Raw genomic sequence first — 94,294 nt, forward strand, 5'->3', positions numbered from 1 at the left:
TTCATATCAGCTTAACAGAATCCTTTTAATTTAAAATTCAGTGTGATTTTTTTAACAATATTTGATGCAAAGTGGTTGTGTTTTCGTTTACATCATGACATGTTATCTTTATAATAAAATTCTATTACATATTATTCTTTTTCCATAGAAACTAAATGTTATATACCATAACACTTCCCTTTAACCAATTTTAAAATATGCCTAATAAAAATAAATATATTTATTTCTGTGTAATATACTAGTAAAATAGAATATATGTATAATTATTTTTAGGATGTGACTATATGAATCTTGAATATCTTGAATCATTTTATATAACAGTGAAATATAATAGTATCTCAAAAGCAGCACAAATTCTTCACCTTACCCAACCTGGTCTCAGTGGTCAGCTTAAGAGCTTAGAAAATGAATTAGGTGTAAATCTTTTAAATCGAAGTAATAAAGGTGTAGAATTAACAGAAGAAGGAAAAGTAGTATTTAACTATGCAGATACTTTACTTTCTATTCAAGGAAATATTAAAAGAGATTTGATTAACTTGCATCAAGAGCAACCAAAGTTATTGATTGGTGCTTGCAAAAGTGTGGGTGAATATGCTCTTCCTTGTAGTATTTTTACCTTTAAACATCTCCATGAAGAAGTTGACATTCGTATGGAGGTAATAAATTCAAGGGAAGTTATTCAAAAACTACAAGAACACGATATTAATATTGGAATCATTCAGCATGATCCAATGTTAAATGATATTTCTACTCAACCTATTATTTCGGATGAGCTTTTGCTAGTAGGAAATAGTGATAATTCACCTAAAAGAATTTCTATGGAAGAATTAAAACATATTCCACTAATTTTACGAGAACAAAATTCTGGAACTAGATATGTAATTGAAAAATCATTAAAAGAAAAAAATGTAACTGTAGAAGAGTTAAATGTGATTTATGATTTAAATTCTCCCGAATCTATTAAGTCTTCTATTCTTTCGGGAAAAGGTTTTTCTTTTTTACCAAAATTAACAGTTGCTCAAGAACTAAAAAAACAGTCTATTCAAATCGTTGAAGTAGAGGATTTTAAAATTTCTTTCAGTTATTATATAGCTTCAAGAAAAAAATATACACTTACAAAACACGAGCAAATGTTTGTAGATTTTATAATTTCTAATAAAAGAGGTTTTTGTTAAAAAAGAGGACACATGTCCTCTTTTCCATTTTTATATAAAGAATTTAACTAAAATCTTAACTCCTACCCATGTACCCAACATTACAAAAATACCAAAAACCCAAGCGTGTAAAGAAAATGACGGTATGCCGCTGAAAAAAGCACCAATGTTACAACCAACGGCAAGCCTAGTTCCATATCCCATCATAATTCCTCCTAAAAGAGCAATTATAAACTGCTTTTTACTCTTTATTTTCTTCCATTTAAATTGGGAAGCTAATAACGTTGCAACTAAAGATCCTAAAATAACACCTATATTTAAAATTGTATATTGATTAATAAATATGTTTCCATTGGAAATTATAGGATCATAGTAAGATTGAAAATGACTAAAATACTCCCATTTAAAGGGGTCTAATCCAAACCATTGTAGTATGCCAATACCCCATAATAAAAAACCACTAGTTATTTGCCAGCTTATACCAATTAGACCTAGTAAAATTACATTCATTACTCCTAATAAAATTCCACCTACCCAATAAGGCCAAGGTTTCTTAAGATATTTTATTATAGACTTCATTTTATCTCTCCCCTATTTTCCTTTTGGCTTTTGAATATACACTTCCCACTCTCCTCTACCTAATTCCACAAGCTGTATTGGATATTCCTTTTCTAGTGCCCACTTCTCTATATCAATTGCTACACAACTATGATCGCAATTAAGAATTAAAATATCTCCTGGCTCCATTGTTTTAAGTTCCTGCATTGCCCTTAGCAAAGGAATAGGACATAATTCGCTTAAACAATCTACCTTTCTTACTGTCATATAAGCTCCTCCATTACAATTATTTCAAATGTCTATTTTCATACCTTAATGCTAATTTATATAAAATTATTAATACAACTATCTGCGCTAAAACAACAATTTTCAAATTAAAATGCTCTAAAAAGTAAATAGTCTTAGCATCCTTAATAAAATACTCATACCAAAAAGAATAGTCCTTAGCTCCTAGTAAGGTTCCAATTATGAATCCTATAAGGACAACCCAGTGTAAAGCATGTCCTTCTCCTATTCTCATCAATACACCTGAAGCACAGCCTCCAGCTAAAACCATTCCAATACCAAATATGAAAGCACCAATCATTACATGAATACCTACTGAACTAACTGCTCCTGGAATCAAATTGTAATCAATACCTTTATTATGAATATATCCAGATTGAATTACAGCAAAACCTACAGTACTTACAATCATAGCTAGTATCATCCCTCTTAACCCTCTTGTATTTCCACTAATAAAAGGATCTCTAAATGCTGCTGTAAAACAAAATCTCGAATATCTTAAAATAATACCAATTATAATACCTACACCTAAGCATACAGCATAATTAAACTTGCTTTTCCAAAGTATAGCACACATTATTAATGTAATTAAAAGCAATGCAACACCGTAAGGAATCTGAGAATTTTCCTTTTTTACTTGACCTTGCCGTTGCTTAATCAATTCATCCATTTCTTTTGACAACATATTATCATCCCTTTAAATAAAATTAATATTTCGTGCCTCAAAATTATATATTATGCCCATATCATAAACCAATAATATATATTGGTCAATATTTTAATAAAAAACAATTTGCTACCAATACTAAAATTATGGTAGCAAATCATATTTATATTTACATGAATTTTCTTTTATATAAAATGTTATTTTTTCAGATGATTTATTTAAAAACACCCTAAACTAATCTTCATTAAGCCAGCATCTAGACCAATGTCCTTTAAAAACCTCTTTTAAATCTGGCAATTCATTTCTGCATTTATCACAAGCTTCATGACAACGATCTGAAAATCTACACCCCTTTGATAATTGTGATAGATGTGGAACATATCCTTCAATTGTATCTAATCTCCTTTTTTTATCATCTATTCTTGGAATACATTCCATAAGCTTTTTAGTGTATGGATTTATAGGCTCTTCAAATAGTTCTTTATTTGGTGCTATTTCCATAACTTTTCCACAATACATTACCACTACTTCATCTGCCATTTCTGCTACTACTCCCAAGTCATGAGTATTCAATATTATGGACATATTGTATTCACTATTAAGTTTACGTAATAGATCTAAAATTTCTGCTTGAATTGTAACATCCAAAGCCGTTGTAGGTTCATCTGCTATTAATATTTTAGGATTACAAGCTATTGCCATAGCTATCATAAGTCTTTGTCTCATTCCCCCACTAAACTGATTAGGAAGCTGATGATATCTTTCTTCTCCATCCGTAATACCAACAGCTTTCATTAACTCTATAACAGCCTTTTTAGCTTCCTTCTTACTAACTTTTTTATGAATTATGAGAGCTTCTGCAATCTGTTCTCCTACCTTATTCATAGGATTTAATGTTGTCATTGGATCCTGATATATCATAGATATTTCATTTCCCCTTATTTGTCTCATTGCCTTTTCACTCTTTTTAAGCAAATTTTCTCCTTTATAATGTATTTCTCCATGAATTATTTTTCCTGGAGCATCAATTAACCCCATGATAGATAAAGCAGTCACACTTTTACCACTCCCAGACTCTCCGATAATCGCCATTGTTTTACCTTCATCTAGGGTAAAGCTTATATCATCTACTGCAGGATATTCCTTTCCATTCAAATAAAAATATGTTTTTAAATTCTTAACCTGAAGTAATGTCATCTTATCCCTCCTTAATGAAATTTTGTCTTAGGCAATATAATATCTTTTAACACATTAAAAATCATAAAAATAAAATAGTAAAAAATCGCCAGAAATAAAATAAATGTAGTAAAGGCTATTCCACCTTCATATGGTGGAATCAAATCTGTTGTATAAAAAAGTATCATATAAAATCCCATTCCTCTAAAGTAAAATAATCTTTCTACTATAATAAGACTTGAAAACATAATACCCATAACTGTTGGAAATCCAGATAACACTCCATAAATTATGCTTTTCATCATGTGGTTTTTTATAATTTGAACCCTAGAACATCCCTTTCCCCTAGCTGCTAGTATATATGGCTTTTCAAAATTTTCTTCTATTGTAGTAGCTGTTATCCTTGCAATATATGCTGCTGGAAGTATTGATATTGATATTATAGGGTAAATTGCATTTACAAGTCCTTCATCTCCAAATGCTGGCAGTGGTCCTAAACCCAATAATGAAATTCCTTTATTATATAAGTATATAGCACCCATCTGTACAAGTACTATTGTTAAAATATCTGGTATTGAAAGAGGTATTAGAGATTGCAGTAATTTTATTGTTCCACTCCTCTCCTTCTTTCTACTATCTATAATTCCTTTAGGAATCCCAATAACAACTGCTAAAAGAGTTCCAAAAAATAATATAAATAAGCTTTTAGTTGCTGTTTTAGCTAATAGTTGTCCTATAGTTTCTCCCTGAATCTTAATATTAAATTCTTCACCACGCAAAAATATTTTAAAGTTATTTCTTATATTTTCAATAACTCCATCCATTTTCATATTAGGTGTGTTCTCTCCATTGTATGAAACTATATCAAAATCTAATGGTATTCCTGTTACAGCTATAACAAGAAATACAATTACAAGGAGTATTAATATATTCATAAGAACTTTTTTAGTTACCACCTTTAATATTTCAGCTTTCATTTTTACTCCTCCCATCTTTAAATAAATGGCAAGAAACTAACCTTCCATTGTCAAGTTCTATAAGTTCTGGCTCAATAGTTTCACATTTAGCCATTTTTTTAGGACATCTATTGTGAAATGCACATCCTGATGGTATATCCATTGCACTAGGTATTTCACCTTGAAGCTTTATTCTATTAATATTTCTACTAGGCTCAGGTACTGGTGAGGCTGACATTAATGCTTCAGTATATGGGTGCTTTGGAGAATCAAAAATATCATCCACACTACCTTTCTCTACTATTTTCCCCAGATACATTACTGCTACTTTGTTGCTTACATGCCTTATTACACTTAGATCATGGGATATAAATAAATATGATAAACCAAATTCTTCTTGAAGATCCATAATAAGATTGAGTATCTGTGATTGAACAGATACATCTAAAGCTGATACAGATTCATCACATACTACAAACTTAGGTCTTGTTGCTAAAGCTTTAGCTATTGCAATTCTTTGTCTCTGACCTCCACTAAATTCATGAGGTAATTTCTTAGCATCCTGTGCTGACAATCCTACCATTTCAAGTAATTTGCCTACTTCTTTTTTGTATTGTAATGGCTTAACTATTTTGTGTATTTGAAGTGGTTGAATCAAAATATCTTCAATAGTCATTTTATAATCTAATGCAGAATAGGGATTTTGAAAAACTATTTGTAAATTCTTTCTTAGCTTTCGGAACTCTTTGTTGCTAATAGTACTAATATCTCTTCCTTCTAAGAATATCTTTCCTTCATTTGGTTCTAAGAGTCTTAACATCAACCTCCCTATGGTTGATTTACCACTTCCTGACTCTCCAACAAGACCCAGAGTCTCCCCCTTTTCTATTTTAAAGTTAACACCATTTACTGCATGTACAACACCTTTATTCACGCCAAAAATTTTGTCTTTTATTAAAAATTGTTTAGTTAGATTTATTACTTCTATCATGGTTTTTCTCCTTTTCAAAGGTTTCTTACTAATCCATCATATAAGAATTCATTGTCATGGTATCTAATATAATTTGTCCAATATCTTTCATTTTTTTATAATTTACATTTTCTAAGATGTCAATGCTACTATTAACTCCCTCTGTGGAAGAATTCCCTACTGCCACACTTGAAAGTGCATTTAAGCTCAAATTATTCATAGCTTTTGTAGTTGTATAATCATTATGAAATCTTTGGTATTTCACATCCATTTGTTTAAGTCGCTTTTCCATCCCCAGTCCCATAAGATAATTACTTTTGTCTCTTATCTGGGCTTTAGCAGTAATAATATTTAAATTTTCATCCTTACTATAACCTGGATAGCTTATATCAAAATAATAGTACTTATGTGATATTGCCATATTTACAGGTATATTTCTTGTTATATTGTAATCATAGGAACCATCAACATTTGAGTACTTCATAAAATCATATTCATTGTCCCAAAATATAAATTGAATTGATTTTTCCAATGGTTCCTTTGCAATAGACAACATCCTTGCTACCTCCAGCGATATTGCAGTAGGAGTTGCTGTCATTGCATGTGTACTTTGAGTTTCATTAATATGAACACCATCATAGCTTGCTCCTATTAATATTAATTCGCCTGGATCTTCATATGTTTTGTCTTTTCCAGGTAAAAACGCAGTAATATTTCGTCCATTATATTTAGGCATCTCTGGATAATCAAGGTTTATTTCAACTTCTCTGTAACCAGCTTCTAACTCCAACCTTAAATTATCAAAGGGAACAATAATAGTAGATTCAGAAAGGTATACGTTGGTATTTGTATTGTAGCCTTCTGCTAATATAAACTGTATATCACTAACTGCTTTATTATTAGGATTATTAGAAGTATTCTGAGATTCATTTCCTAGACCATTGAAATTTCTCTCAATTGAAAAAAGCTCTGTACCCTCTGGTATATTAATTATATTTTCAGGTTCTGCAGCAACTCCTTTATAATGCAATTCTTCTTCTGGAGTATCATTAAATATATTTTTACTTACAGATATAATTGTAAAGTCTTGATTAAGATAGTAAGTCTTATCCTCACCTTTGTCATCTTTAAGCTTTATACACCCTGATTCAATTACCACAGGAGTCAAAGTTTTAGGCTTTGGTGCAAAACTTTCATTTTTTATTTTATCTGTAGTTTCTATTAATGATATATCTAGGGTATTCACCTGATATCCATAGGATTTTAAGGTATCAATTATATATTCTCCAGCTAAATATCCACCTTCAGTTCCAGCTACCCTACCTCCATATTTGTCCTTTGTAAGTTCTTCAAGATGTAATTTTGCTTGATCTATATCAAATTCATAAAGGCTTGGATTCCAGGGGATTATCGCCCATGTAATAATTCCTATTATAATTAAACTCTTGATAATTACAGGTTTGTAGTATTTCTTAATGTCCTTAATTTGAGATATAAACATTTTGGGTGATATCAGATAGCCAATTTTTCTAATAGAACTAATCACTCTAGAATCTCTCTTTTGAAATTCTATTTTTAATCCTTCTCCTGTAAGGTTTATCCCAATGATTGCAATACTAAAAACTAATATAGGATAAAGGGTCATCCAATATGTTGCTTGGTATTTTTCAACATTTTCTGCAATTCTAGAAAGGCTACCTCCCCATTCAGGTTCTAAATTCATTACATAATTTGCTTTAAAAGCTAGTTCATTGATAGATCTTGTTACTCCAACAAAAATTTCAAGAACTGCTAATTGAGCAATTAGGAACAATGCCATTCCCATTTCTTTAAAGAACAAACTTATACTAGTTGGTATTATATGTGGTAAGATGTTTTGACATGCTATCTGTATCTTTCTCTTTCCAATAGCTATCTCACCTTCAATAAAGTCCTCTTCCATAACCATCCTAGTTGAATCTTCAATTATTCCAGCCAACTTTCCCCATCCCACAATGGTAAGTACTATTGCAAAGGCAAAAATTGATTTATCCATTTGTAGATTTCTGAAATATCCTATGTTTAAAATAACAAAACTAAATAAAAGCATAGGTATTGCAGTAAAAAATGTATTAACTATTTTTATTATATTTGAAATAAACTTTACACCCATTCCTGCAGCTAATCCAAGTGGAAGGGCTAAGATCATTCTAAATATAGCTATAAGTAGTGCTAATTTTAATGTGTTTCTAGTTCCATATACAAGTCTTGAGTATACATCTCTTCCAGCATCATCTGTTCCAAGAATATTATCTTTATTAGGCGGCATTGGATTATACGCAAACTTTTCTACCAATTTACCGTCCTCTTTGTACTCTATATACTTAGGTGCTTCTTCAAAAAGAGGATCCTTTGATGTGAAAAATCCTGGATATAAAGTCACAATTGATAAAAATATTACAATTATACTTCCAAGAAGTAGTGGAAAATTTATTTTTCTCATTTATATGTACTTCCCTTCAAATAATATTTAACTTATAAGTATATTTTTATATTATATGTAAATCAATAGTAATATACTTATCTACAATTCTATCTAATTGTCAAAGTTTCATCAATGAATTTCATTTGTCACATTTCAACATTATTTGCAAACTAATAATATTTTTTTAATCTTTGCTGGCTCATACTTGACTTTTTTAATAGGTTATGGTTCTAGATTTAAGGTATGGACAATTTATTCTTCAACTAGTGAAAATCATTTATTTGATTTTTTAGCTAATCCATTTGAGATATTAGGTGAAATTCTAGAAGAAATATTGATTAATAATGCATTAACAATGATGGATCATACAAAAATCAAAGGTTCTAAAGGGAAAATCAATAATAAATTTAAGCAATTAGTCTACGACTTTGGACTTAGAATAGTTCCTTGTCTTAGAGTTAGAACTAACACTAAAATCAAGATTGAAAACCTAATGAGAATAATTGATAACTATTGTTCATATCAAATTTCTTGTTTAATTGTTTTTCTATAAAAAAACTATAACTTATTATATCTTTTGTTCTAAAACAAGTGATAGTTATATTCAAGAATAATCCATATTACTTTCAGGATATGTCTATTCCAATATAAAAATCTCTTTGTTATACTTTTATACAAAATCAGTTATAACAAATTAAAAAATCATAATGGAGGACTTAATATGAAAAAACTTATAGTATTAATGATAGTTTTAACTTTATTTTCAAGTTTTATGGTTGGTTGTACTAAATCACCAGCTCAAGATACTGACAAAAATCCAGTAAAAAAAACAACAGACACATTAGAAGAGAGAACTTGGCCTAGAACTATTGTAGATGGAGGGGGGAATAAGATTGTTTTAGAAAAACAACCAAACCGTATAACTCTTCTTCATATAGTTTATATGGAACATTTGCTAGCACTAGATACACAACCTACTGCAGCTGCTATTGGAAATGCCTTTGGAGAAACTGAAGGACTTGATAAATCAGAGTTGTTTGCTCCTTATCTTAAAGATGTTGATATGGCACTAGTAGGTAATTCTCAAGATTTAAATCTTGAGGCAGTTCTAGAATCTGATCCCGATTTGCTATTAACATTCCATAATCCTGCTGGTCTACAAGCTTATGATCAACTTGTAGAGATAGCACCAGTAGTACAGTTAGACTATAACTCAACATGGCAAGAACAACTTTTAATTATTGGAAAGATTTTAGGAAAAGAGCAATTAGCAGAGAAACGTATTATAGAAACCGAAGAGAAAATTGCTGATGCAAAAGAGAAGTTAGGACAACATAAAGATAAAACTCTTGCACTTTTCCGTACTGATGGAAAGAACTTTATAGCCCAAGGAAACTCAAAATACTATGATACCTTCGGCATTACAAAACCAAAAGGTTTCCCAGATACTGCAAAACCTGGGGATACTACATCTTTAGAAGGTGTATCCGAGATGAATCCAGATTATATTGTATTCCAGCATAATTATGATATGTCTAAAGCCTTTGTTGATAGCTTAGAATCTTCTCCTGTATGGCAATCTATAGATGCAGTAAAAAATGGACGAATTTACTATTTTGATGAGAATATGAACAGTTATGGGCCATTAACATTAAACCTTGCTGCTGAAAAGCTAACTGAAATGTACTCAAAATAAAGAATTAAATATATATTGAATATAAAATCCTCTTTTCTATCCAGAAAAGAGGATTTTATATTCTCATTTTTATTTTCTATATTTATTCTAATGTTCTTGATCTAAGGCGGCATTGAACCATAGATCAAGAAGATTAAGAGCCCCTCTAAATCCTACAAATGGGGATAAATACGGATTTAACCTCCATTTTATATCTGGATTAGATATTTGAAGTGATAAGTTTCCTCCTCCCCACTCAAGGGCTTCCCCACTAGTCATTAATAAGCTCTTCTTATGTGATCTTATTATAGGTGCCCATTCTTCTTCTGTAAAATATGGAATATCTTCACTAGACATATCTACTGAATCACACCAACAAGGTCCCTTATTAAGCATCATCTCTTCTGTAGCATAGTTAAGTATCCCTTGAACTACATCTGCATGACCACCTAAACATATAGTTCCTTTCTCTGGATGAGAACGTAATATATGTTTAAAAATCGGTATAGTTGGAATTGTTTGATCTCTTATTATTTCTTTTTCTTTCTCAATAAATTTTTGATTAATAGGAATGTTTAATAATTTCTCTATTTCCTTAATCCATTTAATTGTACCTTTTACTCCATAAGGTCTACCTATTAAATATGGAGTATTAAATTTGTTTTGTAAATATTCAGCAGTAGGTATTCCCTCTCTTCTTACAACTAAATTTATACTTGCTTCTCCCATATGACGTATTTCATCAACACTAGTATGAGAAGTCATAATACAACTAGGCTTTATCCTAAATACCCCTTCCATAACTCTAGCAATTTCTTCTGCATCAGCTTGGAAACGAAACATATCTGAACAAGAACCTATAATATTAAACTTCGGTTCTGAAGATTTCTCTATATCTATAGATAAGGTCTTTGCCAAAAGCAATAATGCTTCTTGAACTCCTCTATATCCGAATATATCAAATCCTCCATACTTAAAGGGTATTATTGGTATATCCGGGTATTGTGGCTGAAGTTCTTTAGATATTGCTGATAAATCAGTACCTATTACTTCTGGTACTGAGGATGGTAATAAGAAGATAACCCTAGGTTTATCCTTCTCTACAATTTCGGCAATAGCCTTATTTAATCTAGTTGTATCTCCTAACGAAATATCTGCCTCATCAATATGAGTAGAATATGTCTTAGCTAGACCAGATACCCCTGCTTTATTTAAGAACATTCTTCCATACATCATATGTCCCATACATCCATATTCTATTACTACAGAATCACGTATAGATGCAAGAGTTTTCAAAATACCCATTCTTCCTGACATAGGTGGGCTAAATTTATGAAGTGCCATTTAAATCCCTCCTTATATTTTATGATTTTCTAGAGTATTCATAATTCTATTTAACAAAAGGCTGGTCCTTTCATATCCTATTTGACCATATATCTCATATAAATAGGATACACAAGGTATCTTTCCAGTTCCTTCAAATATTTCTCCAAAGGATAGATCTGCATCTAACTTTTCTAATACTTGTACATCTGATTTATTGTTCACCATATGACAGATAAAAGGATTGATTTCTATTTCTTTTAATTTTTTAGCCCATAGACGATCATCTGGGTAGAATTCTTCCATATGAAGAAGAATAGGTTTCATATTAAACTTATTTAAATAAAAAGTTAAAGATAATGGAGGCATTGGATTCATCCCTGTTGAAATATATTTCAATCCTTCTAATTTCTTTTCTGCCTCTTTAGCTACTATTAAAGTCTTCTCTCTTAACTCTTCAAATCTATTATCAAAAGATATATTTAATATTTTCTCTACTTTTCTATACGCTTGATCTATTTCACAAATATCATAAATTTCATGTAGACTTATGTATGGAATTTCATATTCTTTTTCCATCATATCAGCTAATGGATTCATATCTGGAGATATAACTAAATTTAGTTTTCCATCTGTTGCCTCCATAAAATCTTTAATATCAGATTTTAGTGCAAGCATACGCAATTGTAATCCTTTTTTCTCAAGTTCTACTAAAAGTTCAGGCATAGGGATATGATCCTCATCTATACTTCGTCCAAGTATATTTATTATGTTTGGATTAGAAACTCTTTTTTCCATCATAACACCAAAGGCTAATAAAGTTTTCCAATATCCTGAGGGATGGCTATTACATCTAAAATGTCCCATTAATACAGAGCTAAGACGAGCCTTTACATGAGGTTGAACTTCATGAATAATTCCCTCTATATCCTCACCTATTACTTCTGGAACACAGGTCAAAATTACCATAATAGCCCCTGCACCTTCTCTATCCATTTGTTTTATTGCATTTATTACTCCTTCTCTACATCCAAAAACCACTTCATTTGAATCTAGGACATACATCCAATGTAGAACCTCTTCAGAATATTTTGCTTTTTTTACCACACCTCTACTGTAAGTACTACATTCAGATGTACCTACTACTAGAGTAGACATTCCTTTAATATTTACACTTAGGGCTAAGGCTGTGTGTAAAGGACAATGGCTCCCTGGAAATGCAGCTGGAGTTAAGAACTTCACCCCAGCATTAGACTTAATAGAAGCAATTTTTTTTAAATGTTTTAACTGATTCACCTAATATTCCCTCCATCTAATAATAATTTTGCTAAGTTTCTATAATGCTCTGCCATATCAGAATCTGGAAATGCTTCTACTACAGTTTTACCCATTTCTTCTGCTTTTTGTACTATAGGATTTCGAGGCATACGATATATTACTGATGTATCTATTTCCTTTGCCGTCTTGTCTACTAGTTCCTTTTCTCCTTCAATATTTTTGCCATTAAGTATAAGTCCTTTTAAAGATGCATATCCTCTTTTTCCAAAACTTTTAACTGCATAGGTAATATTTGAAGCTGCATATAGGGACATCATTTCTCCAGATGTTACAATACATACTTCATCTGCATATCCACCTCTAATAGGCATTGCAAAGCCACCACATACTACATCCCCTAAAACATCATATAAAACAATATCTGGATTATACTTTTCATATGCGTCTAATTCTTCTAATTTCTCAAAGGCAGTAATTATACCCCTTCCAGCACAGCCTACTCCTGGAACTGGGCCTCCTGCTTCTACACACAATACTCCTGTTGTACTTTTATATACTAATTCTTCTAAATCTGCATCTCCATTTTCCCTAAGTATATCTAATACAGTTGAAATGTTTTTTCCACCTGTTAAATTTCTTGTAGAGTCTGCCTTAGGATCACATCCTATCTGTAGCACAACTAAACCCATAGATGCTAATGCAGCAGATACATTGGATACAGTTGTAGATTTTCCTATACCACCTTTCCCATAAATAGCAATCTTTCTCATATAATCATACCTCCTCATATACTTGTACATATATTATTTTCTACTTTAATCAAATCATATGAAATACAGGTTAGATAACCTTTTCTTGATTCTCTTACTATTTGTGCATCAATATTGAATACATCTTTTAATACTTTAGGGGTCATTACCTTTTCAGGATTTCCGTGAGATATAATTTCTCCAAAGCGGATTGCCACCATATAGTCTGCAAATCTAGATGCTAAATTTAAATCATGTAGCACCATCACAATTGTTTTATTTTGCTCTCTATTTAGAGTATATAAAAGCTCTAAAACTTCAAGTTGATAAGATAAATCCAAGTAAGTAGTTGGCTCATCTAGTAAAATAAGATCTGTGCCTTGAGCTAATGACATTGCTATCCACACTCGCTGTCTTTGTCCTCCTGAAAGATTGTCCACTATTGTTGTTTCAAACTCCAATGTTTTTGTAACTTCTAATGCCCATCGAATTATTTCTTTATCTTCTTCCTTTAACTTTCCAAATCCTTTCTGATGAGGAAAACGTCCATATGCTACTAACTCCCCTACAGTAAGTCCTGATGGAGCTTGTGGCGTTTGTGGAAGTATTGCCATTTTCTGTGCTATTTCCTTTGTAGTCAAATTATGAATATCTTCACCATTTAGGTAAACAGTACCACTCTTCGGTTTTAAAATACGTCCTATTGCTTTCAATAAAGTAGATTTACCACATCCATTTGGTCCAATAATAGTAGTTATTTTTCCTTTAGGAATGTTTATATCCAATTCCTTAACTACAAGTTTTTCCTCATAGGAAATACTTAAACTTTCTCCTTTGATACTATCCATCTATTTTACCTCCTTTTATCACTGTTTACTTTTGGATAATAAATATAGAAAATAAGGTGCTCCAACAACAGCAACTACAATTCCTGTTGGAATCCCAGATGGCTGTACTATTAACTTTGCAATAGTATCAGAGATAGATACTAATACTGCTCCTATCAACGCACAAGTAGGAAGTAATATCTTATGTTTAGGTCCAACCAATCTTCTTGCCAGGTGAGGAGCTATTAATCCTACAAATCCAATACTTCCACTTACAGATACTGAAGAAGCCGCTAAAGCTACTGCCACTCCAAGTAATAGCTTCCTTTCTCTTTCTACTTCTGATCCTAATCCATAAGCTAGTTCATCTCCAAGATTTAATATGTCTAATACACTCGATTTCATCATTGTATATGGAACAAATACCAGAATCCATGGTAATAGAGTCATAACAAAATTCCAATTACTGGCCCATATACTTCCAGCCTGCCAATTAGCAACAAAATCAAATTGTGTATCATCTAATGTCATAACAAGTACAGTAGTTAGTGCAAATATTCCAGCTTGTATAGCTATTCCTGTTAATATTAGTCTTAAAGGTGCAATTCCTTCTCCTTTCTTATATGCCAACAGATATATTAATATAGCAGTAACTCCTCCTCCAAGTAAAGCTAAAAACGGTAAAGTAAATACTGATAAAAAAGACTTTGCACCAAAAAACATTACATATAATATAACCATTAAGCCAGCCCCTGCGTTTATACCTAATAAACCTGGATCTGCCAATGGATTCATAGATACCCCTTGGAGTATACATCCAGATAATCCCAACCCCATACCAACAAGAGTTGAAACTACTATTCTCGGAAGTCTAAATTTAAATAGGATGAGATTTTCTTTTTCACTTCCCCCTCCAAATAATGTTCTTAAAGTATCTTTAGGAGATAATTTAATATATCCTGTATTCATACTAATAATAAAAGATATTATTAATAATACAATGCAAATTACAAGTATAGTTATATTACGTCTTGCAACCTTCTTTTTAAAACTCTCATTTTTTTGTTTAATACTATCCATTAGGATGCTCTCCTTTCTTTACGTGCCAAGTATAGAAAAAACGGCACTCCAATTAATGCTATTAAAGAACCTATGGGAATTTCATTTGGAGGTTTTAAAGTTCTTGATCCTAAGTCTGCAACTACAACTAATATTCCTCCTAGTGTCGCAGATACTGGAATAATACACCTGTAATCTACACCTACAAGATATCGAGATAAATGAGGTATTATAAGTCCTACAAACCCTACTGCTCCAACTACTGATACAGAAGCTCCTGCTAATATGAGTACTATTATTGACGAAAAAATACTTATCATAATAGTATTTAATCCAAGACCCTTAGCTACGTCTTCTCCTAAACTTGAAATAGAAATATATGGGGATAAAATAATTGCTCCTATCAACGCACCTATAATCCACGGAAATATAATCTTTATCTGTTGCCAATTTGAACCTGCAACTCCCCCTACTGTCCAAAACATAACATCTTGCGCCACATCAAAATACAAAGCTATTCCTTGACTTAAAGATGATAATAAAGCAGTTACAGCTGCCCCTGCCAATACTAATCTCATAGGAGTAGCTCTCCCTCGTCTCAATGAAGCTATCCCATTAACAAGTGCCGCTCCAATTGCAGCTCCTAAAAAGGAAAATAAAATAATTTGTATATATTTCATCTCTGGAAAAAATGCAAAACATATAGATAAAGCAAATCCAGCTCCAGCATTAAGACCAAGTAAACCTGAGTCTGCCATTGGATTTCTTGTAACTCCCTGCATAATAGCTCCAGATACTGCAAAAGCAGAACCTATTAAAGCACTGGCTATAACCCTAGGTATACGAATATCTAAAATAATAAGATGATGGATATTATTTTCATCAAATCTAAATAATGCATCCCATACTGAAGATAGAGGAATCTCTATGGCACCTTTGGTTATAGAAAAAGCCATAAGAAAAAATAAAAGTCCTAACCCTAATACTATAATGAGTAATGCCCTCCACCTTCCATCTTTCTTAATACTTTTTGTATTTTCAATTTCAGTATTTATCCTATTGAAGCTTTCCATTTATCTATTTAACCCCCTATATTGTTTCATTTATTTTTTATTTTTAGAAATAAAAACCAAGTGCAGGCTATTATAGCAGTTAGCACTTGGCTCATTATCCCTATTTCACAAAAATTTTAGTTTATTTATCTGCCACAACATGCATAATTATTTGATAATTATTATCACTCATGTTGTTTAGTATAACATAGGAAAATTAACTTTAGAATGAAGTAATCCTAGATTTAACATGTATTATTCCTGAATTTTTCTCTATAAATACTAGGTGCCATACCAAAGTTCTTTTTAAACAATCTACTAAAATGAAAAGAATCTGTATATCCTACACTTTCACCTATTATGCAAATTGTATTTTCACTATGTATCAATAATTTTTTAGCACAATTTAATCTATATTGTTTTATATATTGTCCAGCTCCCATTCCTGCATATTTATTAAATGCATAAAATAATTGATTTTCGCTCACTTCATTTTTTTCTGCCAGTTCTTTTACAGTTATATCTTCCATATAATAGCTGTGTATATATGAAGATACCTGTCTAAATAAGGACTCTGTACCTTTATCCTGAGAATCTTGAACACTTATAAAAACTTCTTCTAATATAGATCTGAATATATTTTCCCTTTTAAATCTAGCTATTTCATGTTTTTCTTCTGAAACATTTTTTAATTTCCATAGAAGAGATGTCAAGTTAGTGTTCGCTCTTATATCTAATTTAAAATGCATATCATGTAAGTTTAGATTGTCTTTACTTAAATAATTAACATCATATAAAACCACTATATTCTCACATCTATTATCTCCAATAACTTGTTTCCCTAAATCCATATTGGCTCCTCCATGTATTATAGTACCTACTTGTGAAATATAGGGAGTTTCATTGAAAGAATATTGAGCTGTTCCACTAATAGGAAATATAAAACCTGGTAATGGAGCAGTTTTTTCAAAGCCTTTACTTCCAGCATCTATTGCATTATAGTGTATGGTTTCTACTCCAAAATGGTTGTTTGTAAAATTACATACTAATTTATTAAAATTAATCTCCATTCTAAATTCTCCTCGAATATTTTTATATAGTTTATTAATACTAAATACCTTATAATGATAATGATTATCAATATTGATTATAGCATATACTGATTATTTGTCAATATTTTCATAATAATACACCCTCAACAAGTAATTTTTTTATTGTTATAGAAAAGTTTAAGCCGACACGTAGTTCTCAAAAGGTAGAAGAAAAACTCAATATATTAAATCAAGATTTTAGCGCTGAGAATACAAGTGAAAAATGGGCTGGTGATATAACATATATACACGCAATAAAGGATGGTTGGTGCTATTTAGCAGCAGTCTTAGATTTGTGTAGCAAAAAAGTCATTGGACACTCTTTTGGAAGGACTATGGATGCTGATCTTGTTATCGAAGCACTAAATAATGCATATGTAAATCAACACCCTAAAAAAGGTGAAAAGTAATCTTTCATTCTGATTTAGGTAGCCAATACACTAGCTCAGCTTTCATAGAACAGCTAAAAAAAATATTAAATAACACAATCTCATAGTCGTAAAGGTTGTCCTTACGATAACCCTTGTGTTTAATCATTCAATTTTCAAAGATTAATTTATCTAACGTACTTCCTAAATCGTAAATCTGTATATTATATTTTCAACTACATAAACTATTGTTGAAAGGTGGTCACTATATGAAAAAATTTACTGTTATGCTATTAATCTTGATAACTTTAATATTTGGTGCATCTGCTACAACTCCTGCATTTGCCCAAAATCTATTCAAAGAAGGCTCATATAAATTATCAGACTTCGTTCCTGCAAAAAACAATTCTTACTTCGTTCAGAATATTTCATCAAAAGGTAATTGTTACTTCGCAGTTATGGGTGAAAATGATGCCTTATTACAAGTTATATACCTAACTCCAAAATCGTCAAGATATAATCTAATTCCTCTTAAATCAGAATATAAAATTTTTATAGTTGGAGATGGCGAAATATTTATTAAAGGTGTTGAATAATATATATTTTTCTATTTAATCTTACATTAGTAATAAATAAAATATATATTATTGATATGTATTCCCCTTACAATTACTATAAAATTTTTGTTTTACATTATTTTTTGACTACATAAACTATTATTGAAAGGTGGCTATTATATGAAAAAATTTACTATTACATTAGTAATTTTGATTGCATTAATACTTAGTACTTCTATTATAGCTCTGGCATCTGACAACGCTACTTATAAAGAAGGTATTTACACATTATCTGACTTTGCTCCTACAAAAGATAATCTTTATACTATTCAGAACGTTTCATTAAAAGATAATTCTTACTTAATAGTTATGGATGAAGATCTTACTTCACTGCAGTTTCTACGTTTAGAGCCTAAATCCCCAATACATGATTTAATTCCTCTTACGCCAAAATATAGAATTGTTATATTTGGTGCTGGAGAAGTACTTATAAAACCAGCAAAATAAAATATACATTTGCTATTTCATTGTCATATGAGAATACCGCCTTACAGCAGTGCTCTCATATGACCTTATTCTTAATCTTAATTTATATTTTCATATAATAAATAGTTATATATTAAACTATTTATATATGTTAATAGGAAACTATATAACTAGTTAAATAGTTGTTGTGGCCTCAAGTGTTTCAGAGATTTTGCTATTTTGAAAGAAGTAAAAATAGTCAATGATATTCTATAACTAAAAGGATTAAATATGATACTGTTGATATTTTAGAAAATATACTTATACAAAAATAATTTGCCACCATTAAAAACTTATGGTGGCAAATCATATTTAAATTCATATCAAAGTGACTTAAACCCTTTGTTTATCTCACTAGTTTAACTACACATTCTACATGATGTCCTTGAGGGAACATGTCTACTGGCTGTAGCTCCACTGCTTTATAATTTAATTCTTCAAGAATCTTTAAATCCCTCGCTAAGGTTGCAGGGTCACAGGATACATAAACAATCCTTTTAGGTTTTACTTCTGCTATGGCATGTAGAAGTGATTCTTCACAGCCCTTTCTTGGAGGGTCTAGCATAATTACATCTGGGTGTATTCCACCTTCAATTAGTTTTGGAATTTCTTCTTCTGATTTCCCTACTATAAATTCCACATTTTTTACATTATTAATTATTTTGTTTTCATTAGCATTTTCTATAGCTTCAGATATTATTTCAATTCCATATACCATTTTAGCTTTTTTAGATAAGAACAGTGATATAGTCCCTGTACCACAATATGCATCAAATACAACCTCGTTTCCTGTAAGACTTGCATATTCTAATGCTTTTTTATATAGGATTTCTGTTTGTACAGGATTTACTTGGAAGAAAGATAATGGTGATATATTAAATCTAAATTCACCTATATAATCTGATATTGTATCTGTTCCCCATAGAGTAATAGATTTGTTACCTAAAATCACATTTGTTTTATCCTTATTTACATTTTGAATTATAGATTTAAGATTTAAGATTTCTTCTCTAAGAGATTTTATAAGTGGTTTTATATTAGGTAACTTTTCTCCATTAGTAACTATTACAACCATTACCTCCTTAGTCTGAAAACCCTCTCTAATCATTATATGTCTAACTACACCACTATGATTTTTTTCATCATAAGGAGTTACTTTATTCTCTTTCATCCATGCCTTAAGAATCTTAACAACTTTATCACCTATTTTACTTTGTATATAACAGTGGTCCATATTGATTATTTCATGGGATCTTGGTGCATAAAATCCTACTACTATATTTCCATCATTATTTCCAACTGGTAACTGAACCTTATTTCTATAGTTATATGGGAAATCCATACCCATAGTATTATGTACCTTTAATCCTTCTATCTTTCCTACTCTTTCCATAACATCCTTTACTCTTTGAGTTTTAAAGTTAAGTTGTTCTTCATAGGATATATGTTGAAGATTACAGCCTCCACATCTCTTATAAATTGGGCATATGGGTTCTGTCCTATATTTAGATGAGAGAATTACATCTAATAGTTTACCTATTCCATAGGTTTTACTTACTTTTATAAGCTTTATCTTTACTGTTTCACCCTTTATGGCTCCTTTAACAAACACAGTAAAGTTATTTATTTTACCTACCCCTTCTCCTTCATGTCCATATCCTTCTATCTTAATTATATAATCCTTATTCTTTGCAATTTCTATATCTGCATGATTATTGTTTAATTCTAAAATAAGATTTTCTATCTCTGCTTCTCTTTCTTCACTTTCTCTATCCTCTTTTAGAAATCTTTCTTTTTCTAATGAAGCTTTCACTCTTTCTCTCTCTTCCTTTTCAGCTTCTTCTATAACTTTAACCTTACTTATCTCTTTATGTATTTTCATAAAACCACCCTTTATTAGCTTCTAATTAATTTTAATTTTATCAGAAAACTAGTCAATTAACCATAATAAGTAGTCATAATATAAAATTAAAGTAAGGGCAGCTTTAGATTATTAATAAAATTAGCTAAAGTTACCCTTACTATAGTGAATTAAATCTTAAAAGTTTCACAGTCTGTTCTATTACTACTTATTGCACCTACACCATTAATGTGTACAAAGTTTGCAACACAATCCTTATTGATATTATACCTACAGTTTATTGCATCACATACTATTCTTGGTCCTGTACCTCCAGAGAAATTATTAAAGCTTTGTTTTACTTCTCCTCCAATATTCATATTATATACATTGGAAAGAGAATTTTTTATTCCCATTTCTGTGAAGCTTCCACACTGAGTATACTCACTAGAGTGAGCATTTGCTCCTTGTACATGGATACTGCTAGCGGTGCACATTCCAGAATTATTGTGTGTACAATTAGTTGCATTACATGCTAAATTTCCACTCATTCATAACACTCCTATTCTTAATTATTATCTTAAGCTATTAGATAATACTATTATGTGGAAAAATATTTTTTTTATGCACGGGGTAGGCCTAAAATTACAGCTACTTCTTAATGCTAATATATCTAAATTAAAACTCTCGAAAAAATTAAAGACACCCTTAACGGGTGTCAATAATGAATCAGTTGCCAAAAATGTTATATTTTAAGTCTTATCCATTGGATTATTAATTATACATTAAATTTCAGATAATTTCAATATTTTTTATAAATTTTACATAAATACAATAATTATCTTAATTTTAAAATAATTCCTTGGATGAAACTACTTAATATTAGCTTTGCCGCTATATACCATTCCTACTTTTGAGTCCATAGTTATAAAACATCCAGATTTTATAATTGAAGATGCGTTTTGTGCGTTATATATAATAGGAATGTTTCTTGATGCACATTCTAGTAATACACTAGAACTCATCTCATCGCTTTCTACTATTATTCCACCAACCTCATTAAGCACATCTGAAAAATCTCTACTTAATTTGTCTACTATAATAATTTGCTTTTCATCTAGAGAATTAAAAAACTTTTTAGAATTATTTACATGCATTACTGTTCCAAAGGCTGTACCAGAATTACTTCCTTTACCTTGTAAAAGTACATCTCCTATAATATGAACCTTCATCATATTTGTACTACCTATGTAGTTCATTGGTATTCCTGCAACAATTACTACAAGATCACCCTTCTTTACATAATTAGCTGCTAATGCAATTTCTGAAGTCTTATCTATTAATTCATCTGTATCTTTTAATTTTGGAGTTATTACAGGGAACACACCCCAATTTAGTGCTAAACTTCTTGCAACCCTTTCATAAGGAGTACAAGCTATTACTTCACATTCCGGTCTATATTTAGATATTTGTCTTGCTGTTTGACCACTTTGAGTAGCTGTAATTATTGCTGATGCATTTAACTCCATTGCTGTTGTACATGTAGCTACACTTATAGCATTAGGCACATTAGCAACATGTAACTTTCTTCTTTTCTTGAAACTTTCCTCGTAGTTTATATATTCCTCTGCCTTCATAGCTATTTGAGACATAGTTTTTACAACTTCTACTGGATATTTACCACTAGCAGTCTCTCCACTTAGCATTATAGCATCAGTTCCATCAAAGATCGCATTAGCTACATCTGAAGCTTCTGCTCTAGTAGGTCTTGGATTTCTAATCATAGAATCTAACATTTGAGTTGCAGTAATTACGGGCTTTCCAGCTTCATTACATTTTTGTATAATCATCTTCTGAACTACTGGTACCTCTTCAGTAGGAATTTCCACTCCTAAATCCCCTCTTGCTACCATAATTCCATCAGAATACCTTATAATTTCATCAATATTATCTACGCCTTCTCTATTTTCAATCTTTGAAAATACTTGAATATAATCTCCACCATTCTTATCAAGAAGATGTCTTATATCTAGAACATCTGTACCTTTTCTTATAAAAGATGCAGCTACTATATCTACTTCACTTTCTATACCAAACATTAAATCTGCTATATCTTTCTCTGTTAATGCTGGAAGGTTTAATTTAACTCCTGGCACATTCATTCCCTTGTGATTTCCTATAACTCCTGTATTTTCAACATGAGTTTTTATTTCTTTACCTTCTATAGATAATACTTTTAATGCTACTAATCCATCATTTATTAAAAGTATGTTTCCTGGTTTTACATCTTTATAGAGGTTTTTATAAGTAATAGAACATTTAGTTTCATCTCCTATAATATCCTCTCCACAATGAACTATAAAAGTTGTTCCTTCTTTAAGTTCTACAGTTCCATTTTCAAAGTTTCCAGTTCTAATCTCTGGTCCTTTTGTATCAAGTAATATAGCAATATGCTTTTCTAATTCAGCTCTCGCTTCCTTAACCATATCTATTCTTCTCTTATGTTCTTCATGACTTCCATGAGAGAAATTTAATCTGGCAGCATTCATACCATTTTCAATTAACTTTTTTATAATTTCCTTTTCATCAGTAGTAGGTCCCATTGTACAAACAATTTTAGTTTTCTTCATAGTTATCCTCCTTTATATTTCATAGATTTAAATTCTTTTGCCTAGATAACTTTACCATTATATAAAATTATATTAAAATATTTGTAATTCTACAATATCTACAACCCATTAATTCGACAAATCTACACTTAATTTATATAACTCTCCATTAAAACATGATTTTAAATCTAAAGCTTCTTTTATATCTATATCTATAATTTTATTTGCCTTTATACCAATAAGTCTTGCTGTCTTTCCTTCTAACAACACTTTTACCGCTTTACTACCCATTCTTGATGCTAAAATTCTATCAAAAGCACTTGGACTTCCACCTCTTTGTATATATCCAAGCACCGTTGCCCTAGTCTCTATACCTGTTATTTCCTCTATGCTTTTAGCCAATTTCTGTGCTCCACCTACACCTTCAGCTAAGATTATAATATTATGAAGCTTACCATTACGTTTCCCTTTGAAAATATTCTCACATATATCTTCAATAGTGAATTTTTTTTCTGGAACTATTACCTGTTCAGCCCCACCAGCAATACCTGAAAATAAAGCTAAATCCCCACAGTTTCTTCCCATAACTTCAATTACACTCACTCTTTCATGGGAGCTAGATGTATCTCTAATTTTATTTATGGCATCAATAGCTGTATTTAAAGCTGTATCAAAACCAACGGTATAATCTGTATAAGGTAAATCATTATCTATAGTACCTGGTATTCCAACTGTTGGTATACCTAAATCACTTAATTCCTTAGCTCCTCTAAAGGATCCATCTCCACCAATGACTATAATTCCATCTATTTTAAGGACTTTAATAACATTAAGTGCCTTTTGTCTCCCTTCAGGTGTTCTAAACTCTTCACTTCTAGCAGTCCTTAGGATAGTACCTCCTCTTTGAATTATATCAGAAACAGAGTGTCTATCCATCTCAAATATTTCCCCATTAATAAGCCCATTAAACCCTCTATGTACTCCAAATACCTGGACTTCATTTTCAATTCCAATCCTAACTACAGCTCTTATTGCTGCATTCATTGCTGGTGAATCTCCACCGCTAGTCAATACTGCAATTCTTTTCACTATATTACCCCCTAGCTTTATTGTGGTTATTATTTATTTAAATCTCTACTTACTTAACTTAAGTTTAATGTTTAGAGTTACTCCTTGCAACCTATTATTGGATGCATTTGAGTAAATATCTATAAATTTGCTATTGTAAATGTTGTCAACTTTTAATAAAGTCTCTTATAATTTATTCTTCCCATTTTATCCTTTATAATTAATAAATTTTAATAAAATTTATATACAAAATTAAGAAGAGCTACTTCTGCAATTAAACTTATCTTTACCAACAATTCAATTTACAATCTAATATCAATAAATTTTTTATATCTTCATGCAAATTAAAGTTAAATCTAAGTAAAATTTGAGCTAACTCTTCTCATATTATCTTTTAATTATCTTTTTACTAATGGAAAAGCAATTACATCTCTTATAGATGATGAGTTTGTTAAAAACATCATCATTCTATCTATTCCTATTCCAAGACCTCCAGCTGGTGGCATAGCTACATCTATAGCTACTGCAAATTCTTCATCCATTGGGCTAGCAGTTTCAAGTCCTGCTCTTAATTTTGCTGCTTGCTCATGAAGTAAAATTCTTTGTCTTAACGGATTATTAAGTTCTGAATATGCATTTCCAAGTTCTACTCCAAAGGCATAGGGTTCAAATCTTTCTATTAACTCTGGATTTTCTCTATGAACTTTACATAGTGGAGACGAATCTAATGGAAAATCTATTACAAAGGTTGGCTCTATTAATTTATCCTCACAATAAACCTCAAATAATGTAAGTATTAAGTCTCCTTTATTTGCTTCTTCAATATTAAACCCTTCCCTTTGCTCCTCTTCTAATAATCCTTTTTCTATAATTAGAGGTACTATTTCTTGCTTAGTTAACCTTTCCACATCTATTCCTGTATCTTTATGAACTAGATTGCACATAGTTTCTCTCTTCCAAGGGGCTTTAAAGTCAATTTCAACACCGTCATATACAGCTTTAGTTGTTCCTTTGATTTTAGTAAATACGTGCTCATATAAATCTTCCATAATTCTCATCATATCATTATAGTCAGCATAAGCCATGTAACATTCAAACAATGTAAATTCTGGATAGTGAGTTCTATCTATTCCTTCATTTCTAAAGGAACGTCCCATACTAAAAACTCTATCAATGCCTCCAACCATCAATCTTTTTAAGTATAACTCTGGAGATACATTCATAAATACTTCACAGTCTAATGCATTTACATTAGTTATAAATGGTTTAGCTTCTCCTCCACCATATTTTGTATCTAAAATAGGGGTTTCCATTTCCATAAACCCTTTAGAATTCATAAACTCTCTTATGGCATACATAGCCTTAGCTCTATTTACAAATCTATCTCTTACATCTTCATTCATTATCATATCTAGGGATCTATGTCTTTGTCTTAAATCCATATCTTGAATTCCGTGATATTTTTCTGGAAGAGGTCTTATAGATTTTGAAAGCACAGTAACATTTAGAGCTTTAATAGTTATTTCGTCCGTTTTTGTTTTAAATGCGAATCCTTCTATACCAATTATGTCTCCTACATCAAGAAGTTTAATAACTCCATAGGCATCTTCACCAAGATCATTTTTACTTATATACACTTGAATATTTCCATTCTGATCCCTTAAATTTAAAAATGTCACTTTACCCATTCTTCTTAAAAGCATTATTCTTCCTGATAAAATAAATCTCTCTTCACTATCTATTTTATCAAAGTTTTTTGTTATATAGGTTGAAGTAGTATTTGGCTCAAAAGTATAGGGATAAGGATTGATTCCTCTGCTTAAAAGTTCATTTAATTTTTTTATTCTCTCTACGTTAAATTCATTGGCATCTTGCATTATTTCTTGTAAGTTATTTAATTCTACATAATCATTGTACATATATAATAGTACCACCTTTCAATTTTGCTTTTTAATGTCTCATAACTTTTATGAAGCTAAATAACACCTCATTATAGTATTTTCTAGTAGACTCAGTTACGTTGCTTTCGTCCATTATTATATTTTTGCAAAATAAAAACTCTCACCTCCAAGACAATAGTCTTGGGGACGAGAGTTTGGTAAGTTCAACTTCGTGGTACCACCCCAGTTTATTAATATGTCACCATATTAACCTTTTCAAGTACGGCTTTACAATAAAATATATTAAGCTTATACCCTAGCTCTATAACGGGAGCACCCGTTACACCATCTCTCTTCCTAAAGGAAACTTCTTTCTTTTTTAAGAAGCAACCTCACTTTAAGATAAACTCTAGTGAAGTAAAGATCCTGTGTACAACTCCGAGGCTTTTTTCACCAAACTGTTTTTTGCTTTCTCTCACCATCTAAAGCTCTCTGTAAAAAAATTGAGTTTGATTACTCTTCTCTTCATAGTTTTATTGAGTATATTTTAATATACTCAATATATAATGTCAAGAATTTTAAAAAAATTTATGTTATACAAAGCACCAAGCTAATTGCTTGGTGCCTAAAATAATTTATTTTATTATAATATTAGCCTTATTCTTCTAAAACTTTAATATTATCATCTCCAAAAATTTCTCTCAGTTTAGATGTAGTTTCATAATCATTATTAAGCCAACTATTTTTATTTATAAGATATTTTTTCTTCGTATTAGCAGCAAATAAGTAAGTTGGTGCTGAACCAAATTCACCCATAAAATTGTCTCTTATAAGCTTCATTGCACTATTTAGCTTGTTATCATCTTCAACCCTTATATATATCTTATCCGTACTCACTTTAACTAATGGCGATATTTTTTCACATAATATTTTAGGTTGTTCTTCCTCTTCCAGGGCTATACGTCCTTCCACAGTGATTATTTCATCCTCCTCAACAAATTCTCTACAAGCTGAAAATGTCTTTGGAAATATGACTAGTTCTATGGTTCCAAATAAATCCTCTAAGGTGGCAAAGGCCATAGCTTGATTATTTCTTGTAATTTTTTTAGAAACGGATGTTAAAAGTCCCCCTAAAATTACTTTTTGTTTATCCTTTACCTTTGAAACTCTCTCGCTAATAAGACCTTCTACACCTGTACTTCCATCTTCTAGGGTATCTGCTAAAACTAAGTCTGATATCTTATGAGTGGTTACATGTTTTAAAGTCTTCTCATAATCATCTAGTGGATGGCCTGATAAATATATTCCTGTCATTTCTTTTTCCATAGCTAATAAATACTTTTTATTAAATTCCTGAATTTCTGGATAAACTATCTTAAAGGCACTATCTTCATCCTCAGCTCCTTGAAATAGACTGATTTGTCCTGGGACATTTCTCTTTCTTTCATTGTTTATTCCATCTAAAATTTTCTCAAATACAGCTATTAATTTAGATCTGTATACTCCTAAACTATCAAAGGCTCCAACTTTTATAAGACTCTCTACAGCTCTCTTATTTACTGCTCCAGAATCAATCTTGTTACAAAAATCGCTAAAGCTCTTAAATTTTCCTTTTTCCTCACGTCTTTCCACTATTGATTCTATAACATTTACTCCAACATTTTTTATAGCTGAAAGACCAAATCTTATAGTATTACCTTGTACTGTAAATTTACTAAAGCTTTCATTTATATCTGGTGGAAGTACTTTTATTCCTATTTCTCCTGCAAACCTAATGTAGTATGCTACCTTTTCATTGTTTCCCATTATACTATTAAGCATGGCAGCTATAAATTCTGCTGGGTAATAATACATTAAATATGCTGTTTGATATCCAACTACTGCATAAGCTGCAGCGTGACTTTTATTAAAAGCATAGGATGCAAAATCCATCATCTGATCAAATATCTTATTAGCTGCTTCTTCTGTAATTCCATTTCGAATACATCCAGGTACTACAATCTTCCCTTCTTCATCTACTATTCCATGAACAAAGTTTTTTCTCTCTTCTTCCATGACCTTATGTTTCTTCTTCGACATGGCACGTCTCACAAGGTCACTTCTCCCCAGGGAATATCCTCCAAGATCTCTAACTATTTGCATTACTTGTTCCTGATACACCATTACCCCATATGTCACATCCAGTATTCCTTCTAATTGTGGAGTTACATACTCTACTTTGTCTGGATTTCTTTTTCCTTCAATGTATTTTGGAATTTCTGCCATTGGACCTGGTCTATAAAGACTTATTCCTGCTATGATATCCTCAAAGCAGTCTGGTTTTAGATCTCTCATGAAGGAAGTCATTCCTGCAGATTCTAACTGGAATACACCTACTGTTTTTCCTTCTCCAATCATCTGATAAACCTTTGAATCTCCAAAGTCTATATGATCTATATCTATTTTTACACCTTGATTTTCCCATATATTCTTAATAGCTTCATCCATTACTGTAAGGGTTCTTAATCCTAGGAAATCCATCTTTAAAAGTCCTAATTCCTCTAATGTACCCATGGTAAACTGAGTTACTATCATACCTTCATTCTTTTGTAATGGAACATATTCTACTAAAGGATGGGATGCTATAACTACTCCAGCAGCATGGGTAGATGAGTGTCTTGGTAACCCTTCTAAATCTCTAGCTACATCTATAAGTTCACGTACTCTCTCATCTACATCATAAAGTTCTTGTAGCTCACTATTCATCTCCAATGATTTATCTATAGTTATATTTAATACTGAAGGGATCATCTTTGCAATTTTATCTACCTCAGCATAGGAATAATTCATTGCTCTTCCTACATCCCTGATACATGCCCTTGGTGCCATTGTTCCAAAGGTAATTATCTGTGATACATTATTTTCTCCATACTTATCAACTACGTAATCAATTACCCTTTGACGCCCTTCATAGCAAAAGTCTGAGTCAATATCAGGCATACTTACTCTTTCTGGATTAAGAAATCTCTCAAAAAGCAAAGCATACTTTATTGGATCTATTTTGGTTATTCCCAAGGTATAAGCAACTATAGCTCCTGCTGCTGAACCTCTTCCCGGTCCTGTAGGAATTCCATTTTCATTAGCATATTTTATAAAATCCCAAACAATTAGAAAATAATCAACATATCCCATTTTCTTGATTATTCCTAACTCATAATCTAATCTATCGCACAGAAGTTTTCCTTCTTCATTTTCTTCTCTTATTTTATTTACTTTTTCTTCATCCAATACTCCATTTAAAGCTGAGAATACTTCATATCTTTCAATAAGTCCCTTATAGCAATTTCCTCTAAGATATTCAAAGGGATCTACCCCCTCAGGCAAAGGGAATTTAGGTAACTTAGATTCATGAAATTTATAATCGAAATCACACTTTTTTGCTATCTTTAGCGTGTTTTCCATAGCCTCTGGTATATAAGAAAAAGTCTCATACATTTCTTCAGGTGACTTAAGATAAAATTGATTTGAAGGATATCTCATCCTAGTTTTATCTTCTACGGTCTTACCTGTTTGAATACAAAGTAATACATCGTGTGATTTACTATCTTCTTCATTTATATAGTGAGTATCATTAGTACATACTAATGGAATATCACATTCCTTAGACAACTCTAATAACATTTCATTCACTTGCAACTGCTGGGAAATTCCATGGTATTGTAATTCTAAATAAAAATCATCTTTAAATATTTCCTTATATTTTAAAGCAACTTTCTTGGCCTTTTCTTTATTATCTCTAAGTAAATTTTTTTGAACCTCACCACCTAAGCAAGCACTAGTAGCAATTAATCCTTCACAATTTTCCTTTAAAAATTCATAGTCTACTCTTGGTTTATAATAAAACCCCTCTATAGAAGCAGTAGATACTATTTTCATTAGGTTTTCATAACCTACCTTATTTTTAACTAACAAAACTAAGTGATAGGTATCATTGTCTTTTTGAGGTTCTTTAATGTACATTGATTTTCCTGCCACATATATTTCACATCCAATTATAGGTTTTATCCCATTTTCTATAGCTTCTTTATAAAAATCTACTGCACCGTACATAGTTCCATGATCAGTAATAGCAATAGCTTTCATACCTAATTCCTTAGTTCTTTTAATAAGTTTAGATATTTTCCCTGAACCATCTAAGAGACTATACTCTGTATGCACATGCAGATGTACAAAATCCTTCATATTTTCACCCCCTGCATCATATGTAACAAAACTAATTTCTTTTAAAATACTTATTTTTATATTATTTTTATATTATCTTTCTAACTTACCTCTTACTATTAATCTGTCCTTACCATCATAAGTACATGTTACAAGGGTTATTGTTGCATCCTCACTTTTATCTAAAACATAGGTGTCTTCTGGAGCAACTGTAAAGCTCTCTGTAACTTTATAAGTAAATGTTTTATCATGATTAGATACTAGTATATTATCATTAACTTCTAATTTGTTTAGTCTTAGAAAAAATTCTCCTGTATCATAGTTTCTATGTCCTGCTAGCGCAAAGTTACCCACCTCCCCTGGCATAGCAGTATCCTTAAAATGTCCTACTGCATATTTTATTATTTCATCCTCAGTACCTTCTGCTACTACTACTTTCAAATTTATTTTTGGTATTTCTAAAACTGCAATTGGATTTACCATATCTATATAAGGAAGTTTTTCTTCCTTACTTTTCTTGTTTTTTTCATGATTAACTTCTTGCTTTTCTTCTGATACAAATTTGTCATAAAGCTGATCTTGAACTTTTTTTGTTTCCCACTTTCCTTTAAAAGCAAAAAGTAATAATCCAATCCCCACTAAAATTAAAAGTATACTTATAATGTTTCTAATCTTCCCCTTCATTAAAACACCTCTTTACTTAAAATTATAAACTATTAAGTAATTATACACACATATGTTTTGTAACATTCTCAAAAATGGAATGCCTTACATAATTAATCTTTTTAGCCCTAGTAATTAAACTATAAAACTAATCTAAAAAGTAATGATTTTCAGACATTCCGTTATAAACAGATTTCTTTTTATCTTTAAAATAATACTTTATTTAATAATAGTCAGCCACTTTAGAAACCTCAATATAGGGCTTAATTTTACCTAAAACTTCATTAACATGATATGGATGTATCTGATATTCATTCATGTCATCTACAGAATCAAATTTAGTTATAAGACATACATCAAAAGATCTATTCGTACGAAGCTCATCTATTCCTACCTCTATCTCCTTAAGCTCAGGTATTTTTCCTTCCATAGCTTTAAGAGTATTTGCTACAAACTTTACGTTTTCCCTTGTATTTTCTTTTAACTTAAATAAAACCACATGTGTAAACAACTTTTTACCCCCTATACATTAACCTATTTTATTTAATTATTTTTTAGTACCTTGGCTGATAGCATAGCCTTCGCCATAATCTCTTTATTTTGATTATACATTGTTACTTCTACCTTTGAATAATATCTTCCTCTATCTATTACTTCAGAATATACATCAATTATCCTACCCATTTGAACTGGCTTAGTAAAATAAGATGTGAAACTATCTATAGCTACATTTGTAATACCATTTTGTCTTAATACCATAGTTCCCATAGTTGATAAAAGCATATTTAATGCATTCCATGATGCAGTACCTATAGAGTCAAGCATTTCAGGCACAATTTCTCCCCAGAAATGCATCTTATTCTTACTAGACTCAAACTCAAAATTCTTTAAAATTAAATCATCCATAGTATGACCTACATGAGGCTGTCTTGTAACTATTTGTAATGCCTTTATTACATCTCCTCTGGAAATTATACCTATTAATTTCTTTTTATATACCACTGGGCATATTTGAATTCCATCCCAAGCCATGATATGTGCTGCATAGGCAACTGTGCTTGTAGGGTTTAACACAATAGGATTCTTTGTCATAATGGTATTTACGATTTCATTGTCATCATGATTATTTATTTGAGTTATACTTACAAGACCTATAACTCTAGATTCCTCATCTAAAACTGGAAATCTTTCATGCCTAGTTTTCTGTGATAATTCTTTTAATGCTTTAATCTTGTCCCATACATTTAAGTATTCTGGATTTTTATCCATAACATCTTCTACTAATACAATTTCCTTCTTAACATTATTTTCATATATGGCCTTATTTATCATGCTTGCAACAGTAAATGTATCATAGCTACAGGATATTACAGGCAAATTTGTTTTATCTGCTAGAGTCTTTATTTCATCACTACATTGAAAGCCCCCAGTGATAAGCACAGCACATTGATTTTCAAGAGCTAGTCTTTGAGCCTTTTCTCTATTTCCTACTATAAGTAACGAACCTGGGCTTATGTATCTCTTAATGGTTTCAACTTCCATGGCTCCTATTATAAATCTTTCAAGAAAATTATTCTCTCCACCCTTACCACCAATTAAGGTTCCATCTACCATGTTTACAATTTCCCTAAAGGATATCTTGTCAATATTCTTTTTTTCTAACTTTTCTACTCTTACTGTGCCAACCCTAGGAATTGTATTGACAATTCCTATAGATTCACACTCTTTTATTGCTCTATATGCCGTTCCTTCACTGACACCTAATTTACTACTAATTCCTCTAACAGATATCTTAGTATTTATATCTAAGGATAGAATATATTTAATTATTTCTTCATGCTTTGACATGCCTATCTACCCTCTTTCCTAAGCTCATCAGCTATTTTTTCAATTCGTCTAAGACGATGATTTACTCCTGATTTTCCTACAGGCGGATTTAACATAGCTCCTAACTCCTTTAAGGATTCATCTGGGAAGGCAAGCCTCAATTTAGCTACTTCCTTTAAATTTTTAGGTAGCCTATCAAGTCCAATTTCACTTTCAATAAGCTTTATACTTTCCACCTGTCTTACAGCTGCATTAACAGTTTTACTAAGATTTGCAGTTTCACAGTTAACAATTCTATTTACATTATTTCTCATTTCCTTCATGATTCTTATATTTTCAAGCTCTAATAATGCATTATGTGCACCTATTATATTCAAAAGATCTACTATTTGCTCTCCCTCTTTTAAATATATTACAAAACTATTTTTCCTTTGTATTACTTTAGAATTAAGCTTATAACTGTTAATAAGATCACTAAGTTCATTGGCATAATCTTGATCATGAGTTACAAACTCTAGATGGTAAGTTTTCTCTGGGTTACTAATACTTCCTCCCCCTAAAAAAGCTCCCTTTATATATGCTCTTTTACAATTTTCATTTTTTATAACTTCACTAGGTACTCCGTAGTGTATATTAAATAAGCCATCCTTTTCTATTATTCCCAATTCTTGAAGGAGTCCCTTTACATCTACTTCTTCTGGTATTAAAACCATATATATATTATTTTTCTTTAACGAATTGCTTTTCTTTACTAATAATTTAGTGTGAATATCATAGAAATCTTTTAAATTCTTAAAAATCCATCTTGCTATAGCTGGATTTTCAGTTACTATCTTAAAAGTAATAGATCTGTTAAATCCAAAACCCAATGTTCCACTTGACTTCATTATAGCTGATAATTGGGCAGCTATTTCATCTTTAGATAATTCACTATTTCTACATACTTCATTTTTTACCTTTAGTGAAAATGACATCTCTCTACTCCCTATCCTTTTTTTCTCTTCTTAATCTCTGTGATAAATATATATATTCAAAAATTCTTTTCTCATCATTAATCATTTTTTTCTTTAATATAGTTTCTATAAGTATTTTAGCAAGTTTATCCTCATCATGTCTTATGAGTTCTTTTTTAATCTTTATCATATCAAATTCTATATATTTTACATTTAGCTTATCTTTGTCACAATGGTCAAGTTGAACAAAGGTTGAGCCTTTTTGTAAGTATCTTTCTTTTATATTTTCTTCTTCCTTTGAGAGTCCTTTATTTACAATAGCATAATCAATAGGCATACCTTGGCAATGTTTCATTATAGCTCTTATATGATCTTGAACACTAAAGTTATCACTCTCACCTGGTTGAGTCATTATATTTGATACATAAATCTTTAATGCTTTAGTGGCCTTTACAGCCTCTCTTATATCACCTACCATTAGATTAGGGATTATACTAGTATACACACTTCCTGGACCTAATATAACCGCATCAGCATCTCTTATAGCATCAACGGCCTCTTGAACTCCCTTAGCATCTTTAGGCTCTATAAATACTCTATCTATAGGTGATTTTCTATTTAAGCTCTCAGTAGGTATTGAAGATTCGCCTTTTATTATGTCTCCATTTTTTAGTTTTGCATATAATTGCACATTTTCTAGAGTAACAGGCAGTACTTTTCCTGTTACTGCTAAAACCTCACTAGTTTTTTTAATAGCCTCTAAAAAATTATCGGAAATCCCATTCATAGCAGCTAAGAATAAATTACCAAAACTTTGATTTTCTAAAGAACCATCCTTAAATCTATACCTAAAGAGCTGTTCCATCAAAGGTTCAGTATCTGCTAAAGCTATTATGCAGTTTCGAATATCTCCTGGTGGTAGCATTCCTAAATCTTGCCTCAATACTCCAGAACCACCTCCATCATCAGCGACTGTAACTACTGCGGTTATATTAGTGGTATATCTTTTTAGTCCGCTAAGCATATTGGAGAGCCCTGTTCCGCCTCCAATAACTACCACCTTAGGACCCTTTACTAATATACTATTTTTAAAAAAATCATCATCAAAATTTTTCTTTCCCATAGAAAAATTCAACGCTTCAAACTTTATTATATCTATTACTTTTTTAGTATACTTCTCTAAACTTATATAGGTCAATACACACCCTAAAACTAGTATTGCTACTAAAAATATTTTAATAGAAATACCTTCACCCCATCTTCTTATAAGCTCAATTATAGAGTAGGAAATTAAAAATACACCTAAAATAATTTGACATATCCACCTCTTAATTCCCACACCAGGCATTAAACCGTCCTTAAGCTTCATCGCTTTCCAGCTCCTCTACTTACATCCTCATTTATATCTCTATGATCTATAGTTACACTATTACCATTATGATTTAAAGTCTCATATACTTTATTTGCAATAGCTACAGAACGATGTCTACCTCCTGTACAACCAATAGCAACAATCAATTGTCTTTTTCCTTCTATTTTATAATTAGGAATTAAAAATTTAAGCATATCTATAAATTTTTCTACAAATTGCTGTGTTTCAACTTTAGATAATACATAATCTTTTACCGGCTTATCTAGTCCGCTAAAAGGCTTTAGATCAGCAATATAATATGGATTAGGAATAAATCTTACATCCATAACTAAATCCGCATCTAAAGGTATTCCATATTTAAATCCAAAGGATATTACATTAATAAGTAAAGGACTTTCAATTTGACCTTCATCTCCATAGGCCATAGTTATTTCTTCATTTAGCTCTTTATTAGTTAGTTTTGATGTGTTTATTATTTTACTAGCCCTTTCCCTTATTCCTTTTAGTTTTTTCTTTTCTATACTTATACCATTAATAATCCTTCCATCTGGTGCAAGAGGATGTTTTCTTCTTGATTCTTTATATCTTTTAACTAAGGTTTCATCTGTAGCTTCAAGGTATAATACTTCATATAGATAACCTTCTTTATCAAGAGTGGACAAACTACCTAATAAGTCATCAAAAAATGTTCTCCCTCTAATATCTACTACTATGGCAATTTTATCTATTTTGCCTTCAGTTTTAAAGCATACTTCAGCAAATTTTATTATAAGAGTTGGTGGTAAATTATCTACACAGTAAAACCCTAAATCCTCAAGTGATCTTATTGCTTGTGTCTTACCTGCTCCTGACATACCTGTAACTATCAAAAATTTCATTCTATCACACCTCTTTTGCATATTTAATTTCAGTAAAACTTTTATATTTAATCTTATTTTAATTTAAAATTATACATCTTTTAAATTAATAATTTTAATAAAAATTAACACTAATATCTATATATTATACACAATAATTATATCATATAGTAATTTATATTACTAAAAAAGATATAGGATAAATATTTATTTATCCTATATCTCTCACATACTCTCACATAAAATTTTTAAAATTAACAATATTATTTTTAAATTAAAATATTTATCTGATGACTACCAGCTCTAATACTCTCATCTTCTTAAAATTGTGAGTAAAGAGCAGTTACGTCCCTGGATAACGATTTCCCCTAAAGGACCCTGTTTATTTTATAGATTCAATTAATGATTTAAATCCAGGTAAGGCATTTTCTATAGTACTATAGGCTACACAATAAGCGATTCTAATATATCCTGGACAAGCAAAAGAAGTTCCAGGAACTATTAAAATATTATATTTTTTTGCCATATTACAGAATTCAATATCGTTCTCTATAGGTGATTTAACAAATAAATAGAAAGCACCTTCTGGTTTTATACAATTATATCCATAAGAAGTAAGTTCACTATAAAGTAGTTCTCGATTTTTATTATAAAAATCAATATTTACTTTATCATCTAAACATCTAGCTATTACTCTTTGGAAAAGTGATGGTGCATTTACATATCCTAAAATACGAGTAGCTACATTAGCCGCAGATACAACATTTTCAAAATCCGATGCTTCGTTTGGTATAACTAAATATCCAATTCTTTCTCCTGGTAATGAAAGAGATTTACTATAGGAATATCCAACAATTGTATTATCATAATACTTTGTTAAATACGGCACTTGAATGTTATCGTATACAAGCTCTCTATAAGGCTCATCTGATATTAAATATATGTCAGTTCCTAATTCCTTTTCTTTTTCTTTTAAGATATTAGTAAGTTTTATAATAGTCTCTTCTGAATAAACAACACCTGTAGGATTGTTTGGAGAGTTAATTATCACAGCTTTAGTCTTATCCGTAATTTTACTTTTAAACTCATCTAAATTAGGTTGAAAATCTGTAGTGTTTGGTGATACTACTACAAGCTTTCCATCATAGTTAGCTGCATAACTTCTATATTCACCAAAATATGGCGCAAATACTACTACTTCATCTTCTGGATTTAAAAGAGTTTTAAAAATCACGTTTAAACCCCCTGCTGCACCTACAGTCATAACTATATTCTTTTCTGTAAAACTTGTATCAAATTTTTTGTTAATTGAGTTGGCAATAGTTTCTCTAACATCCTCATATCCTGAGTTGCTCATGTAACCATGAACCATGGTATTAGGTTCATTATTTAAAATATCTACAATTGCCTCCTTTACAGTTCTTGGTGGTTCAAGATTTGGATTTCCTAAACTGAAATCATAAACATTTTCTGCACCATAAATTGATGCAAGTCTTTTACCTTCTTCAAACATAGCTCTGATTAATGAACTACCATTAACATAATCCACCATTTTTTTTGAAATCATATCCCCATCTCCCTATTTTTTATATTAGGTTAAACTATCTTCACCTATGACTCTAACTTCAGTGTGTAATTCAACCTTAAATTTTTCATAAACTTTAGCTTTTACAACTTCAATAAGATTCAAAATATCCTTTGACGTTGCATTGCCTCTATTTATGATAAATCCTGAATGTTTTTCAGACACCTGTGCGTCCCCAACGCTAGTACCCTTTAATCCTGAATCTTGAATAAGCTTACCTGCAAAATATCCCTCGGGTCTTTTAAATGTACTTCCTGCTGATGCATATTCTAAGGGTTGCTTACTTTTTCTTCTTTCTGCTAGATCATCCATTCTTTCCTTGATCAAAGCTTTATCTCCATGAGACAATCTCATTCTTGTTTCCAGAACTATATATCCATACTTTAAAATTGCACTATTCCTATATCCAAATTCTAGTTCTTCTTTACTTAATTCTCTAATGTTCCCTTCATTATCAATTACTAATGAACTTTCAATTACTTTTGCCATTTCTCCGTCATAGGCACCTGCATTCATTGCAGTAGCACCTCCAATAGATCCTGGTATCCCTGATGCAAATTCTAGGCCTGATAAACTATTCTTTAAAGCTTGATCAGCAACTGAATATAACTTAGCTCCACATTGTGCAGATATTAAATTTTCATCTACTACTATTTTATTTATGTGTCCTAGTTTTATGACTACTCCTCTTATTCCTCCATCTCTTATTATGAGATTAGATCCATTTCCTAATATGAAATAATCCACCTTATTTTCCTTGCATATGTTAATTAAGTCTTTAACCATTTCATAATTAGAAGGGTAAACTAATAGGTCAGCTGGTCCACCTACTTTAAAAGAAGTATGATTCTTCATTAGTTCATCTATTTTTACATTTTCATTCCCTGCTATATCTAAAACACTTCTTATAAAACTATCCTTTAATTTCATTGTATACCTCTTACTATATTATTATATATTAAGTATAAAATACTTACGTTATATATATCAACAGTTATTACATATTTCTTTCGTTTTAAGTATAGTATAGTATTCTATTAATAGTATAAACACTCAAATTCAATATTTCTATGCTGACATATAGTTATTAATTATTTTTCTTAAAATAATTAATTATACTTTCAGTAGCTTTCCCATCCATAGAAGGGGTAGCCATTAACTCTTCATAGGTAGCCTTTTTTATATTTTCAATACTACCAAATTTCTTTAGAAGCTCACGCCTTCTCTTTTCTCCTATTTTAGGTATTTCATCTAATATAGAATATAAAGTACGCTTATCTCTTAAAGTTCTATGATATGTAATAGCAAATCTATGAACTTCATCCTGAATCCTGGTTATTAAAAGCATGGCCTTGGAAGATGGCTTTAACAGAATTTCTTTATTTTTATAAATAAGTCCTCTTGTTCTATGCTTATCGTCCTTCACCATACCACATACAGGTATATTAATATTTAACTCCTCCAATACTTGAAGTGCTATATTAATTTGCCCCTTTCCACCATCCATCATAATCAAGTCAGGAAAAATAGAAAACTTACCCGACTTAAAGTCCATACCATTATTATTTATCTTCCTTATTTCTTCTAATCCATGTGTAAATCTCCTTGTTAATATTTCTCGCATAGAGCCATAATCGTCTGCACCTTCTACAGTTTTAATTTTAAATCTTCTATAATCACTATTTTTAGCTACTCCATCTTGAAATACTACCATGGTTCCTACAGAATCCATTCCCATGATATTAGATATATCATAAGCTTCAATTCTACTAGGCATATCTTCAATCCCAAGAATCTCTTGAATTTCAGAAAGTGCCACATTATTAAGTTCCTTATCTACTTTATGTTTAATCTTAAACATTTCGAGAGCATGGCTAGCGTTTTTTTCTACCATATCAAGAGTCTTTCTCTTTTCTCCTTTATGTGGAACCTTTATATTCACTCTATATTCCTTCTTTATAGATAACCATTGCTCTAAGATATCAATTTCATCACAATGACTTACATATACAGTCTTAGGTATAAAAGCAGTTCCACCATAAAAGTTTTTAATAAATTCCTCTATGACATAGGCAGGCTCTTCTCCACCTGTATTGTCTAAAATAAAATCTTCTCTTCCAACAATTTTACCATCTCTTAAAAAGAATATCTGAATACAACTATCTTTTTCATCTTGAGAAATACCTATAAAATCTTCATTTTCAAAATTATTACTAATAATCTTTTGCTTTTCATTTATTTTATCTATGGCTATCAACTTATCTCTTAAAGAAGCTGCTCTTTCAAAATCTAAATTTTCTGCTGCTTCTTCCATTTCAGTCTTAATCCTACTAGTAATCTTTGTATCCTTCCCTGTAAGTAAATCCACCACATCATTGATAGTTTTTTTATATTCCTCTTTAGAAATTAATCCTTCACATGGTCCACTACATAATTTTATATGATAGTTAAGACAAACCCTTGTTTTAGGCCCATTTTCCTTTATAACTCTTCTACATGTTCTAAGAGAAAATACCTTCTTTATAAGTTCATTTATAGTATATACTGCACTTCCATCCGTATATGGTCCAAAATATTTAGATGAATCATTTCCATAATTTCTTGTAACTAATACCCTTGGAAATTCTTCATTAGTAATTTTAATAAAAGGAAAATATTTATCATCTTTTAACAAAATATTATATTTAGGACTATACTTTTTTATTAAATTACATTCTAGTATTAAAGCTTCTACTTCAGAATCTGTAACTATATACTCAAATTCACTTATATTCTTAACCATAGCTCTAACTTTTTCACTATGATTTTTAGAATTCTGAAAGTATTGTCTTACTCTATTTTTAATATTTTTTGCTTTTCCTACATATATTACTTCTCTCAAAGAATTTCTCATCAAGTAAACTCCAGGATTGTCTGGAAGATTTTTCAGATGATACTCAAAATCAAACATTAAATCACCTCACTTCTCATCCAAAAGTTGTTTCATCTTTAGTATAATACTTATTGAGCTTAACTTTTAATGCAATAATTAATACTCATAAGGTATCTTATATAATTATATTTCAAAAGTTTTAATACTAATTTGTACTAAAATAAGATTTCATAAGCTCCTTTGCCATAGCGCTGGCATTAAAGCTATCATTTCCACCTTCTTCTGCAATTATAGCAAAGGCTATTTCTGGGTCATCATAACCTGCAAAACCTATAAACCAAGTGTGTGGCTCCTTATCTCCAGAGTCATGGTCTGCAGTTCCAGTCTTTCCTGATACTTGAACATTCCATACCTTTGCTGCCTGACCAGTTCCCTCATTGACTACAGCTTTCATATATTCCTTTAGCAATGCTGCATTTTCAGGAGTTGTAACTGTAGCTGCTTCCTTTTGTTCATAGCTTTTAACTACTTTTCCTTCCGGACTTATGACTTCCTTTACTACATTAGGTTCCATCATTACACCATTATTAGCTATAGTACTAGCTACTAACGCCATTTCTATTGGACTTGCTAGTACTCCACTTTGTCCTATACCACTTTGAGCTATATTACCAACCTCATCACTTTTATATTTGGGGAAAATACTATTATCAATGGTAAGAGTTTCTGATGGAATATCTTTATTAAAGAAGAACTTTTCTGATGTTCCCTTTAAATTATCATTTCCAAGTTCCATAGCTAAGGTACCAAATACTACATTACTAGACTTTAAAAAAGCTGTTCTAAGTCCAATACTTCCATAAGCATATCCTTTGTAGTTTTCTAGGTATTCACTTTGATTAAAACTAATTTTTCCCTCATCATTAAAGGTTCTATTAGTTATATCTGACATATTCTCCAAAACACTTATGGCTGTAATAACTTTAAAGGTTGATCCTGGTGGGTAAAGACCCGAAACCGCTCTGTTCAAGAAAGGTGTATCCTCTTGTTGTGACAGTTTTTCAAAGTCTTCTTGTATTGTATTTGCATCAAAACTTGGTTTTGACACCATAGCAAGAACCTCTCCTGTCTTAGGATTTAATGCTACTATTGATCCCTTTCTATTACCTAAAACCTCAAAGGCTCTTTGTTGTAACTTAGAATTTAAGGTAGTCACTACATGATTTCCAACTTTATTCTCATCCTTTTTATTGGAAAATATATCCTTTATAGAATTTACTGATTGTCCTGAAAGTTCTTTATCAAACTTCTTTTCAATTCCACTAGCCCCATACTTAGCATCATTATAACCAACCACATGAGAAAAAGCTACTCCTCCAACATACTTTCTTGTTTGAGAAAACTCCCCTGTTTTTTCACCTGTAGTTAAAGGATTCATATCTCTGTCATAAATAGTTCCTCTAAGAACTCTATTTTTCTCCGCTTGATTTCTTTTATTATAAACACTATCCAAAGCTATTTCATTTTTAAATAATGTACTATAACTTATATAAGAGATTAGAGCAATAAACAATAACAGAAATACAATCATTACATTTTTTATGTTCTTTTGTAGATTATTCATAATTACTACTCTCCTCTGATATTTTTTGTATTATACCTAATGAAAGATAACTTATCAGCATAGAACTTCCTCCATAACTAACAAAAGGTAAAGTTATTCCTGTAAGAGGTATAGCTCCAGTTACACCACCAATAATTACTAGAGTTTGAGATACCATCATAGTACTATATCCAACGGCTAATAGCCTTGAGAACTTATCATTTATGTAAAGTGCAGCCCTTATACATCTATAGAATAATAGAAAATTTAAAATTATAACTGCAAATCCAATAAGTAACCCTAGTTCTTCACAAATAGCTGCAAATATAAAGTCAGATTCCACTACTGGAATATATCCTGGATACCCATTTCCAAGTCCTACCCCAAAGAATCCTCCATTTGCTATAGCTATAAGTGATTGAACAAGCTGATGTCCTTCATCATATCCATACTTCCATGGGTTTCGCCATATCATAACCCTTATCTGAACATGATAAAATAAGTAATATCCTATGACACCACCAACTACAAATAACAGCAATGCTATTATTACATACTTTTTATTTGATGTAGCAATATAAAGCATAGTAAGTGCTATGGCAAAGAAAATTAGCGCTGAACCCAAGTCTGTTTGAGCTAACATAAATAGCAATGATATCATCATTACCATAGCAGGCTCTATTAAACTTATATATTTATATGAGCTTTCTTTCCTAAATCCAATTGCCTTTCCTATCTTAATCCAAAACTTCGAAGGCTTTTCATAATCCTTTAATGCTGAAGCAAGGTAAGCTACTAAGGCAATTTTTCCAAACTCAGAAGGTTGAAAACCGAACCCAAATAAATTTACCCAGTTTTTAGCTCCAAACTGTTCCTTTCCAAAAAAGGTACCCATGGACATAAATAATAATGTTATTATTAGATACAAATATTTGTACTTACTAAATCTTTTTAAGTCTGGAAGTATTACAACAACTAATATAAACATAGTCATACCTAAAGCAAAGAATATAATTTGCTTAGCTGTTAAAAAACTTCTAGTACCTTCCGCTATATAACTACCTCCTGATATGGGTAAATCCAACCTATATATCATAGCAATCCCTATAACAGCAAGGATATTTGAAAATAATAATATAAATTTATCCCCATCTGGATAAAATCTTCTTATTACAAAGTGGGAATAACATAATAAACCACATATTATTGCTCCTATAAATATTGCGCCCTTATCAATAGTTGGAGTTAGAATTGCTACATTAAAAAATAGTGCCATTACAAGCAAATAAGTAAATCTAAGCACTCTTTTTTCTTGTTTTATACCCTTCATACTTGCCTCCTAATAACTACATAAATTTAAAGGTAGCAGTTCCCACCTTTATTATATCCCCTGATTTTAATATAAGGGAATTCTTTATTCTAATATCATTAACCTTAGTTCCGTTAGTGCTCTCCAAATCTTCCAACACATACTCATTATTTCTTCTGAAAATTTTAACATGATGAGAAGAAACATATTTATCATCTAAGATTACTGTATTATCACTTTTTCTTCCCATAGTTAAGTTATCTACTATTGGTAGTATTCCTCCATTTTTTAGATTTGTATTTTCTCCAGCTACTATTATTTCTAGCCCAGAAGTAGCCTTTCTAGTTCTATTCCTTCTTTTACCCACTGATTTAGTATCTGTATACATTATTTTTAAAGCGTAGATTATAATAAAATAAACTATGGCTATTATTCCTAAATTCAATGCGAATTTTAAAATATTCATAAGCAAAACTCCTTTATACATATATAACATAACTAGCATCATTATAAATTATGATGCTAGTTATAAGTAATTATATCATCTTTTTTAGGTACTGTCCTGTATATGATTTAGAACATTTAATTACATCTTTAGGATTTCCTTTAACTATAATAGTTCCTCCTTGATCTCCACCTTCTGGTCCTAAGTCTATAATATAATCTGAACACTTTATTACATCTAAATTATGTTCAATTACTATTACAGTATTTCCTCCTTCTACAAGTCTTTGGAGAATTTTTATAAGTTTACTAACATCATCAATGTGTAATCCAGTAGTGGGTTCATCTAATATATACAAAGTCTTTCCTGTACTTCTTTTAGATAATTCATAGGCAAGCTTTATTCTTTGTGCCTCTCCGCCTGATAATGTGGTTGATGGTTGACCTAATCTTATATAGGATAATCCGACATCCATAAGAGTTTGAAGTTTACTACTTATACGAGGTATATTTTCAAAGAAAGCTAAGCCTTCCTCTACAGTCATATTTAAAACATCTGCAATAGTTTTTCCTTTGTATTTTACCTCTAATGTTTCTCTATTATATCTCTTTCCTTTACACACTTCACATTCAACATAGACATCAGATAAAAATTGCATTTCTATCTTTATTATTCCATCACCTTTACAAGCTTCGCATCTTCCACCTTTAACATTGAAACTGAATCTACCTTGTTTATATCCTCTGCTTTTAGCCTCTGGAATCATAGTGAAAATTTCTCTTATTAAATCAAATACTCCTGTATATGTAGCAGGATTACTTCTAGGTGTTCTTCCTATTGGACTTTGATCTATATTTATAATCTTATCAATCTGGTCAGCACCTACAATTTCCTCATGTTTTCCTGGTAGTTTCTTAGAACCATTTAATTTTCTATTTAACCCCTTATATAAAACCTGATTAACTAAAGTACTTTTCCCTGACCCTGAAACTCCTGTTACAGATGTAAATAATCCTAATGGAAATTCAACACTTATATTTTTTAGATTGTTTTCCTTTGCACCTTTAACTTTTATAACTCTATTTTTATCCATAATTCTATATTTTTCAGGCACATCTATAGTTCTATGCCCACTTAAATATTGACCTGTAATAGACTCTTTACACTTCATCACATGTTTTACTGTACCTGCAGCTACTATTTTTCCTCCATGCTCTCCTGCTCCTGGACCTATATCTACTAAGTAATCTGCTTCTCGCATAGTATCTTCGTCATGCTCAACTACAATTAAAGTATTTCCTATGTCTCTAAGATGCTTTAAAGTCTTTATTAATTTATCATTATCTCTTTGATGCAACCCAATACTCGGCTCGTCTAAAATATATAAAACCCCCATCAAACTAGAACCAATTTGAGTTGCTAATCTAATTCTTTGCGCTTCTCCTCCTGATAAAGTACCTGATGCTCTACTTAAGTTAAGATAACTAAGTCCTACATCCTTTAAAAAGCTAAGCCTACTCTTAACTTCCTTTAATACTTGTTCTGCTACAATTTCATCCTTTTTAGATAATTTTAATGTGTCTACAAAATCAAGTTCTTCTATGACTGACATAGTACAAAATTCACTTATATTTTTACCACCTACAGTAACAGATAGAGCTTCTTTAGATAATCTTCTTCCCTTACACTTAGGACAAGGATTATCACTCATATACTCTTCTACTTCTCTCTTTATGTAATCTGAGTTAGTTTCCATATATCTTCTTTTTAAATTATTTATTATACCTTCATAAGCATAATTATATATACCAGTTTTAAACTCCTTAGTATACTCTATTCGTAACTTTTCTCCATTTGTTCCATATAAAACAGAATTTAAATTTTCTTCTGATAGTTCTTTAATAGGTGTATCTAAAGTAAACCCTCTTTTTTTAGCAAGAGCTTCTAATATGGCACGAGTCCATGAATCTTCCTTTAGACTACCTTCACCTAAAGTTAAAATTCCTCCACCTAATATGGATTTGCTTTTATCTGGAATTACCAAATCCTCATCTATCTCCATTAAAGTCCCAAGTCCATCACACTCATCACACTTTCCAAAGGGAGAATTGAAAGAAAACATTCTAGGCTCAATTTCACCAATACTTATTCCACAACTTATACATGAAAATTTTTCACTTAAAAGTATATCTTCTCCATCGATAACATTTAAAACAGCTATACCTTCACCTATTTTTAATGCTGACTCTAAAGAGTCTGTAATTCTTGATTCAATTCCTTCTTTAATAACTACTCTATCTATTACTATTTCAATGGTATGCTTTTTATTCTTCTCTAGTTTGATATCTTCATCTTCTAAATCTACCAGAACACCATCAATTCTTGCTCTAACATATCCATTTTTTTTAATGTTCTCAAGAATCTTTACATGTTCTCCTTTTTTCCCTGTAACTACAGGTGCTAAGATTTGAACCTTAGTTCTAGTTGGCAGAGCCATTGCCTGATCTACCATTTGGTCTACAGTCTGCTGGGTAATCTCCTTGCCACATTTCGGACAATGAGGTACACCTATCTTTGCATAAAGTAGTCTTAAATAATCATAAATTTCAGTTACTGTTCCTACTGTAGATCTTGGGTTTTTACTTGTAGTTTTTTGGTCAATAGATATAGCTGGTGATAGGCCTTCGATATACTCTACATCAGGTTTATTCATTTGGCCTAAAAACTGTCTCGCATAAGCTGAAAGAGACTCTACATATCTTCTTTGTCCTTCTGCATAAAGAGTATCAAAGGCTAAAGAAGATTTTCCTGAACCTGAAAGTCCAGTAAAAACAACAAATTTATCTCTCGGTATTTCTAAATCTACATTTTTAAGGTTATGTACTTTTGCACCTTTTATATAAATACTATTTCTCATAAATTTCTCCTTTACAACTTAAATTCTCTCTTCATACGTTCTATCTCATCTCTTAAAATCGCTGCTCTTTCAAATTGTAAGTCCTTAGCTGCTTCTTTCATTTCTTTTTCTAGTTTAGTAATATGCTTATTCAATTCCTTCTTATCTAAAAGCAAATCACTACTCGCTTCACTGATATATGAGACTTCATCTTCTGCCACTGTAGAAATTTCTATAACATCTCTTATTTCCTTGATTATAGTCTTAGGTACTATATTATGATCATCATTATATTTTTTTTGAATACTTCTTCTTCTATTTGTCTCACTTATAGTTTTTTCCATAGAATTTGTCATATTATTAGCATACATTATTACTTTACTTTCCGAATTTCTTGCAGCTCTACCTACAGTCTGAATTAAAGATGTTTCACTCCTTAAGAATCCTTCCTTATCTGCATCTAATATAGCAACTAATGCTACTTCTGGAATATCTAACCCTTCCCTTAAAAGATTTATTCCAATTAGCACATCATAATCTCCTCTTCGAAGATCTCTTAATATTTCCATTCTTTCCATAGTAATTATATCAGAATGTAAGTAAGTAGTTTTTACTCCTAACTCTTTTAAATATTTAGTTAAATCCTCTGCCATCTTCTTTGTAAGAGTTGTAACTAAAGTTCTAAATCCTCTTTCAGTTGTTCTGTTAATCTCACCATATAAATCATCAATTTGACCTTTTACTGGCCTTATTATAATTTCAGGATCTAATAATCCTGTTGGTCTTATTATTTGCTCAGCTATATTATCTGAATGTTCATTCTCATAAACTCCAGGCGTAGCACTTACAAATAATACTTGATTTAATTTGTCTTCAAACTCTTCAAATTTAAGTGGTCTATTATCATAGGCTGATGGAAGTCTAAATCCATACTCTACTAAAGAAGTTTTTCTAGATCTGTCTCCTCCATACATAGCCTTAATTTGTGGTAGAGTAACATGACTTTCATCCACAAAGAAAAGAAAGTCATCTGGGAAATAGTCAATAAGAGTTTGTGGTGGCGTTCCTTTTGCTCTTCCATCTAATATTCTAGAATAATTTTCTATTCCAGTACAATAACCTACTTCCCTCATCATTTCTATATCAAAATTGGTTCGTTGTTTTAATCTTTGAGCTTCTAATAACTTATCCTCATCCTTTAGCTCCCTTAACCTCTCGTCTAATTCAAATTCAATTTGAGAGATAGCTCTTTCTAAATTTTCCTTTGATGTAGCAAAGTGTGATGCTGGGAATATAGATACATGTTTTCTTCCACTAATTATATTGCCTGTTAATACATCAAACTCACGGATTCTGTCTATTTCATCTCCGAAAAACTCAACTTTTATTCCTTTATTAGTTGATGATGCTGGAAATATATCTAGCACGTCTCCTCTAACTCTAAAGGTTCCTCTTACAAAATTTATATCATTTCTTTCGTATTGAATATTCACTAGCTGACTAATAACACTATTTCTATCTTTAATCATACCTTCGCGTAAAGATACAGTAAGCTTTTTATAATCCTCTGGATTTCCTAGCCCATATATACATGATACAGAAGCCACAACTATAACATCTCGTCTTTCTATCAATGCTGAAGTAGCTGAGTGTCGTAGCTTTTCTATCTCCTCATTTATTGATGCATCCTTTTCTATGTAGGTATCAGTTTGAGCCATATAAGCTTCTGGTTGATAGTAATCGTAGTAAGAAACAAAGTACTCAACAGCATTTTCCGGAAAAAACTCTTTAAATTCAGAGCATAATTGAGCTGCTAAAGTCTTATTATGAGCAAGAATTAAAGTTGGTCTCTGAACTCTCTCAATAATATTTGCCATAGTAAATGTCTTCCCTGATCCTGTTACTCCAAGTAAAGTTTGATATTTTTTATCTTCAAGTATTCCTTTAACTATACTATCTATTGCTTCAGGCTGATCTCCAGTTGGCTTAAATTTTGAATGAATCTTAAACTGACCCATGATACATCACCTCATCTTTCTTTTAAATTAATCTTTATCGTTACTATCTTTCTTTTCTTTAATTTTATTTAGAATATCCGAAAAACTAGAACTGCTTGACTTTGCTACAGTCGCATGTTTTGGAACTTCTCTAGGAACTATAACAATCCCTAATTTTTCTTTATTGTTTTTTACTTTACATTCTAGTTCTTCCATAGATCCATTTTCTCTTCTAACCTTCATATTTATAATATCTGGAAGACGTTCTAACATATTAAATATAATTTCATCCTTATATAATTTAATATTATTTATTTCTAATATTAAATCTCCCATTTTAACTCCCATATTTTTAGCTATTGAATCATGGGCTACATCTAGAACACATACTCCCTCTTCATTGCTCACATACTTTATTTTACCTTTCTTTTCTGCTAAACGATCAATATATAACATATATTCATGTAATACAGGCATCAATGTAAGAATTATCACATCTAAAATCTTATTTATATCCCCAAGAAAAGATAATAGAATTAATACAGTACCATAGCCTAAAATTAATAGTCCTGAGAATATAGGCTTATTTTTTTTACTTTTTGTAAATGTTATGGTAGCATAATTAACTCCTGCAAAAATCGGTAGTGCACCAATTACCATAGTAGCAAAAATCAACATGTTTTTATTGTGATTAATTATTGGCCACCACTCTGGAGTGTTTACACTTCCACCCATAACTGTATTGGCGCTAGTAGCCTGTACCATTAATAATATTATCATTGGTAATATCCATTGTCTTCTGTATGCAAATCCACCTATGATTTTTTTATCTCTTGAACCAAATACAGGTATAGCGCCTCTTTTCCCATCAAAGATTACTAATAACCCTTCAACAATATGCATTACTGCAACCAACACCAATAAATTAGTTATATCCATTTTTAGTACATCTAAACTTGGATTCTCCATAATTAATGATATAAAATACAACAGTATTGATAATAGTCCTAAAATAGCTCCTGAATATGAAAGACAAACTAATTTGGGACTAAAGAACATTAGCGCTACTGATAATATAAATATCAGAAATATATTAGAAGTTTCATAAAAAGTAATCCCCAAAAATGTAAGGATTAAACTAGCTACTACACCTCCTAATATTCCCATAACTATTTGTGACACAGTAAGTTCAAAAGCCGTTGATGAGTTTTTACCCATAATTAATCTTTCCATCACTGTAGTTTTTTTATTTTTCATATAGAATACAACAGCCATCATTATTAATATAAGCGCATAAGACGGCTCCACAATAGCATAGGACACCTGCTGCAAAGTATACTTTAAAAGTTCCATTATTTTTCTCCTTCTCATTATGTAACAAAGAGTAGATGTACATAAGTAAAATTAAGTATCTACTATAGTAGATACTTAATTTTACATCATCATTTATCTACTTGAAACTATAAAATTAATTTTATTAATTTTTCTATATGTTAACTTATTTTAATTAATATTTATTATAATAAAAATACTCATACCTATTATAATACCCTATATTTTATTACCTAATCTTTTCTTTTGCCACTTCCAAAGCCTTTTCAAATTGAGGATCTACTGATTTATCATATGCTTTTCCTTTTAGTTCTTCTGGATACTCAACTAAAATATCTGGCTCTATTCCTATACCATGGATATTCTGCCCATTAGGAGTGTAGTATTTTGATATAGTAACCTTTAATGCAGTTCCATCTCTAAAGCCATCTCTATCCCTATAAAAAGTTGTTTGAACAACACCCTTACCAAAAGTCTTAGTACCTACTAAAGTTCCTAACTTATAATCTTTTATAGCTCCTGTAAATATTTCTGAAGCACTTGCACTCCCCCCATCTATTAATATAGTAAGTGGTAATCCTTCTGCAATCCCACCTACAGAATTATAATCCTTCCTATTTCCATTCTTATCTTCTGTATAAACTATATTCTTATTCTTAGGAATAAATTGTGAACACATATTTACAGTTTGGTCTAATAATCCTCCTGGATTTTCTCTTAGGTCTACTATTAAACTCTTCATTCCTTTTGAGTTTAAATCTTTAATTGCGTTTTCAAAATTGCTAGATGTATTTTCATCAAACATAGTTATCTGAATATATCCTACTTGACTATCAATCATTTCTTTTTTTACAGTTATCATTTCTATTTCATCTCTTACAGCTTTAACATTAAAAGAACCTTTGTTTTCCCTAGATAAAGTAAGTTCTACAGCTTCTCCTTTTTCACCTTTCATAGTTTTCACTGCTTTTTCTAAGTCCTTGCCTTCAACCTTTGCACCATTTACGCTTTCAATTATATCCCCTGAAAGTATTCCCACTTTTTCTGCAGGTGAATTTTCAAAGGTAGCTACTACAACTATCTTATCTTCCTTAACTCCTACCTGTATTCCTAATCCAACATAATTTCCTTCTGTTTGAGAATAGAAGTCTTTAAACTCTTCGGCATTCATATATGTTGTATATGGATCTCCTACAGCTTCTGTCATTCCCGCTGCTGCTCCATCTATAAGTTTATTAATATCAATTTCACCCAAATAATATCTATCTAATTTATCTTTTATAGTATATAACTTTTCAAAGTCTACTATATTTTCATATGTTTTTCTACTAACTATAACTTTACCATCTGGTAACTTAAAAGATATATAGTTAGATAATCCTAAAGTAATTAAATTTGTCACTATCAAAAGAGCCACTATACCCGTTACTCTTTTCCATTTATTTTTCTTACCATCCATAAAAATCACCCTCTCATTCTCATATATTTATTATTACTTTTTATCCCCGATAATAATACTATGAAATTTAATTTATTTTATTAATCATTTCTATTACCAATATATTATATTATACACAAATAAGACTAAGAAATAAATTCTTAGTCTTATTTGTTCTTTATAATTTAAACTTTTAAGAATTTTCTCATGGATATTATACTTCCAATAGCACCTATGAAAACTCCACATCCCAGGAATTCCCAAATAATCACCTTCAATATATAAGAAATACCTACTAAATCAAATCCAAATAGTGTATCGGCGCTTAAATTATTAATTATAATAGCATATATAAAACCTAGTGCTACTACCGATATGACTGCTCCAAATATTCCAAGTATCATACCTTCTATTATAAATGGCCATCTAATAAACCAATCTGTAGCTCCTACATACTTCATTATTCCTATTTCTTTTTTTCTCGTAAACACTGTAATTTTTATGGTATTTCCTATTAAGAATAGAGATATCATAATAAAAACTACAAATGCTACTGCAGCACCTATTTTAAATGAATCTGTAAGCTTAGAAATTTTTGCAATTATAGATCTTGCATCCTTTATCTCATCAATACCATCCATATCTTTAATACCACTTACAACTTTATCTACTACTAGCGGCTCTTTAACATTTACCGTAAAGGAAGCTGGGAATGGATTATTGTCTTCAAATCCAGATGTTAACTGACCCAATTCATCATTCATTTGTTCCTTTACATCCTTCAAAGCATCATCCTTGCTTTGAAAGGTAATCTTATCAATACCTTCTACTTCTTTAATTTTTTTCTCTATAGCATTTTTATTATTATCACTTATACCCTCTTTTAAGTAAATTTTCACCTCAACCATAGATCCTAATTGCGTAATTAATTTATCCGCATTAGCAACTCCTAGTGTTATAGCTCCTAATAAAAAAAGTGTAGCTGTTACTGTAGCTATAGATGCTATACTTAAAGTTTTATTTCTTTTTATACTTTTAAGTGCTTCCTTAAATGAATATTTAAAAGAATCAAATTTCATAACCATATTTCCCCCTTTCCTCATCTCTGGCAATAACACCCTTCTCAATAGCTATAACTCTCTTTTTCATAGAGTCAACTATGTCTCTTGCATGAGTTGCCATAACAATAGTAGTTCCTGCTCTGCTAATATCACTTAAAATATCCATAATTTCTAATGAAGTTTCAGGGTCTAAGTTACCTGTTGGTTCATCAGCAATTAATAATGATGGACTATTTACTATAGCTCTAGCTATAGATACTCTTTGTTGTTCTCCACCTGATAACTCTGTAGGTAAAGCATCTCTCTTTTTTGATAATCCTACCATTGAAAGCACTGCTGGAACCTTTTTTTGTATATCCTTTTCGCTTGATCCTATAACTCTTAGTGCAAAAGCTACATTATCAAATACATTCAAACTTTGTATCAATCTAAAATCTTGAAACACTACTCCAATTTTTCTTCTATAATAAGGCACTTCTTTCCTTGTTAGCTTTGTTAAATCTGATCCTGCAACTATAACCGAACCCGCTGTTGGATCAACTTCTTTTAATAACATTTTTATAAAGGTAGATTTTCCTGCTCCACTTGGGCCTACTAAGAAAACAAATTCACCCTGGTCAATATGTACATTTAAATTAGATAAAGCTAGTACATTGTTATTATAAACCTTAGTAACATTTTTAAAATCTATCATAATTATTAACTCTCCTCGACTTTTTACTTTTTATCTGTGTATATTATAACATAAAAATTTAAAATGCAAGTCCTACATAAGTTAAAAAATAATAAATTCTTATTTTTCTTCATGAAAAAAGAGTGGAAATATATATATTTTTTTCCACTCATGCTTCTTTATGTATGTAAACTACACATATAAGTTATGAATTATCATATCATATACTAAGAAATATGTTGCTAATAATGCAAAGGTGCAGAATATAGTTCCTACTAAACCAAATTTATAAAGATATTGTCTCCAAGTTTTCTCATAGCTTAAAGGTCTCAATAACTTTGTCGGTTGTAGAAATGCTAATGCTGATACAAATAATCCTCCACATGAAAATATAATTCCTGTATTTCTTATTCCTCTAAGTATTCGATAAAGTTCCATAGATTGACCTTTAACTAATAGATATATACAACTAATAACTATACCTAAAACTAGGGGTATGATGACTAATTTTAAAGACAATTTAAAACAAAAGACTACATCACTCATATATCCTTTAACATCTTGTTTCATCTATAACGCTCTCCTTAGTAAATCGAATTTTCAAATTATTTATAAATTATATCATAGGCTATAAAAAAAAGAAACCTAAGTATCCTTAGATTTCTTCCCTATTCAATTTTATTTTTTATTTCATACTAATTCCAGTCTTAACTGCTTTAACTATATCTAATGCTGTTAATCCATAAGCTTTTAATAATTCTGCAGGCTTACCACTTTCACCAAAAGTATCCTTTATTCCAACTCTTAAAACTGTAGCTGGACAATGTGTAGTTACTACTTCTGCCACTGCTGAACCAAGGCCACCTATGATACTATGTTCTTCTGCAGTAACTATAAGATTTGTTTCTCTTGCAGCTTTTGTTATTAATTCTTCGTCTATAGGCTTTATTGTATGTATATTAATAACTCTAACTCTTATGCCTTCTTCAGCCAGAATATTGTACGCTTCTAATGCTGCCTCTACCATAATTCCAGTTGCAACTATAGTAGCATCTTTTCCATCTCTTAAAGTTATTCCTTTACCAATTTCAAACTTATAATCTTCATTATCATTTATTATAGGCACTGAACTTCTACCAAGTCTAACATAGCAAGGGCCTTCATATTTTATTATAGCTTCTATTGCTGCTTCAGCCTCAATTCCATCACTTGGACTAATCACCACCATATTAGGTATACTTCTCATTAATGAAATATCTTCTACAGATTGATGAGAAGCACCATCTTCTCCTACTGTTAGACCAGCATGAGTAGCACATACCTTTACATTTAGTTTAGGGTAACATATAGAATTTCTTATTTGTTCAAAAGCTCTTCCTGTTGCAAATATAGCAAAAGTAGATGCAAAAGGAATTTTTCCACAAGCTGCCATTCCTGCTGCCACAGTCATCATATTACCTTCAGCAATTCCCATATTAATAAATCTCTCTGGGCATACAGCCTTAAAATCAGCAGTTTTAGTAGACTTAGATAAGTCTGCATCAAGAACTACTATATTTTCATTTTCTTTACCTATTCTTGCTAATGCTTTTCCATAGGCTTCTCTAGTTGCAACACTTTTCATTATTCTTCTCCCCCAATCTCTTTTAATGCTATTTCACACTGCTCTTTACTAGGAGCTGAACCATGCCACCCTGCCTGATTCTCCATAAAAGATACCCCTTTTCCTTTAATTGTTTTACAAACTATCATTGTAGGCTTATCTTTTACTCCTTTTCCGGCTTCTATAGCATCTTTTATCTTAACTAAATCATGACCATCTTCTAAATAAATCACGTTCCATCCAAATGCTACAAACTTATCTGCTATAGGATTAGGATTCATAACCTTATCAATATCTCCATCTATTTGAAGTCCATTATAATCTACAAAAGCTGTTAAATTATCTAGTTTGTAATGAGCTGCACACATAGCTGCTTCCCAAACTTGACCTTCCTCTAATTCTCCATCTCCAAGTAGGGTATATACTCTATATGAGCTATTATCAAGCTTTCCTGCTAGTGCCATACCTACCGCAGCGGAAACTCCTTGACCTAATGAACCAGTAGACATATCTACTCCTGGTATGTAATTCATATTTGGATGACCTTGTAGCATTGCTCCAGTTTTTCTTAATTTCATAAGTTCTTCTTTATTAAAGAAACCCTTCTCCGCAAGAGCTGCATATAAAACTGGTGCAGCATGACCTTTTGATAATACAAATCTATCTCTATTAGGATTCTTAGAGTCTTCTACATCAATATTCATTTCATTAAAATATAATGTAGTAATGATTTCTACAGCTGATAGAGAACCGCCTGGGTGACCAGATGCTGACTCTGTTACCATCTTTATAATATCTTTTCTTAAAACTTTCGCTATATTCTCTAATGCTATTAATGACTTTTCCATTGCTTATCCCTCCCTGATTTTCTTCTAAACTCATTATATCAATAATTTATTTATTCTCAACTATTTAGTTGAAATTTTCCTTTTATCAATACATTTCATTATAAGAAAGCTCCAATAATTATTAATATATTATTTACCTTACACTTCAATTAAATACAACTATCCTTCTATGATTATAAAAGTAATAAACACTTTATATTTTTGTCCATCTAATGATTTAATTTAAAAGGAGCTATTTCAAAATAATTCACTAATCTTTATAAAATGTTAAGTTTCACTAAAATATTGTTGTTAGTGCATACTCCACATCCAATTAAGATTTAGTGTATTTTGAAACAGCCCCTTAATATTAAGCTTATTTTTACATTTTTAAATCTAAACTAATTTTAAGAGCAACATCAACTTTAATCATATCTTCATCGGTCATATGACCTATCTTTTCTTTTAATCTTCTTTTGTCTAAAGTTCTAACTTGCTCTAGCAAAACTACCGAGTCTTTATTTAATCCGTATTCTTCAGAAGAAATCTCTACATGAGTTGGAAGTTTTGCCTTATTTATCTGAGAGGTTATAGCTGAAACTATCACAGTTGGACTATATCTATTTCCCACATCATTTTGTATAATTATTACAGGTCTTATTCCACCCTGTTCTGATCCAACCACTGGGCTTAAATCAGCATAAAATATATCGCCTCTCTTTATAACAATTGTCATTAGGCATTCACACTCCTAAAGGCTAGCTTCATATTCACTTAAGTCATTAATATAACTCTCAAAGCCATATTCTGATAATTCTAAATTTAATTCTCTCATAGCTAAATATCCTTGTTTCATTTTTTCTATATAGCTATTACTATTATAGCCTTCACTATATACTATTCCATAATCCATAATTAATTTACTATTTGTTATAAATTGTTTTTTATCTACATCATTAAATTTTTCACAAAAACTACTACCAAAATTCAGAATAAATTTCTTTGAGCTACCCATGGATTTCATTACCTCCAATTTAAATAACAACTTTATGTACAACTTAATTATAAATCATCAATTGTTATTATGTCAAAGAAATTATCCTCAATTTCTACTTTTTACAACATTTTTTTATACTTTTTACTATACATAGTTTCTTACACTGAAAATTTTACCGTTTTTTGTATATATTCTTGGAATTCTCTTACTTATATCACAAATTACTTCATAATTGACTGTCCCTATAGATTCTGCTATATCATCTGCTGTTATAACATTCCCTATATTATCTTTTCCAATTAATATAACTTCATCCCCAATCTTCACACCAGGTACATCTGTTACATCTATCATACATTGATCCATACAAATACGACCTACAACAGGTACTATTTTACCATTCACAATTACTTTAGCCACCCCTGTTAATGCTCTCGAAATGCCATCTGCATATCCTATAGGAAGAGTTCCAATTATCCGTTCTGCAGGTGCTTTATACAATCTACCATAGCTTACATAATCGCCTTCCTGTATTTTTTTCATATGAACAATTTTACATTTTAGCGACATAACAGGTATTAAGTTAACATTATTTTTATTAACATACTTGGAAGGATAATATCCATAAAGCATAATACCAGCTCTAACTCCATCATATGGTAAGTCAGGAAAATCTATTATAGCAGCACTATTGCTTACATGTTTAAAGGGTATAATTACACCTAATTCTTCAAGATATTTATTAAATATATTAAATTTTTCAATTTGAAAATCAGCATAAGTTTTATCTTTTTCATCAGCAGTAGCAAAATGAGTAAATATTCCTACAATTCTTACTCCTCTTAACTTAGTTATCCTATGTACTTCTCTAGCCTGCTCCCTCGTTGTTAAAAATCCAATCCTCCCCATACCTGTATCTACAGCTATATGAATTTTAGCTATACTATTCTTCTTTACAGCTATGTCTGAAAGTATTTTAGCATCTTTATAATCACATATAGTTTGCTCTAGGTTTAAATCAATAACTTCATCATAAAATTCCTTTGGTGTATATCCCAATATAATAATAGGAATTTCCACACCAGCTTTTCTTAGTTCTACAGCTTCTGTAACAATGGCTACTGCAAATCTATTTATACCTTCATCCATCATAGACTTATATATATCTATTGCTCCATGTCCATATCCATCAGCTTTTATTGTAGCAATTATTTCCTTTCCCTCCGAAACCCTTTTCACTTCCCTTACATTATTCCTTAAAGCATCTAAATCCACTTCTGCCCAAGAGGGTCTTATCTTTTTTCCCATATTACTCACCTTGCTCACCTTTCCAGTTGTCAAGAACTACCTCATAGTAAGTACTAGATTCGCTCTTACTGTTTTGTATCATTGTTATAAATCTAACTCCACATCTTCAACCTTATCAGTCCAGTTAAAGTTTTCATAAGTATATATAATTCTTTCTCTACCTTTATTATCATAGATTATTATTTTCTTCGGTCTATTATTTTTAATATCATAATATAAGCTACCTTGGCAAATATTGTTATTGCTTCCAGGAATCACTGTTGTTATCACAAAGCACTCATTATTATTTATTATTTCAGTTTCAAATTCTAATTCTTCATTTGTATATATTAATCCTATATATTCACCAATAAATCCATATTTAAATACTTCATCAAACCCTTTATCTAAGGTGTACTCTTTGATATTCTCCTTATCTTTAACAAGTATCTCATCACCTTTAAAAGTAAAAGATCTCTTATCCTTTAAATCCAGTTTATATCCTATATCTTTTTTATAGGTTTGAAACCCTTCATACTTATTTGTTTCTCTGTCATTTACGACCTCTATAGTTATATCACTCTTATAGGCTTTAATCTCACTTAAGGAATCAATTACATTATACTCATCTAAAGTCCTCGTTCTTCCTTTAATGAATAAAGCCACTGCAATGGTTAAGCATATACCTATAATAAATAGTGTATAAGTTAGTCTTTTTTTCATAAATTCCTCCAATTACTTATTACACTATATGTTTATTATAGTTTTCTACTCTCTATAACCATATTTATTTTATTATAATCCACAGTTATTTCTATGTATCAATTACTATCCAAAATTTCTTTTATTCCAAAAGGTAATTCTTCTATAATATGGGTAGCATTGACACAGAACATATTTTCTGCTAGTCTATCACCACAATATCCATGTATAAATGTAGCAACGCATGTAGCTTCTAGAGCATCATATCCCTGAGCAATAAATGAAGTTATAATTCCTGTCAAAGTATCTCCCATTCCACCTGATGCCATTGCACTGTTTCCTGTAGTATTCTCAAAAACCTGTGTTCCATCAGTTATTACAGTTCTATGGTCCTTTAATAAAACTATTACATCATACTCATAAGCAAAATTCCTTGCTACTTCTACCCTATTTTCCTTTATTTCATCAACAGATAATCCAGTTAATCTTGCCATCTCCCCATAATGAGGTGTTAATATAATGCTATTATTTTTACTATGAAGCAATTCAAGTTTTCCCTGTAGTACATTTAGTCCATCCGCATCTATTACAATAGGGCATTCTGCATTTTCAATCATACTTTTCACTATATTAAAAGTTAACTTAGTATTCCCCATTCCTGGTCCAATAGCAATACAATTAGACTTAACCATAATATTACCTATTTTTTCACTTTGTTCAAAATTGATTGTCATAGCCTCATTTAACTTTGTGCTCATTATCTCCTGTATTTCTTTAGGAATGCAAAGGGTCACTAATCCAGCGCCACTTCTTACTGCACTTTGAGTAGTAAGATATGCAGCACCAGAAAAACCCATAGAGCCAGCTATTATAAATGCTTGTCCATAATCTCCTTTGTAGGTATCATCATCTCTAGCTTTTAATATACTTTGTATCATTTCCTTATCCATTTGTATGGCCCTATGTTTAAATCCTATAAACCCTAATGTATTACTTTTTAATTTATCAAAAGGATTTACCATATTAAACGACCTCCAAAACAGCATAGGCAATAGCACTATCGCATCCGTGAGAAATACTCAGATGAATAGTTGTATTCCCATTCTTGTTAGCAATATTTTTTGCCTGCCCTTCTAATGTGACTGTAGGTTTACCAAGAGTAGTACTATCTACTATTATATCTCTGAAGTTGAATCCTCTAAATCCTGTTCCTAGTGCTTTTGAGACCGCTTCTTTTGCAGCAAACCTACCTGCTACATATTCCGGCCTTAAATTCCTAGTTTTCAAATATTGTATTTCTTTACTTGTAAATATTTTTTCTAAAAACTTTTCATTTCTTTTCATTACATCTTTTATACGTCTTATTTCAACTATATCTACTCCAACTCCTACTATCACCATCTCACCTCCAAACCTAAATATTTCATATACTTATAATTAAATTATAAACATATTTTTACATCTTTAATTTTAATAAATAAATAGGCTAATATCAACTATAACTTATATATATATGAAAGTATATGATGATAATATTTTCAATTATCATATTAATTAAGTTTAACTTTATAAACTACTCATATAAATAATAATAGTTATAATTAATTTGCTATTGCTTGTACAAGTTCGTCAAAATCAGCATAATATGCCTCTATATATTCTTCTATAATATCTATAAGATGTATTGGTGAGACTACATTATTTTTTAATAATTCCAAAAGTTCACTTCCCTTATATTTATTAGGAGTTATACATTCTACATGTTCTTTGTATTGCTTTACATGTTTGCCTTTATTTTTCACTTCACTTTCTATTTCTACACCATATACATTTATAGCCCTTCTTTCACCATTCATATGGACCTCTAATTCTGATTGAATTAAATTATAAGTGTATTCTATAGTATTCTCTTCATATACCATGTTAGATTTTAACGTTTCAATTATCATAAAAGCACCCCCAAATAATGTAAAACCATTTATAGCAATAAAATTACAACATTTTATTGCCTAAAGAAATTGTATCACTATATAAAAAAATAATGTGTAAATTCTTGTAGGCAACAATAATATATTCCCCCTCAAAATTTACACTTTATTTCACAAAATTACTTATTCTTTACAGTTATACAAAACTAATTGTTATTGTTAATATATCAGTGGATAAAATGTTAATATTATGTGAGTTTTCTTGTCTTTTATTGTAGATTAATTTTTCTTGTCACTTTTTTATATTTTTACTGATGTTATCCACATACTTTTCCACTTTTTGTTCATAAGACTTGTTTATAATATGTGTAGAAAACTTTGCTTCATTATACATATTAGTAACTTCATCAACTTCCATACAGTTATCCACTTTTATCTTAACAATATTACCAAGTTGTCTTGGAGTCATGTATGTCTTAAAAATCTCTTTTTTATTTGCAACTTCTACAAACTCACTATACTTATATAAAACTTCTTCTCTAGGGGTACCCTTCTTTCTAAATATTTTTTTGATTTTATCTATAACTTTTTTATAACCAGGATCCTTTTGCTCAATCTCTTCAATTATTTCAGTATAACCATCATCTCTATTTAAATTAGTACCTTTTATTATTTTTCTTATGATACTACTTACAATTAATATTAATATTATTGTAACTATAACCTTCATTATAAATATAAATGTGGGACTTGCTGTTACCATTTCTGGCGTTAATCCTTTTATATTTTGGGGATTTTTACTACCTGAATCTATTCTTCCAAATATATCTTCTAAAGCTCCTCGTCTTTCAGTAAATAATTTTTGTAAAGCATTAAAAACCCAAGTCATTGGAATTCCAATAATTTTTACTATTACATCTATTATAAATTCAGTTATAAATTCAATTCCTCTATGCAAAATTGAAACTATCTTCACAAATATATTATAAAAAAACTCCTGTGTAGTTAATAATGCCAATGAAATTAGAGATATATTTATAATTTTATTCACTTTTGAACTTTTTATATTATAACAATATCCCATAGTCTCTCTCATAGTTATAACCATCAAAATGAGATATATAACTATACCTCTAAATATGATTTCTGCATAAATAGGCTTGAACATACCACAGATAATTGATGCTATAAAAATATAAGAAATTCCATTTATAAAAATATTTTTATATCTGTCATAATTTATATTTTCATTAGTTTCTCTAAGTAAAACAGCACTGATTAATGCTATAAATATTATATCTACAATGGCAATTACTATTTCTTGACTAAATATTTCGTAAACAATAATTGGGATTAAAGAAACCCCAATACAAATCTCTACCTTTTTACCTTTTCTTAGTAAATATTTACTAGTTAATATAGATATCATCATTAAAATGAAAATAGAAAATTTCATATCCTTAGAAAATATAAGAGCTGTTACTATCATCCAAACAATAGATGTTAGCATACTAAATGTTATATCATAATAAAGCCTAACTTGTTCAGACCAACTCATTACTTCATCTCCCCCTTATATGAAATTTTATCAATTCCTTTGATATTTTTAATTTTGTTTTCTCTAGAAACATCTATAATCTTTATTTTATAACCCTTTGCCACCAGAATATTTAAAATCCTAATATCTTTTTCATTTAAATAAGTAGTAATTAATACATAGGTACAACTTTTATCAAAATAAGGCATTCTACTCTTTAAGTATTCATTAAGTTCATATTTTACAGCAAGATATATTCTAGTACAAAACTCCAATATCCTATTAAAACTTCCTACCTTCGGCTCAATCTCATTTACAGAATTTTCATTACAGTAAATCAAGTGTGCATTACTCCAAATACCTGTTGGGATACTTTCTTTAGATGCTTTTGCAGCTAATGCAACTGCAATATCTATAGATGTTTCTATAATCTCTTCATCTATATAATTACAACAAGGATCTCCACATTGTGTATTAAGGATTATAACCATCTGTTGTTCTGAAGTATAATCATACTCCTTAACCATAAGCTTATCTGTCTTTAATGAAGTTTTCCAATGAATATCCTTCATTCTATCTTCAACGTTATACTCTCTTACTCCTTTTATATACAAAGGATCCTTATGTATCCATCTCCTTACTGTATTATCTCCTAAAAAATTTGTCACATCAAATCTAAAGCTTCCTATGGATTTTACCTTAGGATAAATTAAAACTTCAATATAATCATTCTGCTCTCTACTTTTAATATTTAGTCCCAAAATATCCCCTATAAAAATATTCATGCACTTTATTATGTAAGCTCCTCTTTTTTTTCCTACTAAAGTATAAGTTCTACTTTTTCTTTGAAATTTACCCATTACATACTTACATATGTGCCAATTATCATTTCCATATTTGTAAGTAGAGACTTCGCCAACAAATCTTAATTCAACAGGTATTCTTTCTTCCACCACCAAGAATAGAACGGGCATTCTTTTATTGTTTTCTACTTTCATAGTTATTGTAAATTCTTCCCCCACAGTTACCCTATCTGGTTTTATTTCCCTATACACCTTTAAGTTTTCATACCCTTTTTCAGTAATAAAATTCATTATATTTACCAGTATAATTACAATTGCTGCAAAAACAAATATTTGAAGTATCATAATACACCTCTATTGCCTATCTATTGGAGTTTCTATAGTTGCGAGAATCTTTTGTATAACTCTTTCACTCTTCTCACTGCCACTATTTATTTCGCTTTTCAAGATAATTCTATGACTCATTATAGGTACTGCAAGCTCTTTAACATCTTCAAGAACCACATAATCTCTTTCTCTAATAGCAGCTAATGCTTGACAACCTTTCATAAGATTTAATGTAGCTCTAGGACTACATCCTAATTCTATTTCACTGTTAGTTCTAGTAGCATTCACTAGATCTACTATGTATCTTCTTATTTCATCACTAACATAAACTTTATTATAATTCTCTTGAACATAGTTTATTTCTTCTATAGTTATAGCAGACTCTAGGGAGTCTAGTGGATCTTTTCCTATAAACCTATCCATCATTTTTATTTCTTCATCATAGCTTGGATACCCCATAGATAGTCTCATAAAAAATCTATCTAATTGAGCTTCTGGCAACGGGAATGTACCAAATTGTTCTACTGGATTTTGAGTTGCTATAACAAAGAATGGTCTCTTTAACTTTATCGTATTTCCTTCTACTGTTATCTGTCTCTCTTCCATACACTCAAGTAAAGCAGATTGTGTTCTTGGCGTAGCTCTATTTATTTCGTCAGCTAAAACAATTTGACTTAGAAGAGGTCCTTCTCTAAATTCAAATTCTTTTGATTGTTGATTATAAAAATATATTCCTGTTAAGTCCGAAGGTAATAAGTCTGGTGTAAATTGAATTCTTTTAAAGCTACAATTCATAGTTTTTGACAATGTTTTGCACAGTTTAGTTTTCCCAAGTCCTGGAACATCTTCTAATAATACATGACCAGAAGTTATAAATGACACTATTATTTTATCAATTATATGCTCTTTACCAATTATAACTTTAGATATGTTTTCCATTGCTTTCTCTCTAAATACTTTAAATTTTTCAAGCTCCATAATAAACCCCTCTACCCTTATATTTTGCTTACCTTTAATCTATATTTCACATCTAAAATTTACCATTTTTAATAAGATTAAAGTTTTGCCTTATGAATTTATTATACTCTTAATATGCCTATTATCCAAATATTTTTAATATACTAACCTGTGACTTTTTAATAAATAAATATTTTTTTTACTTATTATTAATTAATTAAAAAAAGCCTACTCTATTGTTATATTACAATAAAATAAGCTTTATTGATTAAAAATATTGTTTAGATTGTTATACACATATATGCGATTTACTAAAATAACAATTTAAGTCATGTAGATTTAACCAATTTCTTCTTTAGGCTTCTTAGTATTCATGAACTGAAATTCATCTGCTATAACTTCTGATATGTACTTTTTCTGTCCATCTTCACCTTCATAATGCCTACTTTGAAGTCTACCAGTTACACTAATAACACTTCCTTTAATTAGATATTCATTAACAATTTCTGCTTTCTTTCCTCTTAATACTACTGGAATGAAATCTACATGTTTTTCTCCCGATGCAGTTTTATAAGGTCTATCTACAGCCAAAACCAATCTAGTAAAAACCTTACTACTATCTTCAAAAACTTTAATTTCAGGGTCTCGTGTCAATCTACCAACTAAAACTATTCTATTCATCATATACCTCCAAAAAAACATATCATTTTTTGTAATTTTACCCATGAATATATTTTTTAAACATATTATTAAAAATATCTTAACCATTATTTTAATCTATGAAAAATAAAATGCTATTGGAACAACTATTCCAATAGCATTTTAAATATTCTTATCTATATATATCTGAAAACTCAATTTTTATTCTTTCCAAATTATATTTATCAGCATGATATAGATTTGTTGAACAAAATTGATTTTTAGAAAGAATGTTTGGAAGTTCTACAATAAATTCACTTCCTCCATTAACAATACTTTTTACATATGTCTTTCCACCATGATTTTCAACTATAGATTTTACTAGGGATAATCCTATTCCACTCCCCTCGTGAGATCTGGTAAATAGATCCTCACCTTGTACAAATCTATCAAATATCTTTTCCTGAAGTTCTTCTGGAATACCAATTCCATTATCCTTCACTGAAATTTGAACCTTGTCCCCTAAATCATGAATAGACACCATAATAGTTCCGTCATCCTTAGAAAATTTAACTGCATTTGATAATAGGTTTAATATTATTCTTTCTATATTTTCTCTATCAATTCCTATAATTTTTTCTTCAACATCAGTATCGAATATTAAAGTCATACCTTTACTTTCCACATACTCTACTGCAGCCATAGTTATATCCTCTACTATAGCTACTATATCATAATTGCCAAAATTCATTTTTAAGTTACCTACATCAATTCTAGTAACATCTATTAAGTTATTTATTAGTCTTAATAACCTATAGCTATTTACTTTCATTAAATCTAGATATCTATCCAATTGTTCATCATTTTTATCTTTATAATTATATTGCAATACTTGTACAGTACTTAATATTATATTCAATGGTGTTTTTAGCTCATGGGACATATTAGATATAAATTCAGTTTTTAACTTATCATATTTTATAGCTTGTTCCAATTTAACTTTATTTAATTGAGCCTTTTTGCGTTCTGTAACTTCTTGAATTAAAAACACTACAGATCTTCCATAACTAAAATTTATTCCGAAACTTGCAATCTCAGCATCTATTAGTGCTCCATATTCCCTTCTCACTTTAACTTCCTTAAATTCTGTAGATTTTCCCCTAAATTGAGCATCAAAATACATTTCTTTAACTACATCTTTATATTCTTCATCTACTATATCTATATAGGATAAATTTTTTAATTCATCTATACCGTTAAGTCCTAAAATATTAACTAAAGCCTCATTACCTATTTCAAGCTTACCATCAGAATATATAACCATACCAAAGGGTAAAAGTTTAAGAAGCTCAACATAATTATCCCTATTGCTTATTACTGCTTCCTCTACTTTTATTCTTCTTGTTATATCCCTAATTAAAAATATAGAATATATATCATTATCATTCACAAAACACATGGGTGTAACTTCACAATAAACAATGCTCCCATCTTCTCTAATAAACTTTCTTTCTACTATGTTCAAACTAGAATTATATTTAGAATACTGTTTTTTCAAAAATTCATCATTATATTGTATAGAATCTAACTTAATTATTTCAAAAATACTTTTACCTAAAAAGGTATCACTTTTTGGGTCTCCAATTATATCCATAGCAACTTTATTTATATAACTAATTCTATTTTCCTTTTCTATTACAATTCCAGTGGTACTATTAGCAAAAATAGCTTTATAAAAATTTATATTTAAGTCTATTTCTTTTGTTGAGATGAAGGCTTCATCCTCGTCTTTATCTACTACAATATATTTAAATTCTTCATGCTCCTCTAATTTGCTATTGTCTTTATTGATAACTTCTGATTTAAAATGGAGATTATTACTTACTATATTTTTCAACAACATTAAGGTGCCTTCACTATTACCAACTTTTATACTTCTAAAAACTAATTCTATTTCTATTTCTTTATATATTCTTGTATCTATACTTGCGCGAATTCTCTCACTTCTATCATTTTTTATAAAATCCTTTACATCAAAGACACCACTCTTCAACGTAGAGAACTTTATCATTGTGTTTATATCCAACTCTTCAATTGAATCAATACTTTGAACTCCTAAAAATTCTAACGCTCCTTCATTGCAGTATTTAATTTCATTATTACTATCTATAACTATAATAGGTTCCGAAATGTTGTTGTAAAACTCCAAATCGTCCTTATTCTTAAACTCCATTATTTATCCTCCAATTTTAACGTTACTCAATGTACCACTTAATCATTTTACACTAAAATTAATACTTTTTTTACTACATTTTTCTACTATTATTCTACATTTTTTTCTTGACAGGTTAATGAGAATAAGTCTCCGTACCTCTTCTGAGTAAAAATAATAAAATTTGATATATAAAATAAAAACTGATATATATCATTGGGATTATATACCAGTTTTTATGCTTTATTATTAAATTATATATGCTTTAAATTAAATTTTTCTTCCAAAAATTTTTTAAAGTTATCTTGTAAATCTTGTCTTTTTAAAGCAAATTCCACTGTAGCTTCTAAAAATCCTAATTTATCACCTACATCGTATCTTCTACCTTCAAAAATATAAGCATGCATACTTTCCTTTTCCATTAGAATTTTTAAGCCATCAGTTAATTGTATTTCATTTCCTTTTCCTGGTTTAGTATCTTCTAGTATGTCAAATATTTCAGGAGTTATAATATATCTACCTAAAATAGCCACATTAGATGGCGCTTCTTCAACCTTTGGCTTTTCCACTAAATCCTTAACTACATACTCTCTATCATTAATTTTATCGCCTTTTACAATTCCATATTTATTTACATTTTCTTTGGCTACTTCTTGAACTCCTAAAATTGAAGTACCATGCTTATCATAAGCATCCATTAATTGCTTTAAACAAGGAACTTCACTATCTACTATGTCATCTCCTAGCATAACTGCAAAGGGTTCGTCTCCAACAAAAGCTTTAGCACAACTTATGGCATGACCTAACCCCTTTGGATTCTTTTGCCTAATATAATGGATATTAGCCATGTTAGTTGACTTATGGACTAACTCTAAAAGTTCCTTCTTCCCGTCCCTCTCAAGATTCATTTCTAGTTCTACAGCTCTATCAAAATGATCTTCTATAGCTTTTTTATTTCTACCTGTTATTATAAGTATTTCTTCTATACCTGAAGCCACAGCCTCTTCTACTATATACTCTATAGTAGGTCTATCTACAATAGGAATCATCTCTTTAGGCACCGCTTTTGTAGCTGGCAAGAATCTAGTTCCTAAACCTGCTGCTGGAATTATAGCCTTTCTAACCTTCATCTTATACCCTCCATTACTATTGACCTTATATAATATTCTACATCATTGTCATTCTTCTTCATTATCTTAACACAATATTACAAATAATTAAACTAAACATTCTCATAAGTGTTAATATTAAACATGAATTTATTATATTTTGAAGTTATTTTCTTTATCATACATTAATAGTGCATTCAGTTCTCCCCCTAATAAAATTGTAGTAGATGTTATTTGTAACCAAACCATCAAAACAATAACCACTCCTATACTTCCATAAATATCAGTATATTTCCCATAGTTGTTTACATAAAACGCAAACCCCATTGATAAAATTATCCAAGCAATACTTGTGAATATAGCCCCTGGCAAGGCCTCTCTACATTTTATTCGTCTTGAAGGTATAAGCTTATATATGGCTGTAAATATAACTATCATACCTGCAAAACCAATTGGGTACCTTAAATATCGTATAAAATAAAATAACTTAATATCAAGGTCTAACCATTGAACTAATTCTAAACTTATCATCTCTCCAAAGACTAAAAAACCTAGTACAAATATTATCATAAAAGATATTACTACCATAAATAAAACGGAGAGTATTATTAACTTTATCTTATTTTTATCTTCCTCTTCATTATATGCTCTGTTTAACCCGTATCTTATGGCTCTAAAAGCTCTAGATGCTGTATAAAGAGAGAACATTAATGAAAAAGATAATAAATTTCCATTTCTAGTTTGTAACAATTGAAGGGCTAAAGTAGATACTAAATTATATAATTCCTCGGGCATTATATTTTGTAAACTTCCAATTACTTCTATGGGATCTACGTTTATAAATCCAACTAGAGTTAGTAATAAAATCAAAAATGGGAAAAATGAAAACAGCATATCAAAAGCTAACTGTGAAGCTAATGAAGATATATGATGGTTCTTATATCTCAATGCCATTTTCACTGTGTTTTCAGTTATTTTCATAGGCAATACCCCTACCTTTTACATTATTCTATTGTCTATATATTATAATATTGACCTATTATTGGAGCTAAGTTTCCTTTAATTATACCACTTTCTTTAACATAATTAAACAAATCACCATTCATATAATTTAGTATTAACTTTCTTATAAAATAATAAATTTCTTAGGATTATTATGAATAATAACTTTAAAATATATTATAATTAGTAATATAAGGGGTGATATTGTGAAAATTGGACTGGTACAGAATAATATTTTATGGGAAAATAAGCAATTTAACTTATCAGCAAGCAAAGAATTTTTTAAAAAAGCTAAAGAGCTAAAAATAGACTTACTTTTATTTCCCGAACTATCATTTACTGGATTTACAATGAACATAGAAAAATTAAAAGAATTTGATTTTTCTACGGTTTCCTACATTTCTAGTTTATGCAAAGGTTATTGCATTAATGCAGGAATTGGTTATATTCAAGGTATTACTAATGATATAAAAGGTAAAAATAATTATACAATAATATCTTCTAATGGAAATATTCTATGTAACTACTCTAAAATACATCCTTTCTCCTACGGTGAAGAAAGTAAATACTACATTGGTGGTGAGGAAATATGCTTTGCGCAAATTGATGAAATAACCCTTTCACCTTTTATATGCTATGACTTAAGATTCCCTGAAATCTTTCAAATAGCTTCAAAAAAATGTGACTTAATTACTGTAGCTGCTAATTGGCCTGAAAGTAGAAAAGAACACTGGATAACCTTGCTTAGAAGTAGAGCTATTGAAAATCAATGCTATATTGCTGGAGTTAATAGAATTGGTATTGGTAATAATATAAACTATAGTGGAAATTCTTTAATTATAGACCCTTTAGGTAAAATTATAGGTAGTACAGAGGAAGGTGTGGAGGATATTCTCATAGCAGACATAGATAGATCTTTAGTCAGTAGAGTCAGAAATTCCTTTAAAGTAAAGGAGGACAGACGAGAAATACTTTATAATAAATTACAAACTGATAACAGATAAAATATAATATTGTTGATATTTTTATCAAAATATTATATAATAAATATTATTAAATAACTATAATTATTAAAAGAGGTGTTAACATGGTAGATAAAGTTTTAGAAGTACTGAAAAATTCATCTGAGCCATTAAAAGCTGGAGAAATTGCTGAAAAGGCTGGTATTGACAAAAAAGAGGTAGATAAAGCTATAAAATCACTTAAATCAGAGGATAAAATAGAATCTCCGAAAAGATGCTATTACGCTGCAAAATAGTTACTAACTTATAATTTAAAGCAAATTAATCTTAAACTAAATTGAGCCTTCACTGATATTCTTAAAGTGAAGGCTCTAATATTTATTATTTTTGGGTATATTCTCTAAAAGCTATGTCTATAGAACTATTTAAATAACCTTATATTATAATGTAATATAATTATAAATAACTTCTATTCCGTCTTCTATATCTTTATAATTAACCATTTCCATATTTGTATCCTTATATCTTACAGGATAAACTAAAGTTCCAGTCTTAACTCCTACTCCCTCTTTATGGATTGTTTTACCATCCCCTTGAGTTTCGCCAAAGATATAATGTGGCTTTTTATCCATTTTCTCATAAACTTTTTCCAATTGTTCTTTCACTTCATGATGCATTAACAAAGTTCTATCCATGAACTTTATTCCTGTACCCTTTCCTAAAGAAAACTTTCCACTTCCCCCTAATGTATCTCCAGCATTTTCTCCATCTACAACTAAAGCATACATAGGATTTATTTCATAAGCAGCTGCTCTTGCTCCTCTTCCTCCTAAAGTGTTTTGAGTTGAAAATACAAAATATATTTCCTTATCTAACTTCTCTAATGATTCTTTATTTTCTATAAGCTTTTCTATAGATTTCAGTGACATGTAACAGCCTACCCTATTATCTAAAGCAGGTGCAATGATATTCTTTTCTTCTTCTATAAAATTAGATGTAATAATACATACATCTCCTTCTCTTACTAGTTCTAAAGCCTCTTCTCTACTTTCTACTCCTAAATCTATATACATGTCATCTATTTTAGGACTATCTTTAGTTCCGCAAACTCTTCCTGAATTTCCGTTTTCAAATTCTATCATATTATTCACAAAGGCAGCTTCATCAAATTCTCCTACTTTTCCAATTCTCAAGAAACCATTATCTTCAATATACATAACTATAAATCCCATGGTATCCATATGAGAAGAAATCATAATTCTCTTTTCTTCCTCCCCATTACTTTTACCTATTTTAGCTATAACATTTCCCATGTTATCTACCTTATTTTCAACTTGTAGTGAATTTAATTGCTCAACAATTACACTTCTAACCTCTTCTTCATGTCCACTAACTCCAAATGCTCCTACTAAATCTTCAAATAATTTATTCATCACAAATACCTCCAAAATCTATAGTGTTTTTAAGTATTCTACTAATAATTTAACTGTGTTCTTTATATCTTCCTTTGATGCTACTGAAACTGAAGAATGGATATATCTACATGGAACTGAAATAGTAGCAATCTTTGCCCCACATCCTGTGCCATGGAAAGTAGCTGCATCATTTCCTCCAGCTATAGCTTTTCTTCTTTGATATGGAATATTTAAATTATTCCCTACTTCCATAATGTCATCAGCCACATCAACATCGAATATACTAGTTAAATCCATTATTGATATAGCTGGTCCTCTGCCAACTTCAGTAGCTCTTAAGTGCTTAGGAACACTTGGCATATCTGCACATATTGTACCCTCTAAAGCAATTCCTAAATCACCTTTTAAATTTAAAGACGAAATAAAAGCGCCTCTTTCTCCAACTTCTTCTTGAACTGCAAACACTCCATATAGGTCTACATCATAATTTTCCTTTAATGCCTCCATAAGTACAAAACATCCTACTCTATCATCAAAGGCCTTTCCCTTTACAAGCCCTTCTCCAAATTCATCATACTCTGTATCAAAAACTACATACTCCCCTAGATCTATAAGCTTCTCACTTTGTTTTCTAGACCTAGCTCCTATATCAATACAGCAATCACTATAATTTAGACCCTTTTCTCTCTCCTCTGATCCTTGAAGGTGAATTGGTTTTGCTCCAATAACTCCTGGTATTTTATTAGGCCCTATAAGTACAGTCTTAGAAGGTATTATCTTAGCATTTATTCCTCCTAAAGCACTAAATCTTAAGCTTCCATCCTCATTGTAGCCAGTTATTATAAAACCTACCTCATCCATATGAGCATCAACTATTACTTTTTTTCCTTTACCCTTTTTATGAACAATAATATTTCCCATTCTATCTATAAAAATCTCATCTACATAAGGGGTAACCTGTTCTTTAATAAAGCCCCTTACTTCTCCCTCAAATCCTGAAGGACCACTTAAAGAAGTCAATTTATCTAAAATACCGTTCTTTTGAAGAATCTCATCTAAAAACATACTAATTCCTCCAATTCTTCACCCTTTATACTCTCTATTAACTTTGCCATCATATATCCTGTGTTTTTTATATCATCCATATTTACAGTTTCCACTGAAGTATGCATGTATTTTATAGGAATTGATATAAGAAGTGTAGCAACCCCTTCACCAGCTACTTGAATATCCCAAGCATCTGTTCCTGTATTTCCTGCTTCCACTTCTAATTGAAATGGAATATTATATTCTTTACAAACCTTCATAAGATGCTTTCTAACCTTAGGATGAATATTAGGTCCTATACAGATTACTCCACCCTTACCTAGTTCAGTATCGCCATGTTCAAGGCCATACATTCCACAATCGAAGGTAACGTCTACAGCAATACCTATATCTGGATTAATTCTATTAGTAGCAGTTTTAGCACCTCTATGACCTACTTCCTCTTGAGCAGAGCATACAAAATAAACATCCATGTCGTGTTCTATATTTTTAAGTTCCTTAGCACATCTATATAAAGCTACAACTCCACCTCTATCGTCAACAGTTTTAACACTTACATTATTATTTAAAAGTTCTTTATAGTTTCCCTTAACAGTAACATAATCTCCTGGTTTAACTATGTTCTCTAAAGACTCCTTAGAATACCCTGTATCAATCAATAAAGAATCTATGGTTACTGCTTTTTTTCGATCTTCATCCTTCATTAAGTGAGGCGGCTTAATTCCTATAATACCGTGAATAGCTTCTTTTCCATGGATTATAACCTCTTTAGAAACTAAAGTCTTAGGATCAATACCATTGCCTTTAAATGCTAAAAATCCATTTTCTTTTATCTCTGTTATAATCATAAACACTTCATCTAGGTGAGCCATAAGCATGATTTTGCCTTTGCCCTTACCCTTCTTATGAATAATTATATTATTTAAATTATCCCTAGTAACTTGTCCAAATTCTGAAAATACCTCTGTCACATAATCTCCAAGCCAGTGTTCTCTTCCACTAGGTCCATGAGACATACAAAGTGTTTTTAGTAACTCTTTATCCTCCATCATCATAAGACTCCCCTTCTAATCACAAAATACATTTAATGATAATAAAAGTATACCTTAGCTGTTAAGTATTTACAACAATACTTCTTAACTTATATTTATAGTAAATCTTGAACCTAATAATATACTTTGCTATTCTATTATTAAATCATATTACAATTATTATAGGGATTATATTTTATAAAAGGAGAATATATTTATGACTAATTATACTAAAGATATTACTAAGGCCTTTGATGAAAAATTAGATGAAACTTCAATAGAATTAAGAAGAAAGGTTCAAGGCTTTTTATATGATAACTGTGAGTCTATTTTTCTGAGAAGCACACTACCCACACCGGCAGAAAATTATAATAAAAGTGATTTAACTAAACTAGTAGATATAGTAGACAAGTATAGTGAAATATATAAAGATTCAATAGGAATAATTAATGGTACAAAAGTAGATTTAAATCAACGTGAATGTATAGCTTGTACAAGATGTACTAAATATTGTCCTAGTGGCGCCCTTGAAAAAATTAACAAAGAATTAGTACTACATGAGGACAAGTGTTTAAGATGTGGAAATTGTATTGGTAACTGTTCATTCTTAGCCCTATCTTCAGCAGGAACAGGATTAACTATATATATTAATAGTGCAGAAATAAGCTGTCCTCCACACATACTACCTAAATTTTATGGCATAGAGGAAATCCCCAAGGTAATGGATAAACTTTTATCCTTCTATAATGCTCATAAAATCCAAGGGGAGACCTTTGCAACTACTGTTTATAGAATAGGTTTTAATAACCTTTTAAATTATATTGAAGACTAAAAAGAAAGCCCAGAAAGGAACTACCCTTTCTAGGCTTTTTGTATTATTATCTAATAAGTAAGTAAATAAACCCTAAAATTACAGCAACAATAATTCCAGTAGCTATCATATTTGCTTTAAAAGAGTGATTATAATAATATTTTTCTGTATCAGCACTTCTTCCCTTAAACTCTGAATCCTTAGCATTAGCTCTTTTAAACAAATCCACTGACATAATACCAACTCCATTCAATTTAAAATATTACTTATATTCTGTTAATTGTACCACTTGGTTCAATGAAAAAAACTGTTAGTACCTAAAAGTATATAAAACAAACTTATAAGTTATATAATATTAATTGCCGTATAATAATTCTTCTCTTCTGATTTTGCATACTCTAAATTTTTTCCTATACTTTGAAATAAATGATCAAAATAAGTTGTAAAATCTCCTTGAAGAGTCTTTAATAGTTTTTCTTTTATTAAAGCTATATTATTATAAAGTTCTTCCTTTTTTCCTTCCAATGCCTTAAAGTCACAGTAATATTCACCTTTGAATATACTATCTTCTTTAAAATCCAACTGAAAATACTCCTTTAAAATATCTTTTTCATCTAAAATTAGTATATTAGATATATCTATACAGTACTTCTTTAGCTCATTATAATTACCATACATCTTATTCCATTTATTATATAAATCCATAATTAAGCCATGATTATATACTTTTATATTTCCTCTATAGCTATCTATAGATTTAAAAACATTAATACCACTGATAGATTTCATATTATCCATGAGTATATCTATAATAGAGTTATAATAATTATCCTTTATGGACCTTAATGAAGACTTAATTATTTCACAAGTTATATAATTAAACTTATCTTGAAAACTTCTACACATGACATAAAACTCTTCTTCACTATTTATATAATAAATTAGTCTAGTAAATTCATTATAAAATATACTGTTTATACTGAGTTCTATTTCATCTGTTATTTCATCAAAGCTAAATTTACTTATATTCATCATCATATTTAAAAAGTCATGCTCTAAGGAAAACACCTTATATCCTATGGTATATTCTCTATTTTTCATAGAATTATCGTAAGTAGTTGTATATCCTATTGATTCTATTTTAGTTAAATTTGATTCACAAATTTCTTTGGCTAAATATTTATTTAATTCTTTTTTATAAACTTTTATTCTTTTAGTAAATTCATCTCCAAAGGCTTCATTAATTAAGTTAAGTAGTACTTCTATAAATTCTTTCCTTATTATTTCTGCTATCTTTTCTTTTAAAACATCTAAGGAATTTAAAATTTCATCTTCTTTAATAATTATTCTATCTGAAATATCACCCTTATTTAATATATCTTTTCCCCTTAAATCAATTATTAATTCTTTGAATGCATTCCAAATAAACCTATGATAAGATTTTATTTTTTCATTTAAATCATTCATTACGATGTTTTTAAGCTGAACAACTCCTATTTCTATGTATGATAATATCCCTTCCATATCCTCATAAACATATCTATTTAGTTCATTATATATTTCTTTCTCACCATGTTTCATCTGAAATGTATACACCTCTAGCTCACATTTCTTTTTAAATAGATTTAACCTAGAATTTATATTTTTCTCTATACTATCTAAAATATCATGGATGAATTTCTTATCTATTTTTACTTCCTTACTTAAAGCATTGCAGCTTACCTTATGATCTTCACTAGTATGTACTTTATGAAAAACCTCTTCAATTCTTTCCTTTTCTTCTACTATAACAAAGGTATTAAAATCTCCAATGAACTCCTTTGTCATACACTCTGTAATAGAATTATCATATTTAAAATAGCTTGAAAACTCTTTCTGTAAATATTCAAATATCTCTACAATATCTAGATATAAGTTTATTTGATTATACAATGAAATTACTAGTGTTTTATTTACCTCTTCCATAAGTATTCAACTCCAATACTTTAATTGAATAACTTATTCTACAAAATACATAAAATTCCTTTTTAAAAGGTTAATTTACTACAAAAAAATTAGTGAGGTTCTTACCTCACTAAATTTTTTGTTATCTTTCCATCCTTAGTTACAATATATTCTGGGGGATATTCCTCTACTGGAAAAGGTATTGGAGTTTCTTTTATTCTTCCATGCTCAGATAAATATCTTATATGAACTTCTTCAAATTTCTCACCCTTACTAAGCCAAAAGTAATCTTCCATACACATGGCTCTTGTTCTTCTACATAACTCCCACATATCATAATCTATTAATCCCATAACTCTAAGTATTTCATCTATATTTTGTCTTTCCTTTGGAACCACTCTATCTGATAACCAAAATACTATATCATCATGGGTAGGTTTGTAATTATGATTCCAATTTATATAGCTGTACATTCCCAATGGAAGATGAGTTCTATTTGTTACATTTTCATACCTATTAAAACTAAACTTTTTATCAGCGACATTATAGGTTAATTCACCCACTTCAAGGTCTTTATCCATTAAGATATATCTATCAATCATAGTATCCCTCTTTCAATCAAATAATTATATCTAGTATTAAAAACTATCTTACTTTATTCTACTTCAACTTCTTTATCTAGTGAAAATAAGTATAAGTACTTCCTTACTTTTTCTTTCTTAAAGGCATCTTTTATAGCTTTACTATAATAATCTAATTGCACTTTATATCTTTCTTTAATTTCTTCTATATTATCCGGTTTTACATAATCAGTTTTATAGTCTAAAATAATCCCTTCTTCTCCCTCTTCAAAGTAACAGTCTATAACTCCTCTTAAAAGCATCTTTTCCTCTAAGTAAGTTTCTTCACTAACATTAGGATAAATAGTAGAAGCATTGATTTCCACTCTAAAAGGCAGCTCTCTTTTTAAAGAGTTTTCTTTAAAAGCTTCTATTACTTTTTTTCCTATGTTACTCTGTAAAAACTTAAGAATTTTATCTACCTTAACTGATTTTGCTGATTCAAAGGTTATTAACTCCTTCTCTACCATGGTATTAATTTGCCTTGTAAGGTCATCTTTAGAAAGGTCACCACTTAGGTCTAGTCTTTGCATTATATTGTGATAAGCAGTTCCCACCTCTGATGGAGTTAATCCTTTTTTTTCTTGAAGAAATAGTGGTGTTTGCATTAGAGGCCTAAACTTTCTCGGTCCTTCTACTTCATCTCCATAGGTTATAGTTTTATAGTTATCTTCATCTAAACCATCACCTTCTATATATAGATTATTTTCTCTATTGGCTTCTGGTAGATTATTGTGAAGCTCTTTTAACTCTGTAACAGTTATTACTGTAGGCAGCTTTGTTGCTTCCTCATATTTATAAGTAAATTCTAATCTTTCTTTAATTACTTTATAATAATCTTTACTTATATTTTCATCAGCATTATCTAAAAGTTTATTTATTTTTTCCTTTACTGGCACTTCTTCTAAGGCTGCATCTTCTATTTCTTCAAAAATTTCTCTAGGATATATAGATACCTTAAACCTACTATGATCTTCTTTAAAATCTTCCTTTATAATATTTTCATTATAATGCCTTAGGGGTTCTCCAGCTTTATGATTTATAAGAGAAGCTCCTATCCAATCCATATAATTTTTTTGATTTTTTACATAGGTTGATTTTATACTTCCATTTTCATTTATGCCTGCCCCAGACCATTTTTCAATTTTCTTATCTAGAGCCTTACCACTTCCAACTAAAATTAATTTTTCCTTTGCTCTAGTTAGCGCAACATATAAAAGTCTCATCTCTTCTGACTTGTTTTCCCCTTGAATTTTTTTGCTTATAAACTCCCTTTGAGATGTGTTATAACTAACTCTATTATCTAAATCAATATAAGTAGGTCCAAAACCTAATTCATGGTGGAATAGTATCTTGCCTTTTAAATCACCTTCATTAAATCTCTTTCCAAGACCGCAAAGAAATACTATAGGAAACTCTAAGCCCTTACTTTTATGAATACTCATGATTCTTACTACATCTTCATTTTCTCCTATGATTTTAGCACTTCCCATGTCTTCACTACTAGTTTTTATATTACTTATAAAGTTTATAAAGTTATATAACCCTCTATAACTAGTTCTTTCAAAATCCTTAGCTCTCTTAAATAAAATTTTTAAGTTAGCCTGCCTCTGCTCTCCTCCAGGCAATGCTCCCACATAACCGTAGTAGCCTGTATCCGTTATTATTTCCCATATGAGCTGATTTATAGGGGTATATTTACTTTCTAATCTCCAGTTATTTATTTTATCTAGGAAAGTTTTTATTTTTATTTTTAGAGCAGTATTATTATAGATTTCTTCCCAAGTATCACTAAGGTTTTCATCTTCATAATCCTTTTTCTCATAATCTAAAAGGCCTACCATGGCATGATAAAAACTCACATTTTTATTAGAAATTCTTATATCTGCTAACTCTTCTGTAGTGAATCCACCAATAGGTGACCTTAATACAGCAATTAGAGGAATATCTTGTATTGGATTATCTATAATTTCTAAAGCACTTATAACTGTCTTTACTTCAAGAGTATCAAAATACCCTCCTCCCCCTTCTGAGAAAAGAGGAATTCCTACTCTTTTGAATTCTTCTATAAATATAGGAGAAAGCTTATTACTTGACCTTAAAAGAATAACCATATCCTTATAGGTAGCTCTTCTATAATCATCTAAGTTCTTATCATATACCTTTAATGAATTTTCACCATGATGCTCCATTAGCTCTCTTATTCGTTTTGCAACAAATCTAGCCTCTAGCTGCATAGAATCTAGTTCTTCTTTATCCAGTTCTTCCTCACTACTTGTGATATCACTTTGTTCTTGAAGCTCTTCTTCTATTTCATTATCTTCATTAGCTTCAATATCTTCATAATCAAGGTTTATAAGGTTAAATTCCACCTCTCCACCAATATTACCTTCACCTGAAAACTCTTTATAACTGGCTCCAACCTTGAGCTCTTCACTTTCATCATAGGCTAGTTCGCCTACATCCTCACTCATAACAGCATTAAAGATATAGTTTATCCCGTCTATAACCTCTCTTCTACTTCTAAAATTTTTATGGAGAGTAATAAGAGCATTATAATCATCTCCATTTTTAGTGTAGGTTTCCTTCTTATTTTTAAATAGCTCGGGCTTTGCCATTCTAAACCTATATATACTTTGCTTTAAGTCTCCAACCATGAATACGTTTCTTGTATCCTTTTCTGTTCTACAAATAAGATTGATTATTTCTTCCTGAACACTATTTGAATCTTGATATTCATCTACTAGTATTTCTTCAAATTTATCTTTAAGCTCTAAAGCAATGCTTGATGGTTTATTTTTATCTTCCTTATCTCTTAAAATTTCAAGGGCAAAATGTTCCTGGTCATTGAAATCTATGATACCTCTTTCTCTCTTTTTCTTATCAAAGATATCTTTAAATTCTATTACTAGGTTTGTTAGTTCCTTCATTAATGGATAAAGTTTTTTAGTAATTTTAATATTTTCCTCAGAAGTAGCATTTAATATCTTACTCTTTATCTCCACATATATTTCCTTAGCAGCATCTCTTAAATCCTTAGCCTTTTTTTGTATTACTTTCTCTTCCTCTGTTAACTTTGTTAAAGTTGGAATTCTTCCAAAACCAGTTTCTTCAATGTATTGTCTATCTTCCTTTAATTCATCTTCAATTATTGTTAAAGTTCTCTCTAATATTTCTCCATCATTTTCAAAGGTAGCTTTATATTTGTAAGTAATAGGATTATTTAGTACAAAATCTAACCCTTCATTATTTATCTCTAAAGCATTTATTATATCTTCTCTTAATTCTTTTAGTAAGGCATCCTTAAAAGGTAATTTTTCAAAGGAAAAATCTTCACCCACATTGAAAATTTCGGATTTGGCTTTTAGCCAAGCTACAGGAGCACCCATACTCATAGAAAAGTTATATAATCTTAGCACCATTTCTGCCAAGGCTCTATCACTTTTATTATCACAATAACTCTCTACTAGCTCTATAAATTCCTCTTTTCCTTCAATATATTTCCCTTCCATAAGTTCTTCTAAGGCTTCTACCTTTAAAAGATTTATCTCCGTGGTATCCCCAACTCTAAAGTTTGGTTCTATATCTAATTGATGAAAGTTATTTTTAATTAGGTTTAAACAAAAGGAGTGAAGAGTTGATATGCTTGCCTTATTAAGAAGTATTAATTGAGTTTGGAGGTTTCTATTATTAGGCTCCTCTTTAATTCTTTTGTTAATAGCTTCTCCTATACGTTCTCTCATCTCTGCCGCTGCTGCATTAGTGAAGGTTACTATAAGTAATTTATCAATATCCACAGGATTATCTCTATCTGTGATAATTTTTATAATTCTTTCAACTAAAACTGCAGTTTTTCCAGAACCTGCTGCTGCAGATACTAATGTGTTTCTATATCTAATATCAATGGCCTTTTGTTGGTCCTCTGTCCACTTTACGCTACTCATTACCTTCACCTCTTTTTCCCTCTACTTCAAGCTGCTGAAGAAGTTCCTTTTTATTTCTTCTAGGCATTACTTTAAAATTATTAATCCCCATGGTTTCATCAAACTGACATATAGAAGAAAACTCACAAAATTCACAGTAATAGCTTTTTCCATTTTTACATGGAGTTACTTCTATAATTCCCTCTAACATATCTTCACAGATTTCTCTAACCTTTTCCTTCATGTGACTTCTAAGCACATTAAAACCTTCATAGGTTATCACTGAGCTATTATTCTTTGAAAATTCGGCTTCATCACTACCCTTTTTGGGTTTATTTAAGGCTACAGGAATTATGGAAGAGGTTCCCCCTTTTTCTATGGTTTTATCCATTTCCTTAATTACCTTTAAATCTCTTATGACGATTCCCTTCATTTTTAACGCCTTTAATACTTCTTCCTCTAAATTCTCCATGGTAAGTTTTTTAGACCCATCCATTATTGGATCATCCACAGAAAGATATACCATAGCTCCTGGCATGGTTCTTCCTTTTCCTTCTGATACCACTGGTTTTTTAGACATTTTCTCTTGTTCAAGGGTTAAAATTGCATCTAAATAAGTTAGTAACTGAATTTTTAAACCATTATATACATCATTTATATCTAAGTCTATTTTTCCTGTTTTATAATCCACAACTCTATAATAATTAACCCCATCTATAGAGGTTTTATCCACTCTATCAATCTTTCCTTGTAATTTTACTACTTCTCCTGTGGATAAGGTTATTGGTATAGGTGGATAATAATCATCTTTTTCAAAACCAAAGGAAATTTCATAGCCAAGAGGTTGAAAAGTTCCCCTTTCCATCTGTTCATTAATGATTAACACCATTCTATATAAAATTCTTTTTACCCTTGTAGCTATATATTCATATCTCTTAGAACTTTTTAATATTCTATGTTCCTCAGAATTTATAAGCTCTGATATAACATCACCTATAACTCTTTCACAAAATTCTTTATCTAAAGTTCCCCACACCGCTTTTTCTTTCTCTACTCTTTTAGAAAACTTTTCAAGGCCTTCATGAATTAGATTTCCAAAATCCAGGGGTGCAAAGGTATAAATCTTTCTTTCCTTAGCTTTAAGACCATACTTTACAAAATAGCCAAAGGAGCAATTTGCATAGGCTTCTATTTTAGATACACTGAGACTTTTCCCATATAATTGCCTTATTTTATCCTTACTTATGGCTTCTATATGATTTTTATAGGTAAAGCCACTTATTACCTTGAGAAGTTTTTCTCTATATTCTGGCTCCTTATAATAATATCTATATATCTCCTTCCAAAGGTCTGTTATCTCATCTTTCTCTACATATTCATGAAGCTTTTTTATTAAATTATTAAAGGTAGGAGTCTTTCCTACTATGCCTTTTTCATCTTCTCCAACTTTTTCCTTTAATATATCTGTATTCTCCAAAACATTAGGAAATAAGGCCTTTAGCCTTGGAATCACCATGGAATATCTCTTAGTCTTTCCTTCTAAATCAGCAATTGGATAAGTAACATATAATAGATTACTTGCAATACTTAGCAAATTGTATATTAAATATTGTTCTCCAAATGCTAGTTCAAAACTGTTATCTGCCACACTTATATTATTATTTTTAAACACTATTCTATCATTATCATTAAATAGACCTTCATCACCTGTAATCCTTGGAAGTACCCCATCATTTACACCAACAACTATAGCTACCTTTACCTCTTGAGCCTTTATTCTCTCAGCACTTCCTACTACTACTTGATCCATAGATGTGGGAATTAACCCCATTTTATTATGAGATATCCCCATAGATAGGATATTATTAAACTCTTCAATGGTCACCACTTCTTCTCCAAGAATATCTACAAACTGATCTAAAAGCTCAATGAGCATATTCCAGATACTACTATACTCATCCACTAATAAAAGATTATTATCTCTCTTAAATTTCTCTATATATTCATTGACATTTTCATAAACTCTATTATCAACTAAGAATTTATAAATACTTGAGCAAATATCTTTAACCTTATGTTTACCTTTTAATTTCTCCTCTAATTTAATGAGAGGCTCTATTCCTTTATTTTTTATTTCTATTATATTCTCATACTTAGAGCTTTCTATCCAATACTCCTCATTATCATCTATCCACTTTTTCCTAGTTTTAATGCCATACTCTAGAACATAATTCTCTAGTAAATCTACTTCTGATGGTGATAAATTTGCAAAACCACTTTTAAAATAATTAACTATGGAATTATCTCTAAAGCCTTTAGAAAATATGTTTAAAAGTGAAGTTATATATATAACCAATGGATTTGAAGCTATATCTTCCTTATCATCAATAAAAAATGGAATCTCATATTCTTCAAATATTACCCTAACTATGTCCTTATAATTTTCCAAATCTCTACTTATAACTATAATGTCCTTATATCTAAAGTCCTTCTCTCTAGCTAGTTTCAAGATTTCCTTGGCTACATATTCTACTTCTCCATAGGGATTCTGAGCTTTAAATATACTTATATTTTTTGTAGGAGCTTTTAATGCTTCCCCCCTATTATTAAAGTAGTTCTCCTCTAAGAAGGACAATTCCTCACTTTCTTTAAATCTATGTCCAATGTGTAAATGAAGATTATTTTTAGGATAGTATCCATAATCTTGCGCAAGTTTTGTAAGCTTTTCTTCTGTAGTATAAATTGGATAAAAAGGATTAGTATCCTCATTTTTATCTGTGACCTCATCCCCACCATAAGGTATTGTTATATTAACATTGGCACAAACTCTTAAAAGTTTTCCTATGATGTCATATTGCTGAGGAGTAAAGCCACTAAATTCATCTATCCACACTTCTGCTCCCTTTAAAAACCTACTTTCTTCAATCTTTCCTTTTAAAATGGTTAAATTATCTTCCGGATCAAAATATCCTTCACTAAGTTTATCTTGAAACTTTGAATAAATTGCTTCAATATCACTTAACTTATCCACTAGTAGTGAACTTTCATCCACATTTTCCTTTAAATCTTTAAGAGTCTGTGGAGTAATTTTATGTCTTTTAAATTCCGTAAGTACTCCTATGATTTTATCTATAAACCCCTTTTGTTTTGTAGCTTGTTTAAATATGCTAAGTTTATCTTTTGACTCATCTATAGCTCTTCCTACAATTATTGCTTTTCCTGTATCATTCATGTATTTATGAGTTACTCCACCAACTTCATTAAAAATAGTAAAAGCTAATCTTTTAAAACTTAAAAGATGTACATTATTTATTCCAGTGGCACCAATCCTCTCAATGAGAGCCTTTTCTGCTCTAAAGGATAACTGCTCTGGAACTATTAATATTAATGGAGCTTTATTATCAAAGGATTTTTCATAGATTTCTTCAATACAGGCATAACTCTTACCTGTACCTGCTCTGCCGTAAATAAATCTAATTCCCAAAATCTCACTTCCTAACCTTTAAATTTCCTTATATATTTCACAATTTCTTATAATTACTTTCTTCCTTTATTATTACCTAATTATAACATAAGCCAATGATTCTTTTTTAATATCATTGGCTATTTATAAATATTTAATCCTCACTATATCTATCCATTATTTTATTTAAATTATCTATAATAAATCTACCAAATTATCATGTTTTAGATGGCTATTTTCCTACTTGCAAAATGGCAAAATCCCTGAAACCCTTGTGGCGAGAACAACTAGTTAACTAGTTATATATTTATATACTTTCCTAGGTAACTAGTTTCATATTTATATTGGTATATAGTTTCATATAAAAATAGCTCCATGTATACCTATTTATCTAAATGTATATATTATATGAAAATATAGTTTTAAGTATTTCGTGTAATATTTAACAAAATTAGACCTTAATAATTAAAAATGAATACTTTCATTAGTTTTTTAATTAAAAATTTAATCAGCCTTTATACATTGCAAAATATTTAAATTAGGGGTAAACTAGTATGGAAGAAAATTTTTTATTTATGGAGGGTTTAACATATGAATAAACTTATTTCAATTGATGAAGCAGTTTCTAAAATTCAAGATGGAATGACTGTTATGATAGGTGGATTTTTAGCTGTAGGTACTCCAGAAGCTATTATAGATGCTTTAGTTAAAAAAGGCGTTAAAGATTTAACTATCATAGCAAACGATACTGGATTTCCAGATAGAGGTATTGGTAAGTTAATAGTTAACAAACAAGTTAAGAAAACTATTGCATCACATATTGGTACAAACAAAGAAACTGGAAACCAAATGAATTCTGGAGAAATGGAAGTAGAATTATCACCTCAAGGAACACTTGCTGAAAGAATCAGATGTGGTGGAGCTGGTCTTGGTGGATTCTTAACTCCAACTGGCCTTGGAACAATTGTACAAGACGGTAAAGAAGTTATTACTGTTGATGGACAAGAATACATTCTTGAAAAACCTCTTAAAGCAGATGTTGCTCTTTTATTCGGTTCAAAGGTTGATAAAAAAGGAAACGTATACTACAATCAAGCAACAAGAAACTTCAATCCTTTAATAGCTACTGCTGCGGATACTGTAATCGTTCAAGCTGAAGAGCTTGTAGAAGTTGGAGATATAGATCCAAACGTAGTTATGACACCATATATCTTTGTTGATTATATAGTAAAGGGGGAGAACTAACATGGATAAGAACATGATAAGAGAAGTCATTGCTAAAAGAGTTGCAAAAGAACTTAACGATGGAGACGTAGTTAATCTAGGTATAGGTCTTCCAACAATGGTAGCTAACTATATACCAGAAGGCATAGATGTAACATTACAATCTGAAAATGGATTCATAGGAATTGGTGCTGCTCCTGCTCCTGGAGAAGAGCAAAAAGACCTAGTAAATGCTGGCGGACAACATGTTACTGTTATCCCTGGAGCTGCATTCTTTGATTCTTCTGTATCTTTCGGAATAATCAGAGGCGGTCATGTTGCTGCTACTGTACTTGGAGCTTTAGAAGTTGACCAAGAAGGAAACCTTGCAAACTGGATGATTCCTGGTAAAATGGTTCCTGGAATGGGCGGAGCTATGGACCTAGTTGTTGGAGCTAAAAAAGTTATAGTAGCTATGGAACATACAGCTAAAGGTAATCCAAAAATATTAAAGAAATGTACACTTCCTTTAACTGCTGCTCATCAAGTAAACTTAATTATTACTGAAATGGCAGTTCTTGAAGTAACTTCAGAAGGTCTTGTTCTTAAGGAACTTGGACCAGAAGCTACTATTGAAGATGTAAAAAATGCAACACTTGCAGATCTTATAATCCCAGAAAACGTTAAGAAAATGGAATTATAATTTTACTTAAAATAATTAATTAAAGTCTATTGGTAATTAAAAATAATTACCAATAGACTTATGTTAGAAAGGAATTTTTTATGCCACCTTACAAAAATTATGCAGAAGATCAAGTTGAATATGTTTTAAAAAGTGTGCTTAAAGATTATCCTAATATTTGTACTTGCCAAAAGTGCCTTGATGATATGTCTGCTCTTGCCCTAAATTCTATAAAACCCAAGTATGTGGTTAGTGAAGAAGGTAAAATTTATACTACTGCTTTAAATGAAATTGACAAGCAAGAAGAAATTTCTATAACCGCTCAAGTTATTAGAGCTGTAGAAAAAGTTTCAGCAAATCCTAAACACCATGAATATAGATAAGGTAAGAGACCCTATGATTAACTAATTGATTAAATCATAGCGGTCTTATTTTTTTATTTATTTTCATTGCTTTTATACTTTTCATATATTTCTTTTACACATATAGTTAGCTTTTCTTTATCATTATATTTAGGATCTTTAATAACCATTTCTAATAATTCATCTAATATTTTTCCTACTACTATGCCTTCTTTTACCCCTAAATTTATTAAATCTTTTCCTGTAATTTTCAAGTCAGTCTTCCTATAGGCTTCTTCATTTTTCATAATTTCATCTAAAATTAATTCTATTCTCATCTTATTTAAATTAAATTGAGTTATCATTTCTAAGTTTTCTTCTTTTAAAAATGTTTTCGTTATATCTTTTACAATTATTAATTCTCCTAATACATCTAATCCTGTTCCTTGTAATAGCCTTTTAAGATATGCTTTATCTTCATAAATTGGAGTATCATAATATGCTATAAGTGTACTTACATTCTTTATTGTCCTATTATCATAATGAAGTTCTTTAAGAATTTCTTCACATTTAATGCTTATCTTTATGTCTTGTTTAGGTATTAACTTAGATGTATTCTCTTTATAATCAATTATTATATTATTTTCATCTTTATTACTTTTTAATATATAGTACAAAAATACAGTTACTCTCACATAAAGTTTTTTAGGACATCCCTCTATAACCTTAATACATTCTTTTACCTTAAAGGAATCATAAATATATTTTTCTTTATCTTTATATAGATAAGGTACTAATATAGGTATAATTCCCATACTAAACATATACTTAATTCCATCACCAGGGTAATCAGATAGTATTAGCTTATTTAACTCTACAATTATTCTCTCCCTAGAAATTTTCTTAAGAAGCTCCTTGTTATTTTCTATGGCAATTAGAGTTTCTTTTTCTATTTTGTAGTTTAACTGTGCCATAAATCTTAATCCTCGCATTATCCTTAATGAGTCTTCTTTAAATCTTTTATTTGGTTCTCCTACACACCTTATAACCTTATTTTCTATATCCTTAATTCCATTAAAATAATCTATTATTCCTATTTTATGATTATAAGCTATAGCATTTATAGTAAAATCTCTTCTTCCTAAATCATCTATAAGTTTTGAAGTAAATTCTACTCTATCTGGCCTTCTCCCATCGGAATAATTCCCATCTACTCTAAATGTAGTTATTTCTACTGCTTCATTTTCCATTAATACTACCACTGTTCCATGTTCAATTCCTACATCTATAGTTTTTTTATCTATAAATACTTCCTTTATTTCTTTTGGAGTTGCTGATGTACATATGTCCCAGTCATTAGGCTTTTTACCTATAATACTATCTCTTACACACCCACCTACTATGTAAGCTGCAAAGCCATTTCTTTCTATGTCATTAATACAATTCTCTATATACCTTGGCATGTTAATATACATACTTATACCTTCTCCTTAAATACACCTATTTAATTTTACAATGTAATTTCTACCACAAACCTGTTTACAATTAAATTTAAAGTATAGAAAACAACAAAAAAATTTTCAAATTGTTACTATTTCGTAATGATTATACATAATATTTCCTTTATAATTATTAGTATAAAACATAATAACTAATTAAAGGAGATTCTTATGAAAAATACTTTATTTCATTCTAAAAAACATAATAACTCACATGGTAAACTCTGTGTAATGGCTTTTATATTTTGCTTCATATTTATAGGAATTTCAGTATTTGCTAATTCAAAGGAGAAAGAATACCAGTTTAAAAATAATGAATTATCTACTGAAATAGAATCCCTTAAAGCTACAAAGGCTAATTTACATAAAGCAAATAAGACCTTGCTAGAGTCAAGTTCAGATTTAGATGCCTTACTTGACGAACTTGCTGAAATTAATAATTAACATAAGGAGCTAAAATCATGAATTACAATATTAATCTTGAATCATCAAAAGGGAATATTAGAAGAAGAAGAAGAAAGAAACCCTCTATATTAAGTATTATATCCTTATCAGCTTTATGTTTATGTTTTTTTATATCAATATTAGCAACAACAAAAATGTTTGTGGCTTCTAGTAAGCAAAGTAATTTATTAAAAGAAATCGATTCTTTATCATCGTCTAACAACTCTGTACTTGCAGAAAATATTAAGTTAGAAAAAGAACTAAGTGAAAAACAATCCACATATGATAAGGCAATGTCACAAAAAAAGATTGCTCATTTAACCTTTGACGATGGTCCTTCATCTAATACCTTAAAACTGTTAGATGTACTTGACAAATACAATGCTAAAGCGACTTTTTTTGTAATATACAAAGAAGGTTTTGATGACATTTATAGAGAAATCGTTAATCGTGGACATGTTCTTGCTAACCATACATATAGTCATAATTATCAAAAAATTTATTCATCTACTAAGGCCTTTATTAGTGATGTGGAAGCTCTTGATAATAAGCTAAAAGAAATAACCGGTAAAGAACCCTCTAAAATTTTACGATTTCCAGGTGGTTCAAATACAGGATATATGAGTGAACATAAAAATATGTCTCATTGTATTTTTAAAGCCCTAAAAGACCGTGGGTACACCTATTTTGACTGGAATGTTGATTCTTCAGATGCTACTAAGGTAACATTGGATGAAAAAAGTATAATAAAAAGTGTTCTTGATGGTAGCTCTAACGTTAATACAGCTAATATATTAATGCATGATACAAACTTCAAATATACCACATTAGATGCAATGCCAAAAATTCTTGAAGGTTTAAAAGCTCAAGGATATGTATTTAGACCTTTAAAGCACAATTCAGCTGATATTCGTTTTATAAATTAACAATTGAATTTTATAACTTTACCCAATTACAAAGTCTATTTATAAGGGTTGTTTCAAAATAATTCACTAAATCTTACTAAGTATTGAGCTTGTACTTTAATAAAATTTAGCTTATTTTGAGACACCCCTTTAGTTATTTTATATGCTAACATTCCAATTTTTTTCTTTTCTCTTATTAATTTTCCCCATTATATACACAGCTAGAATTCCACTTACAAGTCCAACTACTGCTCCACCTAATACATCAGAAAAATAATGAACATACAAATATATTCTAGAAAAACCTATTAAAATTGCCAAAGATATGAAATAAAACTTATATCTCTTAATATATGTGGAAAGTACATATGCTACAGCTATAGAAGATGCAGTATGCCCTGATGGAAAAGAAAAACTAATAGGCAGTTTTATTAGAGGATTATCTATAGGATATGCAATAATGGGTCTTACTCTCTCCACTAAATGCTTTATTACTCCCTCTGTTAAAATTGTACCTATAGATATTGCTAGTAAACTTGTTATTCCTACTTTTCTATATTTTTTAGTGCATATAAGAATAATGCTAATTGCTATCCATATAAACCCTGCATCTCCCAGCCTTGTTATGAATGGCATTATAGTATCAAAAATTTTATTCTGTAACCCAAAATGTATAGCATCAGTTATTCCCTTATCTATTCCGTATAGCCATTGATTCATTAGTTTATCCCTTTCTTAAATAATCTTTTCTATATTTTGTTTTTTGTTACTATTACTTGCTTCTAACTTTAATTGAATATGTCCTTAATTCCAATAATCTCTTCAATATATGGTTTTCCACTAAATGTGTATATCTCTTTTAATTCAGATACTGTTACACCCTTTATTCCTAAGTATATCTTTTCTTCATTAACCTGTTCCTTCTGCCCTTTATTTTTCTTTTCATAATCCTTTTTATTTACAAATACTCCTATTACATCGTGAATTATATAATGACTATTTTTATAATTCCCTATGAACATAGCTACATGCCCATTTAAAAATATAAGGGTTCCAGGTTTCAAGCTATCTAACATTTTCAATTTTTCATGATAAGTCATTTCTTTATGAACAAGCAATGTTTTCCCAACTGATTTTTTTAATTGATCACCACTATTTCTTGGAAATTGTATTCCAAAACTTCTAAAGGTATCTATGATAAGGGAAGAACAATCTCTTCCATTGAATTCTCCACCCCACCCATACCTTTCTCCTTGGAATTTAAATATTTGTTTTAATATATTACTTTTGTTACATTTTAAATATCCTCTATGAACATCTTCATTGTATGGAATTAAAATATTAGTAAACTTTAATTCACCATTACTTTCTCTTAGTGGATACTTAACTACATAATTACCTTCACTATACATATCATAAATTAATTCTTCCTTGCTCAAATTAGTTTCTATAGGTAGTTTTACTCCCATATCAATATCTAAATTTCTTAATGCCTCTATAAAAGGATTATAACCGAGATTTATCTTTTTACCTGTAACTACAATGAAATCTTTGCATTTACAATATTCTTCTATTTCTTTTTTACTTCCAAAAGCTATATTCTCTTTTTTAATCCATCCTAAATAATTATAGATTTTGCAAAAACACCATTTTCCATCTTTACTAAAAGCATATATAATACAAGGTTCAGCTGCATATATAGCACTTTCCATAAATCTGTCTAAATCATATTCTTTATCCCCCTTAAACACTCTATCACTAGTAGGAAATGTTCTTATACTTCCCCTCTTTACCACCAATCCATATTCTATAGAAATCTTATCCTTTATTTCTTTTAAATTCATATCATCAATAAGTTTATCATAATATTCCTTGTTTACTTTACTACCATTCTTGTATCTATCACCTTCAGGAATCTTGCTTACACAATTTATCATAGTAACTACATATTCTTTAGCTACTTCACTGGGTTCATTAAATATATTATAAATGTATCCCCTTTTAATTCCTTCAGCATTGTACTTTTCTATTTCATCCTTAGTGAGAATAATATCTTTACTTCTCTTGCATAATTTTATCCATAAATCACTATAGTACATTTCATCCATAACATTTAGATTAGTATTACGATTCATAGTATATCCTCACCTCTAATTATATATTTTCACTTAAATGTTTCTTAATTTCAAGCAATCCTTAATATAATTATACTATTTATTTTGCTAACATATTATAAATTTACATAAATATAAATTAAATGTAATCCTTTATTATTATTCTCTATTTACTTAACAATTTATGTTGACATTAAGCATATATATGCTAAAATAAAGTTAATAATTTCTGCATCATAACCTAAGATTTATGATATAATAGGATAATAACTAATAATATTATCGCAATGAAGAGTACAGTAGATATGTCACTTTATTTACAGAGAGAAAGCACAGTAGCTGAAATTGCTTTTAAATAAATCATGTTGAAGACCACCTCTGAGTGACTCTAATAAAGTCCGTTAACTACGTTATAGTTTTTAAAGTGGTCCTTTATATCAATTTGTTAAATTAGTTATCTTTATAATCTAATTTTAATAAGTTTAAGGACAATTTGGGTGGAACCACGGGTATACCTCGTCCCTTTTCTTTATGAAAAGTGACGAGTTTTTTTATTTTATATAAGATGAAACTACATCTCACGTAGGTTGTATGAAGTAAATTCGAGGACCAAATCAAAGATTTACTTTTCTCGCTTTGCTCGATATGAAACTCCATCTCACATACATTCGGTGGAGTAAGTTCGAGGAACCAAATCAAAGATTTGGACTCTCACTTAAAGTTTTTGGCTAGAATATTAGATATAGAAGGGAGATTTTTAAATGATTAAAATTACTTTAAAAGATGGATCAGTTAAAGAATTAGAAAATGAAATGAGTATTATTGAAATTGCAAAAAGTATTTCTGAAGGACTCGCTAGAGTTGCTACAGCTGGAACAGTAAATGGAAAAACTGTAGACCTTCGTTATATAGTTAAAGAGGATTGTGAATTGAATATTTTAACTTTTAATGAGGATGAAGGTAGAAGAGCTTTTAGACATACAGCTGCTCACATATTATCACAAGCTGTTAAAAGACTATTTCCTGAAGCAAAACTTGCTATAGGACCCGCTATAGATAATGGCTTCTACTATGACTTCGACCTTGAAGGTGGATTTTCTAACGAAGATTTAGATAAAATAGAAGCTGAAATGAAAAAAATAGTTAAGGAAGATTTATCAATTGAATGTTTTCAACTTCCTAGAGAAGAAGCGATTAAACTTATGAAGGAACAAGATGAACCTTATAAGGTAGAACTTATAGAAGATCTACCAGAAGGTGAAATCATAACTTTCTATAAACAAGGTGAGTTTACTGACCTTTGTGCTGGTCCTCACTTAATGACTACAAAACCAGTGAAAGCTTTCAAGTTAACTAAACTTGCAGGAGCTTATTGGAGAGGAAACGAAAAAAATAAAATGCTTGCTCGTATTTATGGAACTGCCTTTACAAAGAAATCAGAACTAGATGAATACCTAGAAGCTGTAGAAGAAGCTAAAAAACGTGACCACAATAAGCTTGGAAGAGAACTAAAGTTATTTACTACCTCTGAACCAATAGGTCAAGGTCTACCTCTTCTAATGCCTAAGGGTGCTAGAATTGTTCAACTTCTTCAAAGATGGGTTGAAGATGAAGAGCAAAAAAGAGGCTACCTTTTAACTAAAACACCATTAATGGCTAAAAGTGATTTATATAAAATATCTGGACACTGGGACCATTATAAAGAAGGAATGTTTGTACTAGGTAATGAAGAAAAGGATAATGAAGTATTTGCATTAAGACCTATGACTTGTCCATTCCAATTCACAGTTTATAAAGCTGAATCTAAAAGTTATAGAGACTTACCTCTAAGATATGCTGAAACTTCTACATTATTTAGAAATGAATCTTCTGGAGAAATGCATGGATTAATTCGTGTAAGACAATTTACAATTTCTGAAGGTCACCTTGCATGTAGACCAGATCAACTTGAAGATGAGTTTAAAGGGGTAGTTGACTTGATTAACTATATGCTTGATACTCTAGGTCTTAGAGAAGATATTAGTTATAGATTATCTCTATGGGATGAAAATAATAAAGAAAAATATATTGGAGAACCCGAAGCTTGGAATGCAGTTCAAAATAAGATGAGAGAAATCTTAAATCATCTTGGAATTGAATATACTGAAGCTGTTGGTGAAGCTGCCTTCTATGGTCCTAAACTTGATCTTCAGATTAAAAATGTTCATGGTAAAGAGGACACTATAATTACAGCTCAAATAGACTTCTCTCTTGCTGAAAGATTTGGAATGACTTATGTAGATAAGGATGGTCAAGAAAAATATCCATATGTTATTCATAGAACTTCTATTGGTTGCTATGAAAGAACTCTTGCCCTTCTTATTGAAAAGTATGCAGGAGCATTCCCAGTATGGCTTGCACCAGTTCAAGTTAAACTACTTCCAATCTCTGAGAAGTATCATGACTATGCTGATGAAGTTTATGCTGAACTTAAGAAAAATAATATTAGGGTTGAAGTTGACTACAGAGCAGAAAAAATTGGTTATAAGATTAGAGAAGCGCGTAACGAAAGAGCTCCTTATATCTTAGTTGTCGGAGAAAAAGAAGCTGAAAATAAAGAAGTTGCAGTAAGAAGCCGTAGAAACGGAGATGAGGGTTCAATTTCTATAGATAAATTCATTGAAAGAATTGTCAAAGAAATTGATAGTAAAGAAAGATAATTGAGTAAACAGAATTTAATATAACTAAGGAGCTTTCGCAAAATAGA

Annotated in this window: 81 protein-coding genes and 2 other annotated features; of the genes, 15 read left to right on the forward strand and 66 right to left on the reverse strand. The window is 30.2% G+C overall.

Annotated features, from left to right (window positions below):
- The first annotated feature begins 284 nt into the window (after positions 1 to 284).
- Positions 285 to 1,175 carry a LysR family transcriptional regulator gene (locus B2694_RS03110; RefSeq protein WP_346884527.1) on the forward strand — a complete coding sequence of 297 codons (891 nt, stop codon included), beginning with the start codon at positions 285 to 287 and terminating at the stop codon, positions 1,173 to 1,175.
- A 30-nt stretch (positions 1,176 to 1,205) separates the two neighbouring features.
- Here B2694_RS03110 and B2694_RS03115 read toward each other — a convergent pair whose 3' ends face one another.
- From B2694_RS03115 to B2694_RS03145, 7 genes are all read right to left on the reverse strand, one after another.
- Complete coding sequence (locus B2694_RS03115) at positions 1,206 to 1,733, reverse strand: YeeE/YedE thiosulfate transporter family protein (RefSeq protein ID WP_346884528.1); 528 nt, start codon at positions 1,731 to 1,733, stop codon at positions 1,206 to 1,208.
- 12 nt (positions 1,734 to 1,745) lie between these two features.
- Positions 1,746 to 1,979 carry a sulfurtransferase TusA family protein gene (locus B2694_RS03120; protein ID WP_035132122.1) on the reverse strand — a complete coding sequence of 78 codons (234 nt, stop codon included), beginning with the start codon at positions 1,977 to 1,979 and terminating at the stop codon, positions 1,746 to 1,748.
- 19 nt (positions 1,980 to 1,998) lie between these two features.
- Complete coding sequence (locus B2694_RS03125) at positions 1,999 to 2,679, reverse strand: YeeE/YedE thiosulfate transporter family protein (RefSeq protein WP_346884588.1); 681 nt, start codon at positions 2,677 to 2,679, stop codon at positions 1,999 to 2,001.
- 219 nt (positions 2,680 to 2,898) lie between these two features.
- Positions 2,899 to 3,861: an ABC transporter ATP-binding protein gene (locus tag B2694_RS03130; RefSeq protein ID WP_346884529.1), complete on the reverse strand. Its 963-nt coding sequence runs from the start codon at positions 3,859 to 3,861 to the stop codon at positions 2,899 to 2,901.
- Between the two features lie 11 nt (positions 3,862 to 3,872).
- Entirely contained in the window at positions 3,873 to 4,817 is a 945-nt protein-coding gene (locus B2694_RS03135; RefSeq protein WP_346884530.1) for an ABC transporter permease subunit, read from the reverse strand.
- Positions 4,807 to 5,787 carry an oligopeptide/dipeptide ABC transporter ATP-binding protein gene (locus B2694_RS03140; protein WP_346884531.1) on the reverse strand — a complete coding sequence of 327 codons (981 nt, stop codon included), beginning with the start codon at positions 5,785 to 5,787 and terminating at the stop codon, positions 4,807 to 4,809. The genes B2694_RS03135 and B2694_RS03140 overlap by 11 nt, the downstream gene beginning before the upstream one ends.
- A 28-nt stretch (positions 5,788 to 5,815) precedes the next feature.
- Positions 5,816 to 8,248, reverse strand: coding sequence for an ABC transporter permease subunit (locus tag B2694_RS03145; protein ID WP_346884532.1), 2,433 nt, complete (start codon positions 8,246 to 8,248; stop codon positions 5,816 to 5,818).
- 187 nt (positions 8,249 to 8,435) lie between these two features.
- Between B2694_RS03145 and B2694_RS03150 the strand changes: the two genes are divergently transcribed.
- Positions 8,436 to 8,783, forward strand: coding sequence for a hypothetical protein (locus B2694_RS03150; RefSeq protein ID WP_346884533.1), 348 nt, complete (start codon positions 8,436 to 8,438; stop codon positions 8,781 to 8,783).
- Positions 8,784 to 8,951: 168 nt separating this feature from the next.
- Positions 8,952 to 9,926, forward strand: coding sequence for an ABC transporter substrate-binding protein (locus B2694_RS03155; RefSeq protein ID WP_346884534.1), 975 nt, complete (start codon positions 8,952 to 8,954; stop codon positions 9,924 to 9,926).
- Between the two features lie 87 nt (positions 9,927 to 10,013).
- Here the strand turns inward: B2694_RS03155 and B2694_RS03160 are convergent, their stop codons facing one another.
- The 7 genes from B2694_RS03160 to B2694_RS03190 all read right to left on the reverse strand — a co-directional run bounded on the left by B2694_RS03160 (position 10,014) and on the right by B2694_RS03190 (position 17,263).
- Positions 10,014 to 11,249: a nitrogenase component 1 gene (locus B2694_RS03160; protein ID WP_346884535.1), complete on the reverse strand. Its 1,236-nt coding sequence runs from the start codon at positions 11,247 to 11,249 to the stop codon at positions 10,014 to 10,016.
- Between the two features lie 12 nt (positions 11,250 to 11,261).
- Positions 11,262 to 12,524: a nitrogenase component 1 gene (locus B2694_RS03165; RefSeq protein WP_346884536.1), complete on the reverse strand. Its 1,263-nt coding sequence runs from the start codon at positions 12,522 to 12,524 to the stop codon at positions 11,262 to 11,264.
- Positions 12,521 to 13,276 (reverse strand): nitrogenase iron protein NifH, encoded by a 756-nt coding sequence (locus tag B2694_RS03170; RefSeq protein WP_346884537.1) that lies wholly within the window; start codon positions 13,274 to 13,276, stop codon positions 12,521 to 12,523. The genes B2694_RS03165 and B2694_RS03170 overlap by 4 nt, the downstream gene beginning before the upstream one ends.
- A gap of 14 nt (positions 13,277 to 13,290) precedes the next feature.
- On the reverse strand, positions 13,291 to 14,103 hold the full coding sequence (locus tag B2694_RS03175; protein ID WP_346884538.1) for an ABC transporter ATP-binding protein: 813 nt from the start codon (positions 14,101 to 14,103) through the stop codon (positions 13,291 to 13,293).
- A gap of 18 nt (positions 14,104 to 14,121) precedes the next feature.
- Positions 14,122 to 15,162 (reverse strand): iron ABC transporter permease, encoded by a 1,041-nt coding sequence (locus tag B2694_RS03180; RefSeq protein WP_346884539.1) that lies wholly within the window; start codon positions 15,160 to 15,162, stop codon positions 14,122 to 14,124.
- Positions 15,162 to 16,214 carry an iron ABC transporter permease gene (locus tag B2694_RS03185; protein WP_346884540.1) on the reverse strand — a complete coding sequence of 351 codons (1,053 nt, stop codon included), beginning with the start codon at positions 16,212 to 16,214 and terminating at the stop codon, positions 15,162 to 15,164. The genes B2694_RS03180 and B2694_RS03185 overlap by 1 nt, the downstream gene beginning before the upstream one ends.
- A 224-nt stretch (positions 16,215 to 16,438) precedes the next feature.
- Complete coding sequence (locus B2694_RS03190; RefSeq protein WP_346884541.1) at positions 16,439 to 17,263, reverse strand: AraC family transcriptional regulator; 825 nt, start codon at positions 17,261 to 17,263, stop codon at positions 16,439 to 16,441.
- A 203-nt stretch (positions 17,264 to 17,466) separates the two neighbouring features.
- Between B2694_RS03190 and B2694_RS03195 the strand changes: the two genes are divergently transcribed.
- The 3 genes from B2694_RS03195 to B2694_RS03205 all read left to right on the forward strand — a co-directional run bounded on the left by B2694_RS03195 (position 17,467) and on the right by B2694_RS03205 (position 18,716).
- Complete coding sequence (locus B2694_RS03195) at positions 17,467 to 17,694, forward strand: DDE-type integrase/transposase/recombinase (protein WP_346884589.1); 228 nt, start codon at positions 17,467 to 17,469, stop codon at positions 17,692 to 17,694.
- A gap of 227 nt (positions 17,695 to 17,921) precedes the next feature.
- Positions 17,922 to 18,248: a hypothetical protein gene (locus B2694_RS03200; RefSeq protein WP_346869395.1), complete on the forward strand. Its 327-nt coding sequence runs from the start codon at positions 17,922 to 17,924 to the stop codon at positions 18,246 to 18,248.
- A gap of 141 nt (positions 18,249 to 18,389) precedes the next feature.
- Positions 18,390 to 18,716: a hypothetical protein gene (locus B2694_RS03205; RefSeq protein WP_346884542.1), complete on the forward strand. Its 327-nt coding sequence runs from the start codon at positions 18,390 to 18,392 to the stop codon at positions 18,714 to 18,716.
- Positions 18,717 to 19,080: 364 nt separating this feature from the next.
- Here the strand turns inward: B2694_RS03205 and rlmD are convergent, their stop codons facing one another.
- From rlmD to B2694_RS03410, 41 genes are all read right to left on the reverse strand, one after another.
- Positions 19,081 to 20,616 carry a 23S rRNA (uracil(1939)-C(5))-methyltransferase RlmD gene (gene rlmD / locus B2694_RS03210; protein WP_346884543.1) on the reverse strand — a complete coding sequence of 512 codons (1,536 nt, stop codon included), beginning with the start codon at positions 20,614 to 20,616 and terminating at the stop codon, positions 19,081 to 19,083.
- A gap of 149 nt (positions 20,617 to 20,765) precedes the next feature.
- The gene (locus B2694_RS03215) at positions 20,766 to 21,125 is read right to left on the reverse strand and encodes a DUF1540 domain-containing protein (protein ID WP_346884544.1); all 360 of its coding nucleotides are present in this window, start codon (positions 21,123 to 21,125) and stop codon (positions 20,766 to 20,768) included.
- 321 nt (positions 21,126 to 21,446) lie between these two features.
- Positions 21,447 to 23,204, reverse strand: coding sequence for a pyruvate kinase (gene pyk / locus B2694_RS03220; RefSeq protein WP_346847661.1), 1,758 nt, complete (start codon positions 23,202 to 23,204; stop codon positions 21,447 to 21,449).
- Positions 23,205 to 23,312: 108 nt separating this feature from the next.
- The gene (gene pfkA / locus B2694_RS03225; RefSeq protein WP_346884545.1) at positions 23,313 to 24,272 is read right to left on the reverse strand and encodes a 6-phosphofructokinase; all 960 of its coding nucleotides are present in this window, start codon (positions 24,270 to 24,272) and stop codon (positions 23,313 to 23,315) included.
- Between the two features lie 377 nt (positions 24,273 to 24,649).
- Entirely contained in the window at positions 24,650 to 26,170 is a 1,521-nt protein-coding gene (gene lysS, locus B2694_RS03230; RefSeq protein WP_346884546.1) for a lysine--tRNA ligase, read from the reverse strand.
- 161 nt (positions 26,171 to 26,331) lie between these two features.
- Positions 26,332 to 26,669, reverse strand: a binding site (T-box leader).
- 119 nt (positions 26,670 to 26,788) lie between these two features.
- Complete coding sequence (locus tag B2694_RS03235) at positions 26,789 to 30,352, reverse strand: DNA polymerase III subunit alpha (protein ID WP_346884547.1); 3,564 nt, start codon at positions 30,350 to 30,352, stop codon at positions 26,789 to 26,791.
- Between the two features lie 72 nt (positions 30,353 to 30,424).
- Positions 30,425 to 31,015, reverse strand: a complete 591-nt coding sequence (locus tag B2694_RS03240; protein ID WP_346884548.1) for a class D sortase — start codon at positions 31,013 to 31,015, stop codon at positions 30,425 to 30,427.
- Between the two features lie 202 nt (positions 31,016 to 31,217).
- The gene (locus B2694_RS03245; protein WP_346884549.1) at positions 31,218 to 31,505 is read right to left on the reverse strand and encodes a Dabb family protein; all 288 of its coding nucleotides are present in this window, start codon (positions 31,503 to 31,505) and stop codon (positions 31,218 to 31,220) included.
- Positions 31,506 to 31,537: 32 nt separating this feature from the next.
- The gene (locus B2694_RS03250; RefSeq protein ID WP_346884550.1) at positions 31,538 to 32,842 is read right to left on the reverse strand and encodes a DRTGG domain-containing protein; all 1,305 of its coding nucleotides are present in this window, start codon (positions 32,840 to 32,842) and stop codon (positions 31,538 to 31,540) included.
- A 2-nt stretch (positions 32,843 to 32,844) separates the two neighbouring features.
- Positions 32,845 to 33,795, reverse strand: coding sequence for a DNA-binding protein WhiA (whiA, locus tag B2694_RS03255; protein ID WP_346847670.1), 951 nt, complete (start codon positions 33,793 to 33,795; stop codon positions 32,845 to 32,847).
- 4 nt (positions 33,796 to 33,799) lie between these two features.
- Entirely contained in the window at positions 33,800 to 35,143 is a 1,344-nt protein-coding gene (locus B2694_RS03260) for a gluconeogenesis factor YvcK family protein (protein ID WP_346884551.1), read from the reverse strand.
- Positions 35,140 to 36,024 (reverse strand): RNase adapter RapZ, encoded by an 885-nt coding sequence (gene rapZ, locus B2694_RS03265; protein WP_346847672.1) that lies wholly within the window; start codon positions 36,022 to 36,024, stop codon positions 35,140 to 35,142. Before rapZ ends, B2694_RS03260 begins: the two co-directional genes overlap by 4 nt.
- Positions 36,025 to 36,385: 361 nt before the next feature.
- Positions 36,386 to 37,570 carry a pyridoxal phosphate-dependent aminotransferase gene (locus B2694_RS03270; protein ID WP_346884552.1) on the reverse strand — a complete coding sequence of 395 codons (1,185 nt, stop codon included), beginning with the start codon at positions 37,568 to 37,570 and terminating at the stop codon, positions 36,386 to 36,388.
- 24 nt (positions 37,571 to 37,594) lie between these two features.
- Positions 37,595 to 38,518 carry a UDP-N-acetylmuramate dehydrogenase gene (murB, locus tag B2694_RS03275; protein ID WP_346884553.1) on the reverse strand — a complete coding sequence of 308 codons (924 nt, stop codon included), beginning with the start codon at positions 38,516 to 38,518 and terminating at the stop codon, positions 37,595 to 37,597.
- A gap of 157 nt (positions 38,519 to 38,675) precedes the next feature.
- Positions 38,676 to 40,538 carry an excinuclease ABC subunit UvrC gene (gene uvrC, locus B2694_RS03280; protein ID WP_346884554.1) on the reverse strand — a complete coding sequence of 621 codons (1,863 nt, stop codon included), beginning with the start codon at positions 40,536 to 40,538 and terminating at the stop codon, positions 38,676 to 38,678.
- A gap of 127 nt (positions 40,539 to 40,665) precedes the next feature.
- On the reverse strand, positions 40,666 to 42,084 hold the full coding sequence (locus B2694_RS03285) for a peptidoglycan D,D-transpeptidase FtsI family protein (RefSeq protein ID WP_346884555.1): 1,419 nt from the start codon (positions 42,082 to 42,084) through the stop codon (positions 40,666 to 40,668).
- Complete coding sequence (locus tag B2694_RS03290; RefSeq protein ID WP_346884556.1) at positions 42,077 to 43,393, reverse strand: FtsW/RodA/SpoVE family cell cycle protein; 1,317 nt, start codon at positions 43,391 to 43,393, stop codon at positions 42,077 to 42,079. Before B2694_RS03290 ends, B2694_RS03285 begins: the two co-directional genes overlap by 8 nt.
- A 16-nt stretch (positions 43,394 to 43,409) precedes the next feature.
- Positions 43,410 to 43,838, reverse strand: a complete 429-nt coding sequence (locus B2694_RS03295) for an FHA domain-containing protein (RefSeq protein WP_035132164.1) — start codon at positions 43,836 to 43,838, stop codon at positions 43,410 to 43,412.
- A 70-nt stretch (positions 43,839 to 43,908) separates the two neighbouring features.
- Complete coding sequence (gene uvrA, locus B2694_RS03300) at positions 43,909 to 46,734, reverse strand: excinuclease ABC subunit UvrA (protein ID WP_346884557.1); 2,826 nt, start codon at positions 46,732 to 46,734, stop codon at positions 43,909 to 43,911.
- 11 nt (positions 46,735 to 46,745) lie between these two features.
- A complete protein-coding gene (gene uvrB / locus B2694_RS03305; protein WP_346884558.1) occupies positions 46,746 to 48,731 on the reverse strand; it encodes an excinuclease ABC subunit UvrB in 1,986 nt (661 codons plus the stop codon).
- Between the two features lie 27 nt (positions 48,732 to 48,758).
- Positions 48,759 to 50,063 (reverse strand): PDZ domain-containing protein, encoded by a 1,305-nt coding sequence (locus tag B2694_RS03310; RefSeq protein ID WP_346884559.1) that lies wholly within the window; start codon positions 50,061 to 50,063, stop codon positions 48,759 to 48,761.
- Positions 50,064 to 50,271: 208 nt separating this feature from the next.
- Complete coding sequence (locus B2694_RS03315) at positions 50,272 to 51,501, reverse strand: S41 family peptidase (RefSeq protein ID WP_346884560.1); 1,230 nt, start codon at positions 51,499 to 51,501, stop codon at positions 50,272 to 50,274.
- Positions 51,502 to 51,665: 164 nt separating this feature from the next.
- Positions 51,666 to 52,559 carry a permease-like cell division protein FtsX gene (ftsX, locus tag B2694_RS03320; RefSeq protein ID WP_346884561.1) on the reverse strand — a complete coding sequence of 298 codons (894 nt, stop codon included), beginning with the start codon at positions 52,557 to 52,559 and terminating at the stop codon, positions 51,666 to 51,668.
- Positions 52,549 to 53,235, reverse strand: coding sequence for a cell division ATP-binding protein FtsE (gene ftsE / locus B2694_RS03325; RefSeq protein ID WP_035132175.1), 687 nt, complete (start codon positions 53,233 to 53,235; stop codon positions 52,549 to 52,551). Before ftsE ends, ftsX begins: the two co-directional genes overlap by 11 nt.
- Positions 53,236 to 53,406: 171 nt before the next feature.
- Positions 53,407 to 53,784 (reverse strand): hypothetical protein, encoded by a 378-nt coding sequence (locus B2694_RS03330; protein ID WP_346884562.1) that lies wholly within the window; start codon positions 53,782 to 53,784, stop codon positions 53,407 to 53,409.
- Between the two features lie 115 nt (positions 53,785 to 53,899).
- A complete protein-coding gene (locus tag B2694_RS03335; RefSeq protein ID WP_414632709.1) occupies positions 53,900 to 54,838 on the reverse strand; it encodes a transketolase family protein in 939 nt (312 codons plus the stop codon).
- Positions 54,838 to 55,665 carry a transketolase gene (locus tag B2694_RS03340; protein WP_035132181.1) on the reverse strand — a complete coding sequence of 276 codons (828 nt, stop codon included), beginning with the start codon at positions 55,663 to 55,665 and terminating at the stop codon, positions 54,838 to 54,840. Before B2694_RS03340 ends, B2694_RS03335 begins: the two co-directional genes overlap by 1 nt.
- Before the next feature lie 361 nt (positions 55,666 to 56,026).
- Complete coding sequence (locus tag B2694_RS03345) at positions 56,027 to 56,380, reverse strand: type II toxin-antitoxin system PemK/MazF family toxin (protein WP_035132183.1); 354 nt, start codon at positions 56,378 to 56,380, stop codon at positions 56,027 to 56,029.
- 15 nt (positions 56,381 to 56,395) lie between these two features.
- Complete coding sequence (locus tag B2694_RS03350; RefSeq protein ID WP_051823997.1) at positions 56,396 to 56,659, reverse strand: hypothetical protein; 264 nt, start codon at positions 56,657 to 56,659, stop codon at positions 56,396 to 56,398.
- Positions 56,660 to 56,785: 126 nt separating this feature from the next.
- On the reverse strand, positions 56,786 to 57,949 hold the full coding sequence (alr, locus tag B2694_RS03355) for an alanine racemase (RefSeq protein WP_346884563.1): 1,164 nt from the start codon (positions 57,947 to 57,949) through the stop codon (positions 56,786 to 56,788).
- Between the two features lie 84 nt (positions 57,950 to 58,033).
- Positions 58,034 to 58,651, reverse strand: coding sequence for a germination lipoprotein GerS-related protein (locus tag B2694_RS03360; RefSeq protein WP_346884564.1), 618 nt, complete (start codon positions 58,649 to 58,651; stop codon positions 58,034 to 58,036).
- Positions 58,652 to 58,749: 98 nt separating this feature from the next.
- Positions 58,750 to 59,652 carry an NAD(P)H-hydrate dehydratase gene (locus tag B2694_RS03365; RefSeq protein ID WP_346884565.1) on the reverse strand — a complete coding sequence of 301 codons (903 nt, stop codon included), beginning with the start codon at positions 59,650 to 59,652 and terminating at the stop codon, positions 58,750 to 58,752.
- 1 nt (position 59,653) lies between these two features.
- Positions 59,654 to 60,028 carry a holo-ACP synthase gene (locus tag B2694_RS03370; protein WP_346884591.1) on the reverse strand — a complete coding sequence of 125 codons (375 nt, stop codon included), beginning with the start codon at positions 60,026 to 60,028 and terminating at the stop codon, positions 59,654 to 59,656.
- A 203-nt stretch (positions 60,029 to 60,231) separates the two neighbouring features.
- The gene (locus tag B2694_RS03375; protein WP_346884566.1) at positions 60,232 to 60,579 is read right to left on the reverse strand and encodes a DUF6514 family protein; all 348 of its coding nucleotides are present in this window, start codon (positions 60,577 to 60,579) and stop codon (positions 60,232 to 60,234) included.
- Positions 60,580 to 60,850: 271 nt separating this feature from the next.
- On the reverse strand, positions 60,851 to 62,116 hold the full coding sequence (locus tag B2694_RS03380; protein ID WP_346884567.1) for a hypothetical protein: 1,266 nt from the start codon (positions 62,114 to 62,116) through the stop codon (positions 60,851 to 60,853).
- On the reverse strand, positions 62,116 to 63,243 hold the full coding sequence (locus B2694_RS03385; RefSeq protein ID WP_346884568.1) for a DUF58 domain-containing protein: 1,128 nt from the start codon (positions 63,241 to 63,243) through the stop codon (positions 62,116 to 62,118). The genes B2694_RS03380 and B2694_RS03385 overlap by 1 nt, the downstream gene beginning before the upstream one ends.
- Before the next feature lie 9 nt (positions 63,244 to 63,252).
- Positions 63,253 to 64,203, reverse strand: coding sequence for a MoxR family ATPase (locus tag B2694_RS03390; protein ID WP_346884569.1), 951 nt, complete (start codon positions 64,201 to 64,203; stop codon positions 63,253 to 63,255).
- 318 nt (positions 64,204 to 64,521) lie between these two features.
- Positions 64,522 to 64,863, reverse strand: coding sequence for a single-stranded DNA-binding protein (locus B2694_RS03395; protein ID WP_035132193.1), 342 nt, complete (start codon positions 64,861 to 64,863; stop codon positions 64,522 to 64,524).
- A 151-nt stretch (positions 64,864 to 65,014) separates the two neighbouring features.
- Positions 65,015 to 67,054, reverse strand: coding sequence for a PAS domain-containing sensor histidine kinase (locus B2694_RS03400; RefSeq protein WP_346884570.1), 2,040 nt, complete (start codon positions 67,052 to 67,054; stop codon positions 65,015 to 65,017).
- A 233-nt stretch (positions 67,055 to 67,287) separates the two neighbouring features.
- Entirely contained in the window at positions 67,288 to 68,163 is an 876-nt protein-coding gene (galU, locus tag B2694_RS03405; RefSeq protein WP_346884571.1) for a UTP--glucose-1-phosphate uridylyltransferase GalU, read from the reverse strand.
- Between the two features lie 132 nt (positions 68,164 to 68,295).
- The gene (locus B2694_RS03410; protein ID WP_346884572.1) at positions 68,296 to 69,123 is read right to left on the reverse strand and encodes a YihY/virulence factor BrkB family protein; all 828 of its coding nucleotides are present in this window, start codon (positions 69,121 to 69,123) and stop codon (positions 68,296 to 68,298) included.
- Between the two features lie 227 nt (positions 69,124 to 69,350).
- Between B2694_RS03410 and B2694_RS03415 the strand changes: the two genes are divergently transcribed.
- Positions 69,351 to 70,148: a nitrilase-related carbon-nitrogen hydrolase gene (locus B2694_RS03415; protein ID WP_346884573.1), complete on the forward strand. Its 798-nt coding sequence runs from the start codon at positions 69,351 to 69,353 to the stop codon at positions 70,146 to 70,148.
- 83 nt (positions 70,149 to 70,231) lie between these two features.
- Positions 70,232 to 70,402, forward strand: coding sequence for an HTH domain-containing protein (locus tag B2694_RS03420; RefSeq protein WP_346884574.1), 171 nt, complete (start codon positions 70,232 to 70,234; stop codon positions 70,400 to 70,402).
- A gap of 144 nt (positions 70,403 to 70,546) precedes the next feature.
- Here B2694_RS03420 and B2694_RS03425 read toward each other — a convergent pair whose 3' ends face one another.
- Genes B2694_RS03425 through B2694_RS03435 form a run of 3 tightly spaced genes read right to left on the reverse strand, consistent with a single transcriptional unit; the run spans position 70,547 to position 73,617 of the window.
- Positions 70,547 to 71,539, reverse strand: a complete 993-nt coding sequence (locus tag B2694_RS03425) for a hypothetical protein (RefSeq protein WP_346884575.1) — start codon at positions 71,537 to 71,539, stop codon at positions 70,547 to 70,549.
- Between the two features lie 18 nt (positions 71,540 to 71,557).
- The gene (locus tag B2694_RS03430) at positions 71,558 to 72,586 is read right to left on the reverse strand and encodes a M42 family peptidase (protein WP_346884576.1); all 1,029 of its coding nucleotides are present in this window, start codon (positions 72,584 to 72,586) and stop codon (positions 71,558 to 71,560) included.
- Positions 72,577 to 73,617, reverse strand: coding sequence for a M20/M25/M40 family metallo-hydrolase (locus B2694_RS03435; protein ID WP_346884592.1), 1,041 nt, complete (start codon positions 73,615 to 73,617; stop codon positions 72,577 to 72,579). Before B2694_RS03435 ends, B2694_RS03430 begins: the two co-directional genes overlap by 10 nt.
- A 199-nt stretch (positions 73,618 to 73,816) precedes the next feature.
- Between B2694_RS03435 and B2694_RS03440 the strand changes: the two genes are divergently transcribed.
- Positions 73,817 to 74,431 carry a 4Fe-4S dicluster domain-containing protein gene (locus tag B2694_RS03440; protein ID WP_346884577.1) on the forward strand — a complete coding sequence of 205 codons (615 nt, stop codon included), beginning with the start codon at positions 73,817 to 73,819 and terminating at the stop codon, positions 74,429 to 74,431.
- Positions 74,432 to 74,477: 46 nt separating this feature from the next.
- Here the strand turns inward: B2694_RS03440 and B2694_RS03445 are convergent, their stop codons facing one another.
- The 5 genes from B2694_RS03445 to addB form a co-directional block, all read right to left on the reverse strand.
- Complete coding sequence (locus B2694_RS03445) at positions 74,478 to 74,645, reverse strand: hypothetical protein (protein ID WP_156964387.1); 168 nt, start codon at positions 74,643 to 74,645, stop codon at positions 74,478 to 74,480.
- Between the two features lie 110 nt (positions 74,646 to 74,755).
- The gene (locus B2694_RS03450; protein ID WP_346884578.1) at positions 74,756 to 76,375 is read right to left on the reverse strand and encodes a hypothetical protein; all 1,620 of its coding nucleotides are present in this window, start codon (positions 76,373 to 76,375) and stop codon (positions 74,756 to 74,758) included.
- Positions 76,376 to 76,476: 101 nt separating this feature from the next.
- Complete coding sequence (locus tag B2694_RS03455; RefSeq protein WP_346868108.1) at positions 76,477 to 76,956, reverse strand: hypothetical protein; 480 nt, start codon at positions 76,954 to 76,956, stop codon at positions 76,477 to 76,479.
- A gap of 53 nt (positions 76,957 to 77,009) precedes the next feature.
- Positions 77,010 to 80,918, reverse strand: coding sequence for a helicase-exonuclease AddAB subunit AddA (addA, locus tag B2694_RS03460; RefSeq protein ID WP_346884579.1), 3,909 nt, complete (start codon positions 80,916 to 80,918; stop codon positions 77,010 to 77,012).
- The gene (gene addB / locus B2694_RS03465) at positions 80,911 to 84,381 is read right to left on the reverse strand and encodes a helicase-exonuclease AddAB subunit AddB (protein ID WP_346884580.1); all 3,471 of its coding nucleotides are present in this window, start codon (positions 84,379 to 84,381) and stop codon (positions 80,911 to 80,913) included. The genes addA and addB overlap by 8 nt, the downstream gene beginning before the upstream one ends.
- A 570-nt stretch (positions 84,382 to 84,951) precedes the next feature.
- Here addB and atoD point away from each other — a divergent pair.
- The 3 genes from atoD (at position 84,952) to B2694_RS03480 (ending at position 86,628) form a co-directional block, all read left to right on the forward strand.
- Entirely contained in the window at positions 84,952 to 85,605 is a 654-nt protein-coding gene (gene atoD / locus B2694_RS03470; RefSeq protein ID WP_346884581.1) for an acetate CoA-transferase subunit alpha, read from the forward strand.
- A 1-nt stretch (position 85,606) separates the two neighbouring features.
- On the forward strand, positions 85,607 to 86,266 hold the full coding sequence (locus tag B2694_RS03475; protein ID WP_035135145.1) for a 3-oxoacid CoA-transferase subunit B: 660 nt from the start codon (positions 85,607 to 85,609) through the stop codon (positions 86,264 to 86,266).
- Positions 86,267 to 86,346: 80 nt separating this feature from the next.
- On the forward strand, positions 86,347 to 86,628 hold the full coding sequence (locus B2694_RS03480) for a late competence development ComFB family protein (protein ID WP_150845993.1): 282 nt from the start codon (positions 86,347 to 86,349) through the stop codon (positions 86,626 to 86,628).
- Positions 86,629 to 86,681: 53 nt separating this feature from the next.
- Here the strand turns inward: B2694_RS03480 and B2694_RS03485 are convergent, their stop codons facing one another.
- Complete coding sequence (locus tag B2694_RS03485; RefSeq protein ID WP_346884582.1) at positions 86,682 to 88,061, reverse strand: CCA tRNA nucleotidyltransferase; 1,380 nt, start codon at positions 88,059 to 88,061, stop codon at positions 86,682 to 86,684.
- A 195-nt stretch (positions 88,062 to 88,256) separates the two neighbouring features.
- Here B2694_RS03485 and B2694_RS03490 point away from each other — a divergent pair, with 195 nt between their 5' ends.
- Together B2694_RS03490 and B2694_RS03495 are read left to right on the forward strand one after the other, a co-directional pair.
- Positions 88,257 to 88,529 (forward strand): hypothetical protein, encoded by a 273-nt coding sequence (locus tag B2694_RS03490; RefSeq protein WP_346884583.1) that lies wholly within the window; start codon positions 88,257 to 88,259, stop codon positions 88,527 to 88,529.
- A gap of 17 nt (positions 88,530 to 88,546) precedes the next feature.
- Positions 88,547 to 89,455, forward strand: a complete 909-nt coding sequence (locus B2694_RS03495; RefSeq protein ID WP_346884584.1) for a polysaccharide deacetylase family protein — start codon at positions 88,547 to 88,549, stop codon at positions 89,453 to 89,455.
- 138 nt (positions 89,456 to 89,593) lie between these two features.
- Here the strand turns inward: B2694_RS03495 and B2694_RS03500 are convergent, their stop codons facing one another.
- Both B2694_RS03500 and B2694_RS03505 read right to left on the reverse strand, forming a co-directional pair.
- Positions 89,594 to 90,154 (reverse strand): phosphatase PAP2 family protein, encoded by a 561-nt coding sequence (locus B2694_RS03500; RefSeq protein WP_346884585.1) that lies wholly within the window; start codon positions 90,152 to 90,154, stop codon positions 89,594 to 89,596.
- A 68-nt stretch (positions 90,155 to 90,222) separates the two neighbouring features.
- Complete coding sequence (locus tag B2694_RS03505; RefSeq protein ID WP_346884586.1) at positions 90,223 to 91,569, reverse strand: NlpC/P60 family protein; 1,347 nt, start codon at positions 91,567 to 91,569, stop codon at positions 90,223 to 90,225.
- Between the two features lie 257 nt (positions 91,570 to 91,826).
- Positions 91,827 to 92,075, forward strand: a binding site (T-box leader).
- A 234-nt stretch (positions 92,076 to 92,309) separates the two neighbouring features.
- Between B2694_RS03505 and thrS the strand changes: the two genes are divergently transcribed.
- Positions 92,310 to 94,247: a threonine--tRNA ligase gene (gene thrS, locus B2694_RS03510; protein ID WP_346884587.1), complete on the forward strand. Its 1,938-nt coding sequence runs from the start codon at positions 92,310 to 92,312 to the stop codon at positions 94,245 to 94,247.
- The last annotated feature ends 47 nt before the right edge of the window (positions 94,248 to 94,294 follow it).

Origin of the sequence: Clostridium sp. UBA4395, from assembly GCF_002390995.1 — a bacterium.
GTDB lineage: Bacteria > Bacillota > Clostridia > Clostridiales > Clostridiaceae > Clostridium_J > Clostridium_J sulfidigenes.

Excerpts from the sequence above, each read along its gene's own strand:
- B2694_RS03385 (WP_346884568.1), bottom strand. The coding sequence starts at position 63,243 with ATGATACTTCAAATATTTGTTTTTGCAGCAATTGTAATTATACTGGTA.
- murB (WP_346884553.1), bottom strand. The coding sequence starts at position 38,518 with ATGAAATTAAAGGATAGTTTTATAAGAAGTGTTTTAGATATAGCAGGG.
- B2694_RS03235 (WP_346884547.1), bottom strand. The coding sequence starts at position 30,352 with ATGAAGGATTTTGTACATCTGCATGTGCATACAGAGTATAGTCTCTTA.
- B2694_RS03485 (WP_346884582.1), bottom strand. The coding sequence starts at position 88,061 with ATGTATATTAACATGCCAAGGTATATAGAGAATTGTATTAATGACATA.
- uvrA (WP_346884557.1), bottom strand. The coding sequence starts at position 46,734 with ATGAGAAATAGTATTTATATAAAAGGTGCAAAAGTACATAACCTTAAA.
- B2694_RS03450 (WP_346884578.1), bottom strand. The coding sequence starts at position 76,375 with ATGGAAGAGGTAAATAAAACACTAGTAATTTCATTGTATAATCAAATA.
- whiA (WP_346847670.1), bottom strand. The coding sequence starts at position 33,795 with ATGTCATTTTCACTAAAGGTAAAAAATGAAGTATGTAGAAATAGTGAA.
- B2694_RS03180 (WP_346884539.1), bottom strand. The coding sequence starts at position 15,162 with ATGGATAGTATTAAACAAAAAAATGAGAGTTTTAAAAAGAAGGTTGCA.
- ftsX (WP_346884561.1), bottom strand. The coding sequence starts at position 52,559 with ATGAAATTTGATTCTTTTAAATATTCATTTAAGGAAGCACTTAAAAGT.
- B2694_RS03240 (WP_346884548.1), bottom strand. The coding sequence starts at position 31,015 with ATGAAGGGGAAGATTAGAAACATTATAAGTATACTTTTAATTTTAGTG.
- ftsE (WP_035132175.1), bottom strand. The coding sequence starts at position 53,235 with ATGATAGATTTTAAAAATGTTACTAAGGTTTATAATAACAATGTACTA.
- B2694_RS03250 (WP_346884550.1), bottom strand. The coding sequence starts at position 32,842 with ATGTCAAAGCATGAAGAAATAATTAAATATATTCTATCCTTAGATATA.
- atoD (WP_346884581.1), top strand. The coding sequence starts at position 84,952 with ATGAATAAACTTATTTCAATTGATGAAGCAGTTTCTAAAATTCAAGAT.
- B2694_RS03400 (WP_346884570.1), bottom strand. The coding sequence starts at position 67,054 with ATGGAGTTTAAGAATAAGGACGATTTGGAGTTTTACAACAACATTTCG.
- B2694_RS03330 (WP_346884562.1), bottom strand. The coding sequence starts at position 53,784 with ATGAAACAAGATGTTAAAGGATATATGAGTGATGTAGTCTTTTGTTTT.
- B2694_RS03115 (WP_346884528.1), bottom strand. The coding sequence starts at position 1,733 with ATGAAGTCTATAATAAAATATCTTAAGAAACCTTGGCCTTATTGGGTA.
- B2694_RS03190 (WP_346884541.1), bottom strand. The coding sequence starts at position 17,263 with ATGGAGATTAATTTTAATAAATTAGTATGTAATTTTACAAACAACCAT.
- B2694_RS03425 (WP_346884575.1), bottom strand. The coding sequence starts at position 71,539 with ATGAATAAATTATTTGAAGATTTAGTAGGAGCATTTGGAGTTAGTGGA.
- B2694_RS03170 (WP_346884537.1), bottom strand. The coding sequence starts at position 13,276 with ATGAGAAAGATTGCTATTTATGGGAAAGGTGGTATAGGAAAATCTACA.
- B2694_RS03420 (WP_346884574.1), top strand. The coding sequence starts at position 70,232 with ATGGTAGATAAAGTTTTAGAAGTACTGAAAAATTCATCTGAGCCATTA.
- B2694_RS03375 (WP_346884566.1), bottom strand. The coding sequence starts at position 60,579 with ATGATAATTGAAACGTTAAAATCTAACATGGTATATGAAGAGAATACT.
- B2694_RS03145 (WP_346884532.1), bottom strand. The coding sequence starts at position 8,248 with ATGAGAAAAATAAATTTTCCACTACTTCTTGGAAGTATAATTGTAATA.
- B2694_RS03185 (WP_346884540.1), bottom strand. The coding sequence starts at position 16,214 with ATGGAAAGCTTCAATAGGATAAATACTGAAATTGAAAATACAAAAAGT.
- B2694_RS03430 (WP_346884576.1), bottom strand. The coding sequence starts at position 72,586 with ATGTTTTTAGATGAGATTCTTCAAAAGAACGGTATTTTAGATAAATTG.
- B2694_RS03380 (WP_346884567.1), bottom strand. The coding sequence starts at position 62,116 with ATGAGTTGGTCTGAACAAGTTAGGCTTTATTATGATATAACATTTAGT.
- B2694_RS03200 (WP_346869395.1), top strand. The coding sequence starts at position 17,922 with ATGAAAAAATTTACTGTTATGCTATTAATCTTGATAACTTTAATATTT.
- B2694_RS03120 (WP_035132122.1), bottom strand. The coding sequence starts at position 1,979 with ATGACAGTAAGAAAGGTAGATTGTTTAAGCGAATTATGTCCTATTCCT.
- pyk (WP_346847661.1), bottom strand. The coding sequence starts at position 23,204 with ATGAAGAAAACTAAAATTGTTTGTACAATGGGACCTACTACTGATGAA.
- uvrB (WP_346884558.1), bottom strand. The coding sequence starts at position 48,731 with ATGGGTCAGTTTAAGATTCATTCAAAATTTAAGCCAACTGGAGATCAG.
- B2694_RS03410 (WP_346884572.1), bottom strand. The coding sequence starts at position 69,123 with ATGAAAATAACTGAAAACACAGTGAAAATGGCATTGAGATATAAGAAC.
- B2694_RS03140 (WP_346884531.1), bottom strand. The coding sequence starts at position 5,787 with ATGATAGAAGTAATAAATCTAACTAAACAATTTTTAATAAAAGACAAA.
- B2694_RS03315 (WP_346884560.1), bottom strand. The coding sequence starts at position 51,501 with ATGGATGGTAAGAAAAATAAATGGAAAAGAGTAACGGGTATAGTGGCT.
- addA (WP_346884579.1), bottom strand. The coding sequence starts at position 80,918 with ATGAGTAGCGTAAAGTGGACAGAGGACCAACAAAAGGCCATTGATATT.
- thrS (WP_346884587.1), top strand. The coding sequence starts at position 92,310 with ATGATTAAAATTACTTTAAAAGATGGATCAGTTAAAGAATTAGAAAAT.
- B2694_RS03365 (WP_346884565.1), bottom strand. The coding sequence starts at position 59,652 with ATGGTAAATCCTTTTGATAAATTAAAAAGTAATACATTAGGGTTTATA.
- alr (WP_346884563.1), bottom strand. The coding sequence starts at position 57,949 with ATGGGAAAAAAGATAAGACCCTCTTGGGCAGAAGTGGATTTAGATGCT.
- B2694_RS03495 (WP_346884584.1), top strand. The coding sequence starts at position 88,547 with ATGAATTACAATATTAATCTTGAATCATCAAAAGGGAATATTAGAAGA.
- B2694_RS03110 (WP_346884527.1), top strand. The coding sequence starts at position 285 with ATGAATCTTGAATATCTTGAATCATTTTATATAACAGTGAAATATAAT.
- B2694_RS03155 (WP_346884534.1), top strand. The coding sequence starts at position 8,952 with ATGAAAAAACTTATAGTATTAATGATAGTTTTAACTTTATTTTCAAGT.
- B2694_RS03260 (WP_346884551.1), bottom strand. The coding sequence starts at position 35,143 with ATGAAGCTTAAGGACGGTTTAATGCCTGGTGTGGGAATTAAGAGGTGG.
- B2694_RS03175 (WP_346884538.1), bottom strand. The coding sequence starts at position 14,103 with ATGGATAGTATCAAAGGAGAAAGTTTAAGTATTTCCTATGAGGAAAAA.
- B2694_RS03310 (WP_346884559.1), bottom strand. The coding sequence starts at position 50,063 with ATGGAACTTTTAAAGTATACTTTGCAGCAGGTGTCCTATGCTATTGTG.
- B2694_RS03350 (WP_051823997.1), bottom strand. The coding sequence starts at position 56,659 with ATGGGTAGCTCAAAGAAATTTATTCTGAATTTTGGTAGTAGTTTTTGT.
- B2694_RS03435 (WP_346884592.1), bottom strand. The coding sequence starts at position 73,617 with ATGGAGGATAAAGAGTTACTAAAAACACTTTGTATGTCTCATGGACCT.
- B2694_RS03160 (WP_346884535.1), bottom strand. The coding sequence starts at position 11,249 with ATGGCACTTCATAAATTTAGCCCACCTATGTCAGGAAGAATGGGTATT.
- B2694_RS03340 (WP_035132181.1), bottom strand. The coding sequence starts at position 55,665 with ATGGAAAAGTCATTAATAGCATTAGAGAATATAGCGAAAGTTTTAAGA.
- B2694_RS03335 (WP_414632709.1), bottom strand. The coding sequence starts at position 54,838 with ATGAAAAGTGTTGCAACTAGAGAAGCCTATGGAAAAGCATTAGCAAGA.
- B2694_RS03215 (WP_346884544.1), bottom strand. The coding sequence starts at position 21,125 with ATGAGTGGAAATTTAGCATGTAATGCAACTAATTGTACACACAATAAT.
- B2694_RS03475 (WP_035135145.1), top strand. The coding sequence starts at position 85,607 with ATGGATAAGAACATGATAAGAGAAGTCATTGCTAAAAGAGTTGCAAAA.
- B2694_RS03270 (WP_346884552.1), bottom strand. The coding sequence starts at position 37,570 with ATGATTTCAAAAAAAATGGTGGATTATGTTAATGGTAGTTCATTAATC.
- B2694_RS03135 (WP_346884530.1), bottom strand. The coding sequence starts at position 4,817 with ATGAAAGCTGAAATATTAAAGGTGGTAACTAAAAAAGTTCTTATGAAT.
- rlmD (WP_346884543.1), bottom strand. The coding sequence starts at position 20,616 with ATGAAAATACATAAAGAGATAAGTAAGGTTAAAGTTATAGAAGAAGCT.
- B2694_RS03290 (WP_346884556.1), bottom strand. The coding sequence starts at position 43,393 with ATGAAGGGTATAAAACAAGAAAAAAGAGTGCTTAGATTTACTTATTTG.
- B2694_RS03345 (WP_035132183.1), bottom strand. The coding sequence starts at position 56,380 with ATGACAATTGTTATAAAGAGAGGCGATATATTTTATGCTGATTTAAGC.
- B2694_RS03360 (WP_346884564.1), bottom strand. The coding sequence starts at position 58,651 with ATGAAAAAAAGACTAACTTATACACTATTTATTATAGGTATATGCTTA.
- B2694_RS03295 (WP_035132164.1), bottom strand. The coding sequence starts at position 43,838 with ATGAATATTTTAAAATTCGCATTGAATTTAGGAATAATAGCCATAGTT.
- B2694_RS03500 (WP_346884585.1), bottom strand. The coding sequence starts at position 90,154 with ATGAATCAATGGCTATACGGAATAGATAAGGGAATAACTGATGCTATA.
- uvrC (WP_346884554.1), bottom strand. The coding sequence starts at position 40,538 with ATGTTTGATTTTGAGTATCATCTGAAAAATCTTCCAGACAATCCTGGA.
- B2694_RS03490 (WP_346884583.1), top strand. The coding sequence starts at position 88,257 with ATGAAAAATACTTTATTTCATTCTAAAAAACATAATAACTCACATGGT.
- B2694_RS03205 (WP_346884542.1), top strand. The coding sequence starts at position 18,390 with ATGAAAAAATTTACTATTACATTAGTAATTTTGATTGCATTAATACTT.
- lysS (WP_346884546.1), bottom strand. The coding sequence starts at position 26,170 with ATGTACAATGATTATGTAGAATTAAATAACTTACAAGAAATAATGCAA.
- B2694_RS03440 (WP_346884577.1), top strand. The coding sequence starts at position 73,817 with ATGACTAATTATACTAAAGATATTACTAAGGCCTTTGATGAAAAATTA.
- galU (WP_346884571.1), bottom strand. The coding sequence starts at position 68,163 with ATGAAGGTTAGAAAGGCTATAATTCCAGCAGCAGGTTTAGGAACTAGA.
- B2694_RS03390 (WP_346884569.1), bottom strand. The coding sequence starts at position 64,203 with ATGGAGCTTGAAAAATTTAAAGTATTTAGAGAGAAAGCAATGGAAAAC.
- B2694_RS03505 (WP_346884586.1), bottom strand. The coding sequence starts at position 91,569 with ATGAATCGTAATACTAATCTAAATGTTATGGATGAAATGTACTATAGT.
- B2694_RS03455 (WP_346868108.1), bottom strand. The coding sequence starts at position 76,956 with ATGATTGATAGATATATCTTAATGGATAAAGACCTTGAAGTGGGTGAA.
- B2694_RS03445 (WP_156964387.1), bottom strand. The coding sequence starts at position 74,645 with ATGTCAGTGGATTTGTTTAAAAGAGCTAATGCTAAGGATTCAGAGTTT.
- rapZ (WP_346847672.1), bottom strand. The coding sequence starts at position 36,024 with ATGAAATTTTTGATAGTTACAGGTATGTCAGGAGCAGGTAAGACACAA.
- B2694_RS03285 (WP_346884555.1), bottom strand. The coding sequence starts at position 42,084 with ATGAATAATCTACAAAAGAACATAAAAAATGTAATGATTGTATTTCTG.
- B2694_RS03480 (WP_150845993.1), top strand. The coding sequence starts at position 86,347 with ATGCCACCTTACAAAAATTATGCAGAAGATCAAGTTGAATATGTTTTA.
- B2694_RS03395 (WP_035132193.1), bottom strand. The coding sequence starts at position 64,863 with ATGAATAGAATAGTTTTAGTTGGTAGATTGACACGAGACCCTGAAATT.
- B2694_RS03130 (WP_346884529.1), bottom strand. The coding sequence starts at position 3,861 with ATGACATTACTTCAGGTTAAGAATTTAAAAACATATTTTTATTTGAAT.